Raw genomic sequence first — 115,343 nt, forward strand, 5'->3', positions numbered from 1 at the left:
GCACGCCGTTGACGACATCGACGGCATTGCCGCTGGGCAGAAGCGCGCCACAGGAAGAACCGGCGGTATCGCGGAATTCGAGCGGGACGGGCGCATGGGTTCCGGGCACGCCGTCGATCGCGGCGTCCCCGGTGTAGGACACCTTGCCGCCCGGTGTCTGCACGGTGGCAACGGCAACCTGACCGGTGTTTTCCATGTAGATCGCGACGCGGGTTTCATCGCCGGTGGCGGTGACGAGGCCGCGCTCGATGGCGAAGGGGCCGATCCCGGCCAGGATGTTGCCGCAGTTCTGCGCATCGCTGACGATGGCCTGGTCTACGAAGACCTGGAGGAACAGGTAATCGACGTCGATCCCCTCGCGGGTGGACTTGCTGACGACGGCGACCTTGCTGGTCAGCGGGTCGGCGCCACCCATGCCGTCGATCTGACGCGGGTCGGGCGAGCCCATGACGCCGAGCAGGAAGGCATCGCGTGCAGCCGTGTCGGCGGGCAGGTCTTCCTTCAGGAAGTACCCGCCCTTGGACGTCCCACCGCGCATCCACATGACGGGAGCGCTGGAGAGGACATCAGACATACTTGAGGCCTTCCTTTTCAAGACGCTCACGCATCTTGTACATGTCGAGGCCAAGGACGCCGGCGGCGAGCTTCTCGCGCTTTTCGCCCTCGTTGGCTTCGCGTGCGCGGGCCTTTTCGAGCACTTCGGCGGCCTTTTCGCGCGGAACGACGACAACGCCGTCATCGTCGGCCACGATCACGTCGCCCGGCTGCACGGCGGCATTGGCGCATACGACGGGGACATTGACCGAACCGAGCGTATTCTTGACCGTGCCCTGCGCATAGACCGCCTTCGACCAGACGGGGAAACCCATTTCGGTGAGGTCGCGCACGTCACGGACGCCTGCGTCGATGACAAGGCCGCGGCAGCCGCGCGCCATTGCGCTGGTTGCCAGCAGGTCGCCGAAGTAGCCGTCTTCGCATGGGCTGGTCGGTGCCAGCAGGAGGATATCGCCCTCCTTGAGCTGTTCGATGGCGACATGGACCATCCAGTTGTCACCCGGAGGGGCGCTGATCGTCACTGCAGAACCGGCAATGCGTGCGCCGACATAGATCGGGCGCATGTAGCTGGCGAGCAGGCCGGTGCGGCCCTGCGCTTCATGGACGGTGGCGACGCCGCACTGGGCGAGGCCGTCGATAACCTCGGGGGCCGCGCGTTCGATGTTCTGGACGACAATACCGCTCATCAATCTACTCCTCTGCTTCCATGTACAGATGACGGACGCTCGGCCTAGGGGGAAAGAGAAACTTTGGACGAGCGATTGGTTTTGGCTAAGAGTGTCCGAATGGAAATATGGAGTCTCAATCTTCGGCACTTGCGGGCCGTGGCGAAAATCGCGGAACTCGGCACAGTGAATGCAGCTGCCGCAGCGGTAAACCTCAGTCAGCCCGCCATAACACAGGCGTTGAGTCGGCTGGAGGCGATGCTGGGTCTGCCACTGTTCGAACGTCGGCATGACGGGATGATTCCGACTCGCGCCGGCGATGTGCTGGCGCCGCGGATCATGACCGCGCTCGCCCATATCCAGAGCCCGCACGTCACGATGTCCCGCCTGCGCGCATTGCTCGCCCTGGCCGAGACCGGAAGCTACGCCGGGGCGGGGCAGGAGACCGGCCTGTCGCTGCCGTCGATCCACCGCGCAGTGAACGATCTTGCGCTGGCGCTGCGCCGGCCGCTCGTGGTGCGGCGGGGCAAGTTCGTCATTCCGACCGAGGCAGGCAACCAGCTGGCCCGGGAGTTTCGCCTTGCCCGCGTGGAGCTTGAGGCAGGCCTTTCGGAAGTGGAGGCACTGCGTGGTTACGAAACCCGGCGGATCGCGATTGGCGCGATGCCGCTTTCGCGCGCCCGGGTGCTGCCCGCGGCAGTGGCGCGGTTTCTCTCTCGCCGACCTCAGGTGAAGCTTACGATCGTCGAGGGGTCTCGCGCCGAACTGGTGGAGCCCCTGCGCAATGGTTCGCTCGACGTCATCGTTGGCGCCCTGCGCGATCCGCTGATCGAGGAGGACCTGATCCAGCGCCCTCTGTTCGACGACGCCCCCGCCATCTTTGCGCGCAAGGGCCATCCGCTCAGCAACGGCAACCCGACGCCGGCCCAGATGGCAAGCTATCCCTTCTGTCTTGCGCCGCGCGGCACGCCGCTGCGGGATAGCTTCGAGCGGTATTTTACCGAGAACGGACAGGTCCTACCTGAAGTGCCGGTGGAATCGGGCTCGGCCCTGATGATCCGGCAGGTCATGATGAATTCGAACTTTCTGGCTCTGTTGTCGCCGGACCAGATGCAGGTGGAAGTGCAGGCGGGCTGGCTGTGCGAACTGGCTCGCTTGCCGCAGGCTTATCAGCGCACGATCGGCATGACGACGCGCGCTTCCTTGCGTCCGACCGAGGTTCAGGCAGAGTTCTTCGCGGATCTGCAGGCCGCGGCAACGGAAATTGCCGAGTAGCGCAAGCTGTTGAAACGGGTGCGGTCCGGGAGAATGGATTAGTCTCAGATTATATCGCAAAGCCAGTTCCGATTGGCCTTGATGCGGGTGGCAGGGCATTGAGGCTTCATGAATAATTCCATAGCTCTCATTGGGTTTGGGGAGGCCGGATCGACCTTTGCGCGGGGCGCGCAATGGGGTGATAATGTCAGGGCTTTCGATATCGACCCGTCGCGGCGCGAGGCCATGGATTCGCATGGTATTATCGCCTGCGACAGCCTTGCCGGGGCGCTTGATGGCGCGCAGCTGGTTCTATCGCTGGTTACCGCTGACGCTGCACGCGAGGTAGCCCGGGCCGCTGCGCCATTGCTCGGTTTCGGCGCGCTGTTCTGCGACATGAATTCTGTGGCGCCGGGAACCAAGCGGGCATCGGCAGAGGACGTGTCCCAGGGCAAGGGCCATTACGTCGATGTGGCCGTGCTCGCGCCTGTCGAGCCGGCGCGCATGAAGGTTCCGCTGCTCGTTTCGGGTGCCGAGGCGATCAAGGCGCAGGAATTGCTGGGCGAAGCCGGTTTCACCAATGTGCGTATCGTGGGCGATCAGGTCGGGCGCGCATCGGCGATCAAGCTGGTGCGCTCGGTGATGGTGAAGGGGCTTGAGGCCCTGACCGCCGAAATGATGATGGCCGCTCATGCCGAAGGCGTGGCGGACGAGGTGCTCGCATCGCTCGATGCGAGCGAGAAGTCGATCGGTTGGGCCGAAAAGGCCGACTACAACCTGGACCGGATGCTGGTCCACGGTCGCCGCCGGGCGGCCGAGATGGAGGAAGCGGCGCAGATGCTGCGTTCGCTGGGAATCGATCCGCTGATGACGGATAATACCGTCAATTGGCAGCGGTCGCTCGGGGAGTTGGCAATGACGCCGCTTCCCGATGGTTATGAAGCCAAGCTCGCCGGAATCGCGGCGACTGGCGTGTTCAAGAGAGGAGATGGGCAATGACGCTCGTCATTGACTGCCACGGTCACTATACGGTTCTGCCAAAAGCGCACGACGAATGGCGCGAAGCCCAGAAGGCTGCATTCAAGGCCGGTGAAACCCCGCCGCCTTACCCCGAGATTTCCGATGACGAGATCCGCGAAACGATCGAACAGAACCAGCTGCGCCTGATCAAGGAACGTGGCGCGGACCTGACGATCTTCTCCCCGCGCGCGTCGGCCATGGCCCACCATGTCGGCGATCAGGAGGTGTCCGAGGAATGGGCGCAGCACTGTAACGACCTGATCTACCGCGTAACCAAGCTCTATCCCGAGACTTTCGTGGGCGTGTGCATGCTGCCGCAGAGCCCGAAGGCGGACCTGACCGCCTCGGTCAAGGAACTGCGTCGCTGCGTCGAGGAACTCGGTTTCATCGGCTGCAACCTCAACCCCGATCCGGGCGGCGGCCATTTCGAACACCCGCCGCTGACCGACGAGTACTGGTTCCCGATCTACGAGGCGATGTGCGAGCTGGATGTACCGGCGATGATCCACGTTTCGGGTTCGTGCAATCCGGCGATGCACGCCACTGGCGGCTTCTACCTCGCCGCCGACACGGTTGCCTTCATGCAACTGCTTCAGGGCGACCTGTTCAGCCGCTTCCCGAACCTGCGCTTCATCATTCCGCATGGCGGCGGCGCGGTGCCGTTCCACTGGGGCCGCTATCGCGGGCTTGCCGACATGCTCAAGCAGCCCTCGCTTGACCAGCACCTGATGAACAACGTGTTCTTCGACACCTGCGTCTATCACCAGCCCGGCATCAACCTGCTGGCCGAAGTGATCGAGACGAAGAACATCCTGTTCGGCTCGGAAATGGTCGGTGCCGTGCGCGGGATCGATCCGCAGACCGGTCACTATTTCGACGACACCAAGCGTTACGTCGATGCGCTGGAAATCAGCGACGAACAGCGTCACGCCATTTTCGAGGGCAACGCCCGCCGGGTGTTCCCGCGCCTCGATGCGAAACTAAAGGAACGAGGTCTTTAAGCCATGAGTACCTGGCTAACCAATCAGTGGTACGTTGCCGCATGGGATGCGGAAGTCGATTCCGAGCCGCTCTCGCGCACGATCTGCGGCGTACCGGTCATGCTTTACCGCAAGCTCGACCGTTCGGTCGTCGCCATGCGCGATGCCTGCCCGCACCGCCTGCTGCCCCTTTCGATAGGCATTCGCGAAGGCGATTCCATCCGCTGCAAGTACCATGGGCTGAAGCTCGGCCCGGACGGTGTGGCGGAAGAAATGCCGCTCAAGTCCGAAGCCGTGAACAAGCGCGTGTGCGCCGAGGTCTTCGCGACGGCCGAGAAGCACCGCTTCATCTGGATCTGGGTCGGTGAACGGGAAAAGGCCGACCCGGCGCTGATTCCCGACCTGTGGCCCTGCAGCACCGAAGGTTGGGTCTTCGACGGCGGCTACTACCCGATCAAGTGCGACTACCGCCTGATGATCGACAACCTCATGGACCTTACGCACGAAACTTACGTACACTCCAGTTCGATCGGGCAGGAAGAGATTCTCGAGGCGCCGCTGGAATGCCGGGTTGAAGACGAACGCGTTTTCCTCTCGCGCTGGATGCCGGGGATCGATGCCCCGCCGTTCTGGCGCAATGCGCTCAAGAAGCCGGGGCCGGTCGATCGCTGGCAGATCTGCCAGTTCCTGCTGCCTTCCGCCGTCATGATCGATGTCGGTGTGGCTCCCGTCGACGCGGGCGCCACGCTGGAAGATCACGACCAGGGGGTGCGCGGCATGGTGGTCGACTTCATGACGCCGGAAACCGAGACCAGCCACCACTATTTCTGGGGCATGTCGCGAAACTTCGATATCAACGACACCGGCTTCACTGCGCGGTTTAAGGCCCAGCAGGGCGGCGTTTTTGCCGAGGACCGCGAAATCCTCGAGGCACAGCAGGAAGCCATTCTCGCCAATCCGGGCAAGAAGCTGGCGGCATACCGCATCGATGAAGGTGGCGTGCGCGCAAGGCAGATCATCACCCGCAAGATGCGCGCGGCGCAGGAGGTAGATGCATGAGCGGCTACAAGGACATCCACGAATATCTCGATGATTTCGAGGACATTCCCGGGACCCGCGTCTACACGGCGGCGCGGGCCCGCCAGGGCTATCACCTCAACCAGTTCGCGATGAGCCTCATGAAGCCCGAAAACCGCGACCGGTGGAAGGCCGACGAGCGCGCCTATCTCGACGAATGGCCGATGACCGAAGAGCAGAAGCAGGCGGTGCTTGATCGCGACTACAACCGACTGCTTGACCTTGGCGGGAACATCTACTTCCTCTCCAAGGTCTTCTCCACCGACGGCCTCAGCTTCGTGCAGGCCGTCTCGACGATGACCGGAATGAGCGTGGAAGACTATCAGGCGATGATGAATGCCGGTGGTCGCTCGCCCAAGGGCGTTCGCTCCAAGCGGGAAGGAAACTGACATGGCGCGCATTACTGCAGGCGTCGGCTCCAGCCATGTGCCACTGCTCGGTGTGGCGGCGGATCAGGGCAAGGACCAGGACGCCTACTTCAAGCCGATCTTCGACGGCTATGAATGGACCAGGAAGTGGATCGCGGACGAGGCCAAGCCCGATGTCGTGATCCTCGTCTACAACGATCACGCTTCAGCGTTCGACATGAGTATCGTGCCGACCTTCGCCATCGGCTGCGGTGAGCGTTATGCGCCCGCCGACGAAGGCTGGGGGCCGCGCCCCGTGCCCGACGTCATCGGCCATCCGGACCTGGCCTGGCACATCGCCCAGAGCCTGATCCTCGACGAATTCGACATGACCATCATCAACGAGATGGATGTCGATCACGGCCTGACCGTGCCGCTGACGATGATGTACGGTGCGCCCGAGGCCTGGCCGGTCAAGGTGATCCCGCTTGCCGTCAACGTCGTGACGTATCCGCCGCCGTCGGGTAACCGCTGCTGGGCGCTGGGCGAAGCCATCGCCCGTGCGGTCAACAGCTTCGGCGAGGATCTCAACGTGCAGATCTGGGGCACCGGTGGCATGAGCCATCAGCTCCAGGGCCCGCGCGCCGGCCTCATCAACGCCGAGTGGGACAACAGGTTCATGGACGGTCTCGTCGGTGATACCCAGGCCCTGCGTTCGATCCCGCACATCGAGTATCTGCGCGAGACCGGATCCGAAGGGATCGAGATGGTCATGTGGCTGATCATGCGCGGGGCGCTTGGCAAGAGCACCAAGTGCCTGCACCGTCACTACCACGTACCTTGTTCGAATACCGCTATCGGGCATATCGTGCTCGAACCGGTCGACGGCACGGTTCCGCCCAGTCCCACGCTGGAAGGAAACAATGCCGCAGCGCAGTCGGCGATCAGCTGAAATTACACGAATTTTCCAAGGAGTAATCCCATGCGTATTGCCCTCGTTGGCGCCGGAGCCTTCGGCGAAAAGCACCTTGACGGCCTCAAGAATATTGACGGCGTCGAGATCACATCGATCATCAGCCGGACCGGCGAGCAAGCTGCTGCGGTTGCCGAGAAATATGGCGCCAAGCACAGTTCGACCGAGCTTGCCGACGCCCTTGCACGCGATGACGTTGATGCGGTGATCTTGTGCACCCCCACCCAGATGCACGCCGAACAGGCGATTGCCTGCATGGATGCCGGCAAGCACGTTCAGGTGGAAATTCCGCTTGCGGACAGCTGGGCGGATGCCCAGGCAGTAGTCAAGAAGCAGCAGGAAACCGGCCTTGTCTGCATGGTCGGCCATACTCGTCGTTTCAACCCTTCTCACCAGTGGGTGAAGAAGCGGATCGAAGCCGGTGAACTCAACATCCAGGCGATGGATGTCGAAACCTACTTCTTCCGTCGCAAGAACATGAATGCGAAGGGCGAGCCGCGCAGCTGGACCGACCACCTGCTTTGGCATCACTCGGCTCACACCATCGACATCTTCCAGTACATGACCGGCTCGAAAGTCATTCGCGCCAATGCGCTGCAGGGACCCAAGCACCCTGAACTGGGCATTGCCATGGACATGTCGATCCAGATGAAGACGGAAGCGGGGCAGGTTCTCACGCTCTCGCTTTCGTTCAACAACGATGGTCCGCTGGGGACTTTCTTCCGTTACATCGGTGACACCGGTACTTACATCGCGCGCTACGATGACCTGGTAACCGGACGCGAAGAGCCGATCGATGTTTCGAACGTCGACATTTCGATGAACGGCATCGAACTGCAGGACCGCGAATTCGTCGCTGCGATCCGCGAAGGCCGTGAGCCCAACAGCTCTGTCGGCTCGGTCCTGGATTGCTACCGCGTGATCGGCGAGCTTGCCGCGAGCCTTGAAGAGCAGGACGGCTGGTCCTGATGATGCAGCGCAACCTCGCCGGCAAGGCGCTCAATCCGGTCGGGCTGGGCTGCATGAACGTGGCCTGGGCTTACGGCAATGCGCCGAGCCGCGAGGATGCCCTGGCTCTGTTCCGCCATGCGCTCGACAAGGGCTGCGATCATTTCGACACGGCCAACATCTACGGCAAGGGCATGTCCGAGGAGATCCTCGGGGAAGCGATCGGCAATCGTCGCAAGGAGTTCTTCCTTGCGACGAAGACCGGTATCCTTGTCGATGGCCCGCGCCGCGGGATCGACTGCAGCCCGGAGGCTATCGAAGCCTCGCTCGATGCCAGCCTGAAGCGGCTTGGCACCGATTATGTAGACCTGTTCTACATGCACCGCTTCGACCCCAAGGTGCCCATCGCGGATTCGGTGGGCGCCATGGTGCGCGCGATGGAGGCCGGCAAGATCGGCGCTTACGGCGTATCGGAGTGGTCTTCCGCGCATATCCGCGAAGCCCATGGGGTTCACCCGATGGCCGCGGTCCAGACCGAATATTCGCTCTGGACGCGTAACGTCGAACTGGGCGTACTCGAAACGACCCGTGAACTGGGCATTGCCTTCGTCGCCTTCTCACCGGTCGCACGCGGGGTGCTGGCGGGAGCGGTGAGCGATGTTACGACATTGGCCGAAACCGACCTGCGACGCAGCCACCCGCGTTTCCAGCCCGAGGCCTGGGAAAGGAACTTCGTGTTGGTCGAGCGGTTCAATGCGCTTGCCGGCGAGGCGGGACTGGCTCCGGCGCAGCTAGCGCTGGCCTGGGTGCTTTGGCGTTCGGACAATGTCCATGTCATCCCGGGCACGCGTTCGACCGATCACTGGGCGCAGAACAACGCGGCAGGCGCGCTCACGGTCGACACGTCCATTCTCGACCGTGCCGATGCGCTGATCAACCAGCAGACGGTAACCGGGCATCGCTACCCGGAAGTCATGCGCGGGACGATCGATACCGAGGACTATCCCGCTTAAGCGCTTCGGCCCCTGGCAGGGCCTTGGCCTTCAAGCGAAAGAATTGCGGCGGTGGGGTGTAACCCTGCCGCCGTTTTCGCATTCAATGCGGCCCGATGTGTCGGGCCCTCTTGGGGGAAGATTACGCGATTGCCTATAGTTGTGGTATGAATGTCTTCTCGCCGGGACAAGGCGCAAGGCATGCTGTGGCCCCGTTTGCAAGGGGCCGAAAGTGGCAAGAAATGGGACAGGCAATCGCAATGGTGAATGGAGTGGGCAGAACGCTCGCCTGCATCGTGTTGCTTGCCGTTCTCATACTCCTCCCGAGCGCCACAGGCTTCGCGCAGGACCGCAAGCCTACGGTCGTGGCCATGGCCGTAGAAGGCGCGATCGGGCCTGCGACTGCGGCGTACCTCGATAACGGTTTCGAGCAGGCCCGAAAACAGGGCGCTGAACTGGTGTTGATCGAGATGGACACCCCCGGCGGGCTCGACACCTCGATGCGGCAGATCATCCGCGATATCCTGGCGATGCCGATGCCGGTCGTCGTCTATGTCCACCCCAGCGGCGCGCGAGCAGCCAGTGCTGGCACTTACATCGCTTATGCCGCTCACATAGCGGCGATGACCCCGGGCACGAACCTGGGCGCGGCTACGCCAATCCAGTTGGGAGGCATGGGCGGACCGGGGGAAGAAAAGCAGGATGCCAAGGACAAACCGCAGCCCGCAAACGCCGGCGAGCGCAAGGCGGTCAACGATGCCGTCGCCTATATCCGCTCTCTTGCGGAGCTGCGCGGCCGCAACGTGGAATGGGCGGAACAAGCGGTTCGCGGTGCAGCCAGTCTGTCGGCCAAATCGGCACTGGAAAGGAACGTGATCGACCTGATCGCACCGGACCGAGCCTCGCTGCTGCGCCAGATCGACGGAAAGGTCGTGAAGATCGACGGCAAGGCGCGGACGATACGCACTGACGGGATCAGGGTCATCGCATTGAAGCCGGGCTTCGGTGATCGCGTGCTGGCAACGATCACCGACCCCAATATCGCCCTGATCCTGATGATGGTGGGCGTCTACGGACTGCTCTTCGAATTCCTCAATCCCGGCTCCATGGTTCCCGGTACGGTGGGAGCGATCTCGCTTCTCGTCGGCCTCTATGCATTGGCGGCGTTGCCGGTCGATCTGGCCGGAGGTGCCCTCATCCTGCTCGGCCTTGCGCTGATGGTGGGAGAAGCCTTCGCGCCGTCGTTCGGCATTCTCGGCATCGGGGGTCTTATCGCATTCGTGCTGGGCGCGGCGCTGCTTATCGACACCGATGTGCCGGCCTTTCAGGTGAGTGCATCGGTGATCGCCGCGCTGGCAGTTGCGGGCGTGCTGGTAATCGGGATGACGGCAAGGCTCGGTATCCGCGCGCAGCGTATGCGGGTCGAAACCGGAGAGCAGGGCATGATCGGCCTGCATGGCGAAGTGCTCGATTGGGAAGGGCGCTCCGGTCATGTCCTGGCCCATGGGGAACGATGGGTCGCCACCGGTCCCGAGAACCTCGAGTGCGGTGCGCTCGTCGTTGTCGAGGCAATCCGCGGCCTGCAATTGCAGGTTGCCAGACCGAGCTGAGAACGTCCTGGACGAGGAGGAGTATGCAAATGGAAATCGCCGGCGATCTGGGGTTCTACATCCCGCTCCTGTTCATTGCCCTCATCTTCCTGTGGTCCGCGATCAAGATCCTGCGCGAGTACGAGCGCGGTGTGGTGTTCACGCTCGGGCGCTTCACATCGGTGAAGGGACCGGGACTGATCATCCTCATCCCCTTCGTGCAGCAGATGGTCCGCACCGACTTGCGCACGGTCGTCCTCGACGTGCCGACGCAGGACGTCATCTCGCGCGACAACGTCTCGGTAAAGGTCAATGCAGTGGTCTATTTCCGCGTACTCGATCCCAAGAGCGCGATCATTCAGGTGGAGGACTTCATCCAGGCGACCAGTCAACTGGCCCAGACCACCTTGCGCTCGGTTCTCGGCAAGCACGACCTCGACGAAATGCTGGCCGAGCGCGACAAGCTCAACAGCGATATCCAGGAGATCCTCGACAAGCAGACCGACGCCTGGGGGATCAAGGTCGCCAACGTCGAGATCAAGCATGTCGACATCGACGAATCGATGATCCGCGCGATAGCCCGTCAGGCCGAAGCCGAACGCGAACGGCGCGCCAAGGTGATCAATGCGGAAGGCGAACAGCAGGCGGCAGCCAAGCTTCTTGAAGCCGCCAACATCCTGAGCGCGACGCCCGAAGCCATGCAGCTGCGCTACCTCTCGACGCTCAACGTGCTGGCAAACGAGCGCAACAGCACGACGATCGTCTTTCCCTTCCCGATGAACCTTGGCGATTGGCTCAAGGCGCTGAAAGACAAGTCGCCGTCGGACTGACATCGCAATTTCCCCGGTAAACGCAGCATTTACTTCTTGGGCTTACGATCGGCCCAGGCCCGGTCACGGGACCGTCGGTGTATCGCATGCAAGACCGGGGTTGATGATTCACTTCCACGCCAATGCAGCCATCAAGGACAGTGCAAAGGCCATCAACGATGACCGTCCAGACACGCTGAAGCTCTTCGAACAGGCGGCGGCGCTTGTCCCGATGGGGGCATGGTCATGCGACTTGCCCAGCGACGAACTTGCCTGGACCGGTGGGGTCTTCGATCTCTTCGGACTTTCCCCGAAAGATATCCTCGACCGCCGCATGGTACTCGGCATGTATGACGAGGAATCGCGCGAACTGCTGGAGCACAAACGTTCGAAGGCCGTCGAGGCTTGCTCCGACTTCACGCTCGATGCCCGCATCGTCCGACCCGATGGCATGGCACGCTGGATCAGGATTACCGCCGCCACGCGAGCCTGCAACGGGCGGGCCGAAGCGCTCTATGGCATGAAACAGGATATCACCGAGGATCATGCGCGCTGGGAACGCCTGCGCCTGCAGGCCGAGTGTGATCCGCTGACCGGCGTTGCCAATCGCGCGCGCTTCCAGCGCTTTCTCGAGCAGCCCGATACTTCGGCAATGTCCGAACGCGTTGGTGCGTTGCTGCTGTTCGACCTCGACGGCTTCAAGAAGATCAACGACTGGTGGGGCCACGCGGCAGGCGATGCCTGCCTTGCAGCCTTCGCCGAGCGCCTTCGCCGGGCCTTTCCTCAGGCGCACCTGATCTCGCGCATCGGCGGTGACGAATTCGCCGTCCTGCTGCCTCCGGCGGGTATGCGTTCGATCATCGAAGCCGAAGTTCACGCCGTGATCGGTAACTTGCTTTTGCCAGTGCCATGGGGCGGCGACCTGCTTCCGCTAGGTGTGTCTGTTGGCTTTGCCCATGTTCCGACAGAGCACCCGTTCGATCCGCAGGCCCTGTTCGTGTCCGCCGACAAGGCGCTCTACGCAGCCAAGCGTAACCCGTCGTTGGCGCTGGTCTGCGCGTGAGGCGCAGCGGACAGACGGACTGAAATCAGCTCAACCGCCAGACAAGGCAATCTCCCGCCTTTCTCGGGCACTCTCCTGCGCTGCTTCGAGAATTTCCATGACGGCGATTGCGTGCCGGGCGGGAACGGCAGGGCTTGCCTTGTTCAGCAGGCAATCGCGCACGTTTTCATAGAACGCCTGATAGCGGCCGCGGTGGTTCGGAACCGGGCGGGCGTATCCGTCGGCGTTTGTCAGCAGACCTAGTTCGGGATCGATACCCCAAACACTCTCATGCGGTGCGATACCGCTCTTGCTCTGCTCTTCCTGCACGTCGAGGCCGTGCTTGACGTAGCTTGCCTTGGTGCCATGCACGGCAAAGCGCAGGCGATGATCGGGCACGAGTTGCGAGATGTGCAGGATCGCGCGCGCCTTTGCATAGCGCAGTACGACATGGGCAAAGTCCGGGGCATGTCCATCGGGCTTCTGGACTGCGATGTCCGCCCAGATAGCCTCGGGCTTGCCCAAGAGGTGCAGGGCCTGATCGATCAGGTGCGGCCCGAGATCCTGCCAGACGCCACCCGATCGCTTGTCCTTCCAGCGCTGCCCCGCTTCAGGGCGCATGCGGTCGAAGTGGCTTTCGAAATGGACAATCTCGCCCAGTTCGCCTGCACCGACGAGCGATTGCAGGGTCAGAAAGTCGGCATCCCAGCGGCGATTGTGGAAGACGAAAACGTGCCGGTCGCAGCGCTCGGCGGTTTCGGTAACCTTGCGCGCGTCCGCGATGGTGACAGCGAAGGGCTTGTCGATCACCACGTGCTTGCCTGCTTCAAGCGCAGATAGCGCCTGTTGTGCATGCAAGTGGTCGGGGGTAGCCAGCACGACAAGTTCTATCGTGGGATCGGCAAGAACGGCTTCGAACTCTGCTTCAAACCGCATGTCAGGCCAGTCGCCATGCACTTTGGCCGGATCGCTCGATACCACTGCCGCCAGTTCCACCCCGTCCGTGACCTGAAGCAATGGGGCGTGAAAGACCTTGCCCGCCAGACCGTAGCCGATGAGAGCCGCTCGGATGCAATGCACGGTCTATATCCTTCTCTTTCGCGTTCCCTGTGGGTCGACGAAGTCGCTAAACGCGCAGAGCCCTTATTGAAAGGGAAGCGGATCAGTTAAGCGCAAGTTGGCCTTGCCGGCTGTCGCGCAAGGATCGGGATTCGCGCCGGTTCATCAGGCAGCGCGCCCGACCGGTCAGGGTATAGACGACGTGACGCTGTGCCCCGCGGTTGTGGTGGTCGACCCGGAAGCCCTGGTAATGGCGGCGGATCAGTCCCTCCTTCACCAGCTCGGACACCGCCCGGCTGAGGTTGGTCTTGCCCGAACTGCGCACGCGTTCGCGCACTTCTTCGTCGATCATCGCAAGGGCAGCTTCGGGTTCCCTGGGCAGCTTGTCGGACCGCGCCAGTTCGCCCCGGATTTTTTCGGTCAGGGCCTGACGCTTGGGATCGCGCGTTCCCATTGGAGTCAGGGCATCGCAGAGCCAGTCGCGCAGCAGGATCGATCGGCCGTTGAAGGAGACGAATGGCCCGGCGCTACCGTCCGGGCGGGCGATTTCGGCAATGAGCGACAGGACCATGAAAGCATAGCGCGGCCGTGAACTGGCATGGGCAACCTGGTCCAGCAGGGCTGCCATGTCACTGACCGAGGCACGCGGTGCGGATGGGGGCGGCGCAACAAACATAACGGGAAGAAATAGAGCACAAACACGGAATCATGAGAATCCCCTTTCTCACGAGGACAACATTTTGTCGCTAATGACACTTTACCCGCCGGTAAAGTGTCGCGGGTGGCATTTGGCGCAAAGATGGCTTGGCCGGCAGGAACAGATGCGCGAAGGAGCGGCTAGGGACGGGCCGTCATCGAAAAAGCCGGCGACCCACTGACGGGTGCCGGCTTTCGGGGTTTCTCTTGTCAGGGCCACAAGAGGGCGGACCTCCTCCTGTGCCTCAAACGTCAGGCAAGGTCGTAACGATCGGCGTTCATGACCTTGGTCCAGGCGGCGACGAAGGCATCTGTGAACTTCGCGGCGCCATCGGACGAGGCATAGACTTCGGACAAGGCGCGCAGCTGCGAATTCGATCCGAAGACGAGATCGGTCCGGGTCGCCTTCCACTTTTCAGTGCCGGTCTTGCGACAGGTGCCGACGAAAGTCTCGTCTCCGCCGTCGTCTGTCTGTTTCCAGGCCGTTCCCATGTCGAGCAGGTTGACGAAGAAGTCATTGGTCAGAGTGCCGGGCTTGTCGGTCAACACTCCATGCGGCCTGCCGCCATGATTGGCGCCCAGAACACGCAGGCCGCCAACCAGCGCCGTCATTTCCGGAGCGCTGAGGCCGAGAAGCTGGGCGCGGTCGATCAGCAGTTCCTCGGTCGGGACCGAGAAGCGGGTTTCGAGGTAATTGCGAAAGCCGTCGGCGCGCGGTTCGAGGACTGCGAAGCCCTCAACGTCCGTATCTTCCTGGCTGGCATCAGTGCGGCCGGGCACAAAGGGAACCTTGACCGTTGTGCCCGCTGCAGACGCGGCCTTCTCGATCGCGACGCAACCGCCCAGTACGATCAGGTCGGCCAGACTGACCTTCTTGCCGCCCGAAGCGGAGCCATCGAAATCGGCCTTGATGGCTTCGAGCTTGCCGAGCACATTGGCGAGCTGGTCGGGCTCGTTGACCGCCCAGTCCTTTTGCGGCGCGAGGCGGATACGCGCGCCGTTGGCGCCGCCGCGATGGTCAGAACCGCGCCAGGTCGAGGCCGAAGCCCACGCGGTCGACACCAGTTGGGCGATGGAGAGGCCGGAGCCGAGGATGTCGTCCTTGAGCGCGGCAATGTCGGCATCGTCCACGAGCGCGTGGTCGAGCGCCGGGATCGGGTCCTGCCAGATCAGGTCTTCGGCAGGGACTTCCGGCCCAAGGTAGCGTGCCTTGGGCCCCATGTCGCGGTGGCACAGCTTGAACCACGCGCGCGCGAAAGCTTCACCGAATTTCTCAGGATTGTCGCGGAAGTGCTCGGAAATCTTGCGATATTCAGGATCCATCTTCATCGCCATATCGGCAGTGGTCATCATCGTCGGCAGTCGCTTGTCCGGGCTGTGCGCGCCGGGTGCCATGTCTTCCGGTTTCTGGTCGATCGGTTGCCACTGGTGGGCGCCGGCCGGGCTCTTGACCAGTTCGTACTCGTAATCGAGCAGCATGTGGAAGTAGCCCATGTCCCATGTCGTGGGGCGGGGCGTCCAGGCGCCTTCCAGTCCGCTGGTGATCGTATCGTCGCCCATTCCGCTGGCATGCGTGCTGGTCCAGCCAAGGCCCTGTTGGGCAATGTCCGCGCCTTCCGGTTCCGCGCCGACCAGCGCGGCATCGCCCGCCCCGTGGCACTTGCCGAAAGTGTGCCCGCCGGCGGTGAGTGCGACGGTCTCCTCATCGTTCATACCCATGCGGGCGAACGTCTCGCGAATGTCACGGCCCGACTGGATTGGATCGGGATTGCCGCCGGGGCCTTCCGGATTGACGTAGATCAGGCCCATCTGGATCGCGGCGAGGGGATCTTCGAGGTCGAGCTTCCTGTCGGGATCGATGCGGGTCTGGCCCAGCCATTCTTCCTCGGTCCCCCAGTAAACGTCCTTTTCCGGTTCGAACACATCGGCGCGACCGCCGCCGAAACCGAAGACCGGCCCGCCCATCGATTCAATGGCAACATTGCCGGCCAGGATCATCAGGTCCGCCCAGCTGAGGCTGGCGCCGTACTTCTGCTTGATCGGCCAGAGCAGGCGACGCGCCTTGTCGAGATTGGCGTTGTCCGGCCAGGAATTGAGCGGGGCGAAGCGCTGCTGGCCCGAATTGGCACCGCCGCGCCCGTCACCGGTACGATAGGTGCCCGCGCTGTGCCAGGCCATGCGAATGAAGAAGGGGCCGTAGTGTCCATAATCGGCCGGCCACCAAGGCTGGCTGTCGGTCATGAGGGCATGAAGATCCCTCTTCACCGCATCGTAATCGAGAGCCTTGAAGGCTTTGGCATAGTCGAAATCGAGACCGAGCGGACTGGGTGACTTGCCGCTCTGGTGAAGGATGTCGAGCGATAGCTGGTTGGGCCACCAGTCCCGGTTCGTCCGGCCGACCAGCGAGCGAAGATCTCCATGCTTCACGGGGCATCCCCCGCTTACCGTCTCACCTGTCTTGGCGTCCATCTTGCTCTCCTGGTCCAGTTCTTGCGCCCCGCTCCAGCTGAGATCAGACCATGGCACCGTTACGATTGCAAGACGCTCCGATCGAAGCGGAGCCCCGGTCACGGACAAGCGTGCCAGCCCCGTTCCAGACATCACCAGTCTAGAAGTGGATGGACCCGTTGACGGAGAGCGTTGTCGGCTGTTGCGGCGTGAATTGGGGCATCGTGCGGTAGCGCAGGGCATTGCCGAACGCGAAGACGTCACCCTTGTCGGCAAACAGGTTCTGCACGCTCAGGCTCACCTGCCAGATGCCATCGGTGATCTGTACTTCGAATTCGCTTTCGATCAGGTCACCCATCTTGCGATCGAGATCAGGATCGAAGCTCATGCGGGCCGGGCCGACATAGCGCAAGTTCAACCTGGCCCGCGCATTGAGTAGCCCGAGAGTGAAGTCGTGCCGCAAACCGGCGCGCACGGTATATTCAGGAACGACCGGCAGGTGCCTGTCTTCCAGCTTATAGCCCAGGTTGTTGCGGTAGAGGCGCGCATCGGTGAAATTGCCTCCGGCTTCGACCTGCCAGCCCTCGGCCAGCGGCAGCTCGAGGCTGCCTTCGATGCCGAAAATGCGGGCGTTTCCGGCATTGGTGGTCTCAACCAGGCCGTTATCCTCCAGCACGTCGGATTGCAGGTCGTGCCAGTGGGAGAACCATGCGCCCAGATCGAGCTTGCCCCCGCCGGACAGTCGCTGGCGCCAGCCCAGTTCGACAGAGGCCAGTTCATCGCTGCCCAAGGTGTCGATGCTGCCGCTGGAGGTAATGTCCGAACCGCCCTGCCTGAAGGCAGAGCCATAACGCAGATAGATCAGGCTGGAAGAGTTGGGCTGCCAGGACAGCGCGAGACTGGGCGTTATCCCGGACTTGTCTCGCTCACGCGAGACGGGACCGGTCGGCAACATGCGCGTCTCGCGGATGGACGAGCGGAAAAGGCGCGCGCCGGCATCGATAGACACAGTGCCGGTTACGGGGATCGTCGCGTCGAAATAGGCGGCATTGTCGTGACTGGTCCTGCGATCATCGTCGAGGGTGGCCATGGTGCCCGCAGCGTTTTCCAGCGAGGTCGCCAGCTTCTGGCGCGCCACGAGGCGTGAGATGCCCGCAAGCCACGTCACACCGCCGAGATGACCGCGCAGCCGCAGCTCGGAATCCCAGATCCGGAAGTGACGCTGGTCGTGAAGGCTTTGCGGGTCATCGAGGCCGAAATCCTCCGCGCCCACCGTGGCATCGAGCGTATTGTCGACATCGTGCCAGGTCATTGCGCTGGCAACTGTCATGTCGATCGTACCGAGCGTTCCGTTCAGCCGTCCGGCGAAGTGTATGAGGTCGTTGTCGTGCGGCTCCGGCGACTGCGCATCGCGGGTATAGCTGCCCGAGGTGTAGACGTAGCGGGTATCGCTGGAGCGAAGCCACTGGCCGAAGCCGGTCAGGTCGAGGCGCCAGTCGGCGGTAGGGACGAAGGCGAGTCCGGCGCGTGTGCCGGAAACGCGCGTCCAGTTGGCATCGTTGCGGCTGCCGGTATCGATCCAGCCCGGTTCCTTGGCCGCATAGCCGACGAGCCGCAGGGCCGCCATCTCGTTGACCAGGGGCAGGTTGGCGACGGCGGAGCCCGAATAGCCAGTGTCGCCGTGCGTGACCAGCGAGGTTCCCGCGCTGACATCGAGACTGGTCCGGTCGAGTTCGGGGGCGCGGGACACCATGCGGTAGATGCCGCCGAGTGCGCCCGTCCCGTAGAGCGAGCCCTGCGGTCCCTTGAGAACTTCGACCCGGTCCATGTCGACAAGGCGGATATCCGGATCCGGCGCGGCATAAGTCAGGCGTGCCTCGTCGAGTACGACGGCTACGGTCGACTGGCTTTCTCCGCTGAAGGCGCTGTCGGCGACGCCGCGCAGGAACATGCGATTGCGGCCCGGTCCCAGCGAGGTCAGCGAAAGCCCCTCGATCTGCGAGGCTACCGTGGCGCTCGATCGCGCGGGATTGCCGTGCAGATCGTCTTGCAGCCCGACGACCGAGACGGCCGCGGGGAGCGAAAGCAGTTCGAGCGGCTGCTTGGTCGTCGTGACGACGATCGGTTCTGGAGGCGGTGAGGGGGCGGGCGGAGGCAAAGGATCCGGAGCCGGGGCCGTCGGGGCACGATCGATCCGCCAGGCGGTTTCGCTGACCTGGCGCGCCACGAAACCGCTTCCGGCCAGAAGCTGCGCCAGTGCTTCGCTGACCGAATAGTCCCCGCGCAGACGGCGGGTGCGAATCTTGGGAAGTGTCCCTTGCGTGCCGATCGACACCCGGGTCTCCCGGGCCAGTTCGGCAATCGCGGTAGGCAGGTCGCTGGCGCTTATGTCGATCCCGTGGCGCGCGGCTTCGCGTGCTTCAGCGGGCGGGCTCCAGGCGCCAGGCGCCAGCGTGGCCGCTGAGGCGCAAGCCCATGAGCTGCACCAGATCGCGAAGCGCCGCATCCCCATCGTCGACAATCAGGGTCCCCGAAAACCGCCGGTCGCGCAAGGACGCCGGCACTTCCACCGAGACACCGGCATAGCGATGCAGATCGGCGGCGACCAGCACAAGTCGCGCATTTTCGTAGGAAAGTCTGCCCTCCTGCCATGAACCGACATTCCCGGGCTTGATCGTTGCAATCGTCGCGGTGCCCTTGGCGCCATCGAAATCGAGTCCGCTGCCTGCGGCCAGCTTCACCGGAGAGTCGAGCGCCTGCGAACTGACCTGGACTTTGCCCTCGACCACGGCAACGCGCACCGTGTCCTTCTGCTCCTGAACGTCAAAACGCGTGCCGATGTCACTGATCGCAAGATCACCAGCGGTGATCGTGAGCCGGCGCGAGGGGTCGTGCCGGATGTCGAACAGGGCACCGCCGGAAAGGGCCATGCGATCGCGGTCGCGGCCTTCGATGGTAAGGTGGCTGCGTGGCGCAAGCAGGATCGTCGAGCCGTCTTCAAGTGCGATGCGCTGCGAGGAGGCGGCTGTCTCGTACAATTCCGGAGCGGGGCTCATGAACTGGGGAACCGCAAGAACTGCGGTCAGGGTTGCCGCAATGGCAAAACCTGCCCAGCGCAGTCGCTTTCCGAAGACGGGTCGAACGACGCGGTCGTTCGCGGCCTCGGCATAAGCGGCTTCCATCGGGGTTTCGGGCGCAGACGTCTCGGGTTCCGCCAGTTCCTCACGATGCTCGCCGAGCATGATGTCCGTCAGGGCGATCTCGTCGAAAGCCTCGCGGTGCCTGGGGTCCGCTTCCAGCCAAAGGGTGAACGCATCCCAGTCCATGGCATCGTCGTTGCTGGCGAGGTGCCAGCCAACGGCTTCGGCCAGGATCGGATCATCTTCGCGCTTCATTGGCCCTGTTCCATATGCGGTCGGTCCCCGCTGTCAGCCCCTCGATCAGTAGACGTCGCCGTATCGAAACATCCGCAGTCGGCAAGCGCGGTACGCAGGCGTTTCATGGCGAGTGCAAGGTGCTTTTCCACCCCGCTGCGGCTAATTCCCATAACTTCGGCGATTTCTCCCTGCCCCATTCCCTCGAAGCGGTAGAGCCGCAAGGCCCGGCCGGCACCTTCGGGGAGGGCGTCGATGGCTTCGCGCAGGATCTGCGCTTCCTGCTTGCGGACCAGCGCGTCGTCGGCCGGTTCGCCCGGGTCCGTCCTGTCCTCGGGCGGCATGACGACACCGCCGCTTTCCGCCTCAAGCCAGTTGCGCTCGCGCCGCATGGCGCGTTGGCGTCCGCGCAATCGATCGAGAACGAGGTTGTTGGCCATCCGGAACAGGTAGGCGCGTGGATTGGCAACGGGCCCCGCGGGCTGCGCGCTGACCTTGATCCAGAGGTCCTGCAAGAGATCCTGCGCGTCGTCCGCCGAACCGCAACGGGCAACGAGAAATTGCAGCAAGGGACCGCGTTCGTCTTCGAGTACGCGGGCGAGCCCTGAGGCACGCGGTTGCTGCGGCATCGGCTCCATGTCGATCTCCGCCAAGAACTTCATGATCGCCAGGCCCTTGCGAGCAAACCGGTGACCGATCGGGTGATCGCCACTTCATGCACTTCGATCCGGGCTTGTGCAAACCCTGCATCTGCAAGCGCTGCACAAAGCGTCTCCTTATCGAACAAACGATGAAATCCCTCGCGGGCAAAGGACCAGTTTTCCATGCTTTGACGGTCGGTGACGTAAGCCACCAGTCGCCCCCCGGTCTTCAGGAGACCACGCATCCGGCGCAGCATGGCGTGGTCTTTGCTTTCGAAATACAGCACGTTGAGTGCAAGCACCGCATCGAAGGCCGCGTCCGGCAGTGAAATGTCCTCCAGTTTTGCCTCGAGGTAGGAAGCGCGCGGGCCGAGGCGCTGCCGAGCGGCTTCCAGCATGGTCGCGGAAGCGTCGGCCCCGGTGACCCGACAATCGGCGCGGGCGAGCAGTTCGGCCATCGCCGCGCCCGTACCGCACCCGGCATCGATCACCGCTTCGCCCGGACAAGGCGCCAGGAGATCGACCGCAAGCCGGGTGGGCTTGCGGTTGACGACATCTATGGCATTGCCCAGCAGGCGGCCGGGCAGGCCTTTTGGGTGGGCAAGCTGGCGGGCAAGCCGGTGAGCCAGCATCATGGGTACGCGCTTCCGGTCAATCAGCCTGCCTTGGCCAGCAGGGCCCGAACTTCGCGCCGACGGCCCGCGTCCCAGACCGGGCGGGCAGGATCGTGCGGTGCCAGAAGGGCCTTTTGCAGAAAGGTCTTTGCACCAGCCCTGTCGCCCTGATCCAGCAGGTAATCGCCGTAGAAGTAGTTGGAATCCAGGCCGTTCGGATCGACCGCCAGCGCCTGCTTGAGCAGCTTCTGCGCCTTCTCGTCGTCTCCCCAGCCCAGAGGCGAGCCCGGGACCTTGTAGTAAAGTACGCCGAGGCTCAATGCCGCGCCGCCGTCGGCCGCCCGCGGATCGAGCGAATAAGCCTTGGCGATCAGGTCGCGGGCCCGCGTCGCCAGGCTCATCTTGTGGAAGATGTTGGCGCGGTTGGCCTGTTCGCTGGTGATGATGCCCTGCCATAGCAGCGGCTCGGCCTTGCCCGGATAGCGCGCTACGATGGTCGCGGCCTGCTTGGCCAATTGGTCCAGCGCCTTGGTCTGCGTGCTGGAACCCTTCACTTCGTAGGCAATGTGAGCCCAGCCGTCGTTTACCGACTTAACGTCGCTCGCCATGTCTGCGAAAGCGGCGGAGGGCAGGGCACAGGCCAGCAGCGGGGCGGCCAGCAATGTCATCACACTGCGTTTGATCATCGAATTGAACTCCTCTTTTTGTTTATTGGCGGACCGCTCAGCAGAACTCGGCCCGGGCCTTGCGGATCTGTCCGGCAAGACCGTTGTCGATCAGCCGGGGGGAAATGGCATTGAGAGCGGCGTAGATGCGCTCCAGCGCGCCGATCGAGACGGTCTCACGCTTCTCGACGATGGCCGAGACGATGCGCCGGGCCACCCAGTCGGGCGCATCGGCCTTCATCCCCGTAACTTCGAGGAAACGATTGACCTCGCCGTTGTTGAAGGCGGTGCGCGCGGCCCGCGGGTTGATGTGTGTGACGGTAACGCCGCTGCCCATCAGTTCGCGCCGCAAGCCCTGGCTGAGGGCTGCCAGACCCGACTTGCTGCTCGAATAGGCGGCGAACCAGGGATAGGGGATCGCGCCGAGGACCGAGCCGATATTGACGATCTGCCCGCTCCTTCGCGCCTGCATCGGCGCGGCCACTGTGCGGGCGAGCACGGCCGGGACCAGCAGGTTGATGCGATAGCACAGCGAAAGTGCCTCGATCGGTTGGCTCTGGTGCAGGCCGAAGCGCATGACCCCGGCGATGTTGACGAGGATATCGGGACAATCGCCGGCAAGCCGCTCGGCCAGCCGGGCAAGGGCGGTTTCGTCCGAAAGGTCGGTGACGATGCTGGCGTCGCAAGCCGCGCTTTCGATGCGGTCGATCCCAGTGACATAGGCTCCGGCCTCGCGAAGAAGCGTGGCCACGGGGGTGCCGATGCCCCCTGCAGCGCCGGTGACCGCAATGCGTTTGCCTTCAAGCGGCGACATGCTGATCCTCCATGGCAATCGATGCGAACATGGCGCCGAACAGGGCGAACATTTCGCGTGCCATCCCGGTGATGGCTTCGCGGTCCTCCTGCGCGTCAAGCCCGTTTACCAGCGCGGCGAAGAAGGCCATGTGATCCTGGTCCAGCGCGCCGTGCGACGTGAGGTAAGTGAAGGCTTCCGGTGGCAGTCCAAGGTTGGCGGCAACCGCGCTCGCCCCGCGCTGGGCAAGAGCAACACTGACGCTTTCCAGCACATAGACCATGCCGAAGAAGCAGGCGGCATTGCCATTGCCGATCCGGGCATAGGCATGGTCGACCATGGCCTGCGTCGCCGGATTGGGCCTGCAGGTGCGCGCCCTGTCGGCATCCCCGCCGGCCGCGGCGATGTCTGCCAGGATCCATTCCTCGTGGCCGGTCTCTTCTTCGATATATTCGTCGAGCGCGGAAACGAGTTCTGGCCGCTCCAGCAACCGCGCCCGCGCCGCCTGCATCAGCGGCACTGTGTGGCGCACATGATGATAGGCCTGGGTGAGGTAATCGAGGTAGGTACGCTGCGATATGGTTCCGGCAAGTCCGGCCCGAACCTGCGGGATCGTCAGGAAGCGCAGGCGATGGCGCCAGGTGGCCGCTTCCAGCTCATCGAAGAACGCCGGCTCGCCATCAAGCCATGTCCGCGCGATGGCCTTGCGGCGCAGGCGTCCGTTGCCGGTAAGCATGCCGTTGGCTGGCGTGAACGGTGCCACTTCGCGCCAGGCGTTCACGCGGGCGTAAGCGGGCAAAGTCCGGTTTGCCGCAGCAATGGCCTTGAAGAGATCCGCGTCGGCCGATGCCGGGACCAGCAGCGCGTCGGGTGCCGGGGCGCCGTCGCCATGAACAAGGGCCTGGGCGATTTCGGGCTGTGCCAGAAGCGCAGCCTCGACCCATTCCGGCGAGATGTTGCGGCCATAGCTGGTAACGATCATGGCCGTCTTGCGCCCATCTACCCAGAGACGGCCATGATCGTCGATGCGGCCGATGTCGCCGGTGGCCAGAGGTCCCGGCGCGCGAGGCTCGCCAACGGTGCCAAGGTACATTTCACCGTCGAGCAGGATTTCGCCATCGGGGGCGATTGTCGCACGGACATGGCCGAGCGGCCGTCCGACCGAACCTTCCACGTCCTCCTCTGCCCCTTCCAGCGATACGACCGAACCGCATTCGGTCAGGCCGTAACCCTGCCGGACAGGCAAGCCGAGGGCGCGAGCCCGCTTTAGCAGTTCGACCGGAACCTGTGCGCCGCCGACCGCAACCAGCGTGAGGTCCGGAAGGCATTGGCCGGTGCGTTCGAGAAGCGCGACCAGGCCTGCAAGGTATTCCGGGACGAGGATCAGCGAAGTGATCCGCCATTCCGCAAGGCGCGAGACCATCGTCCCGAAATCGGGACGGAAGGGATCACCGAGCCCTGCTTCGCGTTGCGGCGGGCAGACATAGGTGCCTCCGGCCAACATGGTGGCGAAGAAACCGGCGACCGCCTCCAGCAGGATGCCGGGAGGCAGCAGGGCACAGTGCCGACCGGCATGACCGGTGCCCAAAGCTTCGACGACCGATGCGGCGACAGCGAGCATGTGCCGGGCCGACAGGCACACGCCCTTTGGCGTACCGGTCGATCCGGAGGTGAAAGTAACCCGCGCCGTCAGACGGGGCAGTAATGACGGCGCGGGGTGCGGTGTGGTGGGACAATCGTCCCCCGCACCGCAGGCGGAAACGGCATGACGGACCTGTTCGTCCGTGAAAAAGGAAGGCAGCGACAGCACCGGAATTCCCGCTTCGAGGAGCGCCAGTTCGAGAACGGACGCTTCGACGCCATGATCGAGGCGCAGGACATGCGGCTTGCCTGACTGCGCACCCTCGCAAAGATCTGCGGCGACCTGCGTGACGCGCTCGGCCAGGTCCCTCCACGTCACGCGATCCGACACGATCGGTTCCAGTGCGATGCCGTGCGGATTGACCTCGGCATGGGCGCGGATTGTTTCCAGCAATCCGGTCACGCGGCAATTCTCCGGCGACGGGCAAGGAAGGTCGAAATCGCGCGCTGGCCCTGCGTTATAAGGCCAGCGCAGACCATCGGGTCATTGGCGTAGTAATTGCCCCAGGCCGCCGGATCGTCGGCGCATTCAGGATCGGCCTTGGCAAGGACATGCAGCGTCACGCCCAATCGCTCGAACATGTGGCGCAGCGGGGCCGTCAGGGTTGCCACGGCGACTTCGCAATCTGCACCGAGGTCGTTTGCCGCCATGCCCCAGAGGGTGACCATGGCAAAGGCATCGTCGGCCGCCAGATTGCCGATCTCGATTACGGCGGCCCTTTCGATGTACAAACCGAGCGCATCGGTCAGGCATTGCTCCACCGGACGGTCGAGATAGCGCTCGAGGTACAGCGTCTCTTCGCCGGCCCGGCGATAGCCAAGCGCGGCGTGAGCCGTGTTCTGGTGCGAGACATGCAGGATCGCTGCATATCCGGCCTGCACGCTTGCCCCATGCGCTTCCAGGTAGCGCCTGCGGACCAGATCGATCGACGATGTCTCTGACATCCTTGTCTCCTCGGTGTTCGAGGAAATGACGGCACGCCTCTCGGGCTTCCGCAGTCAGGGCTCTCGTCGTGCGACAAGATTCCCGTGGCGCACGATGAAATGATCGAAGCGCACGCCGTGACGCAACCGGCATGACTTCTTTGAAGCGCCACTTGCATAAGTTCCATCCCGCTGAACTGCGCATCTGCGACTACGGTAGTTCATTCAAACTGCGGGTACGTGAGGGTGAACCGGCCCTTGCCTCTTCAACAGGTGACAAGTGGGCATTCGTCCACCATGTTTGCATCACAGGACAGTGCCTTGCACGTTCGGCGCAGTGCCTCGCGCCGCGTAGGGCAGATGGGCAATTTGACACACGAGGGCGGCATGAAACTTCAAATCAACGGCAAGGAAATGGACGTCGAGGCCGAAGGCGACACCCCGCTCCTGTGGGTATTGCGTGACGACCTTGGCATGACCGGCACGAAATATGGTTGCGGTCTTGCGCAGTGCGGGGCCTGTTCGGTCCTCGTCGACGGGGTCGTCACCCGTTCGTGCGTGACCCCTCTCGATGCCGTGGCGTCGAGCGCCATCACCACGATCGAGGCAATCGAGGAAACCGATCTCGGCAAGCGGGTCGTCGATGCCTGGGTGCGCCACCAGGTGCCCCAGTGCGGCTACTGCCAGTCCGGACAGGTCATGGCGGCGACTTCGCTCCTCAAGGAAACTGCGGCTCCCACGGACGATGAAATCCGCGCGGCCATGATCAACCTGTGCCGCTGCGGTACCTACAATGCGATCAAGGCAGCGATGAAGGACCTGGCCGGCACTTCGGAGACTGCGGACAACGGCCAAGGTCTTCACCTCGGGTCCGCGGGAATGGTTGCAGGTGGCGTCGCCGTGGCAGCGGCGGCCGTAGCCGGAACGGCCGCGGTTCGATCCAAGGGGCGAAATGAAGATACCGGCAGCGAAGGGGACGCGTGATGGACATGATCGTTGATGCACCCCGGGGCGGGAACGATGGCCTGCAGCAATTTTTCGTTGGCGAGCCTTCCAACATCTCGCGCCGGCGGTTCCTGCTGACCTCGGCCGGAGTCAGTGCAGGGGCCCTGGTTCTGGGTTTCGGTATCCCGATGGGCAAGGCGCGGGCGCAGGAAGGCAAGTCCGGGATCCCTGACGCCGCGGCCCATCCGAAGGTGCCTGCCTTCCTCGAAATCCGACCCGACAACACCGTGCGCCTGCAGAGCCCGTTCATCGAGGGTGGGCAGGGCGTGTTCACGGCCATGGCCCAAATCGTCGCCGAAGAACTCGACATGGACCCGTCAGCCTTCACTGTGGAGAGCGCGCCGGCAGGCAGCGAATACCTGATCGTGCCGGGAGCGGGACGACTAACCGGTGGCAGCATGTCGGTGCGCACCAGCTACATGACGATGCGCAAGATCGGCGCATCGGCGCGGCTGATGCTGATGCAGGCGGCCTCGGGCAAGTTAGGCGTACCCTTCAGTTCGCTCACGACGCAGCCGGGCCGTGTGCTCCATGAAGCTTCCGGCCGTTCGCTGACTTACGGCGAAGTGGCTTCCGGCGCGCTCGACATGCCGGTTCCGCCGCAGGACGGCCTCAAGCTGCGCGATCCCAAGACGTTCCGCTGGATCGGCAAGCCGGTGGCGCGCATCGACATGCACGAAAAGGCGACCGGCAAGGCGCAGTTCACTATCGACGTGGTGGTCGAGGACATGGTCCATGCCGCCATCCAGCATGCTCCGCGTCTCGGTCTGGAAGTCGGTTCGATCCGCAATGAGGACCAGGTCAAGGCGATGCGCGGCGTGGAATCGATCCATCGTCTCGACGGCGCCGTCGCAGTCGTCGCCAAGCGCTGGTGGCATGCGCGCCAGGCGGTCGAGGCCCTGCAGGTCGACTGGGCTGAACCCGGCGACAAGTCCGGCATCCGCTACATGCCGGGCGACTTCGACAGCGAGGCTTTCTCGCAGCAACTGGGCGCCAATGCCGACGCGGGCAACGAGGCGGAATCCCGGGGCGATTTTGCCAAGGGCTACAGCGACGCGGCAACCAAGGTGGAAGCCACTTACTACAGCCAGTACCTCCACCATGCACAGCTCGAGCCGCCTTCCAGCCTTGCTCGGTTCAACGCCGATGGCACGCTGGACTTGTGGGTGCCCAACCAGGCGCCCGAGATGTTCCAGGCCGATGCTGCCAAGATCGCCGGGATGGCGCCGGCCAAGGTCAAGATCCACTCGCAGATGCTGGGCGGCTTCTTCGGCAGACACTTCCTCTACGGACCGGGCTGCTGCTATCCGCAGGCGATCAAGCTGGCCAAGGCCGTGGGCAAGCCGGTCAAGGTGATCTGGAGCCGCGAGGAGGAATTCCTGCGCGATCCCCTGCGGCCCATGGCGGCGGTGCGTTTCCGCGGCGGCCTCGACAGCAACGGCATGCCCATCGCGATCGAGGCGATCAGCGCCTGCGAGGGGCCGGGTGAAGGCATCGCCAACAAGCGTGCCGAGGGCGTGGATGGGATGGCCGTCGAGGGTCTGACCGGCAAGTCCTATGCCATTCCCAATTCCCGCATTGCACAGGCCTACGTCAAGAACCCGGTCACGCTTGCCTACTGGCGGTCGGTCGGCAACTCGATGAACGATTTCTTCTACGAGACCTTTCTTGACGAACTGGCCGACAAGGGCGGTATCGATCCGTTCGAGATGCGCTTGCGCCTGCTCAGGGACAACAAGCGCCTGACCACGTTGCTGAAAGCCGTCGGCGATCTGGCGGGAGGCTGGAAGCGCGGTCCGTTCAGTGCGGCGGACGGCACCCGGCGCGCGCGCGGCGTGGCGATGGCCTCACCCTTCGGATCGCACACTGCGGCCATTGCCGAAGTATCGATCAAGGATGGGCAGGTCGTCGTCCATGAACTGTGGGAAGCGATCGATCCGGGCAGCATCGTCAATCCGGCGATCGTCGAGGCGCAGGTGAACTCCGCCATCGCGCTGGGGCTTTCGCAGGTTTTGCTGGAGGAAGCGGTCTACAAGGACGGCCAACCGGTCGCGCGTAACTACGATCTCTATCCGATCCTGCCGCCCGATCGCATGCCGCGCGTTCACGTCAAGATCGTCGAGAGCGGCGCGGAAATGGGCGGCATCGGTGAGCCGCCCTTGCCGGCCGTGCCGCCGGCAGTGGCCAATGCGGTCTCGGCGTTGACCGGAAAGCGGGTGCGCAGCATGCCGCTTTCGCGGATCAAGTTCGACACCTGACGCAAACCCGAAAGCTCCTGTTCTCCTGTCCGCGACCCGCACCGGTTGCGGACAGGCCCCCCAGTGAACGGAACGAAACCTTGAAGAAGATTCTCTCGATCCTGCTGGCCCTCGTGGTGATCGTCGGTCTGGCTATCGCATGGTTCGTCAATCGCACGCCCGCATCGCCTTTCGATGGAGTGGCAGGGGGCAAGCCGAGTGCCGATCTGGTCAAACGCGGCGAATACGTGGCGCGGGCGGCGGACTGTGTCGCCTGTCATGGCCTGCCGGGCAAGCCTGCCTTTACCGGCGGGCTGGAGATGGCGACGCCGATGGGCTCGATCTTCGCCACGAACATTACGCCCGACAGGGAAACCGGTATTGGCGCCTATTCCCTGGCCGATTTCGATCGGGCTATCCGTCAGGGCATCGCGCCGGGCGGGCAGTGGCTCTATCCGGCCATGCCCTATCCTTCCTATGCCAAGTTGAGCGACGATGACGTGAAGGCCCTCTATGCCTTTTTCATGACTGCGGTGCCGGCAACCAGGCAGGAAAACCACGAAAGCGAAATCCCCTGGCCTCTCAACATGCGTTGGCCGCTCGCACTGTGGAAGGCCGTCTTCACTGACGGAGGAACCTACGAGACCAAGGCTGACCGCGATGCGCAGTGGAACCGGGGCGCCTATCTGGTGCAGGCCGCGGGTCATTGCGGCGCCTGTCATACGCCGCGCGGACTTGCCATGAACGAAAAGGCGCTGGACGAGGATAGCGACCTGTTCCTCGCCGGAGCGGTGCTCGATGGCTGGTATGCTCCCAGCCTGCGGGGAGACAGCAACATCGGCCTGGGCCGTTGGAGCGAGGATGAGATCTGGCAGTTCCTCAAGACCGGTCGCAATCGCCACGCTGTCGTCTATGGTTCGATGACTGAGGCATTCAACAATTCGCTGCAGTTCATGCGCGACGAAGACCTTCGCGCCATGGCTCATTATCTCAAGTCCTTACCCGGCAATCCTCGCAAGGAGGGTGAACCCTGGCAGTACGACGCCTCGTCCAATCAGGCACTGGCGCTTGCCAATCGCATGGACCACCCAGGCGCCCAGACCTACATGGCCAAGTGCAGCTTCTGCCATGGCGCCGATGGACGCGGACAGGGCCAGTGGATACCGCCGCTGGCAGGCTCGGCATCGGCCATGACGAGCGAGGGTGCGCCTTCGGCGATCAACATCACGCTCAACGGATCGCAGCGTGTGGTGGCCCAGGGCGTTCCCGATGCCTACCGCATGCCGCCCTACCGCAACCAGCTGTCGGACGGCGAGATCGCCGATGCCCTCAGCTTCGTGCGCACGGCCTGGGGCAATCGCGGTGGTTCGGTATCGCCCGGCGATGTCGCCGACTTGCGCAAGCGAACCGATCCCGCCAGCAGCCAGGTCATCATCCTGCAGATGCGCTGAGGGTCTGGAGCCGGAAATGAGAAGGGGGCGTCGATGCGCCCCCTTCGTTTTTCAGGATCGATGGATCAGGCAGCTTACCAGGCCACCTTCATGCTGCCGCGCAGGGCCAGGTTGACATGGTCGTGACGATCTTCGGCTGACAGTTCGCCGCCCAGAACGAAACCGGCCGATCCGCCGAAGGCGCGCAGGCGGGCGAACCAGCCTCCGGTGGCCTTCTCTCCATCGAGGGAGAACGGGGTGCCGTCCTTGAAGTGGGCCGTCGTCGTGCCAAGGCCGCCGCTAAGGATCTCGCGCCAGCCGCCTTCGGTCTCGATGCGGAACCAGTTCTCGTCGCGCGCGCCCATGCCCATGAGGTCGGCACCGAGCGTGACGCCGCCGTTAAGGCCAAGCTCGTCGCTCTTGCGCGAATTGACCGTCAGGTCGAGTGCCTTGCCTCCACCGGTCTCGGTGTAGCCGCTTTCCTTGAGGCGGACGTAGTCGACAGTGACCGCCGGACGAAAGTAGAGGTAACGGCTGCCGCCTTCAGCGGACGCGCCTGCCGAAAATGTGACGAAGTTGCCGTTCCAGTTGCCCTCGATCTTGCGCTTGACGTCCTCCTGTCCGGCCACGCCGACGAAGTTGCGGGTGCTGTCGAAGTCGGCATGGCCGTATGATGCGCGGGTGAAGCTGCTGATCGCGCCCCAGTTGCCGCGCCAGTGCGCCGCCAGTTCATAGGAACCGGACTTGACCTCGCTTGCCGCGCCATTGGTGTGACGGTTCCACAGGTAGGCGGCAGTCGCACCGAAGCGGCCGATGCCGGTTTCGTACTCGCCGGTGAGCGACCAGGCATAACCGTTGAGATCGTAGGCCGCACTGGCTGCGGTGTTCTTGTCGCTTCCCCAGAAAGCCAGGTTGACGCTGATGCTGATCGGGCCGCTGGCAACCAGCGGGCCCTGCGGGTCCATCAACTGCCGGCCAATGGTCCGTGCGCCCAGGCTGATGCCTTCGAAGGAACCGCCTGCATGGTCGGGCAGCATCATGCCGACCGTCTGTCGGAACAGGTCGCCATCGGTAATGCCAAGGAAGACATCGCCGACTTTCTGATCCTGCCCAAGCGCCGCGAAGACGGCGTCGTATGCCGATGCCTGCGAACGGTTCAGGCCAAGCTCCTGCTTGGAGCGCCGGGCGACGTTGACGACGATGGTGTTCGCAGCCGCATCCTCGTCGAGCGAAGCCTTGAACATGAAGGGGACAAGGTCAGTGGCGGTTGCAAGTCCGTCGAGGCCCTCGATCGCCCCGGCAGTGAGCACCTGATAGCTGCCTTCGGCGGTCGACACGTCGGCAAGACGGATGGAGAGCTTTGCGCCTTTTTCGAACGAGGCCGTGCCGGCAACGGTATAGGCGCTTCCCAAGCCGGCTTCCTTGTTGAGCGTGACGGCCAGCACGCCGTCCTTGCCGACATCGAGCGAGGCGATCTGCGAGGGCGTGCGCACATCGAGCATGCCGCCCTGGACGCTGACTGCAAGGTTTGCCGCATTCGCGAGGCTGCCGGAGAAGCGGGAGGTGCCGGCTAGCGTGAGGATGTCGGCGCCTCCGTCGAAATCGACGGTGCCGGCGAACGAGGAGCTTCCGGCCAGGTTCATCGTGTCACTGCCGCCACCGAAGGCGACTTTCCCCGTCTGCGCGGCATCGCCGGAAAGCGCCAGGGTGTTGCTGCCGGTGCCGAACGAAACGTTTCCGGTCAGCGAACCGTCCGCCAGTTCAAGGCGATCGTCGCCGCTCCCCAGCCTGACGTCACCCACGATCGAGGGGGCGTCATAGCCCGATGCAACTTGCGTCTGCTTCACCGTCACGCCGCCGGTTGCAGCGGACAGGTCGATGGCGATGTTACGGCCGGAATCGGCCTTGGCGCCGCTGGCAACGATGCTGCCGCTGTTCTCGATCAGTGCGACCGTGCCGCTCCTGTCGACGATGGCGCTGGCCGAACCGTTCTCGCCAGCCGCGGTTGCCTTGATCGCGCCGCTGTTACGGATGGTGGCAAGGTTGGCGCCCTGGGCAATGTGGATGGCGGTCGTCTGCGCGCCGGTGGCATTGCCGCCGCTTGCCGTTACACTGCCGGAGACGCGCAGTTCCGGAGTCGAAGTACCTGCTCCGATGCTCACGGCCGTGGCGTTTGCGCCATTGGAAACCGCCGCGACGCTGCCGGCAATGCCGATCCCGTTGGCGATCGTGACCGCACCGCCGCGCCCGCCGATGGCAAGGCCGGTGGCATCGATGCCGGAATAGAGGCCGCGGCCTTCGACAGTGCCGTCGATCTGCAGGCCGTACCGGCTGGCCGTGCCCGAAACCGGTCCGATGGCAATGTCATGGTCGGCGGCGCCGATGACCATGGCCGGTGCCTTGCCGTAGGAGACGACCTTGGCGGAGCCTTCCTTGGCATCCTCGATCCCGTCGCCGTCCTCGTCGGCATTGTTCGGGTCGGTATCCTTGGGCGCCACGGCAAGGACGATGCCGCCCGAGACATTGCCCTCGATGACCAGCGCTGACCCACCCTGGAGCAGGTCGTCCGCGTCGAGCTTGGACGTGTTCGAAGGCACGGTGGTATAACGGTAGCCCGTCGACGCGACGGTACCCTGGACGACCATCGCGCCATCGACGTCGCCACCGAAGTGCGCGCCGACAGAATCCTTGCCCTGGACCGATACGGAGCCGGCCAACCGCACATTGCCGCCGATGTCGCCCGCTTCGATGCCGATAGCGCGGTCGCCCAGCACCGTCGTTTGCCCATCGTGCACGAAATCCCCGGTCAGCGGCCCACCCAGCGCGATGCCAGCCGAATCGTTGCCTTCGACCACGATCTTGCCGCTGTTGACGATCTTGCCGGTATGGGCGCCCGTGGTGCGGATGCCGTAGCGGTTGGAGCCGAGTGCGAAGGGGCCGTCGAGGTCGCCGTCCTTGTCCCCATCGGTCGGTTCATATGGTTCGTCGATGGTGATCGTGCCGGAATTGACAATGTCGCCACTCGTTCCGGCCGATGCGGCAATGCCGACCGCGCCGTTCGCATTGCTGACGCTGATCGCGCCGGCATTGGTCACCTTGTGGTTGCTGTCCATCGTCACGGCGGTGCCGGCGGTCAGGACGACCGAGCCGTCCTTGGTGATGTTGATCGCATCGGCGGCGCCGTTCTTGATCGTCGAGGTGCGCAGCGGCGAGGTCTTCTTGGTGGTAACATCCTCGGCATGGGCGGCCGTGGTCTGGGCCGCCGCGGCAAGAGCAAGCAGTGCAGTAGAGGCAAGCAGGTAGCGCGACATCTCAATCCCTTCAGGTCGGTTACGACCCTTGAGACGGAGACCTCCGCGGCCAGCCTTGAAGAAAACTTTCTAGAAGCGCGTATCGACGCCTACACGCAGGGTTCGCGGTCGTAGCGGCGTGACCTGTTCACGCCCGATGCTGAAGGGCGTTCCCAGCGAAAAGCGATTGCCGCGCGAATTGGCGATGTTGGTCAGCCCAACCGTTACCCCGAGCCTGTCCGTCCCCAGCCGCAGGTTCGCGCCGCTGTCGAGATAATCGCCCTGCGGTGCGCCCAGTTCCGGACCGATCCCGAGGCGCGAGCGGCCGACGTAGCTTGCCCAGCCATTGCCGGTGAGCCGCAGGCCGTTCCCGACATTGCGCTCCCAGGTGACGCCCAAACGCCCGGCGACATGGGCGATGTTGGGCACCTGCATCGTTCGCGCGGCAAGGAACAGCGGGGGAGTGTCGACCTTGCTGCGGTTCCAGGTCACGCCGCCTTCGACACGCAGTCCCGGGGTCAGCGCGACGCCGCCCGATACGCTGGCCGACCAGACGCGGCCGTCGCCGATATTGGCCGTGCTGGGCAGGCCTGAGCCATCGATGAAGTCTGCCTGTATGTCCTGCCAGCGGGTGTAGGAGAGACTGAGCGCGAAGTCGAAGGGGCCTTTGCCTGCGTGGCCGTGGCGGGCGCCGATTTCGAAAGTCTCCGTCCGGTCATTGCGGAAGCGGCGGACGAACTCACTTTCGATGGCAAAGCCGCCCGGGCGGAAGCCCTCCTGGTATCGCATGTACAGCGCCGTTTCGGGCGCAACTTCGGCATGGAGCGCAAGGGAGGGCAGGAACGTCTCGAGCGAGCGGTTGGCCGTGACCTGCGCCAGCGCCATTGCCAGTTCGCGCGAGACGTCCTCTCCCGAACCGCCGAGGCGCGAGTAGGTGAAGCGCCCACCCGCCGTTGCCACCAGGCTTTCCATGAGCCGCAGGCTTGCCTCGCCGTAGAGCGTCGCTTCATCGATGGTGTTGCGCACGCCGGTGGTCGAACTGCGCAGGAGCCCGCTTTCGAAGCGGCGCTTCAGGACCGTGGTGTTATGGGTGAAGCTGGTGCCCAGAAGCCAGCTGAAACCGTGCTTTTCAGGCATCCAGACGCGCGTTTCGTTGGCGATCATGCGCGTCCGGTTGCGCTGCGCGAACAGCTGCGGCGCACCATCGGGCAGGCTGGCGTCGTAGCGCTCCATCAGGCGCTGGCGCACGAGGCCGGTGGTGGAGCGCAGGCGCAGGTCGCCGATGCGGCCGGAGACGACGAACTGGCCCATCGCATAGTCTGCGTCGGAACCTTCGGCGACGCGGGCGGAGCTGTTCAGCGGAGCGCCGTAGCGATCGGCATACTGGCTGTCCTGCGCCTCGGTGGTCTGGCCAAGCGCGATGAGATCGACCGACCATTCGGGCGAAAGCTCGACGCGCGCGCTGATCCGGCCGCCGAGTATGTCGGTGCGGTTGACGTTGCTGCGGCCCAGGACCGGCTTGTCGATGTAGCCGCCCTGCCGGACGGTATCGAGCGTTGCGCGCAAGGCGGCGCTTCCGCCGGAAAGGGGCAGATTGACCGTCGCACTGGCATCGCCGCCGATAGCCCCGCCCTGCGTCAAAGAGCCGCCCAAGGTACCGGAGAGCAAGGTCGCGCCCATGACCGGGGCATTGGGGACGATGCGGATGATACCGCCCAGCGATCCTGCGCCGTAAAGCGTGCCCTGCGGGCCTTCGAGGACTTCGACGCGCGCCATGTCGGACAGGCGCAGGTCGGGGTCGGGCGCATTGTAGGCGAGCCGCAGGTCGCCGAGGTACTGGCCGACCGTCGCCTGAGTCGGCCCGGTGAAGCTGGAATCGGCGATGCCGCGTATGAACAGTTTGTTGCGCCCGCTGCCAAGGTGTGTGGAAGTGACGGTCGCAAGGCGCTGCGTGATCTTTTCCGTACCGCCGATACCCCCGGCTTCAAGCGCCTCGCCGTCGAGGATCGCAACTTGTCCCGGCACCTGATCGATACGCAAGTCGCGCTTGGAGGCGATGACCACGATCGGTTCGGGCGGTGGAGCGCGCTCCGGCGCGGCGGCCGGGGGCGTCTTCCGCGCCGGGATCGCGGATCTCGCGATCGGCTTCGGCACCGCTTCGAGCCGCCATGCAGAAGGGGCGACTTCGACAGCACGGGCGCCTGCAGCGCGGGCCAACCGCCGTACCGCCTCGTCGGCCTGCATCCGCCCGCGCAAGGAGGGAATGGGCCTGCGGGCAATCTCCGGATTGGAAACCACGATGCTGGTCCCGGTCTGCCTGGCAAGATCGCTGACCGCATCGCCCACGCTGCCGGCGCGCGTCGACACCATGGCTTCACGCGCCAGCGCCGGGGCGGGCAGGGCCATTGCGGCCACCAGAAGCCAGATCGCAGCCTTCACGTTCAGCGTTCGCCAATGATCCAGCCATCGCCTTCCCGGCGCACGTCGAGATCGAGTAGAACAGCCAGCGAGCGCGGATCCTTGCGGATCGGATCGAGGCGCAGGGAACCCGAAACCGATCCGGGTGACGATCCCGGTGCGGCGGCAAAGGCTATACCCGTGCTGCTTGTCAGATCCGAGGCCACCTGTTCCAGCGATGCCGCGCTGAAAGTCAGCCGGCCTTCATGCCACTCGCCGACCTGCTCGGGTGATATAGCCTCCAGCGTAATGCGGCCGTCTTGCCCGTTTTTGCGCAGGATCTGGCCGGGCGAAATGCGCTGGTTCTGGTCTTTCGGATTGAACTGCACCGCACCTTCTGAGACGGCGACGCTCAGCTGCGCTCCGCGATGGCGCACGTCGAAAACCGTGCCGACATCGACCAGTGTGTCCTCTCCCACCTTCAGGCGGAAGGGCCGCTGCTCATCGTGGCGGATGGTGAAAAGCGCCTGCCCCTTTTCGAGGCGGGCATAGCGCGGATCGTCGCGGTCGAGTTGGATTGTCGTGTCGCCGGCCAGATCGATATGACTGCCCGCATCGAGCGCGACTGTCCTCGCCGCGCCGGGCGCGACTTCGATTTGATAGAGGTCGCGCGAATTCGCTTGCCAGAGCGTGAAACCGCCGACCAGCGCCAGTGAAGCGGCAAGTGCGCCGCCAATCCAACTGCGCCGCGCAATGCGCGCGGTGTTTGTTTGCGTAGCCGCAAGATCGTCGTCGTTTGCAGCGCCCACGCCTGACACCAGCCCCGAAGCGTCGGCGACGGCGGCGGCCACTGCGTCGTAGGCCTCACCGTGCGCGGGATCGGCCTCAAGCCACAGGGTGAAGGCTTCCCACTCCTCGAACTGCGGGTCGCCGGCCCGCACAGCCCAGTCGAGGGCTTGCTGCCGGATCGTCTCGTCAATCGTCATTGCGCCCTCCTTCTGCCCGGAAGACGGAGACGACGGGCTCAAGCCTCATCGCGGGTTTCCTTCCACTCGCTGATTGCCCGATAGGCGCCGCGCAGATCGCTCTCCACGGTGCTGAGGCTGACACCCAGATCGCGGGCGATGTCCTTCTGTGCAGCCCCGTCGATGCGGTGGCGGCGAAAGACCGTCGCCACGCGCGGGCCCAGACCTTCGAGCATGCGCAGGATCATCCCTGCTTCCTGCGCTGCGGCGACACGTTGCTCGGCGGAAGGTTCCGCCGGCGGATGACCGGAATGGGCATCGCTCCAGTCGCGATCGCGCTTCTCGGCCTGTCGGCGCGAGCGGTAGCGATCGATCATCAGCAGGTCGGCGGTGCGGTAGAGATAGGACAGGGGCGATGCGACCGGTCCCGGTCGGCTCGACGAGATCTTCACCCAGACTTCCTGCACGATATCCTCGGCCGCATCTCCCGCGCCGCGTGCGCGCAGGAAGTTCAGCAGCTTCTCCCTGTTCTCCAGGAAGGCCGATTCAAGACCCGAACGGAAAGGTTGCGAAGTCACATACAGCCGGAATGATTCTGGTTCGTGCGAGCCAGATAGACTGCCTGTTCCACCAGGGGAAGGGGCCGGCGGCGATCATTTGATCGCCCCGCCGGATTGACGAGGCGGTGCACGGGTTTGTCTGAGCGCGCTGCCCGATCACGTCATGTCGGGCAGCGCGCGCAGGAGGTCAGGGTGCGATGGTCACCACGACTTGCGACAGGGTGCCCGAAAAGGCGCTGTCCGCGACCGTGTAGTCAGGATCGACCGGGGTGATCGTGTCGCGACCGATGTCGAGGCCCTCGGTATGCGACATCCATCCCGCGACTGTCCTGCCTATGCGGCCGCTGGCGATCTCCTTGCCGTCGAGCAGGATGGCAAGCGTACCCGGGGTGCCCGGCTTCGGCGCGTCGGCGGTGAAGCGTGCGGTCAGCTTGTGCTCACCCGCCCCCACGGCAACGTCGCTGCGCACCGAGAACTGGTCGTCTCCCACGGCATTGTAGTGGAACACCGGCTTGCCGTCCTTGAGGTAGAAGGCATAGCCGCCGAAGCGTCCGCCCTGAGTGATGATCACGCCATTGGCGCCGCCTTCGGGGATGGTCGCGTCGGCCTCGATTGTGAAGCTGCGCCCGATGGTATGGGGCGCGGCATCTTCGTGAATGCGGGTAAGGCCCGGGGTATAGACGAAGCGCTTGCGATTACCGCCCAGCGTCGGGCGCCCTTCGGTTCCCTGGCTGTAGTCGTGGATCGGCAGGATGTTGTTCTTCGACGCTTCCTCCCAGAACAGGTTCTGGAGTTCCTTGAGTTTGGCCGGGTTCTTTTTCGAAAGATCGACCGCGGTCGTGAAATCCCTGTCGAGGTTGAACAGGGTCCACACGCGCTGGTCGGGGCCGATGTCGAGGCGGCGATCGCCGGATGCTCCGGCTTCCCAGGCCGCCCGCTTGGGCAGGGTTCCGGCCATCCAGCCATCCTTGTAGATGCCGAAGTTCTCCATCATCTCGTAGATCTGGGTCCGCCGCGCAGACGGTGCCTTGGGCTGGGTGAAGCTGTACTTCAGGCTGATGCCGTCGATCGGCTTCTGCTTCACGCCGTCCAGCACTTCAGGGGCCTTGACGCCTACCGCGTCGAGCACCGTGGGCATGATGTCGCTGACGTGGGCATATTGGGTGCGCCATGTCTTGCTGTCGGTGATGTGCCCCGGCCAGGAGATGACCATGCCATTGCGCACGCCACCGGCCTGCGATGCAACCTGCTTCCACCAGGGGAAGGGCGCGTTGAGGGCCCAGGCCCACTGGGCCGGGAAGTGGTTATAGACCTCCGGCCCGCCGAAATCATCGTAGTGGCGCGCCAGTTCCCCGAAGCTTTCGGAGCGGCCGGTGATCGACGACTGTTCGAACGCAAGGCCCTGCAACCCGCCCTCGGCACTGCTGCCGTTGTCACCCTCGATGTAGACGATCATGGTGTTGTCGAGCTGACCCGAACGGCGCAATTCGTCGATTACCCGGCCGGTCTGATAGTCTGAATAGGCGACGGTCGCCGCAAAGACCTCCATCAGCCGGGCATAGACCTTCTTGTGCTCGGCATCGAGCGAAGACCAGGCCGGCATGGAGTCCGGGCGTGGGCTGATCTTTGCATCGGCAGGCACGATGCCGATCTTCTTCTGGCGCTCGAAGATCTGCTGGCGCAGCACGTCCCAACCCTGATCGAACTGGCCCGCGAACTTGTCGATCCACTCCTTGGGCGCATGATGCGGCGTGTGCGAAAGGCCCGGAGCATAGTAGATGAAGAAGGGCTTGTCGGGCGCCACCGCATGCTGCTTGCGGATCCAGTCGATCGCGTGATCGGCCATGTCGGCCTCGAAATGATAGCCCGGCTTGTTGTGTGGCGGCTCAAGCGGTGTCGTGTTCTCGACGATGCTGGGGTTCCACATCGATGTGTCAGCGGAGAGGAAGCCGTAATAGTACTCGAAACCGAGGCCGACCGGCCAGCGGTCGTAAGGGCCGGCCATGCTCATTTCCCAATCGGGGGTGAGGTGACCCTTGCCGAACATGGCGGTGTTGAAGCCGCTTTCCTTGAGGATCTGCGCTATGGTGCCGCCGGATTTGGGGATGACCGTGGTGTAGCCGTCGAAGCCGGTCGGAAGATTGGTGACATTGCCCATGTTCACGTTTTGCGGCAGCCGCCCGGTCAGCAGCGAGGCGCGCGTGGGCGAACATAGCGCGGTCGTGTTGAAGCGCGTGTACTTCGCCCCGTTGCGGGAGAGCGCCTCGAAAGTGGGAGTGGGTACCGGTCCGCCGAAAGTGCTGGTGACCCCGAAGCCGACATCGTCGGTCATGATGACGAGGACATTGGGCGCATTCTTCGGCGCCGTGGGTTCGGAAGGCCATTCGGGCGCGTGCGTTTCGGAAACCGTCCGGCCGACCTTGCCTGCCATTGGGTCCGCAGCTTGGGCGAGGGCCACTCCGGGAACGATCGCCGCTGCCAGCGCGGTGGTGCCGATCCAGCGCAGTCGCCTGCACACTTGCCCGGGATTCCGGTTCGGTTGGGTCATCGCTCAGGTCCTCTCTTCATGCTTTGTCATGGGATCGGAGTGTCGGGCCGATCGCCGGGTGTAGGGCACCGGGTGGTGAGGAGACGCTTTCCGCCACAGGACAGCGGTTCCTCACTGTCCGACCTATCAGTACTTGAACGTGATTTGCGCCGTGACCGTGCGCGGATCGGCAACATAGCCGATCTGGTCGGCGTGGAAGCCTCCTGCCGTGCCCGTCCCGCCACCTGAACTCGGAGCGTCCTGTGCGCCGTTCACATAGAACGTGTTGGTCAGGTTCTTGCCGATGATCGCGAACTGCAGGTGGTCGTCCTTGGTCGACAGCCGGATTTGCGCATCCAGAACGCCGTAGCTCTTCTGGCGCGAGTAGGGATTGCCGAAAGCAGTGGGCAGGTAACCGCTCTTGAAGCGACCGTCGGCAGACAGACCGATCTTCAGGTTCTCGCTCACGTGGGTCTCGTAGCTGGCGCCAAGAGCTCCGGTCCACTTCGGCGCATTGGCCAGTTCCACGCCGCTCAGGTCCTGCGCGGGACGCGGGGTGGTCGTGTAGCAGCCCTGGGCGATGGTCTGGCCGGTCCAGCATGGCGCGCCGTCATACTTGTCGTAGGCGGCCTTGTTGTAGTTGAGCGAACCATGCAGTTCGAAGCCGGGCAGGGCATAGGGCGCGAACTGGAAGTCGCTTTCGATGCCCTTGGTAATGGCCGAACCGGCATTGTAGGTCGTGAAGGCGAAGACCGGCGAATTGAAGAAGTCGATCTGCAGGTCCTTGTACCTGTACCAGAAGGCCCCGAGGTTGAAGCGCAGCTGGCGGTCGAACAACTGGGTCTTGATGCCGCCTTCGAAGCCGCGCGCGGTCTCGGGTCCGAAGGTGAAGTCGTCGACCGAAGCCAGCGGACCGTAGATCCCCGAGTTCGAGAAGCCGCCCGACTTGTAGGCCGACTTGTAGCCTGCATAGACCGTCACGGCATCGCTGGGCTCCCATGTCACGGTGAATTCCGGTGACCAGTTGTCGAACGTCTGGTTGGCGGTCAGCGTCACGCCCGGCGAGAAGACGCCCAGCGCCACGAGGGCCGGGTTGGAGTAGGGCTGAAGGAAGCTGCTGTCCTTGGTTTCATGCGTATAGCGTACACCGCCGGCCAACTCGACCTTGGGGATCGGCCGGAAGATCGCTTGTCCGAAGATGGCCAGGGTTTCGCCCTTGGTGGTCGAATCCTTGGAGTTGCCAACGAAGCGGTATCCGTCTGGCGCATCTGAATTCTCGAGCCCGGCCTGCGCCGTCCAGGCCAGGTAATCGCGCTTGGTGGTCTGGTAGAGGCCGCCGACCATGAAGTCGAACATACCGCCGAAATCCGATGTCGCGCGCAGTTCGTCGGAAAAGCTGTGGTAGCTCGTGTTCTCGGTGGCGTAGAGGCCCACCGGCGATGCCGAGATGACGTTGGCATCGATCCGGAAGATGTTCCTGTTCCAGTTGTAGTTCGCGACGTTGGTCAGGGTGATATTGCTGTCCAGCTCGTAGTTCACCGTGCCGGTCACGCCCCATGACTTGTAGGTATTGCCCGGCGATCCGTCGGAATTGCCGTTGGGAATGTCCTGCGCCACTTCAAGCGGAGCGGAAGCCTGGTAGGTACGGAACTTCTTCTCGCACGGCACATTGGGATTGAGCTGGGCTTGGCCGCCGTTGCAGTTGTAGAAGACGTAGTTCGACAGCGGATTGTCCGAACGTGCGTCGTTGAAGCTCGCTTTCAGGTTCGCGGTCAGGCGGCTGTCGGGCTTCCAGACAAGGGTAATGCGGCCGAGCAGGTCGCGCGTGCCCTGCTTGCGGATCGGTTCGGGGGCGTTCAGGAAACGCGTGGTGCCGGTCGCCACGTCGGTAAGGCGCCAGGTTTCGGCCGCTCCACGATTGGGTAGCAGCGAGCCGTATTGCTTGCTGGCGCGAACCGCGAGGCGCGCTCCGAAGGTGTCGCTAAGGGGGCCTGAGGCGATGGCCTCGCCGGTCAGCTGCTGGGCATTGGCTTCATAGCCCACCCTGGCGAGGAATTCAGGTGCGTCGCCCGGATCCTTCGTCGCCATGGAGATCACGCCTGCCGTCGCGTTCTTGCCAAAGAACAGGGCCTGTGGGCCCTTGAGAATCTCGATCTGGCCGAGGTCGAAGAAGCCTTCGTTGATGGTGCGGCCCTGTCCGTAATAGACCGAGTCCACGACGACGGCGACAGATTGCTCGAGGCCGATGGAAGTGGTGTTCGAGCCGATGCCGCGCAGGACCAGCGTCGCGCCCGAGCCCGTGCCGGCGCGGCCGACGGAGAATTGCGGGGTCGATGCAGAAAGCCGCTCCAGGCTCGTCAGGTCATATTTCTCGATGGTCTTGGCATCGACGGCGGTGATCGCGACCGGAACGTCTTGCGTCGATTCCGCACGCTTGCGTGCCATGACCACAATTTCGCCAATGCCGCCGCGAGGCTCGTTGTCTTCGGCTCCCGTGGCCGCGGACTGATTCTGCGCGCGGGCCGGAATGCCTGCCAGCAGGCCGGCCGCGGTCCCGGCAAGCAGCAGATTTCGAACGCACTTGTAGTGTGAAATGGCCAAGCTCTCTCTCCCTCGATCGCTTCGCACTTTGCGGAGCGTGCCCGCAGCGGTGCTTCCCCCGCTTGCTCCGGCATCATTGTCCGAGGTTAAAGTTAAATCACCTGTTTGTTTAATTAGTGTGTTTGAAAATGGCCTGAAAGCCTATACCCTTGGGCCCGGTCCTGTGGCAGAGGCATGAAATGCAGAGCAAAAACAGCGAGAGGACTGCGGCCAGCGAGCGCCCGCCAAAGACGAAGCGGTCGGAAATCACGCGTCAGGTCATCCTGGAGGCGGCAGAGAATCTGTTTGCCAACGACGGGATCGAAGCCACGTCGATGCGCGCCGTCGCTCTGGCTGCGGGTCAGTCAAACGTCGCGGCCGTGCAGTATCACTTCGGCGACAAGCAGACCTTGCTGACCGAAATCTTCGAATGGCGCGTGCAACTTATGGAACCGCGCCGACAGGACATGATCCGGCAGTTCGGTTCCATCGAAACCTGCACGATGCGCGAACTGCTCTCGATCATCTTCCTGCCCTATCTCGATATGCGCAACGAAGCGGGGGCGCATGTCTACGCGCGACTGCTGCTTGAGTATCTTACACTTTACGGACGCTTCGCCCTGCAGCACCCGGCCGAAGATCCGCAACGTCAGGATCGCGCCATCGGCAGGGCCCTCAAGGAATTCGATCGGCGCATGGATGCCCATCCAGCGATGGCCCGACGCCTGCACCTGACCATGATTACCACAGGATTTCTGGGCGTAATCAGCGAGTACGACCTGCTCAAGGCAAAGGACCGGGCAGAGGTCCCATTGGAAGATCTGGTCGTCCAGATGATCGAGTTCTCCGCCATCGGGCTTGAACATCTGGAATAGGGGGCAGGCTCAGAAGCTCATCCAGCCGCCTCAAATGGCGTTTGGCCCACCGCTTTTGATGTATTCCACCGAGAGGCGAAAGGCGAAGCGTCTCACAATTTGGACACGTTCCGCATCGATGCCCGCCCCGGTGAGGATCTCGACCCAGTCCTCCTTGCGGAAAGAGCGGGCGATCGACAGCTGGCCGTCTTCGCGCACGATGCGGTGGACTCCCATCGCCCGGGCGAGCCAGGGAAAGCCGTGATAGGCGAACCGGTGGCGATGCAGGTCGCTGATGAGCCAGCCACGACGCGCCCGGCTGTCCATGTGATGCAGGAAGGCCGTCAGCTGCGCATCGCTCATGTGGTGAGTGACCTGGCTGCTGACGATGTAATCGAATGTTTCGGGCTGGTCGGCATAGTCTCCGGTTCGAAAATCGATCCCGAGATCGTCAGGAGTCGCGCTACGCGCGATCGGCTCGCTTCTGGGATTGATGTCGACGCCGACGAGTCGCGCCGCGATCCCTTGTCTTTGCGCCCATCGGGCGACGGCGCGCAGCAGGTCGCCATGGCCGAACCCTACGTCGAGAAGGCTGAACGCGCTCACCCCCCTCGTGGCCTTGCGCAGATAGGCTAGTGCGGGATGGGCCGTGAACGTCCAGCGATTGACCCGGGCCAGATCGCTCAGGACCTGCGCATAGGTCCCGGCGTCCAGATCCAGTGCATCCATCTGTTCGTCCTGTCGGGATCGCACTGCAAGCGAAGCCATCGCCATTCTCCCCTTTTCGGACGGTCGCCCGGCTCCTCGGCGCCAGACGCAGCAATCTGGCGTTCATGCGCGTTTCACGATCAAATGCATAGACTGTCCAGTCTCAAGGCGTGATAGTCGCGCTCATGCACAGCAGGCGTGAAGGGTTCGAGCACCTTGCCGACAGATACACTCAAGCGTTGTCATCGCTGCATACGGAGAGCCGGTTGCATCAGATGAAATGCGTGCCATTCGCCGTTGTCGTGGGGCTGACTGCACTGGCAGGTTCCGCCAGTGCAGCTCCATCCCGCGGGGTCTTCGGCCACTGGCTGACCGACGACGGTGCAGGGATCGTTGAAGTGAAGCGTTGCGGCGCATCGCTCTGCGGCACCCTTGTGCGCGTTCTCGATCCCAAGGCACCGGCCCATGACATTAACAATCCCGACGCCTCACTGAGGGGCCGCCCACTGGTGGGGGTGCCGATCATTTACGGCATGCATCCCGACGGCGATGGCTGGAAAGGCGGGCGGGCCTACGATCCGAAGGCGGGCCGCAGCTACCGCGCTTCGCTTGCCGTTGGTGAAAAGGGCCGTCTCGATGTAACCGGGTGCATACTGTTCCTGTGCCAGACCAAGCATTGGACCCGCGTTGCCGAGGAGAATGGCCGTTGACGAATGAAGACATCATGGCCCTCATCGCCCAGGAAACCGGCATCGAGCGCGAAAGACTGCAGCCAGACGCCACGCTTGCTACTCTCGACATTTCCTCGATCGACCTTGTGAGCATGCTTTTCGAGATAGAGGACCGCTTCGGCGTCGAAATACAACCGGAAGACATTCCCCCCGATTCCACGCTCCAGCAACTGATCGACCGCATTACGGCCGGCGCCGGGGCATGAGACAAAGGGTCGTCATCACCGGCATGGGCTGTGTCAGCGGCCTTGGCAAAGGTGTGGAGGCCAACTGGACAGCCTTGCGGGACGGGGCAGGCGCAATCCGGCCCATCGCGCGCGAAGGCATGGAAGGCATCGCTTCGTGGATCGCGGCGGACGACAGCGCGACTTCGCGTCTTTCATCAACCGATCTGCGCCCGCTGGGCAAGCTCGATCCGCTTTCCCTCCATGCTCTGGAAGCGGCGAGCGAGGCCGTCGCGCAGTCGGGATTGTCCGGCCATCGGGTGCTGCACGATCGGACCGCGATCCTCATGGGGTGCGGCAGCGGGGGCAATGCGACCATCGACACCGCCTATCAGCGCCTTTTCGGGCAGGGGCAGGCCAAGGTTCATCCGCAGACCATTCCGGCATCGATGATCGCGGCGCCTGCGGCGCAGATCGCCATGATGCTGAAGGTGCATGGTCCAACCTTCACCCTGTCCAGCGCCTGCGCTTCCTCCGCCCATGCACTTGGCGAGGCCATGCACATGATCCGCAGCGGGAGGGTCGACGTAGCGATTGCCGGGGGTGCGGAGGCGTGCCTTTCGCAGGGCTCGTGGACGGCCTGGCGTTCGCTTGGCGTGCTCGCGCCCGATGCCTGCAGACCGTTCTCCGTCGACCGAAAAGGCATGGTCCTGGGCGAAGGAGCTGCGGTTCTGGTGCTCGAAAGCGAAGCGCACGCCGCTGCACGCGGCGCTACGGTCCTTGCCGAACTGGCCGGTTATGGCGCCTCCAGCGATGCCGCGCACATGACGGCTCCGGATGTGACCGGAATTGCAGCAGCCATCCGCGCCGCCCATGAAGATGCTCGCCTGGACATCGATGAACCGGCGTTGATATCGGCGCACGGCACCGGCACCCAGCTTAACGATCCGGCGGAGGCGGCGGCCATGCGGGCGGTCTATGACACGGCGCTCGATCGCCATCGCGTCATAGCGACGAAGTCAGCGCACGGACACATGATCGGTGCAGCGGGAGCGGTGGAGTTCCTGCTGGGGGTCAGGAGCCTTGTCGAAGGCATCGCCCCGCCCATCCTCAATCACCTGGGCACGCCTCCCGATTGTGCCTTGCCGCTGGTCCTTTCGCGGCAGGCCATCGATCACGAGGTTCTGGTGTCGAACAGCTTCGCCTTCGGCGGCCTCAACGCCGTACTGATCGGACGCAAGCCATGAGTGCAGTGACGGCCCATGTGAATCGTATCGGTACGGCCAACCCGCCCCACGGCGTACACGATGCCTTCCTGCGTTTCGCCACGGCCGGTCTGCCCGACGACAAGACGCGCAAGCTGTTCGGCCGCATGGTCGAGCGGTCGGGCATCGAGCAGCGCTTTTCGTTTCTCGAGCCGGTGACCCTGCCTGACGGGACGGTCACCGATCGGGACGATTTTTACGGCACCGGCGAATGGCCGAGCACCGCAAGGCGCATGGCGCGCTATGCCAGCGACGCGCCGCGCCTTGCCCTCGCTGCCATCCACGCACTCGATCCGGACATCGCGGCACAGGGCATTACCCACCTCATCGTTGCCTCCTGCACCGGTTTCATGGCCCCCGGGCTCGATCAGGTCATTGTCGAAAGGGCAGGGCTGGATCCGCGTATCGAGCGCACCGTCGTCGGCTTCATGGGCTGTTATGCCGCCGTCAATTCGCTGCGCCTCGCCCATCATATCGTCCGCTCGACGCCGCAGGCGCGGGTCTTGGTCGTCACGCTGGAGCTGTGCAGCCTTCATTTCCAGCGCACTGCCGACTTGGGCAAGCTGCTGTCGATGCTGCTTTTCGGCGATGGTGCTGCGGCAGCGCTTGTCACGGCGGAAGCGGAGGGGATCGCTCTCAGGGATTTTCGCGCGGCGACGATCGGGGGAACTGCCGATGCGATCACCTGGGACATCGGCGATCAGGGATTCGACATGCACCTGGGTGGCGAAGTCCCGGCGCGGATCACCGAAGCGTTGCGCCGGGAGCGCGACATGCCCGAAGGATTGCTGCGCGGTCAGGCACCGGAGGAATTCTCGCTATGGGCCGTCCACGCCGGCGGTCGGACGATACTGGACGCGGTGGAACAGGGGCTATCGCTGCCGGAAGGTTCGCTGGCACCATCGCGCGCAGTCCTGCGTGATTACGGCAACATGTCTTCGGCGACGCTGATGTTCATTCTCGCGCATATGCTCGAACGTCGCGAGCAGGGGCGACCGCCGCAACCGGGCCTTGCCATCGCCTTCGGTCCGGGCATGGCGGCGGAGAGCTTTCGTTTCCATCTAGTGGGTTAAGATGACCGACGCGCTGATCCTTGGTGGGGGACTGGCGGGAGGCGCGGCAGCAGCGCTGCTCGCCCGCGCCGGGAAGTCGGTCCACCTGATCGAACGCGAAACGGGGCCGCATCACAAGATCTGCGGTGAATTCCTCTCTATCGAAGCGCATCAGCACCTGGCCGACCTCGGCATCGATGCGCAGGCGCTGGGCGCTGTTCCGATCGATCGTGTGCGCCTGATCTCGGGTCCTTCCCAGATCGAGGCGGCTTTACCGTTCACCGCTCTCGGCCTCAGCCGTCATATCCTTGACGAAGAGCTTCTGGAACGTGCGCAGGCAGCCGGTGTAACGCTGGAGCGGGGCGTGCGAGTCCTCGAAGTGGCCGGATCGACAGTTCGTACCAGTCATGGCGACCGCGTTGCCAGCAACGTTCTTCTGGCGACGGGCAAATTGCCCGTGCGGGAGGACCGGCAGGAACATAGGGAGAAAGACGCTGATCCCTATGTCGGCTTCAAGATGCACTACCGCCTGTCGCGTCGGGCGAAGGAGCAACTTGCGGGCACGGTGCAACTGACCCTGCTCGAAGGCGGCTATGCGGGCCTGCAGATGGTTGAAGGCGGTCGTGCCAATCTTTGTCTTATCGTCAAACGCAGCCGGTTTTCCCGGATCGGCCGGAACTGGTCGGACATGCAGGCATTGCTGGCATCCCTGCCGCGCGGCGGCGAGTGGCTGGCCGAAGCCGAGCCCTTGTTCGACAAGCCCGTCACTATCGGCAACCTGAGCTATGGCATGGCTTCGGCTTGCCCCTCGGACGACCCTGTATTCCGCTTGGGGGATCAGGCGGGCATGACAGCATCGCTGACCGGTGACGGCATGGCCCTTGCCCTGCGTAGTGCCTTTATCGCTGCCGAATGCCTGCTCGAAGGAAAAGGCGCCGCCGACTATCGAGAGCGTCACCGTGCCGAGACCGGGCTTCAAATCTCCCGGGCAATGGCTCTGCAGCGCGTTCTCGAGCAGCCAGTGCTGCGAACGATGGGCATTGGCCTGCTTCGCGCATGGCCAGGACTATTGACGCATCTCGCTTTTGCGACGCGATTGACTCAACGGCGCCCTGAACCCGAATTTGGATTTGCAGGGTAAGGTGGATTTTCCCGGTCAGAACGAAGTCGTCATCCGCAGGGCAATTTCCTCCTGATGAGGGACAGGTCGGCCCGGAGCGATGGCCCTGTTCCCGCTGCTGGCCTCAAGGCTCATCAGTGTGTGATTGAAGAAGCGAGGACCAGCAACGGGCATTTCGAACACAAGGTGGGCGCCATGCGCTGCCGCCGGCTCTCCATTGGTCATCCGCATGGCATCGTCCTGCAGGGAGTGTCCGCCCCAACCGCCTTGGGCAAACCATCCTGCGCGAATGCGCCAGTCTGCAGCGTGCTTGATCGTCGCATCGACGCCGGCGTCGACTGACTTGGTCCTTGCAACGAGCAGGGCCGATTCCCGATCCATCCTGCTGGTCATTCCAGCGTGTGCGAGCAGCCGCAATTCCATGTCCGCTCCCACGTCCTGCCAACCTTCGATGCTGACCCGGCGAACATGAACTTTCATGCGCGCATCTGCGCTGGGTTCGTCCCTGGCATGAACCGAGCGAAGCGACAGAAAGCTCAGCCCCCAGCCAGAATCGCCATTATCGTTGATGAGCAGTTTGGTCTTGGCCCGGTCCAGATTGATCCGATCGGATGTAGACCAATGCAGGTCGGCCGGCACTACCCGCTCCGACCGGGCGCTTGGCAACTTGCTCTCGCTGGCATGGGCCGGAACCGATGCGGTCGCGGCAATCAGGCCCACTATTGTCAGGCGTCGGCGCATCGTCACGGCCTCCACGATTGCTTCCGTTGCGGGGTACCGTAACTGGACGCCACCGCACGCCGCAATCCGCAGCTTGGCACGCAATTCAGTCGTTCAGGCAGAGCCTGTCGTGTAGATCACTCGCTCGCAGCATTCCAGGCTGCGACGATTTCCCGCGCCTTTGCGGAAACGGTCGCAATATCATGTCCGGGCTTGAACAGACTGCCGCCAACTCCGATCCCGAAAGTGCCGGCAGCGCGATATTCGGCCAGATTGGCGGGACCTACCCCGCCCACGGCCCAGATGCGGGCATGTCTGGGAAGGACTTCGGCAATGGCTTTGATATAGCCGCTGCCCAGCGACGCGCCCGGGAATAGCTTGAGGTCACGGGCCCCGGCGTGAATGGCGGCAAAGGCTTCTGTCGGCGTCAGGAAGCCGGGCAATACGTCCATGCCAAGATATATCGAACGGCTGATGACCTCGGGATCGACATTGGGGGAAACCATGAAGGTTCCGCCAACGCCAGCGAGCGTTTTGGCCAGCTCGACGGAAATCACCGTGCCACCGCCGATGGCGGCCCGATCGCCAAGCGCGTCGACCATGGCGGCAATCGAACCGGCCGGATCGGGCGAATTGAACGGCACTTCGATGATGCGGATGCCTGCATCGATGAGCGCTTGCCCGATGGCAACCGCCTCTTGCGTCAAGATCCCGCGCAGAACGGCTGCAATGGGCGGAGCACCGCTTGCCAATGCCTCTTCGATCTTCATTCCTGAGTTCCTCTTGCCAGCCTGAGCCCGGCTACGACTGCCGCATCGCCATCAATGCGGGACGTCTTGCATCCCATGCTGCTCAAACTTCTTTCGTAAAGATTGCATAGGGCGGGGTCCCCGATGAGCACGACGCTCGATCCCGCGATTACCTCTGCCTCGACTTCACTGCCGATCAGAAGGCCGGAGATGTAGCCGCGCGACCAGTCCTTCGACTTGCCGTCGAGCATGCGCGCGGCGCGCGCCTCAAACAAGGCCGAAGTAAGCGGCTCGTCCGCTCTTTCAATTCCACGCGCAAAACCGTCGTCGAAGCGGCCATTCCCCGGGGTGTCGGGGCCGGTCAGGGTCGACTGGCCGGCCAGCAGCGCGAAGAGTTCGCCCGTAGGATGCGTTCGGAAACTTGCGATCGTGCCGTTCTGCAATCGGACCCACTTGCAGTGCGTGCCGGGCAGCACAACGAGATACTCCCCTTCGGCAAGGGCCGGATTGAGCGCTACGGCGCCGAAGACCTGTGTCTCCTCGCCGCGCATGACTTCGGGTACACCGTCGTTCGTGCGGCAGCTCAAACCGGGAAGGACCGAAACTTTCACTCCAGCGACCTGCGTGACCGCGCACGAGCCGAGCCATGTGGCCGCACTGGCGGGACAAGGGGCGTATTGCGCGGGAATGAGCCCGCCCGGTGCACCAGCCATTCCGCATAGGGTGACATCGGAAATCCTGCCTTCGCCGAGCCAGACTTCCAGCCTTTCGGCCAGGACGGTCTCTGCAGGTGTTTCGAGGGCACCTGTACCGGGGCCGTTGAGCCGCGCGGTGACCTCCGCTCCGCTCATCCGGTAAAGCCGCAGGCGACTGGTGCCCCAGTCGCCCAGGACGAAATCCCCGGTCATGGCAGCTCGCGCACCATCATCGACACGTTCGATGACACCAAGAAGAAGTCCACGTCATGTCCCTTTTCTAGTCTTCTTGCTTCAAGCCAGATAACACGCTTTCGCTCGAAGGGTTCTGAACATCGTTGCGCGCGCCGCGCACATGCTCGACTGCTCCTTCGCCCGGACGTTAGTCGATGAACGGTTCGACGCTCACGCGCCGGCCGCGCAGGAAAGCATCGGCCACGAGGCGCAAGGGATCGATATCGACGTCGCTGCGTCCGCCACGGATGAGGTTTGCGAAACGCGCATAGAGGCCGGGATATTCCAGATCCTCGTTGTGTTCGGTGCCGCTGGGCAGGGCCAGCACAGCGCCGCCGCTGGACAACTTGAGCGTTCCGGCGTCCGTCTCGACCACGATGTCCCAGCTCTGCGGGCCGGTCTGGCGCCAGTCGAGATCCATGTGGATCTCGGCACCTGCCGTATCGCGAAAGTGCATGTCTGCAGCGATCGGGGCCGCACGGTTTGCCGGGATGCTGAGCGTTGCGTTCGTGAGGAAGACCGGGCGGGGCAGGATATGGGTCAGGATGGACAGAGCGTTGATGCCCGGATCGAATACGCCAAGTCCGCCGGGTTCCCAGATCCACGCCTGCCCCGGGTGCCAGACGCGAACGTCCTCGCGCCAGACGATCGAGACTTTCTCGATCGTGCGTTCGGCCAGCCACGTGCGCGCCGGCGCGACGCCTGCGGCAAAGCGCGAATGCCATGCCGCGAAGAGCGACACGCCGACTTTGTCCGCACGGTCCCGCAAGGCGACGACTTCGCTCAGTGTTGCGCCCGGCGGCTTCTCGAGGAAGACGTGGACGCCGCGCTTGAGCGCTTGTGCGGCGAGGTCGTAGCGGACCTGCGGCGGGGTGCAGAGCGAGACGGCGTCAATCGCCGGCCCCTGTTCGAGCAGCTCGTCGAGGCTGGCGAAATGGGGAATGCCGTCCAGTCCGGTGTCGTGCGGGCTGACCGTTGCCGCCAGGCTGAAGGTCGCGTTTCCGGCGATGGCGGGCAAGTGCCGGTCGCGAGCGATCTTGCCAAGCCCCACGACGGCAATGTGGATCGGGTCCATGGTTCAGAGCGCCCTGACCGCCACGGCCCGTTCTTCGGCCCTTGCAAGCGGATTGGATACCGGCAGCGTGAACGGAAAAGCCGATATCTCGAAGACGTCGCCTTCCAGCGTCGTTACCCCGTCGCTGAACGAGAGTGTCGCGGTGCCGAAGAAATGGACGTGCACGTCTCCGGGCCGGCAGAACAGGCCGTACTTGAAGTGATGGTGTTCAAGATTGGCGATGGTGTGCGACATATTCGCCTCGCCGGACAGGAACGGCTTTTCCCAAAGCGTCTTGCCGTCGCGCAGGATCCGGCTTGTGCCTTCGATGCCTGCTGGTGCAGGCCCCAGCAGCAGCTCTGGCCCCAAGGCTGCCTGCCGGAGCTTGGAATGGGCGAGCCAGAGGTAGTTGTGCCGCTCGGTCACATGGTCCGAATACTCGTTGGCGAGTGCGAATCCGATGCGATAGGGCGTACCGTCCTCGGCAACGATGTAGATGCCGGCAACTTCCGGTTCCTCACTGCCGTCCTTGGCAAAGGCTGGCATGAGCAGAGGATCGTGCGGGCCGACCAGTTGCGAGCCGTCTCCCTTGTAGAACCATTCCGGCTGCTGGCCGACTTCGCCCGGCGCCGGCTTGCCGCCCTCCAGGCCCTCGAGGAACATGCGCATGGAATCGGTCGGCTTCTCGCTGGCCATGGCCTCGCGATGCATCTTGTCGCGCCCTTCGGCCGAGCCGAGATGGGTCAGTCCGGTGCCCGAAAGGATCAGGTGCGCCGGATCTTCGTGATCGATGGGGGCCAGCAGACGGCCCGCTTCGAATTCCCCACGAATGTCGACGGCTTCGCCCTGCTTGCAGGCCTTGGCGGTTTCGGCCAGCGTTTCGCCCGCGGCAATGGCGCGCAGCGCCAGTTCGCGCACCGAGGTGACGCCCAACAGGACATGCGCAGCGTCCCCCTCGGCAAGAATAACGGATCGCACGCCGTCGGTCGTGCGATGCTGGAGCAGGCGAAGATAAGTCATGTTTCTCTCCCGGGCCGCGGCGCGCGCTGTGTTCCGGGCGCGCCGCGGTTAGGTGTTTGCTGTCAGCCGAGTTTGAGAGTGCCGTCGATCAGGCGAGGCGCGCCATCGCCGATCGCGCTGTCGCGCAGTTCTTCGGGCAGTACGTCCTGTGCCAGGTTCTGGTAGCTGACCGGGCGCAGGAAGCGGTCGATAGCAAGGCTGCCGACGGACGTTGTGCGCGGATCGGACGTGGCCGGGAAGGGGCCACCGTGAACCATCGCGTGGCACACTTCGACGCCTGTCGGCCAGCCATTGGCAAGGATCCGGCCGACCTTGCGCTCCAGCACCGGCAGCAGGCGCGAAGCCAGGCTCTCGTCGGCTGCGTCCATGTGCAGGGTGGCAGTGAGCTGACCTTCGAGACCGGCAAGAACCCTGGCGAGTTCTGCCTCGTCCTTGCAGCGCACGACGATGGAGGATGCACCGAAGACTTCATGGCCCATGGCCTTGTTCGCGAGGAACGCTTCGCCTGACGTCTGGAACAGGACGGCGCCGCCGTGGGTGCGATCTCCTTCTTCACCGCGAGCCAGCGTCTCGACACCGGGGCAACCGGAGAGCGCTTCAACGCCCTTGGCATAGGCATCGCGAATGCCGGCTGTCAGCATCGTCTGCGGCTTTGCCTGCGATACGCTGCCGGTGGCTGCCGATACGAAGGCATCGAGTCCTTCGCCTTCAATGGCCAGGATGAGGCCGGGGTTGGTGCAGAACTGGCCTGCGCCCATCGTCAGCGAACCGACGAAGGCCGAGCCTAGCGCTTCGCCGCGCGCCTTGAGCGCTTCGGGCAGGAGCAGGACCGGATTGATGCTCGACATCTCGGCATAGACGGGGATCGGCACATCGCGCGCCTGCGCAATGCGGGAAAGGGCCAGACCGCCGCCGCGCGAACCGGTGAAACCGACCGCCATGATGCGCGGATCGCTGACGAGCGCTGACCCCAGATCGTTCGAAGGCCCGACAAGGTGCTGGAATACACCTTCCGGAAGTCCGCAGGCAGCAACGGCCCTGGTGATCGCCTGTGCGACCAGTCCACCGGTGATCGGATGTGCCGGGTGCCCCTTCACAACGACCGGGCAACCGGCAGCCAGCGCCGAGGCGGTGTCGCCCCCAGCGGTCGAAAAGGCCAGTGGGAAGTTCGAGGCGCCGAATACGGCGACGGGGCCGACCGGGATCATGCGCAGGCGCAGGTCCGGGCGGGGCAGGGGCTGACGCTCGGGCATGGCCGGGTCGATGCGCAGTTGCTGCCATTGTCCCTTGCGCACGACATCGGCGAACATGCGAAGCTGCCCGACGGTGCGACCGCGTTCGCCTTCCAGGCGCGCACGCGGCAGTCCGCTCTCGGCCATCGCGGCCTCGATCAGCGAATCGCCGATGGCCAGGATCTCTTCGGCGATTCGTTCGAGGAAGCCAGCACGCTCTTCACGGGCGGTGGCACGGTATGCGTCGAACGCAGCATCAGCTTTAGCGCAGGCTTGCGCAACTTCTGCGGGGCCATCGACATGCAAGGACTCGCCATGGGGCTGACCGGTTTCGGCCACTACGGATCGGAATTCTGTCATTCGGGGTCTCCCTATTTACTCCGACATATTATGGGCGGACGGCAAACGCAATGTTTGTCGTTCCTTCCTTGTCTGAGGGCTGTTAGGGTCGTTGCGGAGGTAACGGAAATCGTGACAGAGGCTGAACTGAGCAAGGAAATAAGTGCCGTAAAGGCAGCCGAGGAACCCCGCGGTCCAGGCAGGCGCCTGCATGGCGCGATTGCGCATAAATTGGGGACGGACATCTTGTCAGGCAAATACGCTCCCGGCGATGTCCTTTCGGGTGAAGTCGCCTTTGCCGAGGAGCTTCAGGTTTCCCGCAGCGCCTATCGCGAGGCGATCCAGGTGCTTACCGCCAAGGGACTGGTGGCAAGCCGCCCCAAGGCAGGCACGCGGGTACTGCCGCGCGACCGCTGGAACCTGCTCGATCCCGAAGTGCTGGGCTGGGCTTTTGCCGGTGAGCCGGACATCGAGTTCGTGCGCAGCCTGTTCGAACTGCGTGCCATCGTCGAACCGGCTGCTGCGCGCCTCGCTGCGCAACGGCGCGACAAGGCCGACCTCAAGGCCATGAAGACCGCCCTGGCCGAAATGCGGCGCCATACGCTCACGACCGAAGCCGGTCGCGCGGCCGACAGGGATTTCCACGCTGCGATCCTGCATGCCACCCGCAATCAGGCGCTTATGGTCCTGAGCGCCAGCATCGGCGCTGCCGTCAATTGGACCACGCAGTTCAAGTTACGCGCGCGCGCACTACCGCGCAGTCCGATTCCCGATCACACCAAGGTCTACGATGCCATTGCCGCCGGTGACGGCGAGGGCGCGGCGGAAGCGATGAATGTTCTCGTCGATCTGGCGCTCGAGGATACACGCAGTGCCATGACGTCCTGAAGGCACTCGCCCGCTCGGGAATCTCTCCTGGAATTGAGACGGACACAGGGCCGATGACAATGTCACCAGCCCTGCCTGCGATCTGGCTTTCGCATGCTCAGGGTGCGGTGACGGGTTCAAGCACCTCGTCGGGAAGGGCATGTGTCGGCTTGCTGCCCCACAGCGCGTAGAACAACACATAGAGTTCGCAGGCCGCAGTCAGCAGGAACGAGGTCTGCAGGCCGTAATTGTCGGCGATCCAGCCCTGAACGATCACCAGCGCGCCGCCCGCGATAGCCATGACCAGCAGGCCCGACCCCTCTTCGGTGAGCGGCCCCAGGCCCTTGATGCCGAGGGTGAAGATGGTCGGGAACATGATCGAATGGAACAGGCCCACGAGGATCAGCGACCACATGGCCACCGGTCCATGGGCGAAGCTGGTGATCATCATCACCACGAAAGCGCCGATGGAAAATGCGGCCAGCACCCGCGCGGGATCGAAACGCTGCATGATCGCGGAGCCGGCGAAGCGGCCGACCATCATGCCGCCCCACAGGAAGGTGAGGTAGCGTCCGGCCTGCTCATGGGTCAGGTTGGCGATATCGGGCTGGCTGACGAAATTCACGAAGAGGTTGGCTACGCCGATTTCCGCGATCAGGTAGATGAAGATCGCCGGGATCCCGAAGACCAGGTTGCGGTGGCTCCACAAGGACAGGTGCTTGCGTTCCTCCTTCGCCACGCGGGCATTCGAAGTTCCCATGGTGGGCAGCGGAAAGCGCGCGATCACGATGGCCAGAACGACCAGCACCACCGCCACCAAGCCATAAGGCAGGATCACCGACTGGGCGTCGGCCATGCGTTCCGCCTCGCTGAGCACCGTACCGACTGCCGAAGTGCCGCTCTTGGAGCGGCCCAGGATCAGGTACGCGCCGAAAAGCGGCGCCAGCATTGTCCCGGCCGAATTCAGCGCCTGCACGAGGTTCAGCCGCGAGGAGGCCGTCTCCGGCTTGCCGACGATGGCGACATAGGGATTGGCGGCGACCTGAAGGAGAGTGATCCCGCTGGCGATCACGAACAGCATTGTCAGGGTGACGCCGTAGGATGGAATGCTGGCCGCCAGCATCATGCCCAACGCGCCGACTGCCATGATCAGTAACCCGACAACCAGGGACATCTTGTAACCGATCCGCTCGATCAGTTTTGCCGAAGGAATCGAGGCGACGAAGTAGGCGATGAACCAGACCGACTCGATCAGCGTTGTCTGCGTGTAATTGAGCTCGAACACGCTGCGCAGGTGCGGCAGCAGCGTGTTGTTGATGACGGTGATGAAGCCCCACATGAAGAAGAGGCTCGCAAGCAAGGTAAGCGCCGGGCCATAGCGAATTGCGGTTTCCTGCGCGGTTTCGGCGGAAGTGCCGGACGACGAGACAACTGTAGGCATGTCTATCCTCTCGAACGGGGTCCGCACGACTTCGTTTGCGAACCGGCTTGCGCTTTTTCTATTTGTCGGACTATATCCCGGGGCAAGCTCCGTCAATGGGGCGCGAAATTTCCACGCTGGGTCTGGAGCAATCGGGAATGAGGAATCTGAAAAAGGCACTGGCCGGCGCGGCGGTCGCAGTCATGGCGGCAGCGCTGTGCTCGGGCGCACAGGCAGCTGAGGCGAAGCGCGAGATCGCCGGCACTCTTGCCGATGGCAGCGAAATAAGTTCTATCACCCTGAAGGCCGACAACGGCATTTCAGCAACGGTCCTTTCCTATGGCGCGACCTTGCAGAGGCTGCTTGCGCCGGATAGCCAGGGCAATATCGCCGACGTCATCCTCGGCTACGACAAATTGTCGGACTATGTCGAACATCCCAATTATTTTGGCGTGACGGTTGGCCGCTATGCCAATCGCATTGCCGGTGGCCGCTTCACGCTCGACGGAAAAACCTTCCAGCTTCCCCTCAACGACGACCGGAACAGCCTCCACGGTGGTGATCGTGGCTTCGACAAGGTGGCCTGGCAGGTCGTTTCCGTGAAATCCGGCCCGACCGCCAGTGTCGTATTGAGCCATATTAGCCCAGACGGCGACTCAGGCTATCCGGGCAAGGTTGACGCCACGGTCACCTACACCCTGGATGAAGCCGGAAATCTCGGCATCGCCTTCGAAGCCAAGACCGACAAGCCGACGGTCATCAACATGACCAATCACGCGATCTTCGACATGGGCGGTGAAGGATCGAGCAACGGAGCGATGGGCCAGATGCTGACGATTCCGGCCAGCACGTTTACGCCCGTCAACGCGAACCTGATCCCTACCGGTGAACTGCGCCCGGTCGCGGGCACCGTGTTCGACTTTCGCCAGTCGCGCCGCGTTGCGGACGGACTGCGTGATGGCACCGACCGACAGATCGTTTTCGGTCGGGGCTATGACCACAACTTCGCGCTCGACAAGGGCGTGACGGCCAAGCCGGAGCTCGCGGCACGGCTAGAGGACCCGGCTTCCGGTCGCGTACTCGAAGTGCTCACCACCGAGCCGGGCGTGCAATTTTACTCCGGCAATTTTCTCGACGGAACTTTGGTTGGCAAAAAGGGACACCTCTATCGGATGGGCGACGGCATCGCGCTCGAACCGCAGAAGTTTCCCGATGCGCCCAATCATCCTGACTTCGTCTCCGCCCGTGTCGATCCCGGCAAGCCCTACCGGCATGTCATGATCTATCGCCTTTCCACTTCGCGCTGATCGAAACGAACCGCCATGACAAACCAGAATACGTCCAAAACGCCATCCACGAAGCTGAGATCGCGCGCCTGGTTCGATAATCCCGACAATATCGACATGACCTCGCTCTACCTTGAGCGATACCTGAACTTCGGCCTCAGCCTCGAGGAGCTGCGTTCGGGCAAGCCGATCATCGGCATCGCCCAGACCGGCAGCGACCTGTCGCCCTGCAACCGGCACCACATCGTGCTGGCCGAACGCATCCGCGAAGGCATCCGCGAAGCCGGTGGTATCGCCATCGAGTTCCCGGTTCATCCGATCCAGGAGACCGGCAAGCGCCCGACTGCAGGTCTCGATCGCAACCTGACCTATCTCGGTCTCGTAGAAGCGCTCTACGGCTATCCCATCGACGGCGTGGTTCTGACCACCGGGTGCGACAAGACGACCCCGGCACTGCTCATGGCGGCGGCAACGGTGGACATCCCGGCGATCGCGCTTTCCGTCGGCCCGATGCTCAATGGCTGGCACAAGGGCGAGCGGACCGGTTCGGGCACCATTGTCTGGAAGGGTCGCCAGATGCTTGCCGCCGGAGAACTGGACGATGAGGGCTTCATCAAGCTCGTCGCCTCGTCTGCGCCTTCGACCGGTTACTGCAACACGATGGGCACGGCCACGACGATGAACTCGCTGGCCGAGGCATTGGGAATGATGCTGCCGGGATCGGCGGCGATCCCCGCGCCGTATCGCGACCGTCAGGAATGCGCCTATCACACCGGCAAGCGTGTGGTCGAAATGGTGCATGAGGATCTCAAGCCCTCCGACATCATGACGCTCGAGGCGTTCCACAACGCCATCGCCGTCAACGCCGCCATCGGCGGATCGACGAATGCCCCGATCCATCTTGCCGCCATTGCCCGCCATATTGGTGTGGACCTGCCGCTCAAGGACTGGGAACGCGTCGGCCACAAGATCCCGCTGCTGGTCAACCTCCAGCCTGCCGGTGAATACCTTGGCGAGGACTACTACCGCGCCGGTGGCGTTCCCGCCGTGGTCGCCCAGCTCATCAAGCAGGGCCTGATCAATGAAGGGGCCATGACCGTCAACGGCAGGACCATGGGCGATAACTGCCGCGATGCCACCATCGAGGACGAGCGCGTCATCAAGACCTTCGACCAGCCTCTGGTGGAGGAAGCCGGCTTCCTGGTCCTGACGGGTAACCTGTTCGACGCCGCGATCATGAAGACCAGCGTGATCTCCAAGGAGTTCCGCGACCGCTACCTTTCCAACCCGACAGACCCGGATGCCTTCGAAGGCCCCGCCGTGGTGTTCGACGGACCGGAAGACTATCACCACCGCATCGACGATCCGGCGACCGGCATTACGTCCGATACCCTGATGTTCATGCGTGGCGCGGGTCCGATCGGTTATCCCGGCGCGGCAGAAGTCGTGAACATGCGCCCACCGGCTTATCTCATCACAGAGGGCATCTCGGCCCTCCCGTGCATCGGTGACGGTCGCCAGTCAGGCACGAGCGGCAGCCCCTCGATCCTCAACGCCAGCCCTGAAGCAGCGGCAATGGGCGGGCTCGCCCTCCTGCGCACTGGCGACCGCGTGCGGATCGATCTGCGCAAGGGCACCGTCAACGTGCTGATATCCGGAGAGGAACTGGCAGAACGGCGTGCCGCGCTGGAAGCCGAAGGCGGCTATCCCTATCCGGCCTCGCAAACACCGTGGCAGGAAATCCAGCGCAGTGTCGTCGGCCAGTTGAATACGGGTGCGATCCTCGAAGGATCGGAGAAGTACCAACGCATTGCCCAGACCATGGGGCTGCCCCGCGACAACCACTGAGGGTAGGATAGACGAGGACTGGGTTCCTGCTGGACCCCGTCCGCCGAATGGCACGGCTGCTTGATCCGGCAAGTGAATATCGGATCCGATACCAGGATGCGAAAGGCCCGGTTCCAGCCCAAAGGGGGCAGGAACCGGGCCTTGTTGCATGGAGCATCAGTGCTTGAATGGATCGATCGTTTGGATCGTACCATCGGCATTGAAATGCAGTTCGGTCATCTTGACGTTGCGCAGATGGTTCTTCCCGCTCAGCTGCGTATCGTGGAAGAGAAGCCAGGTCTTGCCGTCCCAGTCGACGATCGAATGATGCGAAGTCCAGCCCTGCACGGGCAACAGGATGTGCCCCGTATAGGTGAACGGTCCATAAGGATTGTCGCCGATCGCGTAGTTGAGAAAATGCGTGTCACCGGTCGAGTAGGTGAAGTAATATTTGCCACCGCGCCTGTACATCCACGAGGCTTCGAAGAAACGTTTGTCGTGGTCACCGCCGAGCACGGGTTTGCCGTTCGTATCGAGTATCATGGCATCGCGCGGCGCTTCTGCGAATTCCTTCATGTCCGGCGCCATTTTCGCGACCTTAGGCATCAGCGCCGGCTTGTCGTCCTGCTTCAGGTCGACATCGCCGATCGAGGGATCGTATTTCCCGCTTGCCCATTTCTGGAGCTGGCCACCCCAGATGCCGCCGAAATACATGTAGCTGGTCCCATCGTCGTCGGTGAATACCGCCGGATCCATCGAGAAGCTGGACTTGATCGGCTCCGGTTCCGCCTTGAACGGTCCCATCGGCGTGTCGCTGGTCGCGACCCCGATACGGAAGATCCCGTCCTTGTCCTTGGCCGGGAAGTAGAGGAAATAGGTGCCGTCCTTGTAGGCTGCATCCGGCGCCCACATGCTCTTGCTGGCCCAGGGGACATCGTCCACGTCCAGCGCAACCGGCCCGATGGCGACTTTCCCGCCAGGCTTGTCCAACTCCAACACGCGGTAGTCGCGCATGGCATATTGGTTGCCCAGGTCGTCATCGGGAATGCCGGTGTCGATGTCGTGGCTGGGATAGATGTAGAGCTTTCCGTCGAAAACGTGGGCTGAAGGGTCGGCCGTAAAGATCTCGGTAACCAGAGGCTGCGCGATGTACTTGTCGGTTTCCTGTGCCTTGGGCGCTTCCTCCGGCTTCGAACAACCGGCAATCGTTGCCACAGCCACCGCGAGAATCGCGGTTCTTACAAGCAAAACATTGGATTTGCGCATCTATTCCTCTCCGCGATGTGGGGTCATTTCCCACCTCATTACGCGATAGATAGCGCTACCATACGCACATTGGCAAGCTGAACTATCAAGGCTTGACTGTGCGCGCTCGTATGATAGCGCTACCAACATGATTGGGAGAGGTCTTGCTTCAGGCGCCGGACAGGTGCCGGTCGTTGCACGCATTTGCATAGTGCTGATCGCATCGCTGTGCGCGATCTGTGCAGGGGACGCTCGCGCTGAGGACGGCCATGCGCTGTGGCTGCGTTACGCCCCCTTGGATGAGGCTACTGCAATCGCGGTGAACGCCCGCCTCGGACCGCCCGAACTCTTCGGCAATTCTTCCCCGATGACGCAGGCTGCGCAATCGGAGCTGTCGCGCGGTTTCGACGCCATGCTCGGTCAGTCGGGGAGGGGGGTAATCCTCGCTCGGGCCGGTCAGCTTCCCGGTGGAGATAGCGGCCTGGCAGAGCCGCTGGCAGGACTGCCAAGCGGGGGCTATCGCATCGCACAGCGCCATGATGGCCGTGTCGCCGTCGTCGCCAATGACGATATCGGTCTCCTCTACGGCAGCTTTGCGCTGCTGCGTCATGTGGCAAGCGGTGCGAATCTGGACGCTATCGATGTGACGTCAGCTCCTGCCCTTCCGCTGCGAATGCTGGACCACTGGGATAACCCCGATGGTTTCGTGGAACGCGGTTATGCCGGGCGTTCGATCTTCAACTGGTGGCTGCTTCCCGATCATCTCGATCCGCGCCTTATCGATTACGCCCGGGCCAATGCATCGATCGGTATCAATGCGGTCGTTGTGAACAACGTCAACGCGTCTGCCTTGATGCTGACCCCGCGCTACATCGAGAAACTTGCGCGACTGGCGGACGCCTGGCGTCCCTTAGGCATCCGCGTTTGGCTGTCTGCGCGCTTTTCCGCCCCGCGTGACTTGGGTGGACTGAGCACGGCCGACCCGCTCGATCCGCAGGTTCGACGCTGGTGGAAGGACAAGGCCGACGAAATCTACAGGGCCATTCCCGACTTCGGCGGCTTCCTGGTCAAGGCCAATTCGGAAGGCCAGCCGGGCCCGCAGGACTATGGCCGTACCCACGCCGATGGCGCGAACATGCTGGCGCAGGCGCTGGGGGGTCGGGGCACGGTGATCTGGCGCGCCTTCGTTTATGCCAGCGGTTCGGAGACCGACCGCGTCAAGCTCGCCTATGAGGAATTCAAGCCTCTCGATGGGAAATTCGCCAGCAACGTGATCCTTCAGGTCAAGAATGGCCCGCTGGATTTCCAGCCGCGCGAACCGTTCCACCCGCTGTTCGGCGCCATGCCGCATACCCGATTGATGTTGGAAGCGCAGATCACCAAGGAATATCTGGGCTTTGCCACGCATCTGGCTTTCCTTGCGCCACTTTGGGCCGAAGCGCTGGGGGCAGATACCGGGCATGGCGAGGCTGGCCGCGCCCTTACCGTAGCGCAGACCCTTGCTCAGGGCGGCATGGCTGGCGTCGCCAATACGGGATCGGACCGGAACTGGACCGGTGGACATTTCGATCAGGCCAATTGGTATGCATTTGGCCGGCTCGCCTGGAACCCGGATCTGTCTGCCGATGAGATCGCCCGCGAATGGGCAGCGCAGACATTCAGTCGCGATCCCGCCTTTACCGTGCCCGTAGCGGAGACGATGGTCGGCAGCCGGCAGGCCGTGGTCGACTACATGACCCCGCTCGGCCTCGCTCACCAGATGGGGACCGGCCACCATTATGGACCGGCGCCGTGGGTATCCGATCTATCGAGACCGGAATGGAACCCAACCTATTACAACCGCGCAGACAAATCCGGCATCGGCTTTGACCGCACAGTGACGGGAAGCGATGCCTTGGCCCAATATGCGCCGAGTGTCGCGGTGCACTGGGCAGATGCCGCGACTATGGATGAGGATTACCTGCTGTGGTTCCATCATCTGCAATGGGACTATCAGACACAGTCCGGACGAACCTTGTGGCGCGAATTGGTGGCACGGTACGATCGCGGCGTTGCCGCCGTGGACGCAATGGCTGCGCAGTGGGCCGATCTGGCGTCATACGTCGATGCGCGGCGACATCGCGATGTTGCGGACTTCCTGGCAATCCAGAAGCGTGAAGCGCATTGGTGGCGCGATGCATCGATCGCCTATTTCGGTGCGGTCTGCGGCTGCGATCTGCCGCCGGGGACCCGGACGCCTGCGCATAGCCTCGACTGGTACGAAGCCCAGCGCTTCCCCGACGCCCCGGGCAATCCATGATTTCGGCGAACAGGACAAGAAGGAGAGCAACGTGATCCGCAGCAGGTATCTGATCCTTGCCATGGCCGCAGCCAGTTTGCCGGCAGCCATTGCCGCACAGCCTGTCGCTCATGTCGCCGAGGTGGAATATCAGGGAGGTCCCCAACCTGAGACGGCGCCGGGGGCCTTCCGTAACCCGGTCCTGCCGGGTTTCCAGCCCGACCCTTCTCTGGTGAAGGTCGGGAAGGACTTCTACCTCGTCAATTCGACCTTCGCCTGGTTTCCGGGTATCCCGGTCTACCACAGCCGAGACCTCGTGAACTGGCGGCAGATCGGAAACGCCATAGACCGACCCGGCATGTTCTCCTTCAAGGGCATGCGCACGAACGATGCGATATTCGCCCCGGCAATCAGCCATTACGGTGGTAAGTTCCGCATTCTCGACACATGCGTGCGGTGTGGCGGAAACTTCATGCTCGTGGCAGATCGCCCCGAGGGCCCCTGGTCGGACCCGGTCTGGCTCGACTTCGAAGGCATTGACCCTTCGCTTTTCGTCGATGATGACGGCAGTGCATGGGTGCTCAACAATGGCGCGCCCGAAGGCGAACCGCGCTATGAAGGCCATCGCGCCATCTGGATTCAGCGCATCGAACTTGCCACGGGCAAGATGTTCGGCCCGCGCAAGGTGTTGATCGATGGCGGCGTGCGTCCTGAAGACAAGCCCATCTGGGCCGAGGGGCCGCATATATTCAAGCATGATGGCTGGTATTACCTGACAGCCGCCGAGGGCGGTACCGCAGAGGACCATTCGCAGACCATCTATCGGTCCCGCCGCCCCGATGGCCCTTATGAAGCCGGGCCGGTCAATCCGATCCTGACCCAGCGCGATCTGCCGCCGGATCGTCCCTCGCGGGTCGAAGCGACCGGCCACGCGGACTTTGTGCAATTGGACGATGGCAGCTGGTGGGCGGTGTTCCTTGCCACAGTGCCTTTTGCCGGGCAGTCGACGCTTCTGGGGCGAGAGACATTCCTGCTCCCGGTGACCTGGAAGGACGGTTGGCCATCGATCCTGCCAAAAGGCGCTCCGGTTCCCCTGACAGTGAAACGCCCGCCATTACCAAGTGACGAGAGGGTGGACTGGACGCATTGGCGGGATACCTTCAACGTTCCCAAACTGGCGCCGCAGTGGCTGCACTTGCGGGATCCCGCGACCGCTTCGTGGTACCGGATCGGCAATGGTCTTGACCTGACGGCTCGCCCGGTTGCGCCAGGCAGTCTGAATGGACAGCCTGCCTTTCTCGGTCGCCGCCTGCGCCAGCAGACCGCTCGTATCACTGCACGGATTGCCTTCACCCCCGAACGAGACGAAGACTTTGCAGGCTTGATGGCCTTCATGAACGAAGACCATTTCACCAGCATCGGGATTACCAGGATCGACGGAAAGCAAAGGATCGCCTTGCGCGAAAGGCGCCGTGCCGATCAGTCTCAAAGCGGCGTCACCGTCGCCAGCGCGCCGTTATCCGGCTCCGGCCCCGTCGAACTCGCCATCGAGATCGATCGAGGCACTGCCGATTTTGCATGGCGCCCTGCAGGACAGAAGGATTGGCAGTATCTCGCTCGCGGCCAGGACGTCGAACACATGGCCTCGGTGCATGGCGGCCTGTTCACCGGAACTGTAATCGGTCCCTTCGCGCAGCAGGCTACCGCACTCCAATAGGCGAATACCTGCATTTCTTGGTCCTACGGGACTTGCCGAAATACGGCGAGCGAATTATGATAGCGCTATCAAACGGAGGGGATTCGGGGCCAATGCCCGAAAGCTTAATAGATATCCTGCCCGCGGATTTCCGCGAAGGCCTGTTTGCCGGACGCGCAGAAAGCGAGGCCGGGCCCCATGTTATCGCAATCCGCAGCGGCGAATTGTTCGACATTACCGATGACGCCGCGACAATGTCGGGCGCCGTGGCACGGCGCGCCTTTTCAGGCGGACGACACATGGGCCCGGTGGAAGAAGGCTTACCCGAAGGTTGGCGCCTGATTTCACCGGTCGACCTGCAATGCATCAAGGCCTGCGGCGTCACCTTCGCACTCTCTGCCATCGAGAGAGTCATCGAGGAACGGGCGCGCGGCGATGCAGCAAAGGCCGCCGAAATTCGCGACTTGCTCGAAGAACGTGTCGGCAGCGGCATCCGTTCCGTGGTACCCGGTAGCGACGAAGCCATGGCGCTCAAGACGGCACTGATCGATCAGGGTATGTGGTCGCAATATCTTGAAGTCGCGATCGGACCCGATGCCGAAGTTTTCTCCAAGTCTCCGGTTCTTTCAACGGTCGGCCATGGCGCGCTGATCGGTGTGCGTTCGGATTCGAGTTGGAACAATCCCGAACCCGAAGTGGTGCTGGTCGCCGATGCGTCAGGCACCGTTCTCGGCGCAACCTTGGGCAACGACGTCAATCTGCGCGATTTCGAGGGGCGCTCCGCACTTCTGCTATCCAAGGCGAAGGACAATACCGCATCCTGCTCGATCGGCCCCTTCATCCGTCTTTTCGACGACGGTTTTACGATTGATGACGTGCGCGCCGCCAATGTCGACCTGCTGATTGAGGGAACCGACGGATATCGGCTCGAAGGCACGAACCGAATGAGCGAAATCAGCCGGGATCCGCTCGATCTGGTCGATCAGACCTTGAGCGAGCACCACTATCCTGATGGGTTCGTGCTCTTCTGCGGCACGCTTTTCGCACCAACGCAGGATCGCGACACGCCCGGCGGAGGGTTCACGCACAAGCTGGGTGACAAGGTCACAATTCGTTCGGAAAAGCTCGGAAGCCTCTCGAACATAGTCACGACGTCCCGCGATGCTCCGCCCTGGACGATGGGTATTGCGGCCCTGATGCGAAATCTCGCCGCGCGCGGCCTGATCGAAAAGGTCTGAAAAGCGCGGCACCACAACACCCTTCCGAGCGTACTTGAGCGGTCGCCAATAAGATGTGCCGGAAGCGTCGAAAAGGAATGAACCAAGATGGAAATGGCAAACACGGCTGCGACAGGTCGATACAGGTGATGGCTGGCGAAACCAAGGTTGAGGGGCAGCGAGCGATCTATCCCAGCCTTTCGGGCAAGCGGGTAATTGTGACCGGTGGCGCTTCCGGCATCGGCGAAGGCATGGTCGAGGCGTTTGCCCGCCAGGGTGCGCGGGTCACTTTCCTTGATGTCCAGAAGGATGCGTCGCTGGCTCTGGTCAAGCGACTTGCAGATGCGCCGTTCAAGCCGGTATTCGAACTTTGCGACATTACCGATATCGATGCCTTCGGTAAGGCGCTTGAAAAGATTCTCACTTCGCTGGGCGGATGCGATGTCTTGGTCAACAATGCGGGAAACGACGATCGTCACGCGATCGAAGACATCACGCCGGAATATTGGGACGAACGCATGGCGGTAAACCTGCGGCATCAGTTCTTCGCCGCGAAAGCCGTGATCCCGGCAATGAAGGAAACGGGAGGGGGGAGCATCATCAATCTCGGTTCGATCAGTTGGCATCTCGGCCTGAAAGACCTCGTCATCTACCAAACCGCAAAGGCGGCCATCGAAGGGCTTACACGCAGCCTTGCACGGGAACTGGGACGTTGCGGAATCCGGGTGAATTCGGTGATCCCGGGCAATGTGCAAACGCCGCGACAGATGCAGTGGTATTCACCCGAAGGCGAGGCAGAAATCGTCTCCGCGCAATGTCTCGATGGTCGTATTCAGCCGCAGGATATAGCCGCCATGGCGCTGTTTCTTGCATCCGATGACGGGCGTTTCTGCACCTCGCACAATTACTGGGTAGATGCCGGATGGCGGTAAGTGGCCCGGTTTCGCTCGCCCTCGATGCCCGCGCGATGCTGGGCGAAGGGCCTGTTTGGGACACGGCGCGCCAGTGCCTGTGGTTCGTCGATATCAAGAGCCATGCGGTATGGTGCCTCGATCCGCAAAGCGGCACTTCGCAGTGGATCGAAGCGCCGGATCAGGTTGGATGGGTCCTTCCGACCAGTACCGGTCGCTTGCTGGCAGGATTGAAAAGCGGCCTTCATCTGCTCGATCCGGTTACGCGGCAATTTGAGAAGACAGCGACAATCCCCGGCGAACCGGCGCACAATCGCCTCAACGACGCCTGTACCGACCGGGCAGGGCGCGTGTGGTTCGGATCGATGGACGACAACGAAGAGGCAGAGACGGGGCGCTTCTATCGCTACGAACGCGGCGCCATCGTCGCGGCCGGTCCTGCGGGAGTCACCATTACCAACGGCCCGGCGGTGAACGGTCGTGCAGACCTCGTCTATTTCAGCGATACCCTCGGCAGGAGGATATTTGTCGCTGAACTCGGAGAAGACGGCTTGCCGGGCGAACCGCGCCTCTTTGTCGATATCGCGCAGGACTTCGCCGGCGCCTATCCGGACGGTCCCGTGGTCGATGCTGAAGGGTGCGTCTGGACCGGCCTCTGGAATGGCTGGGCAGTGGCGCGGTATTCGCCCGAGGGGCGACTGATGGAAACCGTGTCCTTGCCGGTCGCAAACGTCACAAAACTTGCGTTCGGAGGAGCGGATCTGATGACCGCCTTCGTCACGACTGCGCGAAAGGGCCTAGACGGGGCCGCGTTGGAAGCCCAGCCCCAGGCCGGCGGGGTCTTTACCTTCCGCAGCGGGGTGGCCGGACTGGCCACAACACCGGTGGAGATGACATGACCTATCGCTTCCCCCTTGCACTTGCCCTTCTCAGCGCTTCAATGCCGGCACTCGCAGCTCCTGCGCTCTCACCGTACTGGACCGATCATGCCGTGATCCAGCGCGGAAAGCCGGTCGTAGTGGAAGGTCGCGCTGAGCCCGGCGAGCGCATAAGCGGCATACTTGGCGATGAAAGCAGCAAGGCCGTGGCAGGCAGCGACGGGCATTTCGTCCTGCAATTCAAGCCCCGCGAAGCAAGTGGCACTCCGCTGACCCTTGCGGTCGGTGATCGCCAGATCCACGATCTGCTGGTGGGCGATGTCTGGCTATGCTCGGGGCAGTCCAACATGGCCTTCATGGTGCAGCAGGGTCTTAACTCCGCGACGGAAATCGCGTCGTCCGCAGACGATGGACTGCGCTTGCTGCGCGTCCCGGATGGTTCGGCAGTCAGTCCGCAAGCGCGCTTCAGCACGCCTGCCCAGTGGAATGCAGCCGCTCCCGATACAGTCCGCGATTTTTCCGCTGCCTGCTATTTCATGGCGCGCGAACTGCGAGGCACCCTTGGCGTGCCGGTTGGCGTGATCAATTCCAGTTACGGCGGCTCGCAAATTCGGGTCTGGCTCACTCCCGAAAGCGGCATGGCCCTCTACGGAGCCGGGCAGATGGACATGCTGCGCTCGTTCGGGACCGATGAACTGGGAACTGTCGCGCGTTTCGCTCCAACCTGGGAAAATTGGTATCGCCAGCACTCCGGCGGCACCATGCCTTGGGCAAAGCCGGACAGCCTGCAATGGCAGCCGGTGCCGCAGATCAGTGTATGGAACGACTGGAAGGGCTCCCCACTGGTCGACAGCCCCATCGGAACCGTCTGGTTGCGCAGGGAAATCGAACTGACACCGGCGCAGGCGCAGGCGAAAAGTGGAGCAAGGCTGACGCTTGGCGTCATCGATGAAATCGACATGACCTGGGTCAACGGCCATCCGGTCGGCAATACATTCGGTTGGGATGTCGAACGCAATTATGATGTCCCCGCTCGCTTCCTCAAGCCGGGCAAGAACGAAATCATCGTTGCGGCTACCAATACCTGGAGCACGGGCGGTTTCACCTCGCCTCCGGAGACGCTGAAGTTCACACCATCTGGTGGGGCCGCAATCCCGCTGGCGGAGGGTTGGCGCTACAGCAAGGCGCCGATGCCTGAACTTCCCCCGCGCAGTCCCTGGGATACCAATGCCGGTATCGGCGTACGCCACAATGCCATGGTCGCGCCGCTCGGTCACGTCGCACTGAAGGGTGCTGCATGGTATCAGGGGGAAAGCGATGTCGACCTGCCTGGCTATCGCGATCGCATGCGCGAACTCTTTGCCGGTTGGCGCAAGCAGTTTTCGCCCGACATGCGTATGCTTGTGGTTCAGCTGGCCAATTACGGACCGGTGCAATTGGCTCCCGCCAAGTCCGGTTGGGCGGATTTACGCGAAGAGCAGCGCCAATCCGTCTTGGCCGACAAGAATGCCGAGTTGGTGACTGCCATCGACATTGGCGAGCGCACCGATATCCATCCGGCCAACAAACAGGTTCTCGGCCATCGGCTTGCGCTTGCAGCACAGGGCATCGCCTTGCCTGAACCGGTGGAGGCTGTGCGCGACGGCGACGATGTTCGGATCCGCTTCGCTGGCGTCGATGGAAAACTCATCGCATGGAGCGGGAACGGTCCGCTTGCCTTCGAGCTGTGCGGCGATACTCAGCCGAGTTGCCGTTATGCCATGGCGCGAATGGACGGCACCAGCGTGTTGCTGGCTGGCGACAGGAAGCCTGCGACCCGTGTTCGCTACGCCTGGGCCGATAGCCCTGTCGTCAACGCATACGATGACAGGGCAATGCCGTTGCCGGGTTTCGAACTCCCGATCGGCTCGCGTTGAACAAGGGCAGGGTAGGCGAGGTTAGCCTTCCTGCCTGCTGGCTCCCCAGACCTTGCGGGCGAGTCCCGGTGCGCTGTCAGACTGGCGGCGCACTATTGAGTAATCGAGTTTGAGATGCACGGGATCGCTGGGCTTGCCACTGCGTTCCGCCCTCAATTCAGTGGCCAGCATTTCAAGCGCCTTGCTTGCCATTTCATGGATAGGCTGGCGGATGGTCGTCAGTTCAGGCCAGATGGTGCTGGCAATCGGCGTATCGTCGAACCCGCAGACCGTCAGGTCTAGCGGCACGTCGAGGTGACGACGCTGAGCGACTGCGACGGCAGCTGCGGCCATGTCGTCGTTCGAAGCGAAGATGGCGGTCGGCGGATCGGACTGGTCGAGCAAGTACATGGCTGCATCGATGCCGGAGCGATACGTGAACAGCCCCTGACGCACGAGGCCTTCGGGCACATCGAGTCCGGCTGCTGCCATCGCGTCGAGGTAACCGGTCAGGCGCTGTCCGCTCGCGGTCTGGTGTGGGTTGCCGATGACGAAGCCGATGCGCTTGTGACCGAGCCCGATAATGTGGTTCGTCATGTCGTAGGCGGCTTGATACTCGTCGATCATCACCGCCCAGTCTTCCGCTTCCGCCGTACCGGGTCCGACCAGTACGGCGCGACTGTCCAACTGACGAAGCAGTTCCAGCAGCGGCTTTTCGTCGCATAGCGGTGGGGGCAGAAGAAATCCGTCGATACCGCTGTTTGTCAGGCGCCGGATGACTTCTTCTTCGTCTTCGCCGAATGCGCAGCGTTCGACCACGAGGTGAACATCGCTGTGGCTCGCTTCCTCCAGGCAGCCCATCAGGAATTCGCTGAGATAGGAAGCAGACGGGTTGGTATAGAGCAGTGCAATGCGCAGTTGCGAAGCGCCAGCCAGGCTCCGCGCGGCGCGGTTGGGCGAGTAGTTAAGCTGTTCGATCGCAGCCTGCACAACCTTGCGTGTGTCTTCGCGCACGCTCGCTTCATGGTTGATTACGCGGCTGACCGTCATCGGCGAGCAGCCTGCCAGGCGCGCTACGTCTGCAATCGTCGGCCGACCTAATTGCTTGCGGTTGCCCCTCTTTTTTCGGCCTGTTGCATCATCCTTTGCCATGTTGCGATCTAGAACCGGTTTCCATGGTACCGCAAGCAAATGATGTGCGCGGATCGGCCGTTATCCGCAATGTTTGGGCCGTTTACCCGGTCGATGGCGTCAATTCGCCTCTCTGACAGCGGCCTGGGCGTACTGTGCAATCGATCCATCGCCACCACGAAGCCTCCGTTACGGTATCCTGAAAATGGAAGGGCGCGGCCTTTTCCGCACTGCAAGACCGCGCCCTTCTTTGTGCCGGGGAGGAGGAGAAAGTTCCCCGGCGTCGGGGGGAAAGTGTCAGCGCTCGTCCCAGCCCTCCATTTCCTCGAGTTCCTTGCCCCGCGTTTCGTTGATGAACGAGCGGACGAGGAAGAAGCTGATCGCCGCGCAGATGGTGTAGAAGGCGTAAGTTAGTCCCAGGCCCAAGCCGCTGGCCATGCCCGGGAAGGACTGGACCACCGCGTAGTTCGCCGCCCATTGGGCAAGGCCGCACACGGCGAGGGCAGAGCCGCGCAATTGGTTGGGGAACATCTCGCCCAGCATGACCCACATGACCGGCCCCCAGCTCACATTGAAGAAAATGACGTAGAGATTGGCGGCAACCAGCGCGACCAGGCCGATCGACTGATCCAGCACGAGATTGCCCGCAGCGTCGAGCGCTCCGCTGGTAAAGACCCAGGTCATCGTTCCGAGGGTCACTGTCATGCCTGCCGAGCCGATCAGCAGGAGCGGCTTGCGTCCGATCCGGTCGACGAGGCCCATGGCCACGAAGCAGGCCGCAATGGAGACGATTCCGGAGACGATGTTACGTTGAAGGGCCGTTTCCTCGGATGCACCGGCCAGCTTCCAGAGGGTTTCGCCGTAGTAGAAAATCACGTTGATGCCCACGAGCTGCTGGAAAACGGCCAGAACGAGCCCGGCCCAAACGATCGGCCGCAGGATCGTGCCGGGCGCCATGACGTCACGCAGGCGAGGGCGGTGATCGTGCGAGAAGCTCGCGCGGATCTCCTTGACCTTGGCGGCGGCGGAGAAGGCGCCGAACAAACGCGCAAGAATGGCTTCGGCTTCGGTATCGCGCTTGCGGCTGACAAGGTAGCGCGGGCTTTCGGGGATGGTGAAAAGCGCGATCAGGTAGACGGCCGCAGGCACCGATTGCGCAAGATACATCCAGCGCCAGGCAGGGTGCCCGCCGATCATGCCAAGCGAATCGCCCGCTGCCTTGGCCAGGAAGTAGTTCACCACGAAGGCCAGGGTCAGGCCGGTAATGATCATGACCTGCTGAACCGATGTCAGGCGACCGCGCATGTGGGCGGGCGCGACTTCGGAAATATAGGCCGGAGAAAGGACGCTGGCTGCACCAACGGCCATGCCGCCGGCAAAGCGCGCGATAACGAAGATCGTGTGATCGGGCGTCAGTCCCTGAACAAGGGCGCCGATCAGGAAGATGACAGCCGAAATCATCATGACGCGCTTGCGCCCCATGGCGTCTGCCAGTCGTCCGGCGAGGAAAGCGCCTGCAGCGCAGCCGATCAGCAGTGAGCCGACCGTGAATCCGAGTCCGGCATCATCAAGCGCGAAAGCGTCGCGAAGCCCAGCCTGGGTCCCGTTAACTGCACCGCTGTCATAGCCGAATAGCAATCCGCCAATAGTCGCAACCGCGACGATGGCGCCGACCAGCGACATCCTGACATTGTCTTGTCCGCTATCGTTCATCAGTTTTCCTCTCACCAGCCCAACATGCGGACTTGCCATTTTGTTAGCGCTACCTAAAACAGATTCCAGCAGCTGCGCAAGAGGTCTGTGCGAGCAGATCGATTAATTCAACCAGGGGACAGGCAAAGTCCCGGTATCCGTGAATGCAGGGTGCGAAAATGCATGAATCAATTCGATAGAGGCTTCGATGTGTCGCCAGGCATGTCACAGTGTGCGGAGAGGAAATAATGTACCGAACAGGATGGCGGTTTGCCGCGACCTTGGGACTGATGTCGCTTACACAGGCGGCAACGGCAGGCAGCGATGACGATGTAATCCCGATCGAGGTCGAGGCCGACAAAACCGGTGCGACGATCGACCGGAATGTCTTCGGCCAATTTGCAGAGCACCTTGGCTACGGCATTTACGGCGGTGTCTGGGTCGGCAAGGATTCGAAAATCCCCAACGTGCGGGGCATCCGCAAGGACGTTGTCAGTGCACTCAAGGCAATAAAGGTGCCCAATGTCCGGTGGCCGGGCGGTTGTTTTGCCGACGAGTATCACTGGCGCGACGGGATCGGACCGCAAAGCGCACGGCGTGCGACGGTCAACGCGAACTGGGGCGACTCTGGCGAACCGAATACATTCGGAACGGACGAATTCATGGATTTCGTCAGCCAGATCGACAGTGAGGCCTACGTTTCGGTGAATGTCGGTTCCGGCACCGTGCAGGAGGCGGCAGACTGGCTCGCATACATGACCGCGCCAGCCACCAGCGCGGCCGGCAAGGAGCGCGCTGCCAACGGCCATCCGGAACCCTACAAGGTTCGCTATCTCGGTCTCGGCAACGAAAGCTGGTCGTGCGGCGGCGCCATGCGGCCCGAATACTACACGGACCTGATGAAACGCTACGCCCGCTTTGTGCGCAACTACCGGCCCGAGCAGATGGAAAAGGGGGCCGAGCCCATGCAGCGCATTGCTGTGGGGCCGAACGGGCCGGATACCGCCTATACGGAGCAGGTCATGAAGACCTGGACGGAACATGACTGGGCCTGGAATATCGAAGGTCTTTCGCTGCACTCCTACACGACCGGCGGTTGGCCACCGTCGATGTCCAGCACCGACTTCGACCGGAATGCCTACGCATCACTCATCAAGGAAACGCTGGGCATGGATGGGATGATCGCCAGCCATTCAGCCATCATGGACAAGTACGATCCGGACAAGAAGGTCCCGCTCGTCGTCGATGAGTGGGGCGTCTGGCTGGAACCCGCACCGGGCACCAATCCCGGCTTCCTGATCCAGCAGAACTCACTGCGTGATGCGATCATCGCCGCTTTGAACCTCAACATCTTCGCCCGCCATGCCGATCGCGTGCGCATGACGAACATCGCCCAGATGGTGAACGTCCTTCAGGCCATGATCCTGACCCAGGACGAGAAGATGCTGCTGACGCCTACCTATTACATCTACAAGATGTATGTGCCGTTTCAGGATGCCCGCTTCGTACCCGTGAATTTCGACGCGGGCACCTATCGCGAAGGGAACGTCGAACTGCCGCGAGTCGACGCGATTGCCGCGCGCGGGAAGGACGGCAAGCTCTGGCTGGCGGTGACCAACCTGGACCCTTCGCGCAAAGCGACGATTTCCGCCAGTTTCGATGGATTGGCGATCAAGGCCGTCTCAGGCGAAGTCCTGACCGGGCCCAAGGTCAATTCGATCAACACCTTCGACAATCCCAATATGGTCGTGCCGAAGCCGATCTCGGGGACGGTGCGCAAGAACAGTGTTACCGTTGATCTTCCGGCCAAGTCCGTCGCGGTCTTCCGGCTAGACGAATAAGGCAATGGCGGCGGCCCACCCGACTGGGTGGGCCGCCAGGCCCCGCAAGATCAACGGGTCAGGGCGGCATTGCCCCAGGTTACGGGATCGGGAAAGCGCATCGGCGTCGCGGACCGGGCGACTATTTCCACCAGCTTCACACCCGCAACATCGGCCTCGATTTTTGCGGGAGCCTCGCCGAAACGCATGGGGTCGGACCGGGCCAGCAACTTGCCGTCGCCGTAGACGGAGAAGGTCACAGGTTCGCTTCTGTCCCGCGCACTGTCGTCGACACCCACTTCAGCGGAAAAGTGCCTGTAACCGGCGTTACGGATTTCGAGGCGCGAGTTGGCAAGAACCCCGATCCCGCTTGCAAAACGGCGACCGGAAACAGCCAGTTCCTCGCCATAAGGCGTCGCATCCGCCTGGGCACCGCCCCAACCGCCGTAGCGCGGATGTTCGCCGTTGCCGTGGGTGGACTGCCAGGGCAGGATCGCACGATGGGTCATCGGTTCTGCCTGCGGAACGGTAACGCCATCGACAGCCGGGTTCACGCTGCCCGGCATTTCCGACAGATAATAGCCATCGGCCAGCATGCGCTTGCCCTTCGCCTTGAATACCAGCGTTTCGCGCGGTGCCAGCGTGAACTTCTGCTCGCCCTTGAACCGCGTGGTATTGCCGGTCCACAGATCGGTAAGTTCGACATCGGCGCCGGCAAGGAACTTGAGGTGTTCGGCCGTGAGCACGGCATCCAGAGGAGCGGAGGTCCGATTGAGGATCGCCACGCCCTTCGTGCCATCGGCCAGGGTCTTGGCATAGATCTGCACGTCGTCGGAATCGTAGGCGAGTACCGCCTGATTTCCGGCCGGATCCTGATCGAGAGCGATTATCCCTTCATTGCCAAGGATCGCCATCAGTTCGGGCGCGGCCTTGCGCAGGTCGTAGCCGATGATCAGGGGGGCATTGAGCATTGCCCACATGGAGAAATGGGTGCGTGCCTCGGTCAGGTGATCGGCGTCGAAATCTCCGTTGCCGATATAGAGCATGTCCGGATCGTTCCATGATCCGGGCTGCGCATAGAGCGCCCGCCTTGAGGTGCTGTCCATGTTGAACAGCATGCGCCCCCAGATCGGGAAAATATCCTCGCTCGTACGGGAGAGGTTCCCGACGTTCTTCGCCCACGAGCGCACGTCGGCCGATCCCCAGATGCAAAGCGAGAACACGAAGTCGTTGTCGGGATTGTAGCGTTCCAGTGCATCGGCCACTTTGCCGAAGAGAGCGCGCACGGCAGGAATGTCGGTCCGCCCCAAGGAATCGGAATCGATCAGGGGCGCAAAGGCGCGAAATTCCCCGGCTGCAACGCGCGGGTTGCTCTCCGGCAAGCCCCTGATGCCACAACCATCCACCTTGATCAGGTCAAAGCCCCATTCCGCGAAATAGAGGCCAATGTCCTGATCGACGTGATCGTAAAGCCCGACTTCACGCTCGGCCACGGTGCCGCTGGGCAAGCTGGCTTTTTCTTCGCTGTAGATCTGCCCGCAAGAGTTGCGCCCGATCTCCGAGTAGATGCCGGCTTTCAGGCCCATTGCATGCAGCTTGTCCGTCAACGGGCGGAAGCTGGTCGTCCCGTCGCTGCGGATCGCCGAAGGGAAACGGTCGGTGCGGATGACGAGACGGCCATCGCCCCCCCGCCGCGCCCACCAACCTTCGTCCAGATCGATGTAGCGATACCCCTTCGCCGCCAGCCCCGAAGTGACTATCGTTTCGGCAGAGCCGATGACCTTGGCTTCATCGATTTCGAGCGCAAACGCATTCCAACTGTTCCACCCCATCGGGGGCAGGGCGGCATTGCCCTTGTCGTAGGCGCTCCATTCGCCTTTCGGATCGAGTTCGTCGGCATGGGCGGCTGTGGCGGTCAAAGCCATGATGGCAACCGCGCCAAGGAGGCGAAAACCTCGTTTCATTCGGGATCTCCCGGTTGGAGGATGAAGCTGTCAATGTCGAGGGAACCACCCTCGCTTTGCGTGTTGAAGCAGGAGAGCGCGAACTGCTCGCCCTGGAATGTGCCGGTCTGCCAAGCGAAGGCGAGCGGAAACGTGCCTCCCAGCGGCACCCAGTCCTTACCGTCGAGGCTGTAGGACAGGCTGCCCTTGTCGGTCGTGAAATCGGCATTTGCGGCAAGCCACAAATCCGAACCCGAGATGGTCACTTCGGCGATCCTCACGTCCTCGCGCGGGCCGCTCACTGTGCTTTCCAGAACGCTCATTCGCAGGAACGGGTGCCCCTTGGGATCGCGGCTTGCCGCGATGGTAGCACTGTATTGCCCGAAAGTTCCGAACCCGCACCGATCGCCTGCACGCAAACCTGCAATGTCCAGCTTGACCACCGCACGACTGCGCGGTCCCTGGGCTTTCTGCACCAGGGTGTTGCGCGCCGACCAGAGGTTGTCGGCACGCTTCGCATGAAGCCGTAGCCATCCCGGGCGTTCATTGAGCGACCAGGCGCTATCGTCCTGGTTGTGGTTCCATTGCCACTGCATCCCGAGGCTAGCTTGCGTAAATCCGTCTGAAGAAGCGAGCTGCGAGGGCGGGACCCCGTCGATCGGTTTGCGGGCCCGTTCCGGCACTCTTCCGGGAGCCTCTGGGGTGCCCCAGATCGGCCAGTCATCCTCCCAGAACACCGGACTGAGGTTGGTCATTCGTCCGATCGATCCGGCGTCGACCATCACAAAACCGGACCAGCGGCCATCTGGCAGGTCGACAAGCGCTCCCTGGTGGCCGCCAGTCCTGTCGTCTAGCTGCTCTCGGGTCTCCCAGGGCCCGAAAAGGCTGCGCGAGCGTGATACCGTCAGCGCCATGCGCGGCGGCACAGCGTTGAATATGTAATACCACCCATTGCGCTTGACGATCTTGGATCCCTCGCCGCCCGGTACGAAATGGACCTTGCGGGAAGCCGCGACCCTGTCGAAATCACGATCGAGCGTCAGCAGCGTGATCGTGCCGTCGGAATTGACGGCCGTGGCAATATAGCCTGTCCCGTCGTGATCGATGAACAGGCCGGGATCGAAAGCCTCGCGGTCGAGTTCGTGATATTGCCAGGGACCGCGCGGATCCGGAGCATAGTAGATACGGGTGTGGAGCCCGACCGGCGTCACCGCAAGATAGAACATGCCCCGGTAGTGACGCAGGCTCGTCGCATAAAGTCCGCGCCGATAGCCGTTGCCGCCTTCAAGATCATAGGCCGCAGAGCCATCGATGCGTTGGACTACATGACTGTAGAACTCCCAGTTCACCAGATCCTTCGAATGCAGGATAGTGATGCCGGGGGTGTTCACGAAAGTCGTGGTGGCGAAATAGAAATCCTCACCCACGCGAATGATGTCGGGATCGGGATAGTCGGCATAGAGCACCGGATTGCGGAATGTACCATCGCCCTGATCGGCCTGCCAGACTTGAGCGGCGGCAGGGGCTTGGGCGAACGTGCAGGCACCCAGGGCAGCTGCCGTGGCGAGCAATGTCAGGCGCATATCGGAAAAGTCCCCGCAGCTGCGCGATCAATGCGCCAGGTAGGCGCTGAAAAAAGGCATGACGTGATTCTGGAATCGATCGGCCACGGCGCTGGTATGGGTGCCCGGATAGACCTCAAAGCTGTTGGCGATACCGTAACTGTCGATCAGGTCATGCAACTTCCCGGCATCGATCTTCAGACCATCCTGATCGCCGACATCGATGGCAATCGCTGCATATTTGCGCAGGTTGGCGACATACTGATCGGCGAAGGCAAGCGGGGAATTGGCCATCCACTTGGCCATGATGTCTGGTCGGACCTTTCCATCCTTTACCGGCAGATCGAGATACAGCGGCGGATTAAGGGGATCGGGAGACCAGGCCGCTGCCATGGCCAAAGTCCCGCGCGGACCGAAAGACAAGTCCTCCGAATCGACAGGTGTCTTGAGCCTGGCCACTTTCGCTTCCAGATCGGGCTCAAAGCTCTGCGGATCACGCACCGATAGACAGCACGGGCTCATCAGATAGAGCGCGCCGAATACATCTGCATGTTTGAAGCCTATGCGCGTTGCGCCGTATCCACCCATGGAATGCCCGACCAGCCCGCGGCTGCGTCTATCGGGAAGGGTGCGGTAATGGCTGTCGATATAGGCCACGAGATCACGTGAGACGAAAGTTTCGAAATCGCCGGTCGTCTGGGAGCTGGAATACATCGATCCGTTATATGCGGTCTTGCTGTCCGGCAGGACCACGATCATTTCCGTTGCACCTTGCGCGAAGGCTCCTTCGACCGTCTGGGGGACGTGGATCTCTTTCATCCATTGTTCGGCTCCGATGGAGTAACCGTGGAGCGCGTAGACGACCGGATAGCGCCTTTGCGGATCCTTGCCATAGCTGGGCGGAAGAACGACCACGACGTCGCGATCCGCGGCTTCGCCTTCGAGGTTGCCTTCGATGGCGATGGAATGGACCTTGATCCGCTCAACCGCGGTTGGTCTCGCTCCCGATACGGGGGCGGGAACCGGAGTTTGCACTTGGGCATGCCCGGGCAGGGCTGTCGATGCGAGTGCCAGCGCTGTTGATGCCATGATTATTCGCGATGGCCCCGGCCGGTGCATCGCCTTGCTGCTGATCCCCTCAATGGCAAAAGACATCATATCGCGGATTTGCGCCATCTCATCCTGTCCCTTTGCGGATTGGTGCCGGATTTGTCTTTCGCAACGTATCGGCCCGGAAGCGCATATTTTGTCTGCGTAAATCTTCAGGGTGTCAATCTCGGATTGTACCGATTTCTAATCGCGACGGTGATTGGATATACTTTCCGGAAGATTTTAAGGTCGTAAATACAGCCATGTAGGATCAATTCTCGTTGCAGATCACCAACAGGCGCAAAGGAGGTAGCGCTATCATTGAATCGCTGATAGGCTATTAACTCAGAGTCAAAGATAGGGAGAGATGGCCATGCGGATGCCGCTGAAAGGCGCAGGCACCGGGCTGGCGCTGGCACTGAGCGCATCGATAGCGCTGCCTGCGGCAATCGGGGCGCAGACACCCGATACTGTTCGTGCGACGATCGATGCCGCGAGCCGATCCGATGCGGTGACCCGTCATGCTTATGGCATGTTCATCGAGCCGATAGGTGGCCTTGTCGCACGCAGTCTCTGGGCAGAGATGCTCGATGACCGCAAGTTCTACTACCCGGTTGTGACTGCGGCGAAAGATGTTCCGCCGCCACCGAACCCGGAAGGAAGACCGGGAGTGATCTACCGCAAATGGCGTCCGATCGGAAGTGACGATGCCGTGGAAATGGACACATCCGATCCGTTCGTCGGCAATCAGTCTCCGAAAGTCACGGTCTCCAGCAAGGAAGTTCGTGGCTTCGGCCAATCGGGCATCGGCATCGCAGAAGGTAAACGCTATGTTGGCCACTTGTGGTTGTCAGGCGATCCCGGGGTCCATGTTCAAGTTGCCCTGGCCTGGGGCAAAGGCCGCTCGGATCGCCAGATTGAAAGCCTCGATACGCCCCGGCCCGGTTGGCAGAAAGTCGAATTCGCCTTTTCACCCAAAACCGGCACCAGCGATGCGCGGTTGGAAATCACCGGAACGGGAACCGGCGCATTCAGGGTCGATGCGATTTCCTTGATGCCCGATGACAATATCGATGGCTGGCGCGCGGACACTACGGCGATTGCCCGTTCTCTGAATTCGGGAATGTGGCGGCTGCCGGGTGGGAACTTTCTGTCCGATTGGGACTGGCACGGTGCGCTGGGACCGCGCGACAAGCGCGCTCCCATGTTCGACCATGCCTGGAGCGCCATGCAGCCCAACGATCTCGGCATGGACGAATGGATGAAACTGACGCAGATCCTCGGCGTCGATCCATACGTCACGGTCAATGCCGGGCTTGGCGATGCCCATTCTGCCGCCGAGGAAGTGGAATATCTCAACGGTCCGGCCACCAGCGAATGGGGTGCCAAGCGGGCGGCAAACGGCCATCCGGAGCCTTATGCGGTCAAGTACTGGAACATCGGCAACGAGCCCTATGGTTGGTGGCAGATTGGCCGGACGACGCTCGACTATTTCATGATCAAGCATAACCGCTTTGCAGAAGCCATGCGCGCGGTGGATCCGTCGATCGTTCTGATCGGCTCGGGGGCCATGCCCGATCAGCTCAAGCCACGAGATGCCAAGGAAAATCCGTCCCTGGACAGCATCCGGCACAAGTTCGGCACCGAGGAAGACTGGACGGGCGGGCTGTTTGCCAAGGCATGGGGGAATTTCGACGGCGTAAGCGAGCACTGGTACGATGCTGCGGAAAGGCGTCCAGACGCACCGGCAGATGCGGAACTCATGGAGTATGCGCGCTCTCCTTCGAACCAGGTGCGCATGAAGGCTGAAATCTGGGATGTCTATCGGCAACGTTTCCCCAGGATCGACAAGGACAATATCTTCCTGTCGATTGACGAATATGCCTATTTCGGCGGTGCCAACCTGAAGTCTGCGCTGGCCTATGCGATGGTCATGCAGGAGATGTTGCGCCACACCGATTTTCTGAAGATGAGTGCCTTCACCACCGGGGCATCGACGATGGACATTACGCCCACGGCCTCGGTTCTCAACAGCACCGGCCTCGTTTTCAAGCTCTATGGCGAACACTTCGGCGAAGGTACGGTCCCTTTGACGGTCACCGGAAATTCGCCGCAGCCCGAGCCTCGCCATCCGGTCGGCTACGATCACCCGCAAGTTCGCGCAGGCAGTCCGACTTATCCTCTGGACATCATCGCTGCGCTAGGGCCTGGCGGCAAGTCCCTGCGCATCGGTTTGGTCAATGCCACCTTCCAGAAGCAGTCGGCAGATCTCACTTTCGAAGGGCTTTCGGTCGTGGGAGCGGGCAAGCGCTGGGTGTTAACCGGAAAGTCGGTGGACGCTTCAAACAAGGTCGGCGCGCCGGCTCAAGTCACGATCACCGGCAGCGAAGCTATGCCTCAGGAAGGCGCACTGTCAGTCCCGCCGATCTCGATAGTGGTCTATGAATTTCCCCTGGCAAGTTAGTCCGGACGCCTGACGGGTGAACAGGGCGGAATCGCCGACGCGGTTCCGCCCGTTTTTCGTTCCTTCGCGGATTGAGCTCAGTTGCCCCGCAGCAGTTGCATGACCATCGCGCGAATTCTGCCATAGTTACCCTGATCGAGTGGTCCAAGGATGCCATGTTGCTCTTCCGGCAGATGGGCGAGGGGATGACCTTCCGGGCGGAAAACATAGTGATCGAAAAAGGAACGCCAGGCGGCCCGCTCGGGCTCAGGGCGTTCAGCAATCGCAATCATGGCCAACATCATGGCCGTGAAGGGTGCGTCGGGTCCCGAAGCGAATGCGTCCCACCAGTAATTGACGAGCAAATTGAGATCGCCCTTCGCCTCTACCTGATGCCACCACAACTTGGGCAGGTAGAGCGCATCGCCCGGATCCAGTTCGACGACCAGTGCTCGTTCTCTAATGACGTCGAAGCGCGGATAGCGGGGATCTCCGGGTTCTGATCCGGCCGCCAAGCTTACCGGTTGGCCCGCCATAGTATGATCAATCGGACCGACGTAAAGATCGCTGATGGCGCTGGGCGGATAAAGCGTAAATGTTCGCTGGCCAGCTACGACACAAGCAAGGTTGTCGAATGTGTCGTAGTGGCAAGCGACTGCGGACGCATTGCCGATCCACAGCCGCGGCCTGGCGCTGCGCGGCACGAATGGCAGGCAATTGGCCTCAGCGAAGCCAGGCATGTGGCTCTCGGCCGGAAGCGATCCCATGTAGACAGTGCCCAGTGATGGATTCTCGGCGCACCGCTCGATCCGCTTCAACGCTTCTGCGATTCCCATGATTTCACGCTTGAAGTTGAAACCGTCAGGGCCTGCCCCGTAATGATACCGGGCTGAGATCGATTCATCGCCAACGAAGCCTTGTGCCCGCTGCCCATTGTCAAACGCACAAAGGTATTCCCGCAAGTGCCGGACAGACTGCCTTGCCGCGATATGTGCGGGCCAATTGGCACAGGCTGCGCGAATGATGGCAGGGCGGCACGGCTCGATTACCTCTTTGCGGAATGCCCCCGGATCGGAAATCGCCGTGAGAGGAAACTCGGCAACTGTGTCTCCCGGCATCGGCTTCATGCAGCGCGGCTGAGCCGGCGATTGCGAATATTGGCCAGCGTGCCGATATGCTTGAGCGAACCGACCATGGTATAGATCAATTGCAGGTAACCCTTGCGGAACAAGTCGAGCACCGCAGCATCATCGAGTTCGTGCAGTGTATCAAGGCTTACCGTATAGAGTCCTTGCAGAACCAGCTTCTCTCCATCATCGAAATTGAGCGAAATATCGATCGGCTCAATCAATTTGAGACTCAACAGGGTCGCGGTAAATGCCTCCGTTTCCTTCTTGCCGTGAACCAGCTGGGTCAGGACACGTTGTATATGCCGCAAGGGCGTGGCAGGCTGCCCATCCATATCGAACAAGAGATCACCTTCATATTCGCTGAACCTTGGGCAACCCTCGTCGATAGCGATTTCATCTTCTGTTACATAGAACCCTTCGCGTTGCTGATCGAGTGTCCGATAGGGCGGTACCGAGCCTCCCATCTTGTCTGAAAGCAGGTTCTCATCTGGCTTGAAGCCGAACATCGCGCCAGCGTAGAAGGCACCGGTTTCGGGATTCTTTGCCAGGAGAATCGGACAGCCTGCAGCCGCGGAGCCAAATTCACTCAGCATGACTTCGGTGAAATGAGACGCTTCGGCATGACCGGGTTTCAACCGGAGATTCCGATGCTCCTGTGGATTTAGCGCTACCAATTGTATTGACATTCTAATCTCTCCCAAGCGGTCGCCGCAGATCCAAAACCGCACAAATCGGCCCTTTTTATGGCCGATTTTCGCGCTAGATACCGCAAATTTCAGCCTGCGCCAAGCACTGCAGAACTTTAATCAATACACCTACAAAAGACTATTGATAGCGCTACCTTGCAGTGCTACGAATTGCTCAGAAGAAAGGAATCGGGAGAGGATCAGAGCGGCGCGCCGATTACAGGCAGGCGACGCCCGGCACTCTCGACACGCAAATTTCTATCTGTCGCGCAAGCGATGTCTGATCGAACCGGATGAACACGGTCGATAAATAAAAGGGCATGGAGGGGATATGATGATTTCCAATCATACTGGCCGAACATTAAGCAGTCGCCTGAGGCATGGCTTGTTCACGGCAAGTGCAACGGGCGTGCTGGCCCTTGCGTTGACGGCTCCCGCATATGCGCAGGAAGCGGAAAGTGGAGGCAGCAATACTGCGCCTCAAGCCCGGGAAGGCGATCAGGGCGTCATTATCGTAACCGGTATTCGCGGTTCGCTTCAGCGCAACCTGGATGCCAAGCGTGAGGCCCCTGGCGTCGTCGACGTCATCTCCTCAGAAGAAATCGGCAAGTTTCCGGATTCCAATGTTGCAGCATCGCTGCAGCGCCTTCCGGGTGTCTCGATCCAGCGTGACGGGCCGCGCGGCGAAGCCAACGGCGTAACCATCCGCGGCTTCGGAGGCGACTTCAACGAAACACTCGTCGATGGTCGTCGCCTATCCACCGCCACTGGCGGCCGTTCAATCGATTTCAGCACCGTCGGCTCCGACTTCATCGGATCTTTGGCGGTTTACAAGACGCCGGACGTAGCGGTCGGTTCGAACTCGATCGGCGCCACCATCGACATTGCTTATCCCAAGCCGCTCGACAGGCCGGGCTTCCATATGGCTGCCAGCGCTTCCGGGTCTGTCCAGAACTATGCCAAGAAAGTCGTCCCCTCGGTCGGGTTGCTGATCAGCGACACCTTTGCGGACAACACCTTCGGCATCCTCGCCGACGTTATCTATACCCGCCACGATACGCGTACGAACAACGTCTACGTGCATGGGTTCCCGGGCGGCCTCTATGCGCCGTGTCAGCTCCAGGGCAGCACTGCCACTGTCTGCAATCCGACTAGCGATACGACGGCCGATCCCAGCCAGGTCAAGTCGATCGTGGGTTTCTTCGAACAGCAATATGGTGCCCAGCAGACCTACACCAAGGATGAACGTATCGACGGGCGGATCGCGTTGCAGTGGCAACCATCCGATGACATCCTACTCACCCTTGACGACAACTACACTGAACAGCGCATCAACTCGAGTACGTTCGGATTTGGCATCTGGTTCAACCAGGGTTCGCTGCGCAACGTCGTTCTGGACGACAATGGTGTGCCTCTGGACTTCACGCAGGCGGGCTCGCAGACCGACTTCACGGCTGAGCGTGCCAGCAACCTGCGTCGAACCAACCAGACCGGCCTCAACGTCAAGTGGAACGTCAGCAGCAACTTCGAAGTCGAGGCTGACGGCAGTTTCTCGAAGAGCTGGCTCAATCCGGACGGCCGTATCAGTTCACGCGGTGCGGACATCGGCTACGGCTTCGGCATCGGCCCGACTCTCGGCATTGCCATCGACGGCAACAGCAGCGGTGCATTCCCTTCGCTCCATGACTACGGGGCGGAAGGCGACCCCAGCCGTTGGGCCGACACTTCGGTCATCGGCTCGCACGTCACCGTCAATATCGCCAACAAGAATACGGATACGATCAAGCAGGCTCGCCTGTCGGGCAAGTGGACCCAGGACGACCTGACCTTGACTTTCGGGGGGACATACCTCGACGACACGTTCAAGTTCCGCAGTGCCAATACATTCGGAAATAACTTCTGGCAGGCGTACTCGGGCTATGGCCCGGCGTCGGGAACCAGTGGTGGCGTCGCAATTCCGTTGGATCTCTACAACGGGATGGTGGGAACCGGCGGTTTCATCCCCGGCTTCGACGGGATGCTGCCGCCCACGCTCATCAATTTCAACGCGATCGACTATCAGAATTTCCTGACGTCGCTGGGCAATCCGCAGGCCGGAAATATCCCCGGCTACAACTACGGATGCTGCAACGGGGACTTCACCGGTACATTCGACGTCGCGAACGATGTTGGAAGCTATCGCAACATCAACGAGAAGACGTGGTCACTTTTCCTCAAGGCTCGCTTCGAAACCGAACTGGCAGGAATGCCCTTCACCTTCACGGCAGGCATGCGTCAGGAAACGACGCATCTGAGCTCGAGCGGTATCGGTCGCCTTCCGCTGTCGATTACACCGAGCACGACTGACCCCACGCTGCTTACGGTCAATTTCGGTCCGGTGCAGCCAGTGACAACGAAGAGCAATTACAGCTACTTCCTGCCGGCTGTTGACGTGAAGCTTGAAGTCATGCCGGATCTCGTCCTGCGCTTCGATGCATCGCGAACCTTGACCCGTCCGACGCTCAACCTGCTGACCCCGGTTTTGAACATCGGCACCGGCCAGCGTATCGGCGCGCTTACGGCCGATGGTGGCAACCCGAACCTCAAGCCCTTCCTTTCGGACAATTTCGACCTTGCGGCGGAATGGTACTACCAGCGAAATTCCTATCTCGCAGTCAACCTCTTCCTCAAGAACGTCTCGAACTTCATCGTTCAGGGTACGCAGCGTCAGACGATCAACGACGTAGTCGATCCGTCAACGGGACAGCCGGCGCAGTTCACGGTTTCGCAGCGCCTCAACGGGCCTGATGCTACCGTTCGCGGCATCGAGCTTGCCCTGCAGCATACCTTCGGGGACTCCGGCTTCGGCTTCGTCGCCAACGCGACGTTCGTCGATACCAACAAGCCTTACGACCGAAGCGATATCAGCCAGAGCGGCTTTGCCGTGACGGGTCTTGCCAACTCGGCAAACTTCGTCGGCTTCTTCGACAAGTATGGGTTCGAGTTCCGTGCAGCGCTCAACTGGCGTGACGAGTACCTCCTCCAATTCGGACAAGTCCAGAACACGGGCGCCTTCGGTGCCGAGCCGACCTTCGTGAATGCCAGCACGCAGATCGACCTCAGCACCAGCTATCAGATCACTGAGGGCTTGAACGTCTTCGGCGAGATCCTGAACCTGACCAACGAGACGCAAAGCACGCACGGTCGCTACAAGAACCAGTTGCTTGACGTTTACGGTTACGGCCGCCGCTTCACTGCGGGTGTCCGTTACCGCTTCTAACTCCTCCCTGGCCGGAGGTGTCAAAGGATTGACACCTCCGGCAAACTGGTTTTGCCTCGGCTCATGCAACGACCCACCAAGAAGATCGTTATTGTCGGCGGCGGCACGGCCGGATGGCTCACAGCCGGAGTGATCGCCGCGAAGCATCGCAGCCGGATGCCAGGAGGTTTTTCGGTTACCCTGGTCGAATCCCCGAACACGCCGATCATTGGCGTCGGGGAGGGGACCTGGCCGACATTGCGCACCACTCTGGCCAGGATTGGCGTCTCGGAAACCGACTTCTTCCGGGAATGCGATGCAGCCTTCAAGCAGGGAGCCAAGTTCGCCCGCTGGACCACCGGTGCTCCCGATGACGCTTATTACCACCCGCTGATGCTGCCGCAGTCATTCGCGCAGCTCAACCTCGCCCCGCACTGGCTGGCGAATGGAGAGAGCAGCTTTTGCGATGCCGTCTGCCCGCAAGGTCGTATCTGCGACGACGGGCTGGCCCCCAAGACTATCGCAACACCCGAATTCGAAGCGCTGGCGAACTACGCCTATCACCTCGACGCCGGCAAGTTCGCGCCCTTCCTGCAACGTCACTGCACGCAGAAGCTTGGCGTTCGCCACGTCCTGGCGGACGTCCAGAGGGTCGAGATGACGGACGATGGCGATATCAAAAGCGTCGTCACCGAGCAGGCCGGTGAAATTGAGGGCGATCTCTTCGTCGATTGCACCGGTTTCAAGGCGCTGTTGATCGGCGAGGCACTGGGCGTACCGTTCAAGGATTGCAGCGACGTACTGTTCTGCGACACGGCGCTTGCGGTTCAATTGCCCTACGAAAGTGAGACGAGCGCGATTGCCTCGCACACGATATCCACCGCTCAATCCGCAGGATGGATCTGGGACATCGGCCTGCCGACCCGGCGGGGAATCGGCTATGTCTATTCCAGCGATCACACGAGCGGCGATGAGGCCGAGCAAGAATTGCGCGCTTATCTGGGCGCGGCGGGCAAGGATCTACCCTTGCGCAAGATCCCGATCCGCTCCGGCCACCGTGAGACCTTCTGGAAGCGCAACTGCGTCGCGGTCGGTCTGGCTGCCGGGTTCCTCGAACCGTTGGAAGCATCCGCCATCGTCCTGATCGAGCTGTCGGCCAAGCTGATTGCCGAACAGATGCCCGCGTGCCGGGAGGTCATGGATGCCATCGCGCGCCGGTTCAACGCCACGACGGATTATCGCTGGGGCCGGATCATCGATTTTCTGAAGCTGCACTACGTGCTCACGCAGCGCACAGACAGTGCATTCTGGCAGGACAACCTGCGACCGGAAACCATTCCCGAAAGGTTGCAGGAACTGCTGTTGCTCTGGAAATACCAGGGGCCATGGTTCCACGATGAATTCGACCGGGTCGAAGAAGTATTCCCTCCGGCGAGCTATCAGTACGTTCTTTACGGAATGGGTTTTCGCACCGAAGTGGAATCCGAAGCGCTGGCAGGAGATGCCAGCCTTGCCGCCAGAGCCATGCGTGAAAACGCGGCGCAGACGCAGCGGCTGCGGGCAGGTCTGCCCCGTCACCGCGATCTGATCCGCAAGATCGTCGATCATGGTTTGCAGCCGGTCTGAACGCGATCCATTCCAGCAAACGACGAGGATTACGCATGACCCACCCCCCATCGCGCCGTCACCGGCTGACGTCCTTCCTCCTCGCCGGTGCCATGCTGGTTCCCGCCGGACTCTCGATGGATTCCGTATCGGCGCAAGAGGCCGCGCCAGCGACAGCAGTCTCGCCGGTGCGCGCAAAGGCAAGGGCCCTGGCAGCGGATCTCGTGGCGAAGATGACGCTGGACGAGAAGCTGGGTCAGTTGCTGAATACCGCTCCGGCCATTCCGCGTCTCAACATTCCGGCCTACAACTGGTGGACGGAATCGCTTCATGGTGCGCTGGGATCCCTGCCGACAACCAATTTTCCCGAGCCCATCGGCCTTGCCGCCACCTTCGATGCGCCGCTCGTGCAGGATGTGGCCGGAACGATCAGTTCCGAAGTGCGCGGACTTCACGCCCTGGCGCGCAAGACCGGGCGTATGGGGCGCATCGGTACCGGCCTCGACACATGGTCTCCGAATATCAATATCTTCCGTGATCCGCGATGGGGAAGGGGGCAGGAGACCTATGGCGAGGACCCCTATCTCACGGCGCGCATGGGCGTTTCCTTCGTGGAAGGGATGCAGGGCCCGGATCCCGACCTTCCGGACGTGATCGCCACGCCAAAGCACTTCGCCGTCCATAACGGCCCGGAATCGACGCGCCATCATGCGAATGTCTTCGTCTCGCGCCACGATCTGGAAGATACATATCTGCCCGCTTTCCGCGCGGCGATCGTGGAGGGCAAGGCCGGTTCCGTCATGTGCGCCTACAATCGCGTTGACGGACAACCGGCCTGCGCCAGCCAGGAACTTCTGCAAGAGCACCTTGTCGATGCCTGGGGCTTCCAGGGCTACGTCGTATCCGATTGCGATGCGGTGAAAGACATCAGCGACAATCACAAGTACGCGCCCGATGGCGCTGCCGCCGTCGCCGCCGCCATGCGCATGGGCGTGGACAGCGAATGCCACACATGGACCCTGTCCGATACCGACGGGTTGACCGATCGCTATCGCGAGGCGCTGGAGCGCGGGCTCATCACCGTCAACGATGTCGACAGGACACTCATCCGCCTCTTCTCAGCCCGCCTGCGCAATGGCGACTTGCCCGGGGTGCGCAAGCTGAGCACCGATACGTCCTCCGCCGCCGATGTCGGAACATCGGCCCACGGCGCGCTTGCGCTCAAGGCTGCGGAAGAGAGCCTGGTTCTTCTCAAGAACAACGGAATTCTGCCATTCCAGACTGCCGGGATGAAAGTGGCCGTGATCGGCCCCTTCGGCGATGCCACCCGTGTGCTGCGCGGCAATTATTCCTCGACCATTTCGGCCCGGCCGATCTCGGTAGTCGAAGGATTGCGACAGGCCATGCCGAAGGCATCCGTTTCCTATGTTCCCTTCGGAGAGACGGTCACCGATGGCGATCCGGTGCCGGAATCCGCCCTTATCAGCGAGGATGGGAAGCCGGGTCTCACGGCGCGCTACTACAATGTGGTGGGCACGCCGCCCAAGCTCTTTGCCCCGGGCAAGCTGGACGAATATCTGAAGACGGTGAAATTCTCGGAAAAGCCGGTCGTGACCCGGCGAGAGCGCAGCGTCGATGGGCGGAGCCTGGACCTGGCGCAAGTATCCGATCATCACCGGGTAGTCTGGACCGGCTACCTCGTTCCGCCGGAGAGCGGCACTTACCGTCTCGGGCTTTCCGGCTTCCAGAGCGGCCGAATGGACTTCGACGGAAAACCATTCGTCGACCTCAAGGACGCAAAATGGGGCAGCTTGCCCACCATGAAGACGGTCACCCTTGAGAAAGGGCATCGCTATCCGGTCAGGATCATCGGCGAGGCGCATACGGGAACTGCCGGGATAGGCTTTGCCTGGAAGCGGATTTCGAATGATCCCGCCGGTGACATGCGAAGCGCCGCACAGGCTGCCGATGTGCTTGTCGCCGTCGTCGGACTGACGTCCGATCTTGAAGCTGAAGAATCGCCGATCGAGATTCCCGGGTTCAAGGGCGGCGACAAGACCACGCTCGATATTCCTGCGGACCAGCAAAAGCTGCTGGAACAGGCCAAGGCAACCGGCAAGCCGCTGATCGTCGTGGCCATGAACGGCAGTCCGATCAACCTCAGCTGGGCCAAGGACAACGCCGATGCCATCCTAGAGGCATGGTATCCGGGCCAGTCTGGTGGCCTTGCCATTGCCAATGTGCTGACCGGCAAGGTCAATCCGACCGGCCGACTGCCCCTGACTTTCTATCGTAGCGTCGAAGATCTGCCGCCCTTCGACGATTACGATATGAAAGGACGAACCTATCGCTACTTCACCGGGAAAGCTGTCTACCCCTTCGGATACGGTCTCAGCTACACGACTTTCGGCTATGGCCCGGTGGCGGTTGAGCCTGCTGGAGGCGGGGCACACAATGGCCTTCGTGTGACCACGCAGGTCAGCAACACCGGCCAGCGCGCCGGCGGCGATGCAGTGCAGCTCTATCTCGATTTCCCCGATGCACCGGGCACACCCAACATTGCCCTGCGCGGTTTTCAGAAGGTGTCGTTGCAGCCGGGAGAAACGCGCAAGGTTACCTTCGACCTGTCACCGCGCGATCTCAGTTCGGTAACCCCGGATGGCGTTCGCAAAGTGCTGGAAGGCCACTACAAGGTGACGGTGGGTGGCGGTCAGCCCGGCTTCGATAATCCGACGCAATCGGCCGATTTCTCGGTCGACAAGGCGGTCACTCTGCCGAAGTAACCAGTGGTGATGTCCTCAACGACGGCCCGTTCAGCGTGACGGGCCGCCCGGGGATCAATTCCACTTCGGCGCTGCGGTCGTTCAGACGGACGATCCGCTTTCCCGCTGTGCGACCGACCAGTCTTGCAGAGATCAGTTCGCCACCACGCCATCCCAGACTGACCTCGCAGGCGCCGCGTGTGCGCAAGCCCCGAGCGGAGCCCTGCGGCCACGCGCGGGGGAGGGCCGGCAGCAGGCGGATCTCGTCGTCCCGGCTTTGGACAAGCATTTCGGCGATGGCCGCCGCGCCACCGAAATTACCATCGATCTGGAACGGTGGGTGAGCGTCGAACATATTGGGATAGGTGCGCTCAGGACCGAGCAGGTAACGCAGGATACGGTGCGCATGATCGCCCTCGCGCAAGCGAGCCCAGAGGTTTGCGCGCCATGCCGTGGCCCAGCCAGTGGATTCGTCGCCCCGTAATTCCAGCGACTTGCGCGCAGCCATGGCTAGTGCGGGCGTCTCATCAAGGTTGATCTGGTGGCTGGGATAAAGCCCGTAGAGATGGGAAACATGGCGGTGATGCGGTTCGGGCGCGTCGGCATCCCAATCCTCCAGCCATTCCTGCAATTGGCCTTGCGACCCAATCCTGTCGGGTGCGAGCCGACTGCGGGCGTCGAGCATCTGTGCAGATAATTCACGATCCACGCCAAGGATGGTCGCAGCCTTTGCCGTCTGAGCGAGCAGGTCGCGCAGGATCTGCCGATCGACGGCAGGCCCGGCGCATACGGACGCGCCGCCGGGATGCTCGTTTTCCGGTGAGATCGAAGGATTGGTGACAAGAAACCCGGTGGCCGGATCGCGCTGCAAGGTATCGAGGAAAAACAGCGCGGCTCCGCGCATCAGGGGATAGATGGAGCGCAGGAACTCCGTGTCACGGTGATAGTCGAAATGGCCCCAAAGGTGCGTGCATAGCCAGGCTCCGCCCATCGGCCACAGGCCCCATGCGGCTCCATCGATCGGTGCGGTGGCACGCCACAAGTCCGTGTTGTGATGCGCGACCCACCCCCTTGCGCCATACATCTCCCGAGCGGTGCGGGCACCGGTCTGCGCAAGATCGCGCACCAGTGACACGAGGGGGGCCACGCATTCGCCAAGCCCGCTCGGTTCGGCAGGCCAGTAGTTCATCTCGGTATTGATATTGATCGTGTACTTGGATCCCCACGGCGGATCGTCGCTGTCGTTCCAGATGCCCTGCAGGTTGGCTGGCTGGCTGCCGGGCCGTGAAGAGCAGATCAGCAGGTAACGTCCGTACTGGAAGTAGAGTGCGGCCAGGGCGCTGTCATCGGAAGTCTGGCTGGTGCGAATACGCTCGTCAGTGGGCCGGTGCGCCTCGGGCGTTTCGCCCAGATCGAGAGCAACGCGGCGATAGAGTTTCCGATGCGATGCGGCGGTGTCGGCAGCGATGCGCGCAAATGAATGGCGACTGGCCGCTTCGATCTGACCGCGCGTGATCTGCGATGGGTCACCGCTGACATCGTCGAACCCACGATAGCTGGTCGCCATGGCGATCAGGATCGTGACGGTGTCGGCGCCTTCCACAGCTAGCTTGCCATCGCTGACCGAATGCCCTCCGCCATGATGCAAAATGCGTGCCCGAGCCTCGAAGCGCAGGGCACCCTCCACGCCATGAGCGCCGTTGTTCCGTCCGCTGAGGATCAGTGTGTCGCCATCTATCGTGAGTGCACTGTCGTGGGGTGCCTCCAGACCAACTAGGCAGTGGATTCTGCCTGGCTGATCGGCCCACAAGCGGATGGCAATGACCTGATGGTCTGGCGATGCGACGACTTCGCGGGACCACGACACGCCATCGGCCTGGAAGGTTGTCGTGGCCAGCGCTGCATCGAGATCCAGTTCCCGCAAGTAGCTTCCCTGCTCGACCGCACCGAGGCTCGGCATCGCAATCGTCAGGTTCCCGAAGGTCTGATAGGCCATCTGGCTCAAGGGGCGAGCCATGAGCCTTTCATTCGCCAAGGCCTGCGCCTGCGTGAAGCGCCCTTGTTCGATCAATTGGCGGATCTGGGGAAGGACTGCGTGCGCCGCAGGATTGACCGGATTGTAGGGTCCACCAGTCCACAGCGTATCCTCATTGAGCTGGAGACGTTCCAGTCCCGTGCCACCGAAGACCATGGCCCCGATCCGACCGTTACCCACCGGCAACGCCTCGATCCACTCGTGCGCAGGCTGACGGTACCACAGGCGATCCCGGGAAAGCGGCATCGGCGCCGCTCCGGCTGTCGAAGACGAGCCGAATTCGCCCAAAGCCACGGCAGCGCTCATCGTGGCGATACCCGTCAACAGCTTGCGCCGGGTCAAAGCGAAGTGATCTCTAGCCGAACCGGAAGGGTGGCCCAATGGGTTGGCTGGGTTGCCGACTGGTACGGTCATCGCCTTCTTGCTATCCTCTCCGCATGGACGAAAAGCGCTCAGCTCTTCGTCAGCAGCTATCTTGTCGGAGTAATGATAGCGCTATCCAATGTCGGACGGCAAGTGCGATCGTAGACCCTTGTGCCGGACCTTTCCCTGCTTTCAAACAAGCCCGGTATGACGGGCCGATCAGCTGGCGATAGCGAGTTCCGGTACTTCCTCAGAACCGGGAACTGGCTGGCGCGATCGTTGCGCATTCTCATCCGGCGTGCGGACATGCTGCAGGAACTGATCGACCTGCATCTTGAGCATGATCGCCTGCTGTTCCAGCTCGGTCGAGGATGTGAGCACCTGCGATGCAGCTGCACCCGTCGAAAGCGAAGTTTCGCGTACTTGCGCGATATTCGAGGTCACCTCGTCTGCGCTGCGGGCGGCAAGGTCAATGCTGCGCGCGAGATCCTGACCTGCCAGGGATTGCTGGTCCACGGCGGCTGCAATCGAGACCGAAGTCGCTTCCAGCTCCTCGATGTCCTTGCCGATGGCCCGCAGTGCCGCCACGCTGCATTCCGTCGATTCCTGGATTACGCGGATCTGCAGCGAAACTTCCTCCGCCGCCTTGCTGGTGCGGTCGGCCAGTTCCTTTACCTCCGACGCCACAACCGCGAAACCGCGACCCGCTTCGCCTCCGCGTGCAGCCTCGATCGAGGCGTTGAGCGCAAGCAGGTTGGTGCGGTGCGCGATGGTCGAAATGAGCTTCACGATCTCGCTTGCCTGTTCGGCCGAAACCGCCAGGGCGACGATCGTCTCGTCCGCGTCCGATGCGGTAAGCGTGGCCTTGCGCGCGAGATCCGCCGAACTTGCGGCCTGACGGCTGATCTCGTTGATCGACATGGCGAATTCGTCACTGGCGGCCGCTGCTGCCGTAACCCCGGCCGAGGCTTCGTTCATTGCGGAAGAGACGTCACCCGTCTGCATGGCGGACTGTTCGGCCGCGGAGGCCATCGCCGTTGCCGTGACCTGTAGCTGGCTCGACGCAGCCGCAACGCCGCTGACGATCTCGCCGACGGTCTGTTCGAACTTGTTGGCCAGTTCGACCAGCACTCTTTTCTGCCTCGCGCGCATTTCCTCACGCTCGCGGCGAGCCTGCTTTTCGCGTTCGATTTCCGCCTGTGCCGCCTCGGCAGCTTCGGCACGCAGGCGTTCGATGCGAAGATAGCCGCGTCGGAATACCTCGATGGAACGCGCCATATCGCCAATCTCGTGCGGCGCATCGGTGTCGGGCACTTCGATGTTGTTGTCGCCATCGGCAAGCTTGCGCATCGCTTCGGTGATCTTGTGCAAAGGACCGGTTATGTCGCGCCGGGTCAGGCCGAGTGCCAAGGCTCCGTTGAGCGCTGCGATCAGGGCGAATGCGACCATCGCCCACTCGCTCCAGGCGATGAATGTATTGCCACGACCCTGTCCAACCATGGCGCGGGTCATCAACGCCTCGCCAAGGGCAATGGCCTTGGCCGACAGGTCCGCGCCCTCCCGGGAGTAGCCAGAGGCCCGATCCGCGACCTGCAGTTTGGCCGCAAGATCCGTCAGCCTCCTGTCGAGCTGGTCGAATGTCAAGGCGATTTCAGGATCGACCTCGCCCAGCTGCAGCCGAGCATTCGTCAGTTTGTCGTCCGCGGCCCCGAGCAGTGCCTGAGCAGCACTTATCCGCCTGGCATCGGCATCGGCATCCGCGCTGCGCGTATCGACTTGCGTGACGGCTTGGGAGATGTCGGCTCCCGCTTCAGACAGGAGCCTGGCCGATGCGCTCAAGCGAGCGTAATGTTGCGTGCCGCTCTGGATGGTCGAAAGTGCGAACCAGCAGGATAACGCGATGAAAAGCGAAAGACCCAGAAAGACGCAGATCACCACGCGCATTTTCGTCTCGATCGACTGGCGACCGAACCAGTTGCGCTTCTGTGCCCCTGTTACATCCGACATCATAGAGCTCCCCGAACCTTTTGGGAGCTTATGCAGCCCCACTTAAGCAATACCAATGACCCGTTCCCGGAGTTCTGCGGCTCAATGCTTACGAAAGCGGAAAACCACATCCTTAACTATCAAGTAGATGGGCGGGATCAGGAAAACCGCTTCGGTGCGACCGCCCCAACCTCTTGCATATTTTCTGCTGAAAGCGGGGATGGGGTATGAGCGACCCATTCAACCTACTCACCGAAGATTGGCTCAAGGCCAACGGCTTCAAGTGGCATCAGTTCGACCGTCAGCCCTCCAAGCAATGGCTACTCTGGATCGGCAGCGCGATGGGCGACAAGATGACCAGCTACGAAGACCTCGGAATCGAAGTCGCGCCTGGGCATGACGGCAAGTGGTTCTGCTGGCTGCGTAGCGATAGCGCGGGCCGCTATCATCGGTTCATCCACATCCGCCACATAGAATCGGTCGATGACCTGACGGGCATGATCGCAGGGCTTATCGGCAGACCATTCGATCCATGGAACGCCCTGTACGGCCACCTGTACACGCCCGAGCAGGCTCAGCGCCTACGCAGCGAAGATGAGCGCTTGGACATGCGCTTACGCCGGGCCAATCCGCATTGGTATGCCAGTGAAAAAGACCATACGCGCGGCGGTCCGCTGATCGATCACGTCAACGCGCACATCAAGGCATCGGAGAAGCCCGCATGACCCCCCAACCCAACGAAAGGAACGCGTGATGGGGACTTGCCAGACATGCCAATGGTGGCAGCGCAACGAGGCGCGCGATCTCGTGGCGGCATTCGAAGCCGACCCGCGCCCGCGCATTAGCGGCCCACTGGACCTGCTGCGGTGGGCTTGGGATTCAGATCAGTTCAAGACGCCGCCGTCTGATTTTGAAATGAAATATATGCATAATCCCAATCCCAAGTTTGGGTACTGCCGCCGTATGCCGAAAGCGATCCGCAAGCAGGAAGATGACTTCTGCGGCGAGTTTACCCCCACCGAAGGAAACACATAATGGAACCGAGCAAGGCCGCGATGGACGCCCCTGACATGTCCGTATTCCAGCAGCGCATAAGGGAAACCCGGAAAGCGCGCGGCATGTCGCTTGACGCCGTCGCCGAAGCGTCTGGTTTCACGAAGTCTCATGTCTGGGAACTGGAATGCGGCAAGTCACGCAACCCGACCGTTCGAGCCGTCTGGTCCTTGGCGCGGGCGCTTTGCGTCTCTCCTGCATACCTGCTTGGCATGGAAGTCGAGCAATCGGATCTGGACCCGCTGGCACTCAAGTTGGCGAGCATCATCAACCTTGAAATTGAACGCCGGAGTTCTCCCCAATGACACAACCGAGCAAGGCCGCGATGGAGCGGGCGAACGAACTGATCCGAAAGATCACGCCGGAGAATGTGCTTACCTGTCACGAGGTAAATCCGCAGCTTAATTACGTCGATGGCGCATTCTGCCGGTTCATCGACACCGTTGACCGTGTGGCGCGTGACTGCCTTGAAAACGTGAAGGATGTCGGGGGCCTTCCATATACCACCCATATACTTCAGTGCCTTATGCTCCCCGATGAGCCAGACCCGCTGGAGGAGTTCTCTAATGAACTTGCGCAGCGCCTCGATGTTTCACCACTCGCAGCGAAACAAGCCCTGCAAAACCTGATCGACAAGGGCCTCATCACCGCAGCCGGTTACGAGATAGTCAAGAAGGATGATGGGCGATGAGCGACACAAACACATCAACGACATCCATCCTCGGCCAAGCGCGGAGTGAAGGATATCGCAAAGGCTGGTCGCAAGCAGCACAGGTTTGCCGCGACGATGCCCACGATGAGGGCAGACTGGGCGAAATGTACCGCTGGGAGAACCGTCTAAACGGCATCCGCTTCCGTTGGTTCATGGTCGGAGTGATCACAACTGCAAGCATATGGTGGCTGGTATGACCGACATTAACAAGCTGATCGAGAGGCTGGGGCGGAAGGCATATCGCCGCGAGGCACCATTCGAGCCGTTCGGGACATGTGATGTTCCGTGCGATGCGGACGACTACGGCGCGGAAGAGTACCTGATAAACCCAGACGGACCAGAAGCCGCCACCGCTCTACAAACACTCAAGGAAGAGAATGAGCGGCTTCGGCACGATATTGCGCGGCACATGGAAATCGCGAACAGCGAGGCCAATAGAGGCGAGAAATTGCTCGCTGAGAATGAGCGTATGGCAGAAGCGCTTCGTCGTTGTGCCGATATTGTCGAGCGGCATCTCTATCTCCAATCGGAGAAGGTCGAAGACGTAAGGCATATTGCCTGCGCCTCACTTCCCAAGGAGACAGACAATGCGTGATGATGTTGCAGAGATCGCGAAGGGGCTGACGAAGGCGCAGTGTAAGGCGGTCATGTCTGCGCGCAAGACATTTTCAGGAATTGTGCATGTCTGGCATTCACACATCGACACAATAAAGAGTGTCCATCGCAAAGGACTTTGCACCGATCCTGACGGAAATAGGGGATACGCCATTGAAACACCCCTCGGCCTTGCCGTGCGAACCTACCTTCTGGAGACAGACAATGGACGCTGAGACGCTGCGGTCGACCGCCAATCATCACGCGGTAGATCTTGACCAATGTGCACTTTTTGCGGCTGATCTTGGGCCTCACATCGCCAAGGCTATGAACGATGCCGCCACGTTTCTGAGGTCTGCGGCATTCCTCGCCGCCCTCGAAGAACTCGCAACCCTCAAGGCGCGTTGTGAGGCGTTGGAGGGGGCTTTGCGTGACATCATCGCCCCCATCTCCAGAATGAAGCGGATAGCCGACGAAGAAGGCAGGCAACTCGACGGAGGCATGGCGGTCTATCTTGCTGGCAATGTCCCGTATCTACAAAAGATCGCCAGCGATGCCTTGGCCGAGGAGGCGAGCGGTGGAAACTGACCTAATCCATTCTCAGATTATGCGTGCCATGGTCGTTTCACAGATTGGTGAGGGCTGCCCATTCCACACCATCAAAGCCGCTGCCGACCACTACGGGGTGCATCCTGAACAGCTACGGATGTACGTTCGCGGCCTGCGTCAGGAACTTGAGCCGAAGATGATGGCAGCGATGGGAGTTGAAAAGGTCGTTTTCTACAGACCAGTCGCTTCCGCCGCCCTCGCATCCAACAATACCAAGGACACGAAGGAGGGGGAGTGATGGGCAGAGAGATACAGAAACCGGACATGAGCTCCCCATTTTTCTCGATGTACGGAGAAAAAGGTCATGAACTCGACAGCGCTCATGGCAAGTGCATCCGCTGCGGATGCCCGGCAATAAACCTTTACGAGGATGCTGCTTACGGCCCTATTCGCGACTGCAAGGAACCCACCCCATGACCACCATTAACACAACAGCAACAGATCAGGTTGAGCCGTTGAAGCCGTGTCCGTTTTGTGGATCACCCGCCGAACTGGAGCATGGATCTGACCATCACGATGCATGGTTCGATCTTGGCTGTTCGCGCCATTGGGGCCATACTCGCAACCCCGATCACAACAACACATGCATAGCTGGTCGGATGTTCTATACAGAAACTGAGGTTCCCGTAGCCGACGCCATCGCCGCATGGAACACGCGCGCATCAAACCCGGTTGATGATCGTGAAACGCTCTCTGGCTTTCAGGAAGATGAGGTTGAGGAAGCCGCGCGTGCTGCGGCTAAATCTCTTGGTTTCGACTATGATGAAGTTTGCGGGCACGAAACCGAAGCAGACGAGTGCGATAGTCCAACATGCTTGGGCGGTTTGAACGAAGATCATGACATTGACGATTGCCGAACGACGATAGTCAAGATCGCCCGCGCCGCTCTCTCCACCCTACAGGCAAAGCGGGATGCGAGGGAGAGGGAGGCTGTTGTGGCTTGGTTGCGAGATGCATCGGGGAGTCACGGCGGATCTGACTTCGTAATCCACTGCAGGCAGTTAGCCGACGCCATCGAGGCAGGCCAGCATCATGGAGGTGAGTGATGGATAAGGTGACGGACGAGGATCGGGAGGCTGCGGCGAAGTTCTACTCCGCCATGGCTTTCGGAAGCGGCGGGGGTGGCTGGTGCTATGAATACTGGGACGCTGATTGGCAGACGTACTCTAAGGGCAGAGTGCATCAAGCAACCCATTGGATGCCCCTCCCCAACCCACCGGAGAAATTGTGATGGATCTACGTGAGAAGGTGGCGCGGGCGCTGTGTGAGGCTTCCGGAGGCCATTGGCGAACGAACGATTTTCTGTCAGAGCAAGGCAAGCAAATGCTTGATCTAGACGCGCTCAACAACCACTGGCGGTATAAGGCAGACGCAGCCATACGCACGGTACTGGATGCGTTGAGAGAGCCGTCTCCGGGGATGGTGATGGCCGGGATCTCCGAGCGCCATGAACAGCCAGTGCCGGAAGCGTGGTCACTTGCCACCGCCAACATCTGGCAAGCCATGCTAGACGCCGCCATCCGCGAACACGCCGGGGATGCGGATTTGATCGATGGGGGCGAATGATGGACTGGCGTCCTATCGAGACCTATCCCTACGGCACCAAGTGGGCGCTGGCATATCACTGCATTTGCGCGCACGAAGATCATGGGTGGATCAGGTTCGGCAAGTATTATGGTGAACTAAAACGCTGGTACTACTCGGGCACAAATGAAACTAGCCAGTGGGCGCAAAAGGAAGGCGATGCTCCCACTCACTGGATGCCGCTACCAACTTTACCGGGCAGGGAAGACGTTGCAACCCCATCAGATAAAGGGTAGGTTGCTTGGGCTGCGGTGCTGTGGCTGAGAGGTCTAAGGCAGGTCCGTAACCGCGGGGGCAAGGCGCGCTAAATTGTCTCCGCCGTGGGTTCGAATCCCACCGGCCCGCAGCAAACGGGGACGTTCCAGACGCGCAAAATCCATAGCGCGACCTCGCCAGGATTATCGGATAGCTCGCGGCGCTGCTTCCGATTGACCAATGCGCCGTTACTCGGGGCTGGCATCCGTTGCGACAATCCAAGCCAGTTTGACGCATCCCGCTGACACGGGGCCGCTCACAGTCTAGGCCGCTGTGGCGTCGAGAGGCCTACTTCGCTTCCCTCATCCAAACCGCCAGCCCGTCAACCTTCGACCGGCAATCACCCCAAGCCGCCCTCATCGCCAGAACATAGCCCAGCGTTGCCATGTCGCGCGCCCGCTGCGTCTCTGGCGAACCATCCAGCGCAGGAAGGGCGGGGGCGACGGGCTCATCGGCACATGTCGCCAGTTCAGCGGGAGGCAGGGCAATCCGCACCCGCTCGTCGCAGGCAGTCAAGGCCAGACTTGAGAGGATCAGTGCCGCCGCTGGCAGCATTGCGCGCCCGTTCGTTTTCATGCTCAACCCTTTCCTTGGTATTCCCCGCGGCCTCGGTCGCTGCCTCGCTGGCCCGGCCGGTCTTCTTCTCGACCTGGCGCGTGATCTTTTCCTCGTGATGCGCGATCACCTTGCGGTCGTGCTGCCACAGCCAAGCCGCCACAAGGGCCGCACAGAGCAAGGCCAGCCCCGCATATGCGACAAGGCGTTGGAAGCGCTCAGGCACGCCCCAGCGGCCCAGAATGGCGAGGATAAAGGTCATCGATCGATCTCCGCGCCGCCGAGGTCCAGCGGCTCGGATTTGGCGAGCAATGCGGTCTTGTCCTTCGATCCCACCGAAGATCCGAACTCGTGCCCGACGATGGTGGAAGCCCAGCCTATGACCGTGCCGAGGATGACGAGCGCAACCTCCCGGTTGCCCTGTGGCAGCTCGTGCGTGAACAGCGCGGCGACGATGCCGACTGTCAGGATCATGACGATGGCGCCGATGATGTAGCCGAAGATGCTGCGTTTCTTCATGACCTGTACAACTCCGCCTCTGCCTCGCGCCGGTTCATCAGCCCCGCCATCGGTTTTCCATCGTTGTAGATCCACTTGCGGAACTCAGCGGCAGCCCCGGCATAGTCCCCGGCGTTGTGCTTCTTGGTCAGTGTGGCCTTGTTGATTGCGCCGGTATTGTAATGGAACGATACCAGGGCATCGAACTGGCTCTGCGTCGTCGGCGTGCTACCGATGGCCTTGGAGACTTCAGCCGCGTACTTCTCAATATCCCGCTCGAACCGCGCATCTGCCTGCGCCTGCGTCCAGACGGTGCCGGGACCAATATCAGGCCCGGTTGCGCCCCAGCCGATAGTCCATGGCTTGCCATCCTTGCTGCCCGGATCCGGATAGGCCTTTAGCTTGCAGCCCTCGAAACGGTGCATGAGCGCGATACCGGCAGGGCTTACCGTGCGCACCGCATCGTCGCGGGGGACACCGAAGCTGTCGAGCAGGTTGTCGAGCGCGTGGATGTTGCCGGGTTCGTTGAAGACTTTGGGTGAGGCCGCGCGCACCGCGTCGAAGATGGCTTTGCGCATCAGTTCACCTTCCCCAGCAGGAAGTTCGCAATCATCGCCACCGCGCCGCCGATACTGCCGGCCACCAGCACGATCACTTTCCACGCACCGCGGCGCTCGATCTCGCGGCTCTCGATCTTGGCCAGGCGCTGGTCTATGCTCTCAAGGGTCTTGTCGATCTTCCCCAAATGATCGTTCACTGCCTCTAACCGGCCCTCCATGCGCCCCATATCCCGGTGAATGTCGTCGTGCGTGGTCATATCTGTCTGATCTGAATGAAGGAGTACTTCCTGTCGTTCGTGACAGTGAACGGACCCGCACTTGTGGCGATGCACACACATTTGATCGTGTCGCCTGCAGCGCAATCAAGGACAATGGCGGGGATTTGCGCCCATACTTCGCGGGCCGACGCGGCTCCATTTATGGGGGTGTGGCGATAGACCTCCGACCCGTTCTTGTAGACGGCGATGCCCCACTGTTCGAGTGAAGGCACAGATGAGCACCTAGCTTGCGCCAAGACTTCATACCGCCCGTCGCACCTGACTGTTGCGGTGTAGGTTGAAGGATTGAACTCATTTGTACGGTCAGTGAGTTCAGTATCGAACGGCACATCGGCATTTTGCGCGACCGTGGTAGCCGTGCCGATGTATGCCTTGATGTAGGTGCCCTGGCGTCTGCGGATGATGTTCCCATAAAGCGGAGCAGACATGGTGATCGCACCGCTTGCCGTGGCGTTCTTCGACATGACTGCGGTGCCCGCGCCAGTGTCTACGCTGACAAGGACCGTATCGGCAGGAATCCCGGTTCCCGTCACGGTCTGCCCTGCGACAAGACCGTTTGTGTTGACGCTCGTGAGGTCCGGCGAGCCGCTGGTCGTGGTCGCCGCGCGCGAGAGCGTCGAGATCGATCCATATTGCGTGCCGAAGGAAAGCGTACAATCGGCCTCGATCAGGTTCCCGGAGCCACTTTCCAGCAATACAGCGTGAGTGGCCGTCGCGCCGTTGGTGCGCCCGTTCACCGTGATCGTGTTGTTGGTTGGCTGGTATGCCGCGCTACTGCCGTCAGTCGCAAAAGCGGCTTGGTTTGCGGGCGAAGTCGGGTTGCTGACAGTGCCGACACCATCAACAGTGAGATTGATGTTATTGCGGTTGCAGCTTTTGGTCGTGCTGTCGGAACCGATGACCGCGCCATAAATGCCGCAGCCGTCAACCGTTGCCGTGACTTGGCAGAAGCTCGCGCCATGGATCAGCTTGACGCCGTAATTGACAACATCTTTTGCGTTGACATTGGCGATCACATGGTCACCGAAACAATCGAATGCCTCACCGACATTTTCGGCTATCACATCGCATATAGCGCCGCTATACCCAACCGTCTGGATATTCAGACCGTCAGTCTGCTCCCCATAAGCAGCGCCAGCGGCAGCGCCGAGGCGAATGTCCTTGAACCTGCCGAAATACCGCACGCCGGTTGAATTAACTCCGCCGACACGGTTCCCATCAACGGCGAGTCCGGTAATCTGCATCGAGCCAAGAGAAGTCGAGTCTGCACCGCAATCGTGCACGTTGGCATCGATGACGCCGCCAGTGTTCGAATTCGCCTCGACAATTCCATACTTGGCTTCTTTGAAGCCGTAAGCCTCGACCTTAATGTTGGGGTTGGTGCAACTTACAACCGTGACCGCGTTGCAGGTCCGCACGGACGCGTTCGTTTCCATTTCGATAATGGCGTCAAGAACCGGGTTCGTAATGCCATCGATGAGAATTCCGGTCCTGTTGGTGGAATATGTGCCGGTATAGTCCGCTGCATCGAATTCCCCGGTCCCGGTAAGCATCAGCAGTTTGCCGCCGCCGATAAAGCCGCTGTTGTCCACCGAGTACGCCAGTTGCGTTCCGAAGGCATAGGTGACACCCGGCTCAAGCCAAACCTTCTTGCCCGAGGCAAGGGCTGATGCCAGCGGCGTATAGTCGTCAGTCGCGCCATCGCCTGCCGCATTGTAAGGCGCATCGCGGGGATCGACGATCTGCTGCAGCTTCTTGCCGACCGTGGACGCGGCATAGGTTGCGGCGTGGGAGAAGCCGACGAGGCCAGCGCCCTTGCTCGATGCCGTGGATGCCAGCAGCGCAGACAGCGCAGGATTGATCTTGGGAATATCCTTGATCGTGTTCCCGTCGAAGTCCTTGAGGATGCCGCGATACTCGTAGCTACCATCAAGATAAATGGGGACGAATTGCCCGCCACTGTCCGCAGTGACGACCGCTCCGAGCGACGTTGACAGGGACGCATCGGAATAGACTGCACGCGGCGTCAGTGTGCCGACATCGTAGAAATTCCACGTTGCGCCAGTCAGGCTGTCCGAGTTGCTGTCGGTCGCGCGGGAAAGATCGGAGAGTATTTCAGCGGCCATTCGTTCGCCCCATAAAAAAAGGCCCCATGAAGGAGCCTTTGTGTTATCCAGACCTGATGCGGGTGATGCTCAGGCCGAAATTCTGGTTGTGGTTACTGCTGTGCTGGTGGTTCGCCCCCAGCATTGGTTTCGTTCTCAGCGGCGGCCATACCTGGTGACTTCGCCAGCGTTGCCGCGATGTTATCGTTGAGCGCCTTGGCCTCGCGTGGAGCGGAAGCGATCATTGCCTGAATTGCCCGCTGGATTAGCGTCGATTCCTGCTGAGAGCCCGCAGGGGCCCTTGCGATCCTCAAGAGCAAGTCGCGCACCGGAGCGCTTTCATAAGCTCGCGCAAACAGCCCCCCGGCACCGGCAACGGGTATTGCAGCCTGTCCGAACAGTGAGCCAAGCGCATAGCCGCCAGCGACAGGAAGGTTCTGCACTCCGGTCGGCGGGGAAACGCTCGCAGCCGATGCGCGCCGGGTAGCGTCGAGAACTTTCACCAGACCCTCGATGCGAGCCTTGTCAGCGCCCCTGAAGAACACACCGACATTGTTCCCAAGCGAGGTTACGTTATTGACGAACCGCTCAACGCTCAAGCCCTTGTCAGCCGAGATCGCCTTGTCGAATGCCCTCTGCAGGACTGCAGCCTGCGCGCGCGACTTGCCGAAGTCGTCCAGATTGTTGAACAACCGGGCAACATCGCTGCGGTTCTTGCTGAATAGCAATTTCCCGACATTCTCCGGTGTCATTTCACTGGTCTTGAGGACGCCCTTGAGGGCTGCGTTGTCCAGTTCCCCGGCCATGGCGGCGAGCTTGTCGTTTGCAGTCTTCCATTGCTGGAACTTGCCCTCTCCGGCAGCGGAGCGAATGAAGTTACCCATATCTTCGCGCAACGGCCCGTAGATCTTCGAAAGCGCGCCTTCGCCAGTCGTGCGGCTTCCTGAAAGTTCGGGGGCCTTAAATGCGTCGCCCATTTCCTTGCGGATCTGCTCGACCACTTTGAGGTTTTTCCCCTGCAGCGCCTGTTTCCAGTCCTGCAACTTGGCGATGACAGGTTTTGTCGCGTCCGTCCCGATGCCCTGAAGATTGGCGATCTGCTCATCAATGGCCGAAACGGCTTTGGGCGTCTGGACGACCCCTTGCGTGTTCTCGATTACCGAGGTCTTGGCGCGCGTCAGGTTGCTCAATTCCCTGCTGCGATTGGCGGCAAGGTTCTTCGCGACGTCTTCAAGCGCGCCGGGGGCGTCGTCGATGAGCTTTACCGTGTCTTCCCCGCCGAACTCGCGCAATACGTTCTTGACTGCCTCTACACGCTCGCCCTGCTGTGCCGCACGCTGCCCGCCCGTACCCAAAAAGGGAATCTTCTCGCCCAACGACTGAGCGGACTTGCCGATGAACGTCTTGGGTGGCCTTACGTCGCTGGTCATGACGCGCACACCAGCCTTTTCGCCTTCCCGAACAATATCCCGCGCTTCGTTGGCGACCGGCTTGGGGATAGGGGATTTGGCGGGGGCCTTCGCACCTGGAACAGGCGCAAGCGATGCGCCGACGAATTGCGAGCCGATGCGCGCAATCTTGCCGTGCGTATCCTGTGGAGTAGGTGCAGCCTTCTCGATAGCTCCGCCGATGGTGAATGGCCGCGCAAGGGCGTTGTCGAGCATCGCCGCGTTCTGCTGCACCTTCTTGGCCTGATCATGCATGCCGAGAGCGTTGTACAGGCCCGAGGATACCTTGCTGCCTGCGCCGATGGCTTCGCGCGACACGCCCGCGATTGCCTCTGTTGCCGCGTCAGGAATGGCCGCAAGCCCCTGTCCGATACCGGCTAGGGCATTGGTGAAGGAACTGCCGATCTGTCCGAGCATGGACTGCTGCGGGGCAGGTTTCGGCTTGGGCTTCGGCGCGGCGCTTCTGCCGCCGTCGATGTTGGTGATCGACTTATCGGAAAAATCCTTTTGTGCACGCGCCTGCACCTGCTGCGGGGTGGCATTGTCCGGCACGCCATCGTAAACGTGGCTGGTGCCATCGGAAAAGGTGATGGTGACGCGGCGCGGCATTACCAGTTACTCACCGTGGGCTTGCCGGTTGTCTGGCTCGGTGCTTGCTTCATGCCCCGCTCCTTGTAGGTTCGCAGGTCGCCAATGATGCGCTTGAGGGATGCCTTGAACGCACTCTCGCTCATTTTCGGATTCAGCGCACCGATTGCTGCCGTCAGCTTTTCGCCCTCGGCATTGGATAGTGCGCCCATGCCCTTCATGGATTGCACCATGGGCAAGAACACCTGCGCCTTCATGGCATCCAGTTCAGCATTGAAGTCCGCTGCATCGGTGCCGGGGACTACCCATCCACCGAGAAGCCCGCCTGTCAGGCCCTTCGCGCCGACCGAGGCAGACAGGCCGGGGTGATCCAGAAGGCGGTTCGCAGTGCCGATAGCGCGGTCGAAAGCGTCGAGAGCGGATTGCGAATAAGCACCGTCCTTTGCCTTTCCGCCCGCGCCCTTGACCGGCTTCAGTTCGCCGTCCGGCCCCTCCTGCCAAACCCCTTCGGGCAAGCCGCGCTGCGTGATCTCGTCAGGCGAAAGCGTGCGCCACTTCTTATCCGGCTTCGGAGCGCCCTGAGCGACGACCGAAGTGTTTGGACCGAGAACCTTGCCGACATAGTTCTGCGTCTCGGCGGGAAGGCGCTGGAGCCAGTTCTCCCCGCCTTGCGACACAGCCTTCTGCACTGCACCGGGCCCAGCATTGTAGGCTGCAACTGCCTTGGCCGGATCACCGAAGTCGGAAAGCTGCTTCTCGAAATACGCCTTGCCAAGGGCTGCATTGTACTGCGGATCAGTGCGATAGCGGTTCTCGTCGAACGGGAGCCCTGCAAGTTGCGCCGCCTCCGGTGCCGTTCCCGGCATGACTTGAGCAATGCCGATAGCGCCAGCGGGAGAAGTGAGGGGCTGTCCATCGGGTGCGAACTGCTGACCGTTGGATTCCGCGCCAATCATTTTCTGGAATATGTCGCCAGGTGCTGCCGTAGGGTCGGTCGTGACGTATGCCGTCTGGCCTTCGCTCACCGTGCCATAGTGCGGCGCGAACGGAGCCTGAGCGACAAGATTGTTGTTCTGGTCGTATCGGCGAGAACCGGGGGCGAGGGTGTAGCCGCTGCTGCGCTCAAGGAATGCCTTGGCTTCTCCAGCAGAGGCAATCGCCGCCTCGCGCATCTGGGGGCTGAATTGCCCCTTGTACTGCGCAAGATCGGGATATGCCTGCGAAAGCATGTCGATGGAGCTATCCCACTTCTCCGGGTTGTCAGCCATGAGCGCGGCCTGACCGATAGCCTCGATGCGCGCCAAGGCCGCCTCGGTCTTCTGCTTGTCCGCTGCGATCTCATCAAGGTGGGTCTGACGCTGCTGCTGCGCCTGTTGCTGGCGAAGCTGGATGCCAAGGCGCGGATCGTTCTGCGTCACCTGCGCAAGCGTCTGGTCGTTCGGGCTGTTGGCATAAGCTGCAAGGGCGTTATCGGCACGGCGCTGCCTGCCTTCCTCTTGCCCCGCCTTGAAGGCGTTGAAAGCGTTCATGCCTACATCCGGCATGATGCCGAGGCCCCAGTTGATGCCAGCCATTACCTGCTGCTCCCGAAGATATTGGCCCCGATGGTCGCCAGACTATTGATGGCCTGTCCGGTGTTTGCCGCACCGACAAGCTTGGCATTCGCCTGATTGGCCGCGTTCCCGGTGTAGATCGAACCGAGCGAATTGGCGTAGTTCGAGCCCACCCCAGCCAGTGCCGATCCAGCGGAAAGGCCGACGCCCTGCTGATTGCCGAGGCTGTTGAGATAGGAGCCGAGATAGCCCTGATTGATATTGTTCTGGCGATCCTGCAGGGCTTGCAGCGCGGCCCCAGACTGAAACGTGCCGTTGCCCGCATAAACGCCGGTCACATCCTGCTTCCCGAGCGCCGATTGGAAGGCGTAATCCGAGTTGTTCAGGTAGTTCGTGAAGGCATTGCGGGCGCTGGTCGGATCGGAGCCGCCAAGGGTAACGGTCCCGGTTCCCGGAAGGTCGCGGCCCTCGCCCTTACCGAAGCTGTTCCAGTGATATTGCCCGTAGGCCCCCATGTCGTTGCCGAACTGGCCTGCTACCTTCTGGTATTCCGCCAGGAGATCGGGGTTGGCCTGCACATAGGCCGAATAGTTCGGCGTCCCGGTCTGATAGCTGGTTTCCGGAGTGCTGATCCCGAGGAAGGAATTTATCAGGTTGTTCGATGCAACGCCGGAATTGACGAACGGAGTCAGGGTTTCCTTGTTCTGCCCATAAATATCGCGCTGGACGGCGGCGCTTGCATCGGCTCCAGCCTGAGAGGCTTTCGCGGCAGACTTCGCGGCATTCGACCCGATGACGGCTGAACCTACTGCGCCGACGCCCGCAATCGCGCCGCCGATTACTGCTGGTGGCATCGTTCACTTCTCCATTCAAAGATACGCCATTCGCCGGGAACATCGCCCGCGTAGAGAACCCGGCGCTCAACCTCGCGAAAGCCCGCGCGCCGCGTGAAAAGGGCCAGATCCGGCCTGTCGTCTGAAATTCGTGCCCAGAGCCTTTTGGCCCCAAGGCTTTCGATCATGTCCCGCGCCTCAATGGCAGCGTTAAAACCCCATCGCCCCCGGCCTTCCGGGGTAATCATCACATGGACTTCGTAAGTCTCGGGAGAGGTCCATTCGAACAGGAACCCGCCATGCTCCCCGAACAGGAAAACGTTGGTTTCCCGCATCGCCCCGCTGAAGTCGCAAGGCCCGCCGATATGCGAAACGATTTCCGGGTGATTTGCGAAGCGGTTGATGATGTCCGGGTCTTCGCAAAGCCGGATCATAATACCCGGTACTGAAACGTGCAGGTCATATTGATTGACGAAGCTGACGAACTGTAGCCGTCGAACTGCGCCTCATCATTGACGGAATCTGCCGAGATACGTGCGTAGCCACGCTGTTGATCGGCGGTCATGCAGCCAGAGCAATGCTGCGAGGCCGTCATGTTCGTCGCCACAGGCAGGGTCATGCGAAACGAGAAGTTGCCCGCCGCCGTTGCATCCACCGCGATCAGGCAAGAAACCGTCACGATATTCCCAACACGCGTGTACAACGCCGTAGAAGGCGTGACGGAATCGATGTTGCTCGTGCCTGTCCCGGTCGGGCTGTAGGTTCCGCTGTCCAGCGTCGGGATGGTGTTGCCGCTTGCCGCTGTCGCGCGGCCCTTGGCGTCGAACGTGATGGACGGAATGGAAGTTGACGAGCCGTAGGAGCCGGGAGTTACCGCCGTATCGATCAGATCGATCGTGGGGTTGCCGGAAACCCCGCTTCCGTTCGTGACCGAGATATTGCTTGCCGTGCCGGTGATCGTGCGGAAGGCGTAGGAGCCCGCTGCAGTCCTCACCAGATGCCCGGTTGAGCCAAAGCCCGTAATGTTGTCCAGAAGCGTCCCTGAGGCCGCTCCGCCGCCCGTACCGCCCCTTGCGACCGAAAGGGTTCCAGTCCACCCCAGAGTGAGCGAAACGGCCTTCAGGAGCGATCCTGTAGGCGTCCCCCCCAGCGTCAGGGTGACATTCGTATCATCCGTCTTGGTCAGGTCCGTCCCGGTCACCTGACTGGACGTTACCGCAATCGGGATACTGGAAGCCGATGTTGCCTGACCTTGCGCATTGAGGGCGATAACCGCGACACTCGAAGCCGAGCCATAAGTCGCCGCCGTGACACCCGTTGCCGTGATTGCAACATCATCGGCATTGACGGTAATGCCCGTTCCCGCTCCCACGTTGAAGGTGGGACTGGTCAGGATATTACCGCCGCCCGTCAAACCGCTTCCGGCAGTCAGGTTCACCGCCTCAAGCGCCGCGATGTCCGCTTCCGTAGTGGTTACGCGGGCAATCAGGGCCAGAAGATCCGTAACCTGATCCTCAATCGCCTTGGCAACCGTCTGCCACCATACCTGGAAGGCAACGGCAGGCGTCCCCAGCTTCTCGACGATCTGCGCCGCGCGAGGAAGCCGGGGGAGATTGAGGGCCATTATCTACCGCCCCAAGGCTCATTCACGAGAATGTCAGAGAACCGAACGTCAACCGGGTCGGTGATCCTCAATTCACCGAGAAGGCCGGGGCGCGATGCCATGCCAAGCCCGCGCCACTCCACCTTTTTGCGGTACTCTCCTTGCGTCCCCAGTGTCGTCGAACGCCAGTTGCCCCAAGTCTTCCCGGCATCGCGGGACAGGCGAAGCTCCAGCGCCGGGTCTGCGTAGGTTCCGGTAAGATACGTGGTGGATCCGGGGTTTGTCCGTACAAGCACGTTACTGATCGTCACGCCCGAGGAATTGAGCGGGAAGCCGAACGAAAGGCGGCGCTCCAGAACCCCGCCGAGGTCCAGCCAGTCAGAGCCGAAGGTGAAGGTCTTGCCGTCCAGCGAGGAACCAAAAACGCCCTTGGCGAAACACTGCGGAATCCAGTTGTCTTGCCCCCACGACTTGAACTCGCTCCACGTTCGCGACTTGTAGGACCACACCTGCGTTTCGTTATCGATGCGCAGACAGAGGAACTCCGCCCCCTCGATGTTGAACGTGAACAACCGGCATTCGGTGCTCGCTTTGATCCTTGCTTCAAGGCCGGGATTGGAAATTACCGTGTTCTCATCGGTCAGGCAGACCTGATTGAGGTCCGTGACCCATGCGAACGTTGACCCGATGGACGTAGCGCAGCCGGTGTTCTTGATGCCGCGTTCGATCACCCGGCCCTGTAGAGGCTGGAAGGGCAGCGTTGCATCCCCGGTCGTGGGCCAGAATTCGACGGTTTCCGCGCCGAAGATGATGAGAATGCTATCAATGAACAGGAGATCGAGAGAACGGTCTGGCGCGCTTTCCGCTGTAGCGAAGGCCAGCGCATCAATCGAGGTGGCCAGAACATCGGACCAGTAGAACTTGCCGGTGTCCTTCCTGATCGCAATGGCGCGGGACTGCCCGACGATGACTTTCGAAACGCTGGCGCTATCGGGAAAGGCAATCGCCGCAAGGGTCGTCCCGTCATAACCCCACAGGCTCGCACCCGCAGCGACAAACAGGAATGTCTCATAACCAGCCATCGAAACGGGTCCGGTGCCGTCCAGATTGCCAAGCAAGGTGGTGCCCGTGTAGAGATCGCCACCCGAGACCCCGAACAGGGCCGTGGAAAGCACGTTGTCGGCCTTGAATAGGGCCTCTACAGGGCCAGCGCCCATATCTGCCGACCTGTCTGTCAGACCGGGCCGGGATTGCACTGCGATACCCCTCGATTCGGTCGGGGCTGGCTCCACGAACATATTCACGACAGGCAGGGAAGGCATATCGCCGCGCGAGCGCGCATATGACGAAGTGCCGAACTCGACTTGCATCAGAAATACTGCGCAGTTCTCGCCGGACGCGTTGAGCCCAGCTTGTAGGAAATAGCCTGTCGGAAGCCCGATGCGCTCAACCGCAGGCGCGCCGGAATATCACCGAATGGACCGGCGATCTCTTCCGCAAGACACGCGGCGAAACCGTTCAAGCCGCGATCAGCGAGCGGGCAAGTGCTGTTCAGTGTCAGCCCAACAAGATCGACCCATCCGCTGCGGTCATAGAGCCAGCGATTGCGGGTTGAACCGTCCTGAACTTCGATCAACGCGAGGTCATAAGGGGGCCTGTCCGTGCCCGCCTGACCGTCTTCAGCGTAGGTCGTGGGAATAGTGATCGTCGGGGAGCCGGAAGTCTGCACCCGTTCGCCCTCAAGGGCGGTATAGGCAGCGGTCTTGTAGACATCGGTGAGCCTGCCGAACATGCCGCCCGAGACCCATGTATCGAACATGGATTGCAGGGCCTCCATGCCCAGATCGGCTTCGTCTGCGGTCGGGTCGTCGCCAAGCGCAACAATACCGGCGAGGCGATACGCCTTGCTCACGACATCACGACAGGTTGCCATGTTCTACCCCGGAAAAGGAACGGGGAGCGCAAGGGCCCCCCGCTCGGTCATCAGGAGGCGCTACCCTCAACGACATAGAACAGCGTGAGGTACAGAGTACCCGCAGCGCCGGTCGCGGCATTGGCAGCCGCAACGCCGGTAATCAGCGTCTTGTCGGTGTACGAATAGCCAGCGCCAGCAGTCGCAATCGCAGTCGAAAGCGTGCCAGCCTGCCCAACGGTCGAAGCCGCGAAAATACGGTTCGTGTCGCTCGCATCGCCAACGTCAATCGTGAGCGTCGGAGCGCCGTTGGTGTCCATGTCGGTTGATTCAAGCACAGCCATAACGACACGCGCGCCTGCGGGGACATACCCGAAGTTGATCGTATCGGTGGTGGCCGGTGCGGCGGAACAGGCGACTTCGAAAAAGAGCGCCTTGCAGTTGTTCGCCAATCCGTGCGACGGAACGGGAACCTTGTCGTAGTCAGTGGCGGAATAAGTCGCCATTGTTCATCTCCTCAAGGGAAAGGGGCGAGCCTAAACCCGCCCCGCTAGGATCAGGAGTCAGCCGCAGCCGCGAAGAACGCGGTCAGCATGCCATGCTGCTTGCCGTTGAACGCCATCTTCTTGACGCCCAGAAGCTCTTCGATCGCCACGCCCGGACGGAACTTGTAGTCCTTGGTCATGTCGGTCTGCGGAGTGGGCATCTGGCCCCAAGCAACGCCAACGGACTGCTGTCCGCAGACGAAGACCGGGCGAACGTCAGCCGATGCAGCGCCAGCGGCATCGAGAACGCCCGAGGCGCTTGCGATGTCGTCGATCTCGGGAACCTCGCGGTGGAGGATGCCGTCATAGATCAGGTCGCCGTCCTGGAACAGCGGATTGGCTGCAACGTCACGCGGGCGGGCCTCACGGTTTGCCTGCGTCATGGTGCTGTCCGCCTTGAGGTCGCGGAAGGTCCGGGAGCCGTGGAAAGCCACGAAGTATTCCTGACCGACGCTCGACTTGAACGGGCGGATATGCGGATCGGCCTGCTTTGCAAGGCGCTTGGCAAGGCTCATGCTCGCGACCGTGCACTTGTCATCGGTCGTGTCGATATTGCCCAGCGCGGTTGCGAAGGTGGCCGAATAGTTCGAGATCAGCTTACCGAACAGAAGACGGTCGCTGTTCGCTGCCGAGTAGGCATTGCGATTGGCGGCGCTGCTGTCCACCATATCGACCGTGGTCGAGCCGGTGGTAACGACCGAAAGCATTGCAGCGATAATATCGTCGCGCAGCTTTTCCGATTCCCACTGCTTGAGCATGTCGCGCGCAGCATTGAGTAGGTCGATCTCGGTCTTGTAGCTCGTGCTTTTCGGGACACGAACACCGTTGCGACGCCAGTCAATCGAAATCGGGCAGTTGTAGTTGCCCAGATCTTCTTCGTTGCCGTCCAGAGTGGTCGAGCCCGTAACGCCGTTGCCGGTCAGACGGGTAATCAGCGGAATGTTGATCGTCTTGCCAGCTTCACTTTCAAGCTCGTGCTTGGTGATGATGATGCTGGATGCAGAGCGGCCCATGTAACCACGGAAGCCGGATTCGCGGACGTATTCCTTGAAGTAGTCCGAAAGCCACTTCTGCTTTTCAAGGGCGGAGGCCAGGGTAACTTCGGCCATGGTTCAAATCCTTATTTGAACTCCTCGTCGAACACCGCCGTTTGCCCCGTTGCCGTATGCTGGACGCCGCCTGCTGACGGGTCAGATACAATGGACTTGGGCGGTTTCGGTGCGGGAGCAGGGGAAGGGGTTTGCGCGGCAACTTGGGCCTGAGCCTGTTTCCACGCGCGGAATTGCTCATACTCAGAGGCATCGACGTTCGATGCGATCTGGTCGCGTTGATACTGCTGGTAGGCGAAACCAACCGGGTCGGGGCTGTTCGCTACCATCTGGTTGAAATAGGGATCGGCATCGCACTTGGACCGCGCCCATTCGACCGCTGTATTCACCACTTCCTCGCCGTGCTGCTGCACTGCGAAGCGGCGGGACATTTCGAGCCGTTGGGAGTAAAGCTGCCCTTGGAACTGCTGCTGTTGATATGCCTGCCACCCTTCCGGGTCTTCGAACATATCGGGCGGGGTAGCTTCCTGCTGGGGCTGCTGTTGCTGCCTGTAGCGTTCGGCTTCCGCCTTGAATGCCTTCAGTTCGTCCCGAACCTCGTGAAGCGCCGCAAGCGGCACCATCGGCTGTTCGGTCCTGATTTCCGGCTGCACCTGCGGCTGCTGGACTTCCGTTGCCGGTTCCTTGGCCCTGAACTTGCCCGTTTCATCGCGGGCCGGTTCTTCCTTCGGTGCTTCCTCTACCGCTTCCGCGACCGGCTCGGGCTGTGCCTCCTCGGTAACGAACGGTTCGGTTTCAAACAGTTCCTCTTCGTGCGTCTGTTCCGTCATTTAACCCTCTTGCCCGTAACGCAGGCATGGCGAAGCGCCCGAACGGCGGCGGCCCGGCTGATAAATGCGCCTATCAACAAGCGAAGCGCCCGGTTAAGCCCCGGCGGCGGGCATCCCTTGCGAGGCGATCCTGGAACCGACCTCGAAAGCGTTGATCTGCGTTGAAGCGGCCTTGGCCTGAGCATCGACGATGTTCTCTACCGTCTCGCTCTCGGTCTTCTTGATGTCGGCCTGCTTCTGCTGCATTTCCAATTGAGCCATGATCTGTGTGATCTGCTGCTGCATTTGCTGCAGCGGAGCGTTCTGCTCGTCCATGGCCTTGAGTTTCTCGATGATCTCCCGCTTCTTCGGCAGCGAACTGGCTTCCAGAAGGATTTGCGGGGGAATCGGCACGCCAGACCGCGCAAGGTCGGTCAGGGCGAGGAACTGCTCTTGCGCAAGATTCGCTGTATCGGGAACCGTATCCAGCGTAATATCTACATCCAGTTCGGCCAGCGCGTTCTCATAGCCAAGCACCGTTGGCTGAATGGTCGGCATTCCATCGGGTCCGAGGACGACTTGCGGCTGTCCGTACTTGGGCTGGTTGATGCCGATGAACTGCGGCGCACCTTCATCATCGGTGATGCGGATGTAGTCCGGTGCCGTCCAGAACTGGCGAGCACGGTTCCACATCGCTCTGTAGATCCGGCGCTCCCAATGCTCCATGCCGCCGAACACAACCGCCTGCTCGGTCATGCCTGCCTGCTGGCGGATCAGGTTGTTGCGGCCCGAAGAGTTTTCGCCCTCGCGCGCCAGCACAGCCGGGTTCGGCCCGAGACGCGAGATAAACTCCTTGTCATGGGAAAGCAGATTAAATTGACCCGCTGCCATGTCGTTGATGCTTACGGGTTTCCAGCCAGGAGGGATAACGCCGTCCGGCTTCGATGCTTCCTCGCGTACAAGCTCGGCATCGGCTGACATCGCAATTTCATTATTGGCCTGCACCTGCCTGTTGTTCAGGAGGTGGAGCAACTTACTTTCACGCTTGTTGATGCCGTCCTGAACCGGGCGCATGTCGCGGACGATGCCGTAACGGTTGTTCTCGCGGTCCACGAAGCATGACTGGGCAACGATAGGATTAACCCGGCGATCACCGTAGCG

100 protein-coding genes and 1 tRNA gene (2 of these 101 running past the window's edge) are annotated in these 115,343 nt (G+C 62.0%); 48 read left to right on the top strand and 53 right to left on the bottom strand.

What is annotated here, in order from left to right; translation table 11 throughout:
- Both B5483_RS14265 and ligK read right to left on the bottom strand, forming a co-directional pair.
- A protein-coding gene (locus B5483_RS14265) for a 4-oxalomesaconate tautomerase (RefSeq protein WP_079730864.1) crosses the window boundary here: on the bottom strand, positions 1–574 show its 5' portion. The gene continues 491 nt to the left of window position 1, outside the view; 574 of the gene's 1,065 nt are visible here — the first part of the coding sequence; its start codon is at positions 572–574; its stop codon lies beyond the left edge, outside the window.
- Positions 567–1,241, bottom strand: a complete 675-nt coding sequence (ligK, locus tag B5483_RS14270) for a 4-carboxy-4-hydroxy-2-oxoadipate aldolase/oxaloacetate decarboxylase (RefSeq protein ID WP_054945404.1) — start codon at positions 1,239–1,241, stop codon at positions 567–569. The genes B5483_RS14265 and ligK overlap by 8 nt, the downstream gene beginning before the upstream one ends.
- Before the next feature lie 99 nt (positions 1,242–1,340).
- Between ligK and B5483_RS14275 the strand changes: the two genes are divergently transcribed.
- The 11 genes from B5483_RS14275 (at position 1,341) to B5483_RS14325 (ending at position 12,272) form a co-directional block, all read left to right on the top strand.
- Positions 1,341–2,495 carry a LysR family transcriptional regulator gene (locus tag B5483_RS14275; RefSeq protein WP_079730865.1) on the top strand — a complete coding sequence of 385 codons (1,155 nt, stop codon included), beginning with the start codon at positions 1,341–1,343 and terminating at the stop codon, positions 2,493–2,495.
- Between the two features lie 108 nt (positions 2,496–2,603).
- Positions 2,604–3,473, top strand: coding sequence for an NAD(P)-dependent oxidoreductase (locus B5483_RS14280; protein WP_079730866.1), 870 nt, complete (start codon positions 2,604–2,606; stop codon positions 3,471–3,473).
- Positions 3,470–4,495, top strand: a complete 1,026-nt coding sequence (locus B5483_RS14285; RefSeq protein ID WP_054945407.1) for an amidohydrolase family protein — start codon at positions 3,470–3,472, stop codon at positions 4,493–4,495. The genes B5483_RS14280 and B5483_RS14285 overlap by 4 nt, the downstream gene beginning before the upstream one ends.
- A 3-nt stretch (positions 4,496–4,498) precedes the next feature.
- Positions 4,499–5,533 carry an aromatic ring-hydroxylating oxygenase subunit alpha gene (locus tag B5483_RS14290; protein WP_054945408.1) on the top strand — a complete coding sequence of 345 codons (1,035 nt, stop codon included), beginning with the start codon at positions 4,499–4,501 and terminating at the stop codon, positions 5,531–5,533.
- Positions 5,530–5,940 (top strand): protocatechuate 4,5-dioxygenase subunit alpha, encoded by a 411-nt coding sequence (ligA, locus tag B5483_RS14295; protein WP_054945409.1) that lies wholly within the window; start codon positions 5,530–5,532, stop codon positions 5,938–5,940. Before B5483_RS14290 ends, ligA begins: the two co-directional genes overlap by 4 nt.
- Position 5,941: 1 nt before the next feature.
- The gene (locus B5483_RS14300; RefSeq protein WP_054945410.1) at positions 5,942–6,850 is read left to right on the top strand and encodes a class III extradiol dioxygenase subunit beta; all 909 of its coding nucleotides are present in this window, start codon (positions 5,942–5,944) and stop codon (positions 6,848–6,850) included.
- Positions 6,851–6,880: 30 nt separating this feature from the next.
- The gene (locus B5483_RS14305; protein WP_054945411.1) at positions 6,881–7,840 is read left to right on the top strand and encodes a Gfo/Idh/MocA family oxidoreductase; all 960 of its coding nucleotides are present in this window, start codon (positions 6,881–6,883) and stop codon (positions 7,838–7,840) included.
- Positions 7,840–8,832: an aldo/keto reductase gene (locus tag B5483_RS14310; protein ID WP_079730867.1), complete on the top strand. Its 993-nt coding sequence runs from the start codon at positions 7,840–7,842 to the stop codon at positions 8,830–8,832. The genes B5483_RS14305 and B5483_RS14310 overlap by 1 nt, the downstream gene beginning before the upstream one ends.
- A gap of 239 nt (positions 8,833–9,071) precedes the next feature.
- Complete coding sequence (locus B5483_RS14315) at positions 9,072–10,421, top strand: NfeD family protein (RefSeq protein WP_245829248.1); 1,350 nt, start codon at positions 9,072–9,074, stop codon at positions 10,419–10,421.
- A gap of 29 nt (positions 10,422–10,450) precedes the next feature.
- Positions 10,451–11,230 (top strand): slipin family protein, encoded by a 780-nt coding sequence (locus tag B5483_RS14320; RefSeq protein ID WP_079730869.1) that lies wholly within the window; start codon positions 10,451–10,453, stop codon positions 11,228–11,230.
- A gap of 103 nt (positions 11,231–11,333) precedes the next feature.
- Positions 11,334–12,272: a GGDEF domain-containing protein gene (locus tag B5483_RS14325; RefSeq protein WP_079730871.1), complete on the top strand. Its 939-nt coding sequence runs from the start codon at positions 11,334–11,336 to the stop codon at positions 12,270–12,272.
- A 30-nt stretch (positions 12,273–12,302) separates the two neighbouring features.
- Here B5483_RS14325 and B5483_RS14330 read toward each other — a convergent pair whose 3' ends face one another.
- From B5483_RS14330 to B5483_RS14380, 11 genes are all read right to left on the bottom strand, one after another.
- Entirely contained in the window at positions 12,303–13,331 is a 1,029-nt protein-coding gene (locus tag B5483_RS14330; protein ID WP_079730872.1) for an oxidoreductase, read from the bottom strand.
- A gap of 82 nt (positions 13,332–13,413) precedes the next feature.
- Positions 13,414–13,938, bottom strand: coding sequence for a hypothetical protein (locus B5483_RS14335; RefSeq protein WP_079730998.1), 525 nt, complete (start codon positions 13,936–13,938; stop codon positions 13,414–13,416).
- 320 nt (positions 13,939–14,258) lie between these two features.
- Entirely contained in the window at positions 14,259–16,475 is a 2,217-nt protein-coding gene (gene katG, locus B5483_RS14340) for a catalase/peroxidase HPI (protein ID WP_079730999.1), read from the bottom strand.
- Positions 16,476–16,614: 139 nt separating this feature from the next.
- Positions 16,615–18,966, bottom strand: coding sequence for a TonB-dependent receptor (locus B5483_RS14345; RefSeq protein ID WP_245829271.1), 2,352 nt, complete (start codon positions 18,964–18,966; stop codon positions 16,615–16,617).
- Positions 18,875–19,849 carry a FecR family protein gene (locus B5483_RS14350; RefSeq protein ID WP_139384007.1) on the bottom strand — a complete coding sequence of 325 codons (975 nt, stop codon included), beginning with the start codon at positions 19,847–19,849 and terminating at the stop codon, positions 18,875–18,877. The genes B5483_RS14345 and B5483_RS14350 overlap by 92 nt, the downstream gene beginning before the upstream one ends.
- Positions 19,846–20,490, bottom strand: coding sequence for an RNA polymerase sigma factor (locus B5483_RS14355; protein ID WP_054946378.1), 645 nt, complete (start codon positions 20,488–20,490; stop codon positions 19,846–19,848). The genes B5483_RS14350 and B5483_RS14355 overlap by 4 nt, the downstream gene beginning before the upstream one ends.
- The gene (locus tag B5483_RS14360; RefSeq protein WP_079730874.1) at positions 20,487–21,104 is read right to left on the bottom strand and encodes a class I SAM-dependent methyltransferase; all 618 of its coding nucleotides are present in this window, start codon (positions 21,102–21,104) and stop codon (positions 20,487–20,489) included. Before B5483_RS14360 ends, B5483_RS14355 begins: the two co-directional genes overlap by 4 nt.
- Before the next feature lie 20 nt (positions 21,105–21,124).
- Positions 21,125–21,769: a tetratricopeptide repeat protein gene (locus B5483_RS14365; protein WP_079730875.1), complete on the bottom strand. Its 645-nt coding sequence runs from the start codon at positions 21,767–21,769 to the stop codon at positions 21,125–21,127.
- Positions 21,770–21,806: 37 nt separating this feature from the next.
- Complete coding sequence (locus B5483_RS14370) at positions 21,807–22,562, bottom strand: SDR family NAD(P)-dependent oxidoreductase (RefSeq protein WP_079730876.1); 756 nt, start codon at positions 22,560–22,562, stop codon at positions 21,807–21,809.
- On the bottom strand, positions 22,549–24,585 hold the full coding sequence (locus tag B5483_RS14375; protein ID WP_079730877.1) for an AMP-binding protein: 2,037 nt from the start codon (positions 24,583–24,585) through the stop codon (positions 22,549–22,551). The genes B5483_RS14370 and B5483_RS14375 overlap by 14 nt, the downstream gene beginning before the upstream one ends.
- Entirely contained in the window at positions 24,582–25,127 is a 546-nt protein-coding gene (locus B5483_RS14380) for a thermostable hemolysin (protein ID WP_079730878.1), read from the bottom strand. The genes B5483_RS14375 and B5483_RS14380 overlap by 4 nt, the downstream gene beginning before the upstream one ends.
- Before the next feature lie 366 nt (positions 25,128–25,493).
- Between B5483_RS14380 and B5483_RS14385 the strand changes: the two genes are divergently transcribed.
- From B5483_RS14385 to B5483_RS14395, 3 genes are all read left to right on the top strand, one after another.
- Positions 25,494–26,090 (top strand): (2Fe-2S)-binding protein, encoded by a 597-nt coding sequence (locus B5483_RS14385; protein WP_079731002.1) that lies wholly within the window; start codon positions 25,494–25,496, stop codon positions 26,088–26,090.
- Positions 26,090–28,369, top strand: a complete 2,280-nt coding sequence (locus B5483_RS14390; RefSeq protein WP_079730879.1) for a xanthine dehydrogenase family protein molybdopterin-binding subunit — start codon at positions 26,090–26,092, stop codon at positions 28,367–28,369. The genes B5483_RS14385 and B5483_RS14390 overlap by 1 nt, the downstream gene beginning before the upstream one ends.
- 80 nt (positions 28,370–28,449) lie before the next feature.
- Positions 28,450–29,799, top strand: coding sequence for a c-type cytochrome (locus B5483_RS14395; protein WP_079730880.1), 1,350 nt, complete (start codon positions 28,450–28,452; stop codon positions 29,797–29,799).
- 74 nt (positions 29,800–29,873) lie between these two features.
- On the opposite strand, the gene B5483_RS14400 is transcribed toward B5483_RS14395, so the two are convergent.
- From B5483_RS14400 to B5483_RS14425, 6 genes are all read right to left on the bottom strand, one after another.
- Positions 29,874–33,089, bottom strand: a complete 3,216-nt coding sequence (locus B5483_RS14400; protein ID WP_079730881.1) for an autotransporter outer membrane beta-barrel domain-containing protein — start codon at positions 33,087–33,089, stop codon at positions 29,874–29,876.
- A 69-nt stretch (positions 33,090–33,158) separates the two neighbouring features.
- On the bottom strand, positions 33,159–35,474 hold the full coding sequence (locus tag B5483_RS14405; protein WP_176168073.1) for a TonB-dependent receptor: 2,316 nt from the start codon (positions 35,472–35,474) through the stop codon (positions 33,159–33,161).
- 35 nt (positions 35,475–35,509) lie between these two features.
- Positions 35,510–36,451, bottom strand: coding sequence for a FecR family protein (locus B5483_RS14410; RefSeq protein WP_079730883.1), 942 nt, complete (start codon positions 36,449–36,451; stop codon positions 35,510–35,512).
- Between the two features lie 38 nt (positions 36,452–36,489).
- Positions 36,490–37,008, bottom strand: coding sequence for an RNA polymerase sigma factor (locus B5483_RS14415; RefSeq protein WP_079730884.1), 519 nt, complete (start codon positions 37,006–37,008; stop codon positions 36,490–36,492).
- A 169-nt stretch (positions 37,009–37,177) separates the two neighbouring features.
- Positions 37,178–39,538, bottom strand: coding sequence for an arylsulfatase (locus B5483_RS14420; RefSeq protein WP_245829251.1), 2,361 nt, complete (start codon positions 39,536–39,538; stop codon positions 37,178–37,180).
- A 126-nt stretch (positions 39,539–39,664) separates the two neighbouring features.
- Positions 39,665–42,118 carry a TonB-dependent receptor gene (locus B5483_RS14425; RefSeq protein ID WP_079730885.1) on the bottom strand — a complete coding sequence of 818 codons (2,454 nt, stop codon included), beginning with the start codon at positions 42,116–42,118 and terminating at the stop codon, positions 39,665–39,667.
- Between the two features lie 179 nt (positions 42,119–42,297).
- Here B5483_RS14425 and B5483_RS14430 point away from each other — a divergent pair, with 179 nt between their 5' ends.
- A complete protein-coding gene (locus B5483_RS14430; protein WP_079730887.1) occupies positions 42,298–42,972 on the top strand; it encodes a TetR/AcrR family transcriptional regulator in 675 nt (224 codons plus the stop codon).
- 30 nt (positions 42,973–43,002) lie between these two features.
- On the opposite strand, the gene B5483_RS14435 is transcribed toward B5483_RS14430, so the two are convergent.
- Positions 43,003–43,719: a methyltransferase domain-containing protein gene (locus B5483_RS14435; protein WP_079731004.1), complete on the bottom strand. Its 717-nt coding sequence runs from the start codon at positions 43,717–43,719 to the stop codon at positions 43,003–43,005.
- 215 nt (positions 43,720–43,934) lie between these two features.
- Between B5483_RS14435 and B5483_RS14440 the strand changes: the two genes are divergently transcribed.
- Genes B5483_RS14440 through B5483_RS14460 form a run of 5 tightly spaced genes read left to right on the top strand, consistent with a single transcriptional unit; the run spans position 43,935 to position 48,012 of the window.
- A complete protein-coding gene (locus B5483_RS14440) occupies positions 43,935–44,369 on the top strand; it encodes a DUF2147 domain-containing protein (RefSeq protein ID WP_245829254.1) in 435 nt (144 codons plus the stop codon).
- Entirely contained in the window at positions 44,366–44,596 is a 231-nt protein-coding gene (locus B5483_RS14445) for an acyl carrier protein (RefSeq protein ID WP_079730888.1), read from the top strand. The genes B5483_RS14440 and B5483_RS14445 overlap by 4 nt, the downstream gene beginning before the upstream one ends.
- A complete protein-coding gene (locus B5483_RS14450) occupies positions 44,593–45,801 on the top strand; it encodes a beta-ketoacyl-[acyl-carrier-protein] synthase family protein (RefSeq protein ID WP_079730889.1) in 1,209 nt (402 codons plus the stop codon). Before B5483_RS14445 ends, B5483_RS14450 begins: the two co-directional genes overlap by 4 nt.
- Positions 45,798–46,892 (top strand): type III polyketide synthase, encoded by a 1,095-nt coding sequence (locus tag B5483_RS14455; RefSeq protein WP_079730890.1) that lies wholly within the window; start codon positions 45,798–45,800, stop codon positions 46,890–46,892. The genes B5483_RS14450 and B5483_RS14455 overlap by 4 nt, the downstream gene beginning before the upstream one ends.
- A 1-nt stretch (position 46,893) precedes the next feature.
- A complete protein-coding gene (locus B5483_RS14460) occupies positions 46,894–48,012 on the top strand; it encodes an NAD(P)/FAD-dependent oxidoreductase (RefSeq protein ID WP_079730891.1) in 1,119 nt (372 codons plus the stop codon).
- Positions 48,013–48,027: 15 nt separating this feature from the next.
- Here the strand turns inward: B5483_RS14460 and B5483_RS14465 are convergent, their stop codons facing one another.
- From B5483_RS14465 to B5483_RS14490, 6 genes are all read right to left on the bottom strand, one after another.
- A complete protein-coding gene (locus B5483_RS14465; protein ID WP_139384008.1) occupies positions 48,028–48,732 on the bottom strand; it encodes a hypothetical protein in 705 nt (234 codons plus the stop codon).
- A 116-nt stretch (positions 48,733–48,848) separates the two neighbouring features.
- Positions 48,849–49,481 (bottom strand): 2-dehydro-3-deoxy-6-phosphogalactonate aldolase, encoded by a 633-nt coding sequence (locus B5483_RS14470; RefSeq protein ID WP_079730893.1) that lies wholly within the window; start codon positions 49,479–49,481, stop codon positions 48,849–48,851.
- Complete coding sequence (locus B5483_RS14475) at positions 49,478–50,368, bottom strand: 2-dehydro-3-deoxygalactonokinase (protein WP_079730895.1); 891 nt, start codon at positions 50,366–50,368, stop codon at positions 49,478–49,480. The genes B5483_RS14470 and B5483_RS14475 overlap by 4 nt, the downstream gene beginning before the upstream one ends.
- Before the next feature lie 169 nt (positions 50,369–50,537).
- On the bottom strand, positions 50,538–51,464 hold the full coding sequence (locus tag B5483_RS14480) for a Gfo/Idh/MocA family protein (RefSeq protein ID WP_079730896.1): 927 nt from the start codon (positions 51,462–51,464) through the stop codon (positions 50,538–50,540).
- A gap of 3 nt (positions 51,465–51,467) precedes the next feature.
- The gene (gene araD1 / locus B5483_RS14485; protein ID WP_079730897.1) at positions 51,468–52,463 is read right to left on the bottom strand and encodes an AraD1 family protein; all 996 of its coding nucleotides are present in this window, start codon (positions 52,461–52,463) and stop codon (positions 51,468–51,470) included.
- Between the two features lie 62 nt (positions 52,464–52,525).
- On the bottom strand, positions 52,526–54,055 hold the full coding sequence (locus B5483_RS14490) for an aldehyde dehydrogenase (NADP(+)) (RefSeq protein WP_079730898.1): 1,530 nt from the start codon (positions 54,053–54,055) through the stop codon (positions 52,526–52,528).
- 111 nt (positions 54,056–54,166) lie between these two features.
- On the opposite strand from B5483_RS14490, the gene B5483_RS14495 reads away from it, so the two are divergent.
- Positions 54,167–54,922 carry a FadR/GntR family transcriptional regulator gene (locus tag B5483_RS14495; protein ID WP_245829257.1) on the top strand — a complete coding sequence of 252 codons (756 nt, stop codon included), beginning with the start codon at positions 54,167–54,169 and terminating at the stop codon, positions 54,920–54,922.
- 97 nt (positions 54,923–55,019) lie between these two features.
- Here B5483_RS14495 and B5483_RS14500 read toward each other — a convergent pair whose 3' ends face one another.
- Entirely contained in the window at positions 55,020–56,342 is a 1,323-nt protein-coding gene (locus B5483_RS14500; RefSeq protein WP_054946354.1) for a sugar MFS transporter, read from the bottom strand.
- Positions 56,343–56,479: 137 nt separating this feature from the next.
- Between B5483_RS14500 and B5483_RS14505 the strand changes: the two genes are divergently transcribed.
- Both B5483_RS14505 and B5483_RS14510 read left to right on the top strand, forming a co-directional pair.
- Positions 56,480–57,628: an aldose epimerase family protein gene (locus tag B5483_RS14505; protein ID WP_079730899.1), complete on the top strand. Its 1,149-nt coding sequence runs from the start codon at positions 56,480–56,482 to the stop codon at positions 57,626–57,628.
- Between the two features lie 15 nt (positions 57,629–57,643).
- Positions 57,644–59,455: an IlvD/Edd family dehydratase gene (locus B5483_RS14510; RefSeq protein ID WP_079730900.1), complete on the top strand. Its 1,812-nt coding sequence runs from the start codon at positions 57,644–57,646 to the stop codon at positions 59,453–59,455.
- A gap of 156 nt (positions 59,456–59,611) precedes the next feature.
- On the opposite strand, the gene B5483_RS14515 is transcribed toward B5483_RS14510, so the two are convergent.
- A complete protein-coding gene (locus B5483_RS14515; protein WP_079730901.1) occupies positions 59,612–60,700 on the bottom strand; it encodes a glycoside hydrolase family 43 protein in 1,089 nt (362 codons plus the stop codon).
- Positions 60,701–60,827: 127 nt separating this feature from the next.
- On the opposite strand from B5483_RS14515, the gene B5483_RS14520 reads away from it, so the two are divergent.
- From B5483_RS14520 to B5483_RS14545, 6 genes are all read left to right on the top strand, one after another.
- A complete protein-coding gene (locus tag B5483_RS14520; protein WP_079730902.1) occupies positions 60,828–62,978 on the top strand; it encodes an alpha-glucuronidase family glycosyl hydrolase in 2,151 nt (716 codons plus the stop codon).
- A 31-nt stretch (positions 62,979–63,009) separates the two neighbouring features.
- The gene (locus B5483_RS14525) at positions 63,010–64,674 is read left to right on the top strand and encodes a glycoside hydrolase family 43 protein (RefSeq protein WP_245829260.1); all 1,665 of its coding nucleotides are present in this window, start codon (positions 63,010–63,012) and stop codon (positions 64,672–64,674) included.
- Between the two features lie 92 nt (positions 64,675–64,766).
- Positions 64,767–65,891, top strand: a complete 1,125-nt coding sequence (locus B5483_RS14530) for a fumarylacetoacetate hydrolase family protein (RefSeq protein WP_079730903.1) — start codon at positions 64,767–64,769, stop codon at positions 65,889–65,891.
- 128 nt (positions 65,892–66,019) lie between these two features.
- Positions 66,020–66,802 (top strand): D-xylose 1-dehydrogenase, encoded by a 783-nt coding sequence (gene xylB, locus B5483_RS14535; RefSeq protein ID WP_079730904.1) that lies wholly within the window; start codon positions 66,020–66,022, stop codon positions 66,800–66,802.
- Entirely contained in the window at positions 66,793–67,680 is an 888-nt protein-coding gene (locus B5483_RS14540; RefSeq protein ID WP_079730905.1) for an SMP-30/gluconolactonase/LRE family protein, read from the top strand. The genes xylB and B5483_RS14540 overlap by 10 nt, the downstream gene beginning before the upstream one ends.
- A 41-nt stretch (positions 67,681–67,721) precedes the next feature.
- Complete coding sequence (locus B5483_RS14545) at positions 67,722–69,575, top strand: sialate O-acetylesterase (protein ID WP_079731008.1); 1,854 nt, start codon at positions 67,722–67,724, stop codon at positions 69,573–69,575.
- A 21-nt stretch (positions 69,576–69,596) separates the two neighbouring features.
- On the opposite strand, the gene B5483_RS14550 is transcribed toward B5483_RS14545, so the two are convergent.
- Together B5483_RS14550 and B5483_RS14555 are read right to left on the bottom strand one after the other, a co-directional pair.
- Positions 69,597–70,706, bottom strand: a complete 1,110-nt coding sequence (locus B5483_RS14550; RefSeq protein ID WP_079730906.1) for a LacI family DNA-binding transcriptional regulator — start codon at positions 70,704–70,706, stop codon at positions 69,597–69,599.
- 276 nt (positions 70,707–70,982) lie between these two features.
- Positions 70,983–72,398 carry a sugar porter family MFS transporter gene (locus B5483_RS14555; protein WP_079730907.1) on the bottom strand — a complete coding sequence of 472 codons (1,416 nt, stop codon included), beginning with the start codon at positions 72,396–72,398 and terminating at the stop codon, positions 70,983–70,985.
- 269 nt (positions 72,399–72,667) lie between these two features.
- Here B5483_RS14555 and B5483_RS14560 point away from each other — a divergent pair, with 269 nt between their 5' ends.
- Entirely contained in the window at positions 72,668–74,218 is a 1,551-nt protein-coding gene (locus B5483_RS14560) for an alpha-N-arabinofuranosidase (RefSeq protein WP_079730908.1), read from the top strand.
- 50 nt (positions 74,219–74,268) lie between these two features.
- Here the strand turns inward: B5483_RS14560 and B5483_RS14565 are convergent, their stop codons facing one another.
- The 3 genes from B5483_RS14565 to B5483_RS14575 are packed head-to-tail and all read right to left on the bottom strand — an operon-like array spanning position 74,269 to position 78,791.
- Complete coding sequence (locus B5483_RS14565) at positions 74,269–76,161, bottom strand: NPCBM/NEW2 domain-containing protein (protein WP_079730909.1); 1,893 nt, start codon at positions 76,159–76,161, stop codon at positions 74,269–74,271.
- Positions 76,158–77,723, bottom strand: a complete 1,566-nt coding sequence (locus tag B5483_RS14570; protein WP_079730910.1) for a glycoside hydrolase family 43 protein — start codon at positions 77,721–77,723, stop codon at positions 76,158–76,160. Before B5483_RS14570 ends, B5483_RS14565 begins: the two co-directional genes overlap by 4 nt.
- A gap of 27 nt (positions 77,724–77,750) precedes the next feature.
- Entirely contained in the window at positions 77,751–78,791 is a 1,041-nt protein-coding gene (locus B5483_RS14575) for an alpha/beta hydrolase (RefSeq protein ID WP_079731009.1), read from the bottom strand.
- A 373-nt stretch (positions 78,792–79,164) separates the two neighbouring features.
- On the opposite strand from B5483_RS14575, the gene B5483_RS14580 reads away from it, so the two are divergent.
- On the top strand, positions 79,165–81,255 hold the full coding sequence (locus tag B5483_RS14580) for an alpha-L-arabinofuranosidase C-terminal domain-containing protein (RefSeq protein WP_079731010.1): 2,091 nt from the start codon (positions 79,165–79,167) through the stop codon (positions 81,253–81,255).
- 77 nt (positions 81,256–81,332) lie between these two features.
- Here the strand turns inward: B5483_RS14580 and B5483_RS14585 are convergent, their stop codons facing one another.
- Both B5483_RS14585 and B5483_RS14590 read right to left on the bottom strand, forming a co-directional pair.
- Positions 81,333–82,361 carry a cupin-like domain-containing protein gene (locus tag B5483_RS14585; protein WP_342743678.1) on the bottom strand — a complete coding sequence of 343 codons (1,029 nt, stop codon included), beginning with the start codon at positions 82,359–82,361 and terminating at the stop codon, positions 81,333–81,335.
- Positions 82,358–83,050, bottom strand: a complete 693-nt coding sequence (locus B5483_RS14590; RefSeq protein WP_079730911.1) for a SapC family protein — start codon at positions 83,048–83,050, stop codon at positions 82,358–82,360. The genes B5483_RS14585 and B5483_RS14590 overlap by 4 nt, the downstream gene beginning before the upstream one ends.
- 334 nt (positions 83,051–83,384) lie before the next feature.
- Between B5483_RS14590 and B5483_RS14595 the strand changes: the two genes are divergently transcribed.
- The 3 genes from B5483_RS14595 (at position 83,385) to B5483_RS14605 (ending at position 90,676) form a co-directional block, all read left to right on the top strand.
- A complete protein-coding gene (locus B5483_RS14595) occupies positions 83,385–86,309 on the top strand; it encodes a TonB-dependent receptor (RefSeq protein ID WP_079731011.1) in 2,925 nt (974 codons plus the stop codon).
- A gap of 63 nt (positions 86,310–86,372) precedes the next feature.
- Positions 86,373–87,914: a tryptophan halogenase family protein gene (locus B5483_RS14600; RefSeq protein WP_079730912.1), complete on the top strand. Its 1,542-nt coding sequence runs from the start codon at positions 86,373–86,375 to the stop codon at positions 87,912–87,914.
- Between the two features lie 92 nt (positions 87,915–88,006).
- The gene (locus B5483_RS14605) at positions 88,007–90,676 is read left to right on the top strand and encodes a glycoside hydrolase family 3 C-terminal domain-containing protein (RefSeq protein ID WP_079731012.1); all 2,670 of its coding nucleotides are present in this window, start codon (positions 88,007–88,009) and stop codon (positions 90,674–90,676) included.
- On the opposite strand, the gene B5483_RS14610 is transcribed toward B5483_RS14605, so the two are convergent.
- Positions 90,660–93,104 carry a glycoside hydrolase family 95 protein gene (locus B5483_RS14610; protein WP_079730913.1) on the bottom strand — a complete coding sequence of 815 codons (2,445 nt, stop codon included), beginning with the start codon at positions 93,102–93,104 and terminating at the stop codon, positions 90,660–90,662. The two genes, B5483_RS14605 and B5483_RS14610, sit on opposite strands and share 17 nt — an antisense overlap.
- A 168-nt stretch (positions 93,105–93,272) precedes the next feature.
- Positions 93,273–95,060 carry a methyl-accepting chemotaxis protein gene (locus B5483_RS14615; RefSeq protein ID WP_176168059.1) on the bottom strand — a complete coding sequence of 596 codons (1,788 nt, stop codon included), beginning with the start codon at positions 95,058–95,060 and terminating at the stop codon, positions 93,273–93,275.
- Between the two features lie 206 nt (positions 95,061–95,266).
- On the opposite strand from B5483_RS14615, the gene B5483_RS14620 reads away from it, so the two are divergent.
- From B5483_RS14620 to B5483_RS23215, 14 genes are all read left to right on the top strand, one after another.
- Complete coding sequence (locus B5483_RS14620) at positions 95,267–95,764, top strand: hypothetical protein (RefSeq protein WP_079730914.1); 498 nt, start codon at positions 95,267–95,269, stop codon at positions 95,762–95,764.
- A gap of 82 nt (positions 95,765–95,846) precedes the next feature.
- On the top strand, positions 95,847–96,074 hold the full coding sequence (locus B5483_RS14625; protein ID WP_176168060.1) for a hypothetical protein: 228 nt from the start codon (positions 95,847–95,849) through the stop codon (positions 96,072–96,074).
- A complete protein-coding gene (locus B5483_RS14630; RefSeq protein WP_079730916.1) occupies positions 96,074–96,397 on the top strand; it encodes a helix-turn-helix domain-containing protein in 324 nt (107 codons plus the stop codon). The genes B5483_RS14625 and B5483_RS14630 overlap by 1 nt, the downstream gene beginning before the upstream one ends.
- Positions 96,394–96,783 carry a GntR family transcriptional regulator gene (locus tag B5483_RS14635; protein WP_079730917.1) on the top strand — a complete coding sequence of 130 codons (390 nt, stop codon included), beginning with the start codon at positions 96,394–96,396 and terminating at the stop codon, positions 96,781–96,783. Before B5483_RS14630 ends, B5483_RS14635 begins: the two co-directional genes overlap by 4 nt.
- Positions 96,780–97,001, top strand: coding sequence for a hypothetical protein (locus B5483_RS22895; RefSeq protein ID WP_139384009.1), 222 nt, complete (start codon positions 96,780–96,782; stop codon positions 96,999–97,001). Before B5483_RS14635 ends, B5483_RS22895 begins: the two co-directional genes overlap by 4 nt.
- The gene (locus B5483_RS14640) at positions 96,998–97,399 is read left to right on the top strand and encodes a hypothetical protein (protein ID WP_139384010.1); all 402 of its coding nucleotides are present in this window, start codon (positions 96,998–97,000) and stop codon (positions 97,397–97,399) included. The genes B5483_RS22895 and B5483_RS14640 overlap by 4 nt, the downstream gene beginning before the upstream one ends.
- Positions 97,392–97,634, top strand: a complete 243-nt coding sequence (locus tag B5483_RS14645) for a hypothetical protein (protein ID WP_079730919.1) — start codon at positions 97,392–97,394, stop codon at positions 97,632–97,634. Before B5483_RS14640 ends, B5483_RS14645 begins: the two co-directional genes overlap by 8 nt.
- Positions 97,624–97,986, top strand: a complete 363-nt coding sequence (locus B5483_RS14650; protein WP_079730920.1) for a hypothetical protein — start codon at positions 97,624–97,626, stop codon at positions 97,984–97,986. Before B5483_RS14645 ends, B5483_RS14650 begins: the two co-directional genes overlap by 11 nt.
- Positions 97,976–98,245 (top strand): hypothetical protein, encoded by a 270-nt coding sequence (locus B5483_RS14655; RefSeq protein ID WP_139384011.1) that lies wholly within the window; start codon positions 97,976–97,978, stop codon positions 98,243–98,245. The genes B5483_RS14650 and B5483_RS14655 overlap by 11 nt, the downstream gene beginning before the upstream one ends.
- A 175-nt stretch (positions 98,246–98,420) precedes the next feature.
- Positions 98,421–99,053 carry a Lar family restriction alleviation protein gene (locus B5483_RS14660; RefSeq protein ID WP_139384012.1) on the top strand — a complete coding sequence of 211 codons (633 nt, stop codon included), beginning with the start codon at positions 98,421–98,423 and terminating at the stop codon, positions 99,051–99,053.
- A 53-nt stretch (positions 99,054–99,106) separates the two neighbouring features.
- Positions 99,107–99,238 (top strand): DUF551 domain-containing protein, encoded by a 132-nt coding sequence (locus tag B5483_RS23760; protein WP_425435047.1) that lies wholly within the window; start codon positions 99,107–99,109, stop codon positions 99,236–99,238.
- Entirely contained in the window at positions 99,238–99,573 is a 336-nt protein-coding gene (locus tag B5483_RS14670) for a hypothetical protein (protein ID WP_079730924.1), read from the top strand. The genes B5483_RS23760 and B5483_RS14670 overlap by 1 nt, the downstream gene beginning before the upstream one ends.
- Positions 99,573–99,827, top strand: coding sequence for a DUF551 domain-containing protein (locus tag B5483_RS23765; RefSeq protein WP_425435048.1), 255 nt, complete (start codon positions 99,573–99,575; stop codon positions 99,825–99,827). The genes B5483_RS14670 and B5483_RS23765 overlap by 1 nt, the downstream gene beginning before the upstream one ends.
- A 12-nt stretch (positions 99,828–99,839) precedes the next feature.
- Positions 99,840–99,937: transfer RNA gene (locus B5483_RS23215), tRNA-OTHER, on the top strand.
- 378 nt (positions 99,938–100,315) lie between these two features.
- Here B5483_RS23215 and B5483_RS14685 read toward each other — a convergent pair.
- The 16 genes from B5483_RS14685 to B5483_RS14760 form a co-directional block, all read right to left on the bottom strand.
- Positions 100,316–100,663, bottom strand: a complete 348-nt coding sequence (locus tag B5483_RS14685; RefSeq protein WP_079730927.1) for a hypothetical protein — start codon at positions 100,661–100,663, stop codon at positions 100,316–100,318.
- Complete coding sequence (locus B5483_RS14690; RefSeq protein WP_079730928.1) at positions 100,660–100,920, bottom strand: hypothetical protein; 261 nt, start codon at positions 100,918–100,920, stop codon at positions 100,660–100,662. The genes B5483_RS14685 and B5483_RS14690 overlap by 4 nt, the downstream gene beginning before the upstream one ends.
- On the bottom strand, positions 100,917–101,477 hold the full coding sequence (locus B5483_RS14695; RefSeq protein WP_139384013.1) for a lysozyme: 561 nt from the start codon (positions 101,475–101,477) through the stop codon (positions 100,917–100,919). Before B5483_RS14695 ends, B5483_RS14690 begins: the two co-directional genes overlap by 4 nt.
- Positions 101,477–101,716, bottom strand: coding sequence for a hypothetical protein (locus B5483_RS14700; RefSeq protein ID WP_079730929.1), 240 nt, complete (start codon positions 101,714–101,716; stop codon positions 101,477–101,479). Before B5483_RS14700 ends, B5483_RS14695 begins: the two co-directional genes overlap by 1 nt.
- On the bottom strand, positions 101,713–103,863 hold the full coding sequence (locus B5483_RS14705) for an autotransporter outer membrane beta-barrel domain-containing protein (RefSeq protein WP_079730930.1): 2,151 nt from the start codon (positions 103,861–103,863) through the stop codon (positions 101,713–101,715). The genes B5483_RS14700 and B5483_RS14705 overlap by 4 nt, the downstream gene beginning before the upstream one ends.
- A 92-nt stretch (positions 103,864–103,955) precedes the next feature.
- On the bottom strand, positions 103,956–105,899 hold the full coding sequence (locus tag B5483_RS14710) for a hypothetical protein (RefSeq protein WP_079730931.1): 1,944 nt from the start codon (positions 105,897–105,899) through the stop codon (positions 103,956–103,958).
- Positions 105,899–107,452 (bottom strand): transglycosylase SLT domain-containing protein, encoded by a 1,554-nt coding sequence (locus B5483_RS23370; protein WP_079730932.1) that lies wholly within the window; start codon positions 107,450–107,452, stop codon positions 105,899–105,901. Before B5483_RS23370 ends, B5483_RS14710 begins: the two co-directional genes overlap by 1 nt.
- Positions 107,452–108,285 (bottom strand): hypothetical protein, encoded by an 834-nt coding sequence (locus tag B5483_RS14720; RefSeq protein ID WP_079730933.1) that lies wholly within the window; start codon positions 108,283–108,285, stop codon positions 107,452–107,454. Before B5483_RS14720 ends, B5483_RS23370 begins: the two co-directional genes overlap by 1 nt.
- The gene (locus B5483_RS14725; protein ID WP_079730934.1) at positions 108,270–108,698 is read right to left on the bottom strand and encodes a hypothetical protein; all 429 of its coding nucleotides are present in this window, start codon (positions 108,696–108,698) and stop codon (positions 108,270–108,272) included. Before B5483_RS14725 ends, B5483_RS14720 begins: the two co-directional genes overlap by 16 nt.
- On the bottom strand, positions 108,695–109,888 hold the full coding sequence (locus tag B5483_RS14730; RefSeq protein ID WP_079730935.1) for a hypothetical protein: 1,194 nt from the start codon (positions 109,886–109,888) through the stop codon (positions 108,695–108,697). Before B5483_RS14730 ends, B5483_RS14725 begins: the two co-directional genes overlap by 4 nt.
- The gene (locus B5483_RS14735; protein WP_079730936.1) at positions 109,888–111,237 is read right to left on the bottom strand and encodes a packaged DNA stabilization protein; all 1,350 of its coding nucleotides are present in this window, start codon (positions 111,235–111,237) and stop codon (positions 109,888–109,890) included. The genes B5483_RS14730 and B5483_RS14735 overlap by 1 nt, the downstream gene beginning before the upstream one ends.
- Complete coding sequence (locus tag B5483_RS14740) at positions 111,237–111,800, bottom strand: hypothetical protein (RefSeq protein ID WP_079730937.1); 564 nt, start codon at positions 111,798–111,800, stop codon at positions 111,237–111,239. The genes B5483_RS14735 and B5483_RS14740 overlap by 1 nt, the downstream gene beginning before the upstream one ends.
- Positions 111,801–111,850: 50 nt before the next feature.
- Positions 111,851–112,285, bottom strand: a complete 435-nt coding sequence (locus B5483_RS14745; RefSeq protein ID WP_079730938.1) for a hypothetical protein — start codon at positions 112,283–112,285, stop codon at positions 111,851–111,853.
- 50 nt (positions 112,286–112,335) lie between these two features.
- Positions 112,336–113,433, bottom strand: a complete 1,098-nt coding sequence (locus B5483_RS14750) for a phage capsid family protein (RefSeq protein ID WP_079730939.1) — start codon at positions 113,431–113,433, stop codon at positions 112,336–112,338.
- An 11-nt stretch (positions 113,434–113,444) separates the two neighbouring features.
- The gene (locus B5483_RS14755; RefSeq protein WP_079730940.1) at positions 113,445–114,203 is read right to left on the bottom strand and encodes a hypothetical protein; all 759 of its coding nucleotides are present in this window, start codon (positions 114,201–114,203) and stop codon (positions 113,445–113,447) included.
- Positions 114,204–114,296: 93 nt separating this feature from the next.
- Positions 114,297–115,343, bottom strand: partial view of a portal protein gene (locus tag B5483_RS14760; protein WP_079730941.1) — the 3' portion only. Its footprint extends 762 nt past the window's final position; the window shows 1,047 of its 1,809 coding nt (coding positions 763–1,809); its start codon lies off the right edge, out of view — the gene reads right to left on this strand; it ends in the stop codon at positions 114,297–114,299.

This window comes from Novosphingobium mathurense (assembly GCF_900168325.1).
In the GTDB taxonomy this organism is placed as follows: Bacteria; Pseudomonadota; Alphaproteobacteria; order Sphingomonadales; family Sphingomonadaceae; genus Novosphingobium; species Novosphingobium mathurense.

Coding starts and splice junctions, on each gene's coding strand:
- B5483_RS14500 (WP_054946354.1), bottom strand. CDS start 56,342: ATGCCTACAGTTGTCTCGTCGTCCGGCACTTCCGCCGAAACCGCGCAG.
- xylB (WP_079730904.1), top strand. CDS start 66,020: ATGGCTGGCGAAACCAAGGTTGAGGGGCAGCGAGCGATCTATCCCAGC.
- B5483_RS14705 (WP_079730930.1), bottom strand. CDS start 103,863: ATGGCCGCTGAAATACTCTCCGATCTTTCCCGCGCGACCGACAGCAAC.
- B5483_RS14470 (WP_079730893.1), bottom strand. CDS start 49,481: ATGAAGATCGAAGAGGCATTGGCAAGCGGTGCTCCGCCCATTGCAGCC.
- B5483_RS14570 (WP_079730910.1), bottom strand. CDS start 77,723: ATGCGCCTGACATTGCTCGCCACGGCAGCTGCCCTGGGTGCCTGCACG.
- B5483_RS14710 (WP_079730931.1), bottom strand. CDS start 105,899: ATGCCGCGCCGCGTCACCATCACCTTTTCCGATGGCACCAGCCACGTT.
- B5483_RS14300 (WP_054945410.1), top strand. CDS start 5,942: ATGGCGCGCATTACTGCAGGCGTCGGCTCCAGCCATGTGCCACTGCTC.
- B5483_RS14355 (WP_054946378.1), bottom strand. CDS start 20,490: ATGAAGTTCTTGGCGGAGATCGACATGGAGCCGATGCCGCAGCAACCG.
- B5483_RS14720 (WP_079730933.1), bottom strand. CDS start 108,285: ATGCCACCAGCAGTAATCGGCGGCGCGATTGCGGGCGTCGGCGCAGTA.
- B5483_RS14490 (WP_079730898.1), bottom strand. CDS start 54,055: ATGACAGAATTCCGATCCGTAGTGGCCGAAACCGGTCAGCCCCATGGC.
- B5483_RS14630 (WP_079730916.1), top strand. CDS start 96,074: ATGGAACCGAGCAAGGCCGCGATGGACGCCCCTGACATGTCCGTATTC.
- B5483_RS14585 (WP_342743678.1), bottom strand. CDS start 82,361: ATGAAGCCGATGCCGGGAGACACAGTTGCCGAGTTTCCTCTCACGGCG.
- B5483_RS14285 (WP_054945407.1), top strand. CDS start 3,470: ATGACGCTCGTCATTGACTGCCACGGTCACTATACGGTTCTGCCAAAA.
- B5483_RS14435 (WP_079731004.1), bottom strand. CDS start 43,719: ATGGCTTCGCTTGCAGTGCGATCCCGACAGGACGAACAGATGGATGCA.
- B5483_RS14740 (WP_079730937.1), bottom strand. CDS start 111,800: ATGGCAACCTGTCGTGATGTCGTGAGCAAGGCGTATCGCCTCGCCGGT.
- B5483_RS14325 (WP_079730871.1), top strand. CDS start 11,334: ATGATTCACTTCCACGCCAATGCAGCCATCAAGGACAGTGCAAAGGCC.
- B5483_RS14420 (WP_245829251.1), bottom strand. CDS start 39,538: ATGACCCAACCGAACCGGAATCCCGGGCAAGTGTGCAGGCGACTGCGC.
- B5483_RS14575 (WP_079731009.1), bottom strand. CDS start 78,791: ATGGCATCAACAGCGCTGGCACTCGCATCGACAGCCCTGCCCGGGCAT.
- B5483_RS14365 (WP_079730875.1), bottom strand. CDS start 21,769: ATGATCAAACGCAGTGTGATGACATTGCTGGCCGCCCCGCTGCTGGCC.
- B5483_RS14735 (WP_079730936.1), bottom strand. CDS start 111,237: ATGCAAGTCGAGTTCGGCACTTCGTCATATGCGCGCTCGCGCGGCGAT.
- B5483_RS14280 (WP_079730866.1), top strand. CDS start 2,604: ATGAATAATTCCATAGCTCTCATTGGGTTTGGGGAGGCCGGATCGACC.
- B5483_RS14640 (WP_139384010.1), top strand. CDS start 96,998: ATGACCGACATTAACAAGCTGATCGAGAGGCTGGGGCGGAAGGCATAT.
- ligA (WP_054945409.1), top strand. CDS start 5,530: ATGAGCGGCTACAAGGACATCCACGAATATCTCGATGATTTCGAGGAC.
- B5483_RS14600 (WP_079730912.1), top strand. CDS start 86,373: ATGCAACGACCCACCAAGAAGATCGTTATTGTCGGCGGCGGCACGGCC.
- B5483_RS14505 (WP_079730899.1), top strand. CDS start 56,480: ATGAGGAATCTGAAAAAGGCACTGGCCGGCGCGGCGGTCGCAGTCATG.
- B5483_RS14430 (WP_079730887.1), top strand. CDS start 42,298: ATGCAGAGCAAAAACAGCGAGAGGACTGCGGCCAGCGAGCGCCCGCCA.
- B5483_RS14320 (WP_079730869.1), top strand. CDS start 10,451: ATGGAAATCGCCGGCGATCTGGGGTTCTACATCCCGCTCCTGTTCATT.
- B5483_RS14465 (WP_139384008.1), bottom strand. CDS start 48,732: ATGCGCCGACGCCTGACAATAGTGGGCCTGATTGCCGCGACCGCATCG.
- B5483_RS14275 (WP_079730865.1), top strand. CDS start 1,341: ATGGAAATATGGAGTCTCAATCTTCGGCACTTGCGGGCCGTGGCGAAA.
- B5483_RS14560 (WP_079730908.1), top strand. CDS start 72,668: ATGTCGCTTACACAGGCGGCAACGGCAGGCAGCGATGACGATGTAATC.
- B5483_RS14670 (WP_079730924.1), top strand. CDS start 99,238: ATGGATCTACGTGAGAAGGTGGCGCGGGCGCTGTGTGAGGCTTCCGGA.
- B5483_RS14660 (WP_139384012.1), top strand. CDS start 98,421: ATGACCACCATTAACACAACAGCAACAGATCAGGTTGAGCCGTTGAAG.
- B5483_RS14555 (WP_079730907.1), bottom strand. CDS start 72,398: ATGAACGATAGCGGACAAGACAATGTCAGGATGTCGCTGGTCGGCGCC.
- B5483_RS14345 (WP_245829271.1), bottom strand. CDS start 18,966: ATGGGGATGCGGCGCTTCGCGATCTGGTGCAGCTCATGGGCTTGCGCC.
- B5483_RS14410 (WP_079730883.1), bottom strand. CDS start 36,451: ATGACGATTGACGAGACGATCCGGCAGCAAGCCCTCGACTGGGCTGTG.
- B5483_RS23760 (WP_425435047.1), top strand. CDS start 99,107: ATGGCTTTCGGAAGCGGCGGGGGTGGCTGGTGCTATGAATACTGGGAC.
- B5483_RS14730 (WP_079730935.1), bottom strand. CDS start 109,888: ATGGCCCTCAATCTCCCCCGGCTTCCTCGCGCGGCGCAGATCGTCGAG.
- B5483_RS14540 (WP_079730905.1), top strand. CDS start 66,793: ATGGCGGTAAGTGGCCCGGTTTCGCTCGCCCTCGATGCCCGCGCGATG.
- B5483_RS14550 (WP_079730906.1), bottom strand. CDS start 70,706: ATGGCAAAGGATGATGCAACAGGCCGAAAAAAGAGGGGCAACCGCAAG.
- B5483_RS14530 (WP_079730903.1), top strand. CDS start 64,767: ATGCCCGAAAGCTTAATAGATATCCTGCCCGCGGATTTCCGCGAAGGC.
- B5483_RS14750 (WP_079730939.1), bottom strand. CDS start 113,433: ATGGCCGAAGTTACCCTGGCCTCCGCCCTTGAAAAGCAGAAGTGGCTT.
- B5483_RS14360 (WP_079730874.1), bottom strand. CDS start 21,104: ATGATGCTGGCTCACCGGCTTGCCCGCCAGCTTGCCCACCCAAAAGGC.
- B5483_RS14390 (WP_079730879.1), top strand. CDS start 26,090: ATGGACATGATCGTTGATGCACCCCGGGGCGGGAACGATGGCCTGCAG.
- B5483_RS14440 (WP_245829254.1), top strand. CDS start 43,935: ATGAAATGCGTGCCATTCGCCGTTGTCGTGGGGCTGACTGCACTGGCA.
- B5483_RS14590 (WP_079730911.1), bottom strand. CDS start 83,050: ATGTCAATACAATTGGTAGCGCTAAATCCACAGGAGCATCGGAATCTC.
- B5483_RS14580 (WP_079731010.1), top strand. CDS start 79,165: ATGCGGATGCCGCTGAAAGGCGCAGGCACCGGGCTGGCGCTGGCACTG.
- B5483_RS14450 (WP_079730889.1), top strand. CDS start 44,593: ATGAGACAAAGGGTCGTCATCACCGGCATGGGCTGTGTCAGCGGCCTT.
- B5483_RS14315 (WP_245829248.1), top strand. CDS start 9,072: ATGGTGAATGGAGTGGGCAGAACGCTCGCCTGCATCGTGTTGCTTGCC.
- B5483_RS14400 (WP_079730881.1), bottom strand. CDS start 33,089: ATGTCGCGCTACCTGCTTGCCTCTACTGCACTGCTTGCTCTTGCCGCG.
- B5483_RS14725 (WP_079730934.1), bottom strand. CDS start 108,698: ATGATCCGGCTTTGCGAAGACCCGGACATCATCAACCGCTTCGCAAAT.
- B5483_RS14685 (WP_079730927.1), bottom strand. CDS start 100,663: ATGACCTTTATCCTCGCCATTCTGGGCCGCTGGGGCGTGCCTGAGCGC.
- B5483_RS14545 (WP_079731008.1), top strand. CDS start 67,722: ATGCCGGCACTCGCAGCTCCTGCGCTCTCACCGTACTGGACCGATCAT.
- B5483_RS14290 (WP_054945408.1), top strand. CDS start 4,499: ATGAGTACCTGGCTAACCAATCAGTGGTACGTTGCCGCATGGGATGCG.
- B5483_RS14455 (WP_079730890.1), top strand. CDS start 45,798: ATGAGTGCAGTGACGGCCCATGTGAATCGTATCGGTACGGCCAACCCG.
- B5483_RS14755 (WP_079730940.1), bottom strand. CDS start 114,203: ATGACGGAACAGACGCACGAAGAGGAACTGTTTGAAACCGAACCGTTC.
- B5483_RS14310 (WP_079730867.1), top strand. CDS start 7,840: ATGATGCAGCGCAACCTCGCCGGCAAGGCGCTCAATCCGGTCGGGCTG.
- B5483_RS14595 (WP_079731011.1), top strand. CDS start 83,385: ATGATTTCCAATCATACTGGCCGAACATTAAGCAGTCGCCTGAGGCAT.
- B5483_RS14510 (WP_079730900.1), top strand. CDS start 57,644: ATGACAAACCAGAATACGTCCAAAACGCCATCCACGAAGCTGAGATCG.
- B5483_RS14480 (WP_079730896.1), bottom strand. CDS start 51,464: ATGGACCCGATCCACATTGCCGTCGTGGGGCTTGGCAAGATCGCTCGC.
- B5483_RS14620 (WP_079730914.1), top strand. CDS start 95,267: ATGAGCGACCCATTCAACCTACTCACCGAAGATTGGCTCAAGGCCAAC.
- ligK (WP_054945404.1), bottom strand. CDS start 1,241: ATGAGCGGTATTGTCGTCCAGAACATCGAACGCGCGGCCCCCGAGGTT.
- B5483_RS23370 (WP_079730932.1), bottom strand. CDS start 107,452: ATGGCTGGCATCAACTGGGGCCTCGGCATCATGCCGGATGTAGGCATG.
- B5483_RS14475 (WP_079730895.1), bottom strand. CDS start 50,368: ATGACCGGGGATTTCGTCCTGGGCGACTGGGGCACCAGTCGCCTGCGG.
- B5483_RS14405 (WP_176168073.1), bottom strand. CDS start 35,474: ATGGCCCTGCCCGCCCCGGCGCTGGCGCGTGAAGCCATGGTGTCGACG.
- B5483_RS14605 (WP_079731012.1), top strand. CDS start 88,007: ATGCTGGTTCCCGCCGGACTCTCGATGGATTCCGTATCGGCGCAAGAG.
- B5483_RS14515 (WP_079730901.1), bottom strand. CDS start 60,700: ATGCGCAAATCCAATGTTTTGCTTGTAAGAACCGCGATTCTCGCGGTG.
- B5483_RS22895 (WP_139384009.1), top strand. CDS start 96,780: ATGAGCGACACAAACACATCAACGACATCCATCCTCGGCCAAGCGCGG.
- araD1 (WP_079730897.1), bottom strand. CDS start 52,463: ATGACTTATCTTCGCCTGCTCCAGCATCGCACGACCGACGGCGTGCGA.
- B5483_RS23765 (WP_425435048.1), top strand. CDS start 99,573: ATGGACTGGCGTCCTATCGAGACCTATCCCTACGGCACCAAGTGGGCG.
- B5483_RS14695 (WP_139384013.1), bottom strand. CDS start 101,477: ATGCGCAAAGCCATCTTCGACGCGGTGCGCGCGGCCTCACCCAAAGTC.
- B5483_RS14335 (WP_079730998.1), bottom strand. CDS start 13,938: ATGGCAGCCCTGCTGGACCAGGTTGCCCATGCCAGTTCACGGCCGCGC.
- B5483_RS14460 (WP_079730891.1), top strand. CDS start 46,894: ATGACCGACGCGCTGATCCTTGGTGGGGGACTGGCGGGAGGCGCGGCA.
- B5483_RS14615 (WP_176168059.1), bottom strand. CDS start 95,060: ATGTCGGATGTAACAGGGGCACAGAAGCGCAACTGGTTCGGTCGCCAG.
- B5483_RS14385 (WP_079731002.1), top strand. CDS start 25,494: ATGAAACTTCAAATCAACGGCAAGGAAATGGACGTCGAGGCCGAAGGC.
- B5483_RS14650 (WP_079730920.1), top strand. CDS start 97,624: ATGGACGCTGAGACGCTGCGGTCGACCGCCAATCATCACGCGGTAGAT.
- B5483_RS14610 (WP_079730913.1), bottom strand. CDS start 93,104: ATGACCGTACCAGTCGGCAACCCAGCCAACCCATTGGGCCACCCTTCC.
- B5483_RS14350 (WP_139384007.1), bottom strand. CDS start 19,849: ATGAAGCGCGAAGATGATCCGATCCTGGCCGAAGCCGTTGGCTGGCAC.
- B5483_RS14520 (WP_079730902.1), top strand. CDS start 60,828: ATGATTGGGAGAGGTCTTGCTTCAGGCGCCGGACAGGTGCCGGTCGTT.
- B5483_RS14700 (WP_079730929.1), bottom strand. CDS start 101,716: ATGACCACGCACGACGACATTCACCGGGATATGGGGCGCATGGAGGGC.
- katG (WP_079730999.1), bottom strand. CDS start 16,475: ATGGACGCCAAGACAGGTGAGACGGTAAGCGGGGGATGCCCCGTGAAG.
- B5483_RS14635 (WP_079730917.1), top strand. CDS start 96,394: ATGACACAACCGAGCAAGGCCGCGATGGAGCGGGCGAACGAACTGATC.
- B5483_RS14305 (WP_054945411.1), top strand. CDS start 6,881: ATGCGTATTGCCCTCGTTGGCGCCGGAGCCTTCGGCGAAAAGCACCTT.
- B5483_RS14690 (WP_079730928.1), bottom strand. CDS start 100,920: ATGAAGAAACGCAGCATCTTCGGCTACATCATCGGCGCCATCGTCATG.
- B5483_RS14645 (WP_079730919.1), top strand. CDS start 97,392: ATGCGTGATGATGTTGCAGAGATCGCGAAGGGGCTGACGAAGGCGCAG.
- B5483_RS14745 (WP_079730938.1), bottom strand. CDS start 112,285: ATGGCGACTTATTCCGCCACTGACTACGACAAGGTTCCCGTTCCGTCG.
- B5483_RS14565 (WP_079730909.1), bottom strand. CDS start 76,161: ATGAAACGAGGTTTTCGCCTCCTTGGCGCGGTTGCCATCATGGCTTTG.
- B5483_RS14380 (WP_079730878.1), bottom strand. CDS start 25,127: ATGTCAGAGACATCGTCGATCGATCTGGTCCGCAGGCGCTACCTGGAA.
- B5483_RS14370 (WP_079730876.1), bottom strand. CDS start 22,562: ATGTCGCCGCTTGAAGGCAAACGCATTGCGGTCACCGGCGCTGCAGGG.